The organism is Novipirellula rosea, from assembly GCF_039541335.1.
GTDB classification, from domain to species: Bacteria; Planctomycetota; Planctomycetia; order Pirellulales; family Pirellulaceae; genus Novipirellula; species Novipirellula rosea.
Map to the genome: position 1 here is coordinate 1 of NZ_BAABGA010000040.1, position 110,829 is coordinate 110,829.

At 55.1% G+C, this 110,829-nt stretch carries 72 protein-coding genes and 1 tRNA gene; 36 read left to right on the forward strand and 37 right to left on the reverse strand.

The features are described 5' to 3' along the window. Nucleotides 1–459: 459 nt before the first annotated feature. From ABD971_RS16640 to ABD971_RS16680, 9 genes are all read left to right on the forward strand, one after another. A complete protein-coding gene (locus ABD971_RS16640; protein WP_345323872.1) occupies nt 460–1,713 on the forward strand; it encodes a putative DNA modification/repair radical SAM protein in 1,254 nt (417 codons plus the stop codon). A gap of 7 nt (nt 1,714–1,720) precedes the next feature. Continuing rightward, nucleotides 1,721–3,124 carry a UdgX family uracil-DNA binding protein gene (locus tag ABD971_RS16645; RefSeq protein WP_345323874.1) on the forward strand — a complete coding sequence of 468 codons (1,404 nt, stop codon included), beginning with the start codon at nt 1,721–1,723 and terminating at the stop codon, nt 3,122–3,124. A gap of 222 nt (nt 3,125–3,346) precedes the next feature. After that, a complete protein-coding gene (locus ABD971_RS16650) occupies nt 3,347–4,405 on the forward strand; it encodes a ligase-associated DNA damage response exonuclease (protein WP_345323876.1) in 1,059 nt (352 codons plus the stop codon). After that, nucleotides 4,402–5,997 carry an ATP-dependent DNA ligase gene (locus ABD971_RS16655; RefSeq protein WP_345323878.1) on the forward strand — a complete coding sequence of 532 codons (1,596 nt, stop codon included), beginning with the start codon at nt 4,402–4,404 and terminating at the stop codon, nt 5,995–5,997. The genes ABD971_RS16650 and ABD971_RS16655 overlap by 4 nt, the downstream gene beginning before the upstream one ends. 209 nt (nt 5,998–6,206) lie before the next feature. After that, a complete protein-coding gene (locus tag ABD971_RS16660) occupies nt 6,207–8,699 on the forward strand; it encodes a ligase-associated DNA damage response DEXH box helicase (RefSeq protein WP_345323880.1) in 2,493 nt (830 codons plus the stop codon). A gap of 3 nt (nt 8,700–8,702) precedes the next feature. Next, the gene (gene pdeM, locus ABD971_RS16665) at nt 8,703–9,398 is read left to right on the forward strand and encodes a ligase-associated DNA damage response endonuclease PdeM (RefSeq protein ID WP_345323882.1); all 696 of its coding nucleotides are present in this window, start codon (nt 8,703–8,705) and stop codon (nt 9,396–9,398) included. Between the two features lie 90 nt (nt 9,399–9,488). Further along, nucleotides 9,489–10,397 (forward strand): YihY/virulence factor BrkB family protein, encoded by a 909-nt coding sequence (locus ABD971_RS16670; RefSeq protein WP_345323884.1) that lies wholly within the window; start codon nt 9,489–9,491, stop codon nt 10,395–10,397. A 267-nt stretch (nt 10,398–10,664) separates the two neighbouring features. Then, nucleotides 10,665–10,922, forward strand: coding sequence for a GlsB/YeaQ/YmgE family stress response membrane protein (locus tag ABD971_RS16675; protein WP_339943264.1), 258 nt, complete (start codon nt 10,665–10,667; stop codon nt 10,920–10,922). A 55-nt stretch (nt 10,923–10,977) separates the two neighbouring features. Continuing rightward, nucleotides 10,978–11,349, forward strand: coding sequence for a cupin domain-containing protein (locus tag ABD971_RS16680; RefSeq protein WP_345323888.1), 372 nt, complete (start codon nt 10,978–10,980; stop codon nt 11,347–11,349). A 12-nt stretch (nt 11,350–11,361) separates the two neighbouring features. Here ABD971_RS16680 and ABD971_RS16685 read toward each other — a convergent pair whose 3' ends face one another. Further along, a complete protein-coding gene (locus ABD971_RS16685; protein ID WP_345323890.1) occupies nt 11,362–13,488 on the reverse strand; it encodes a neutral/alkaline non-lysosomal ceramidase N-terminal domain-containing protein in 2,127 nt (708 codons plus the stop codon). A 364-nt stretch (nt 13,489–13,852) separates the two neighbouring features. Here ABD971_RS16685 and tgt point away from each other — a divergent pair, with 364 nt between their 5' ends. Beyond that, nucleotides 13,853–14,989, forward strand: coding sequence for a tRNA guanosine(34) transglycosylase Tgt (tgt, locus tag ABD971_RS16690; protein WP_345323892.1), 1,137 nt, complete (start codon nt 13,853–13,855; stop codon nt 14,987–14,989). Between the two features lie 61 nt (nt 14,990–15,050). Here tgt and ABD971_RS16695 read toward each other — a convergent pair whose 3' ends face one another. The 3 genes from ABD971_RS16695 to ABD971_RS16705 form a co-directional block, all read right to left on the reverse strand. Next, nucleotides 15,051–16,520, reverse strand: coding sequence for a GumC domain-containing protein (locus tag ABD971_RS16695; RefSeq protein WP_345323894.1), 1,470 nt, complete (start codon nt 16,518–16,520; stop codon nt 15,051–15,053). Between the two features lie 518 nt (nt 16,521–17,038). Further along, nucleotides 17,039–17,371 (reverse strand): hypothetical protein, encoded by a 333-nt coding sequence (locus ABD971_RS16700; protein WP_339943274.1) that lies wholly within the window; start codon nt 17,369–17,371, stop codon nt 17,039–17,041. Nucleotides 17,372–17,646: 275 nt separating this feature from the next. Beyond that, on the reverse strand, nt 17,647–21,015 hold the full coding sequence (locus ABD971_RS16705; protein ID WP_345323897.1) for a PVC-type heme-binding CxxCH protein: 3,369 nt from the start codon (nt 21,013–21,015) through the stop codon (nt 17,647–17,649). Nucleotides 21,016–21,171: 156 nt separating this feature from the next. On the opposite strand from ABD971_RS16705, the gene ABD971_RS16710 reads away from it, so the two are divergent. After that, nucleotides 21,172–21,651 (forward strand): hypothetical protein, encoded by a 480-nt coding sequence (locus tag ABD971_RS16710; RefSeq protein WP_345323899.1) that lies wholly within the window; start codon nt 21,172–21,174, stop codon nt 21,649–21,651. Between the two features lie 138 nt (nt 21,652–21,789). Here the strand turns inward: ABD971_RS16710 and ABD971_RS16715 are convergent, their stop codons facing one another. Both ABD971_RS16715 and ABD971_RS16720 read right to left on the reverse strand, forming a co-directional pair. After that, nucleotides 21,790–22,872 (reverse strand): acyl-CoA dehydrogenase family protein, encoded by a 1,083-nt coding sequence (locus ABD971_RS16715; RefSeq protein WP_345323901.1) that lies wholly within the window; start codon nt 22,870–22,872, stop codon nt 21,790–21,792. A gap of 32 nt (nt 22,873–22,904) precedes the next feature. Continuing rightward, complete coding sequence (locus ABD971_RS16720; protein WP_345323903.1) at nt 22,905–25,979, reverse strand: [protein-PII] uridylyltransferase family protein; 3,075 nt, start codon at nt 25,977–25,979, stop codon at nt 22,905–22,907. A 343-nt stretch (nt 25,980–26,322) separates the two neighbouring features. Between ABD971_RS16720 and ABD971_RS16725 the strand changes: the two genes are divergently transcribed. Further along, nucleotides 26,323–28,011 (forward strand): sigma-70 family RNA polymerase sigma factor, encoded by a 1,689-nt coding sequence (locus ABD971_RS16725; RefSeq protein WP_345323905.1) that lies wholly within the window; start codon nt 26,323–26,325, stop codon nt 28,009–28,011. A gap of 98 nt (nt 28,012–28,109) precedes the next feature. Here the strand turns inward: ABD971_RS16725 and ABD971_RS16730 are convergent, their stop codons facing one another. Both ABD971_RS16730 and ABD971_RS16735 read right to left on the reverse strand, forming a co-directional pair. Then, nucleotides 28,110–29,189 carry a hypothetical protein gene (locus ABD971_RS16730; protein WP_345323907.1) on the reverse strand — a complete coding sequence of 360 codons (1,080 nt, stop codon included), beginning with the start codon at nt 29,187–29,189 and terminating at the stop codon, nt 28,110–28,112. 26 nt (nt 29,190–29,215) lie between these two features. Then, nucleotides 29,216–30,586 (reverse strand): hypothetical protein, encoded by a 1,371-nt coding sequence (locus tag ABD971_RS16735; RefSeq protein WP_345323909.1) that lies wholly within the window; start codon nt 30,584–30,586, stop codon nt 29,216–29,218. Nucleotides 30,587–30,959: 373 nt separating this feature from the next. Between ABD971_RS16735 and ABD971_RS16740 the strand changes: the two genes are divergently transcribed. Then, nucleotides 30,960–31,967 carry a hypothetical protein gene (locus tag ABD971_RS16740; RefSeq protein WP_339943288.1) on the forward strand — a complete coding sequence of 336 codons (1,008 nt, stop codon included), beginning with the start codon at nt 30,960–30,962 and terminating at the stop codon, nt 31,965–31,967. Nucleotides 31,968–32,289: 322 nt separating this feature from the next. Then, nucleotides 32,290–33,060 (forward strand): PIG-L deacetylase family protein, encoded by a 771-nt coding sequence (locus ABD971_RS16745; RefSeq protein ID WP_345323912.1) that lies wholly within the window; start codon nt 32,290–32,292, stop codon nt 33,058–33,060. On the opposite strand, the gene ABD971_RS16750 is transcribed toward ABD971_RS16745, so the two are convergent. The 4 genes from ABD971_RS16750 to ABD971_RS16765 form a co-directional block, all read right to left on the reverse strand. Continuing rightward, nucleotides 33,057–34,238 carry a GspE/PulE family protein gene (locus ABD971_RS16750; protein WP_345323914.1) on the reverse strand — a complete coding sequence of 394 codons (1,182 nt, stop codon included), beginning with the start codon at nt 34,236–34,238 and terminating at the stop codon, nt 33,057–33,059. The genes ABD971_RS16745 and ABD971_RS16750 overlap by 4 nt on opposite strands. Continuing rightward, nucleotides 34,228–35,559, reverse strand: a complete 1,332-nt coding sequence (locus tag ABD971_RS16755; RefSeq protein ID WP_339943294.1) for a DNA-directed RNA polymerase subunit alpha C-terminal domain-containing protein — start codon at nt 35,557–35,559, stop codon at nt 34,228–34,230. Before ABD971_RS16755 ends, ABD971_RS16750 begins: the two co-directional genes overlap by 11 nt. An 84-nt stretch (nt 35,560–35,643) precedes the next feature. After that, nucleotides 35,644–35,717, reverse strand: a tRNA-Thr gene (locus tag ABD971_RS16760). Nucleotides 35,718–35,915: 198 nt separating this feature from the next. Then, nucleotides 35,916–36,893, reverse strand: coding sequence for a GNAT family N-acetyltransferase (locus tag ABD971_RS16765; RefSeq protein WP_345323917.1), 978 nt, complete (start codon nt 36,891–36,893; stop codon nt 35,916–35,918). 414 nt (nt 36,894–37,307) lie between these two features. Between ABD971_RS16765 and ABD971_RS16770 the strand changes: the two genes are divergently transcribed. The 3 genes from ABD971_RS16770 to ABD971_RS16780 all read left to right on the forward strand — a co-directional run bounded on the left by ABD971_RS16770 (nt 37,308) and on the right by ABD971_RS16780 (nt 43,994). Then, complete coding sequence (locus tag ABD971_RS16770; protein WP_345323918.1) at nt 37,308–39,080, forward strand: preprotein translocase subunit SecA; 1,773 nt, start codon at nt 37,308–37,310, stop codon at nt 39,078–39,080. Between the two features lie 220 nt (nt 39,081–39,300). Beyond that, on the forward strand, nt 39,301–41,319 hold the full coding sequence (locus tag ABD971_RS16775) for a redoxin domain-containing protein (RefSeq protein WP_345323919.1): 2,019 nt from the start codon (nt 39,301–39,303) through the stop codon (nt 41,317–41,319). Nucleotides 41,320–41,672: 353 nt separating this feature from the next. Further along, nucleotides 41,673–43,994, forward strand: coding sequence for an efflux RND transporter permease subunit (locus ABD971_RS16780; RefSeq protein ID WP_345323921.1), 2,322 nt, complete (start codon nt 41,673–41,675; stop codon nt 43,992–43,994). Nucleotides 43,995–44,768: 774 nt separating this feature from the next. On the opposite strand, the gene ABD971_RS16785 is transcribed toward ABD971_RS16780, so the two are convergent. The 10 genes from ABD971_RS16785 to ABD971_RS16830 form a co-directional block, all read right to left on the reverse strand. Beyond that, nucleotides 44,769–46,295, reverse strand: coding sequence for a sulfatase family protein (locus ABD971_RS16785; protein WP_345323923.1), 1,527 nt, complete (start codon nt 46,293–46,295; stop codon nt 44,769–44,771). Continuing rightward, entirely contained in the window at nt 46,292–49,057 is a 2,766-nt protein-coding gene (locus ABD971_RS16790) for a sulfatase-like hydrolase/transferase (protein ID WP_345323925.1), read from the reverse strand. Before ABD971_RS16790 ends, ABD971_RS16785 begins: the two co-directional genes overlap by 4 nt. A 170-nt stretch (nt 49,058–49,227) precedes the next feature. Beyond that, the gene (locus tag ABD971_RS16795) at nt 49,228–50,187 is read right to left on the reverse strand and encodes an ABC transporter permease (protein WP_345323927.1); all 960 of its coding nucleotides are present in this window, start codon (nt 50,185–50,187) and stop codon (nt 49,228–49,230) included. A 12-nt stretch (nt 50,188–50,199) separates the two neighbouring features. After that, nucleotides 50,200–51,735: a sugar ABC transporter ATP-binding protein gene (locus tag ABD971_RS16800; RefSeq protein ID WP_345323929.1), complete on the reverse strand. Its 1,536-nt coding sequence runs from the start codon at nt 51,733–51,735 to the stop codon at nt 50,200–50,202. Continuing rightward, a complete protein-coding gene (locus tag ABD971_RS16805; RefSeq protein ID WP_345323931.1) occupies nt 51,732–52,697 on the reverse strand; it encodes a sugar ABC transporter substrate-binding protein in 966 nt (321 codons plus the stop codon). Before ABD971_RS16805 ends, ABD971_RS16800 begins: the two co-directional genes overlap by 4 nt. A gap of 249 nt (nt 52,698–52,946) precedes the next feature. Further along, entirely contained in the window at nt 52,947–53,876 is a 930-nt protein-coding gene (rbsK, locus tag ABD971_RS16810; protein WP_345323933.1) for a ribokinase, read from the reverse strand. Further along, nucleotides 53,873–54,895, reverse strand: a complete 1,023-nt coding sequence (locus ABD971_RS16815) for a LacI family DNA-binding transcriptional regulator (RefSeq protein ID WP_345323935.1) — start codon at nt 54,893–54,895, stop codon at nt 53,873–53,875. The genes rbsK and ABD971_RS16815 overlap by 4 nt, the downstream gene beginning before the upstream one ends. Nucleotides 54,896–56,219: 1,324 nt before the next feature. Then, on the reverse strand, nt 56,220–56,651 hold the full coding sequence (locus tag ABD971_RS16820) for a toll/interleukin-1 receptor domain-containing protein (RefSeq protein WP_345323937.1): 432 nt from the start codon (nt 56,649–56,651) through the stop codon (nt 56,220–56,222). Beyond that, nucleotides 56,651–57,058 (reverse strand): toll/interleukin-1 receptor domain-containing protein, encoded by a 408-nt coding sequence (locus tag ABD971_RS16825; protein WP_345323939.1) that lies wholly within the window; start codon nt 57,056–57,058, stop codon nt 56,651–56,653. Before ABD971_RS16825 ends, ABD971_RS16820 begins: the two co-directional genes overlap by 1 nt. Nucleotides 57,059–57,123: 65 nt before the next feature. Further along, nucleotides 57,124–59,901: a patatin-like phospholipase family protein gene (locus ABD971_RS16830; RefSeq protein ID WP_345323941.1), complete on the reverse strand. Its 2,778-nt coding sequence runs from the start codon at nt 59,899–59,901 to the stop codon at nt 57,124–57,126. Nucleotides 59,902–60,078: 177 nt separating this feature from the next. Here ABD971_RS16830 and ABD971_RS16835 point away from each other — a divergent pair, with 177 nt between their 5' ends. The 8 genes from ABD971_RS16835 (at nt 60,079) to ABD971_RS16870 (ending at nt 74,347) form a co-directional block, all read left to right on the forward strand. After that, complete coding sequence (locus ABD971_RS16835) at nt 60,079–62,487, forward strand: patatin-like phospholipase family protein (RefSeq protein WP_345323943.1); 2,409 nt, start codon at nt 60,079–60,081, stop codon at nt 62,485–62,487. Between the two features lie 586 nt (nt 62,488–63,073). After that, complete coding sequence (locus tag ABD971_RS16840; protein WP_345323945.1) at nt 63,074–64,381, forward strand: tetratricopeptide repeat protein; 1,308 nt, start codon at nt 63,074–63,076, stop codon at nt 64,379–64,381. A gap of 99 nt (nt 64,382–64,480) precedes the next feature. Further along, nucleotides 64,481–66,268: a hypothetical protein gene (locus ABD971_RS16845; RefSeq protein WP_345323947.1), complete on the forward strand. Its 1,788-nt coding sequence runs from the start codon at nt 64,481–64,483 to the stop codon at nt 66,266–66,268. Nucleotides 66,269–66,475: 207 nt separating this feature from the next. Next, nucleotides 66,476–67,279 (forward strand): CYTH domain-containing protein, encoded by an 804-nt coding sequence (locus ABD971_RS16850; protein ID WP_345323949.1) that lies wholly within the window; start codon nt 66,476–66,478, stop codon nt 67,277–67,279. Nucleotides 67,280–67,465: 186 nt separating this feature from the next. After that, nucleotides 67,466–69,520 (forward strand): gluzincin family metallopeptidase, encoded by a 2,055-nt coding sequence (locus ABD971_RS16855; RefSeq protein ID WP_345323951.1) that lies wholly within the window; start codon nt 67,466–67,468, stop codon nt 69,518–69,520. After that, complete coding sequence (locus ABD971_RS16860) at nt 69,510–71,045, forward strand: ComEC/Rec2 family competence protein (protein ID WP_345323953.1); 1,536 nt, start codon at nt 69,510–69,512, stop codon at nt 71,043–71,045. Before ABD971_RS16855 ends, ABD971_RS16860 begins: the two co-directional genes overlap by 11 nt. A gap of 174 nt (nt 71,046–71,219) precedes the next feature. Beyond that, nucleotides 71,220–71,669, forward strand: a complete 450-nt coding sequence (locus ABD971_RS16865) for an Ig-like domain-containing protein (protein WP_345323955.1) — start codon at nt 71,220–71,222, stop codon at nt 71,667–71,669. A gap of 503 nt (nt 71,670–72,172) precedes the next feature. Continuing rightward, entirely contained in the window at nt 72,173–74,347 is a 2,175-nt protein-coding gene (locus ABD971_RS16870; protein WP_345323957.1) for a TIR domain-containing protein, read from the forward strand. 809 nt (nt 74,348–75,156) lie between these two features. On the opposite strand, the gene ABD971_RS16875 is transcribed toward ABD971_RS16870, so the two are convergent. After that, the gene (locus tag ABD971_RS16875) at nt 75,157–76,644 is read right to left on the reverse strand and encodes a S8 family serine peptidase (RefSeq protein WP_345323959.1); all 1,488 of its coding nucleotides are present in this window, start codon (nt 76,642–76,644) and stop codon (nt 75,157–75,159) included. 257 nt (nt 76,645–76,901) lie between these two features. Here ABD971_RS16875 and ABD971_RS16880 point away from each other — a divergent pair, with 257 nt between their 5' ends. Beyond that, a complete protein-coding gene (locus tag ABD971_RS16880; protein ID WP_345323961.1) occupies nt 76,902–78,362 on the forward strand; it encodes a hypothetical protein in 1,461 nt (486 codons plus the stop codon). A gap of 132 nt (nt 78,363–78,494) precedes the next feature. Here the strand turns inward: ABD971_RS16880 and ABD971_RS16885 are convergent, their stop codons facing one another. Next, a complete protein-coding gene (locus tag ABD971_RS16885) occupies nt 78,495–79,352 on the reverse strand; it encodes a toll/interleukin-1 receptor domain-containing protein (RefSeq protein ID WP_345323963.1) in 858 nt (285 codons plus the stop codon). Further along, nucleotides 79,321–80,256 carry a hypothetical protein gene (locus ABD971_RS16890; RefSeq protein WP_345323965.1) on the reverse strand — a complete coding sequence of 312 codons (936 nt, stop codon included), beginning with the start codon at nt 80,254–80,256 and terminating at the stop codon, nt 79,321–79,323. Before ABD971_RS16890 ends, ABD971_RS16885 begins: the two co-directional genes overlap by 32 nt. 389 nt (nt 80,257–80,645) lie before the next feature. Between ABD971_RS16890 and ABD971_RS16895 the strand changes: the two genes are divergently transcribed. Together ABD971_RS16895 and ABD971_RS16900 are read left to right on the forward strand one after the other, a co-directional pair. Beyond that, a complete protein-coding gene (locus ABD971_RS16895) occupies nt 80,646–82,667 on the forward strand; it encodes a caspase family protein (RefSeq protein WP_345323967.1) in 2,022 nt (673 codons plus the stop codon). Between the two features lie 208 nt (nt 82,668–82,875). After that, nucleotides 82,876–83,319, forward strand: a complete 444-nt coding sequence (locus ABD971_RS16900; RefSeq protein WP_345323969.1) for a CHAT domain-containing protein — start codon at nt 82,876–82,878, stop codon at nt 83,317–83,319. Nucleotides 83,320–83,633: 314 nt separating this feature from the next. Here ABD971_RS16900 and ABD971_RS16905 read toward each other — a convergent pair whose 3' ends face one another. Both ABD971_RS16905 and ABD971_RS16910 read right to left on the reverse strand, forming a co-directional pair. Then, on the reverse strand, nt 83,634–84,041 hold the full coding sequence (locus tag ABD971_RS16905; protein WP_339946723.1) for a hypothetical protein: 408 nt from the start codon (nt 84,039–84,041) through the stop codon (nt 83,634–83,636). Nucleotides 84,042–84,420: 379 nt separating this feature from the next. Continuing rightward, nucleotides 84,421–85,119, reverse strand: coding sequence for a DUF1003 domain-containing protein (locus ABD971_RS16910; protein ID WP_339946722.1), 699 nt, complete (start codon nt 85,117–85,119; stop codon nt 84,421–84,423). Between the two features lie 304 nt (nt 85,120–85,423). Between ABD971_RS16910 and ABD971_RS16915 the strand changes: the two genes are divergently transcribed. Continuing rightward, complete coding sequence (locus tag ABD971_RS16915) at nt 85,424–85,993, forward strand: DUF309 domain-containing protein (protein WP_345323972.1); 570 nt, start codon at nt 85,424–85,426, stop codon at nt 85,991–85,993. A 136-nt stretch (nt 85,994–86,129) separates the two neighbouring features. On the opposite strand, the gene ABD971_RS16920 is transcribed toward ABD971_RS16915, so the two are convergent. Together ABD971_RS16920 and ABD971_RS16925 are read right to left on the reverse strand one after the other, a co-directional pair. Next, nucleotides 86,130–87,491 (reverse strand): sigma-54-dependent transcriptional regulator, encoded by a 1,362-nt coding sequence (locus tag ABD971_RS16920; protein WP_345323974.1) that lies wholly within the window; start codon nt 87,489–87,491, stop codon nt 86,130–86,132. Then, complete coding sequence (locus tag ABD971_RS16925; protein ID WP_345323976.1) at nt 87,488–88,912, reverse strand: two-component system sensor histidine kinase NtrB; 1,425 nt, start codon at nt 88,910–88,912, stop codon at nt 87,488–87,490. The genes ABD971_RS16920 and ABD971_RS16925 overlap by 4 nt, the downstream gene beginning before the upstream one ends. 335 nt (nt 88,913–89,247) lie before the next feature. Here ABD971_RS16925 and ABD971_RS16930 point away from each other — a divergent pair, with 335 nt between their 5' ends. From ABD971_RS16930 to ABD971_RS16940, 3 genes are all read left to right on the forward strand, one after another. Further along, nucleotides 89,248–90,504, forward strand: a complete 1,257-nt coding sequence (locus ABD971_RS16930) for a hypothetical protein (protein WP_345323978.1) — start codon at nt 89,248–89,250, stop codon at nt 90,502–90,504. Between the two features lie 328 nt (nt 90,505–90,832). Next, the gene (locus ABD971_RS16935) at nt 90,833–91,645 is read left to right on the forward strand and encodes an SDR family oxidoreductase (RefSeq protein ID WP_339946717.1); all 813 of its coding nucleotides are present in this window, start codon (nt 90,833–90,835) and stop codon (nt 91,643–91,645) included. Between the two features lie 271 nt (nt 91,646–91,916). Continuing rightward, on the forward strand, nt 91,917–92,315 hold the full coding sequence (locus tag ABD971_RS16940; protein WP_339946716.1) for a hypothetical protein: 399 nt from the start codon (nt 91,917–91,919) through the stop codon (nt 92,313–92,315). Nucleotides 92,316–92,663: 348 nt separating this feature from the next. On the opposite strand, the gene ABD971_RS16945 is transcribed toward ABD971_RS16940, so the two are convergent. Both ABD971_RS16945 and ABD971_RS16950 read right to left on the reverse strand, forming a co-directional pair. Then, entirely contained in the window at nt 92,664–93,008 is a 345-nt protein-coding gene (locus ABD971_RS16945) for a hypothetical protein (protein WP_339946715.1), read from the reverse strand. 232 nt (nt 93,009–93,240) lie between these two features. Continuing rightward, nucleotides 93,241–94,194, reverse strand: a complete 954-nt coding sequence (locus ABD971_RS16950) for an NAD(P)-dependent alcohol dehydrogenase (protein ID WP_345323981.1) — start codon at nt 94,192–94,194, stop codon at nt 93,241–93,243. Between the two features lie 282 nt (nt 94,195–94,476). On the opposite strand from ABD971_RS16950, the gene ABD971_RS16955 reads away from it, so the two are divergent. Further along, nucleotides 94,477–95,571 carry a hypothetical protein gene (locus ABD971_RS16955; RefSeq protein ID WP_345323983.1) on the forward strand — a complete coding sequence of 365 codons (1,095 nt, stop codon included), beginning with the start codon at nt 94,477–94,479 and terminating at the stop codon, nt 95,569–95,571. Nucleotides 95,572–95,657: 86 nt separating this feature from the next. Here ABD971_RS16955 and ABD971_RS16960 read toward each other — a convergent pair whose 3' ends face one another. After that, nucleotides 95,658–97,163: a sulfatase-like hydrolase/transferase gene (locus ABD971_RS16960; RefSeq protein ID WP_345323986.1), complete on the reverse strand. Its 1,506-nt coding sequence runs from the start codon at nt 97,161–97,163 to the stop codon at nt 95,658–95,660. A gap of 383 nt (nt 97,164–97,546) precedes the next feature. Between ABD971_RS16960 and ABD971_RS16965 the strand changes: the two genes are divergently transcribed. Beyond that, nucleotides 97,547–98,944: an RtcB family protein gene (locus tag ABD971_RS16965; RefSeq protein ID WP_345323988.1), complete on the forward strand. Its 1,398-nt coding sequence runs from the start codon at nt 97,547–97,549 to the stop codon at nt 98,942–98,944. Between the two features lie 136 nt (nt 98,945–99,080). Here the strand turns inward: ABD971_RS16965 and ABD971_RS16970 are convergent, their stop codons facing one another. Further along, the gene (locus ABD971_RS16970; RefSeq protein WP_345323990.1) at nt 99,081–100,433 is read right to left on the reverse strand and encodes a M20 metallopeptidase family protein; all 1,353 of its coding nucleotides are present in this window, start codon (nt 100,431–100,433) and stop codon (nt 99,081–99,083) included. Between the two features lie 311 nt (nt 100,434–100,744). Here ABD971_RS16970 and ABD971_RS16975 point away from each other — a divergent pair, with 311 nt between their 5' ends. Next, nucleotides 100,745–101,869 carry a leucine-rich repeat domain-containing protein gene (locus ABD971_RS16975; protein ID WP_339946709.1) on the forward strand — a complete coding sequence of 375 codons (1,125 nt, stop codon included), beginning with the start codon at nt 100,745–100,747 and terminating at the stop codon, nt 101,867–101,869. A 124-nt stretch (nt 101,870–101,993) separates the two neighbouring features. Here the strand turns inward: ABD971_RS16975 and ABD971_RS16980 are convergent, their stop codons facing one another. The 3 genes from ABD971_RS16980 to ABD971_RS16990 form a co-directional block, all read right to left on the reverse strand. After that, nucleotides 101,994–103,271, reverse strand: coding sequence for a hypothetical protein (locus ABD971_RS16980; protein WP_345323993.1), 1,278 nt, complete (start codon nt 103,269–103,271; stop codon nt 101,994–101,996). Nucleotides 103,272–103,534: 263 nt separating this feature from the next. Next, nucleotides 103,535–104,875, reverse strand: a complete 1,341-nt coding sequence (locus tag ABD971_RS16985) for a prenyltransferase/squalene oxidase repeat-containing protein (protein ID WP_345323995.1) — start codon at nt 104,873–104,875, stop codon at nt 103,535–103,537. A gap of 201 nt (nt 104,876–105,076) precedes the next feature. Further along, complete coding sequence (locus ABD971_RS16990) at nt 105,077–108,115, reverse strand: Ig-like domain-containing protein (protein WP_345323997.1); 3,039 nt, start codon at nt 108,113–108,115, stop codon at nt 105,077–105,079. A gap of 402 nt (nt 108,116–108,517) precedes the next feature. Between ABD971_RS16990 and ABD971_RS16995 the strand changes: the two genes are divergently transcribed. Continuing rightward, on the forward strand, nt 108,518–110,050 hold the full coding sequence (locus ABD971_RS16995) for a hypothetical protein (protein ID WP_345323999.1): 1,533 nt from the start codon (nt 108,518–108,520) through the stop codon (nt 110,048–110,050). Nucleotides 110,051–110,267: 217 nt separating this feature from the next. Here ABD971_RS16995 and ABD971_RS17000 read toward each other — a convergent pair whose 3' ends face one another. Next, nucleotides 110,268–110,507, reverse strand: coding sequence for a WYL domain-containing protein (locus ABD971_RS17000; protein ID WP_236621942.1), 240 nt, complete (start codon nt 110,505–110,507; stop codon nt 110,268–110,270). Nucleotides 110,508–110,829 lie beyond the last annotated feature (322 nt).

The following is a 110,829-nucleotide window of genomic DNA, read 5'->3' on the forward strand; positions in this document are numbered from 1 at the left end:
CGTTGGCCCTACAATTCATCGGTTTTCTTGGTCCCAGCCCGATGGGCTGGGCTAGGTAAACTTCCGGGGCTTTGCCCCTAAATACAAAAACGCAACTTCAAAACTCACGCGTCGAGTTAGGATGGTAATTGCGATGCGTCCTGTAAATAACGGGGGTAGCTAAGACGGACGCTCTTTCTCGCGTCACGACTGCTTCTTTCGATTCGCGTCTTGCTTGAATCAGCCTTGGCGAATTTTTTTCTGAATTCCCCCCTCTCTTCGTGAATCTGCCCCGCGTTCTGCGGTTAAGACGCTACGCCACGATTGCGCTTCGGCGTTGATCATGCGTTTCAAGCCGGCATTTTGGCTCGCCATTTGCCTACTCAGCACAATCTCACAGCGTACTGCGCTGTGCCCGCAGGTTTTCCTTCTGCGTCGCTTCTTGATTTCCTCATCCGCTCCTCTTCCGATCGAGTTCCCATGGACGTACGCGACAAGCTCGCGATCCTTGCCGACGCCGCCAAATACGATGCCTCCTGCGCCAGCAGCGGTGCCAAAAGCACACGCGCCGGCAGCAAGATCGGCAGCACCGAGGGGATGGGAATCTGTCACAGCTATACCCCGGATGGTCGCTGTATTTCGCTGCTGAAAATCTTGTTGACGAATTTCTGCATCTACGATTGCCAGTACTGCGTCAATCGCGTTTCCAGCGATACCCCGCGAGCTCGTTTCACGGTCGACGAAGTCGTGTCGCTAACGATGGAGTTTTACAAACGTAATTACATCGAAGGTTTGTTTCTTAGTTCGGGGATCATCCAGAATTCGGACTACACGATGGAGCAGTTGATTGCGGTCGCCAAGACGCTCCGCACCGAGCAACACTACGGCGGCTACATCCATCTGAAAACGATCCCCAATGCGTCACAATCGTTGATCGAAGAGGCGGGGAAATGGGCGGACCGATTAAGTGTGAACATCGAACTGCCAACCGAAGGAGACCTCTACAAACTCGCACCGGAAAAGAAGAAGCCGCAGATCGTCAGTGCGATGCATGGGATTCGTGACAAGATCGACGAGACGAAACAAGAGCAAGCATCGGGCTTCAAGCCGCCCTCGTTTGCTCCGGCAGGCCAAAGCACGCAAATGATTGTCGGTGCGACCGAGACGCCTGATTTGGAGGTGCTGAAGACTGCATCGGAACTGTATGCCGGGCAAAAATTGAGACGCGTTTACTATTCGGCGTACAGTCCGATTCCGCATGCCGATGCTCGGTTGCCAGGGCAATCACCGCCGCTGATTCGTGAACATCGGCTGTATCAAGCCGATTGGTTGATGCGGTTTTATGGATTCCAGGCGAACGAGATCGTGGCCGAAAAGGACCAGAACTTGTCGTTGGACATCGATCCAAAATTGGCCTGGGCGCTGGCGAATCGTCATTTCTTTCCTGTCGATGTGAATCGAGCTAGTCAGGAAGAATTGTTGCGGATCCCTGGGATTGGAGTTCGCAATGTCCAGCGGATCTTGAGCCTGCGGCGGCACAAGCACCTGCGCACAGCGGACTTGAGAAAGTTGCGAGTCGCTTGGAATCGAGCCAAAGTGTTTGTGTTGACCGCCGACCACAATCCCGGCGTCGCCAATCTCGACAAGCTGAGCCTTGGAAAACAAGTCGCACCAAAATCGCAACAGTTGATGTTGTTCGATGCCGCAAGCTCGGCGATTACGGGTGAGGTGTAGTCGCGCGATGACCTATTTCGTGAATGTCGAAACGTTTTCGCAGTGGCGTGATGAAGCACGCTCGTTGCTGGTGGGCGGCATTAAACCATCGGAAGTTCACTTCGCCAGTCATGCGGACCAGCCTTCGTTGTTCGATGTTGCCCCCGCCTCGGGATCGAGCAAGGTCGTCCCCACGGTGCCGCCTGCGTTTCTGGAAATCGCCAAGCATGTCGCCTGTCATCGGGACGCAGGCCGATGGGAATTGCTGTACCGCACGCTATGGCGATTGACGCATGGCGAACGGCATTTGCTTGAAATCTCGACCGATGACGATGTCTATGCGTTGAATCAGATGAAGAAAGCGGTCACTCGCGACGTGCATAAAATGAAAGCGTTTGTGCGGTTTCGCAAAGTCGTGGCGAAATCGGAGAATGAGGATGCAGAACAGGAAATTTACATCGCATGGCACCGGCCCGAGCACCGCATTGTCACGCTGGCGGCTCCGTTTTTCTCGCGGCGGTTCAAGGCGATGAATTGGACGATCTTGACGCCCGACGAATCGGTTTCGTGGGACCAACGCGAATTGCGATATGGCCCCGGCGTTCCCGTCAGCGAGGCACCTGACGCGGACTCGCTCGAGGATCTTTGGAAGACCTATTACGCATCGATCTTCAATCCTGCACGTGTCAAAGTCGCGATGATGAAACGCGAGATGCCAGTGCGGCATTGGCCAACGCTGCCTGAAACCGAATTGATTCCCGAATTGCTTCAGCAAGCTCCCACTCGCGTTGCCGAGATGATTGCCAACAACGAAGGGTTTGCCGAAACGGCGACGCACTACATGCCCAGCAACACTTCGCTGGATTCGCTGAAATTGGCTGCGACGCACTGCCGCGCTTGTGATTTACATCAATGTGCAACACAGATGGTATTCGGCGAAGGCCCGTCGTCGGCGCGTATCGTGATTGTCGGAGAACAACCTGGCGATCGCGAAGACATCGCGGGACGCCCCTTTGTGGGGCCCGCCGGTCAACTACTTGACGATGCCTTGCAAACGTTGAGGATCGACCGCGATGACGTTTATATCACGAACGTGGTCAAACATTTTAAATTCACCGAGCGTGGTAAACAGCGTTTGCACAAGAAGCCAAACTCGCGAGAAATCTTTGCCTGTCGGCCTTGGTTAGAAGCGGAAATTGCGACGATCCGTCCCCAGACCATCGTGTGCCTTGGCGCGACGCCGGCGTCCGCGTTATTCGGGCGTGATTTTCGAGTCACCAAGCAACGAGGCGAGGTGATCGCAACGGATTGGTGCAAGCGTACGATCGCAACGTGGCACCCCGCCGCGATTCTGCGGATGCCTGATCCCGATCGACGGGCACAGATGCAGCAGCAATTCGTTGCCGACCTGGCTTTGGCACTTGATCGATAGGCAGTAAAGCAGGTTGATTTTTGAGCCGTGACGCGTGAGCGGCCGGGGATCACGCATTACCCAGGGGCTTGGGAGCGCGTCCGGCTAAAAAAAAGTCACAACCCGCCGCGTAAGCGAGGGACTACTAGCTGATCGCATCCGTTAAATGAAATTTTCGGAACGAAATATGCCTGTCTGCTTTCATAGGTGCACCGTTGCGCGGACGCGACCAACGAGAGAAATATGAACGAATTATTAGAAACCACACCGAGAGGGCTGTATTGTGCGGCGGGCGATTTCCATATCGATCCGCACCAAGCGGTCGATCGCGCTGTGGTGACGCACGCGCACACCGATCATGCTCGCTGGGGTTGTCGTCGCTATTTGGCGGCCGAACGGAGTGAGCATCTGTTGCGGATGCGAATGAACGACGATGCCGAGTTTCAATTTTTACCTTTTGGTGAATCGATCAAAATCCGAGGCGTTGACGTCAGTTTTCACCCCGCCGGTCACATGCTCGGTTCAGCCCAAGTGCGGCTGGAGTACCGGGGCAAGGTGGCTGTGGTCACGGGCGATTACAAGTTGGGGGAAAATCCGACTTGCGAACCATGGCAACCGATCCGATGTGATCTGTTGGTGACCGAGTCGACGTTTGGATTGCCGGTCTACCGCTGGGATCCCGAACAAACGATGACCGATTCGATCAACCAGTGGTGGCGTGACACCCGTGACGAGGGCCGATGTTGTGTGCTGTATGGCTATGCGGTCGGAAAGAGCCAGCGATTGATTGCAGGATTAGATCCGGCCATCGGGCCAATCTATACGCATGGGGCGGTCGAAAAAGGAACCGAGGCGTATCGGAAAACCGGTGTCACGCTGCCACCAACCACCTACGTCGGCTCGGTCGAGGGAAAACATGATTACAGCGGAGCGATGGTCGTGGCGGTACCGAGTGCTCATGGGACACCGTGGATGCGTCGCTTCGGTCGTATTCGCACTGCGATGGCGAGCGGATGGATGGCGGTACGCGGAGCCCGGCGGCGGCGATCGGTCGATCGTGGGTTTGTCGTCAGCGACCATGTTGATTGGCCATCGCTGTTACAGGCGGTTCAGCTGTGCGATCCCGAGATGGTTTGGGTGACGCATGGCTACACCGCGGCCGTCGCTCGCTACTTGCAAGAGAACGGACGAGACGCACGCGTGATCGATTCGCGAGGTCGCGGTGAATCCGACGAGGATGCTTCGGCGTCGGGCGTTGACGAAGGGTCTGAGTCGGGCGTCGCCGAGGGAGACGAGTCATGATTCGCTTCGCAGCCCTGTTCACCGCCTTGGACTCGACGACCAAGACCAACGAAAAAATTGCCGCGATGGCGGATTATTTCGCGGATGCGACCGCTGCTGATGCGGCTTGGGCGACGTACTTTTTGTCCGGCAACAAGCCGCGGCAATTGGTGCCGACGAAACTGCTACGTTTGTGGGCATCCGAAGAAGCGAACATCCCGTTGTGGTTGTTTGAGGAATCGTATCACGCGGTGGGCGATTTGGCGGAATCGCTTGCTCTCGTCGTGCCGCCAGGCGAATTGGTGGATGATTTGTCGCTCGCCGAATGGATGGAAACTCGGTTGTTGCCGCTTCGCTCGATGGACGAAACGCAACAACGCGAAGCGATCACAAAGATTTGGCGTGAATCGACGCCGAGTATGCGATTTGTGATCATGAAGCTGGTCACCGGAGCGTTTCGGGTCGGAGTGAGCAAACGATTGGTGACGCGGGCGATCGCGATGCAATCAGGGATTTCGGCGGATGTGGTTTCGCATCGCTTGATGGGTAATTGGAAACCGACCGCTGCGTTCTTTCAAAAGTTGGTTGATCCCGACGTGCAAGACACCGTCGCGAGCCAGCCCTACCCGTTCTGTTTGGCTCATCCGATTGATATCCACGAAGGCCCCGAGTCGTTAGGGGATTCGGACGACTTCGTAGCGGAGTGGAAATGGGACGGCATCCGTGGCCAAGTGATTCGTCGCAGCGATCAGACGTTTATATGGTCACGTGGCGAGGAATTAATGGAGAACCGTTGGCCCGAGATCGATGCGGCTGCGGCGCTGATGCCCAACGGAACCGTGATCGACGGTGAAATTTTGGCGGCCAGAGCGGACGGGCAAGTGTTGCCGTTTGCTCAATTGCAGCGACGGATCGCCAGAAAAACGGTGGGCAAAAAATTGCTCGCAGAGGTGCCGGTCGTGTTCCATGCATTTGATTTGCTCGAACGCGACGGCATCGATTTACGCGACCGTCCGTTCGCCGAGCGACGCACTGCCTTGGACGACTTGTTGCGAGATATCGAGCATCCAAATTTACGCGTGACGAAGTTGATTGAGGCACCGTCGTGGGACGATTGGGCCCAAATTCGCGAAGGCAGCCGCGATCAGAATGCCGAAGGATTGATGCTGAAACGCAAAGACGCAAAGTATGATGTCGGCCGCGTGCGAGGAACGTGGTGGAAGTGGAAGGTGGCTCCGTACACGATTGATGCGGTGCTGTTGTATGCACAAAAAGGGCATGGGAAACGGGCCAGCTTGTATACGGATTATACGTTTGCGTTGTGGGATGGCGGGACGTTGGTGCCGTTTGCCAAGGCGTATAGTGGATTGGATGACAAAGAGATTCGGCAAGTTGATCATTTTGTCCGCCGCAATACGAATGAGTCGTTTGGTCCGGTACGCAGCGTGACGCCGACGTTGGTGATGGAGTTGGCATTTGAAGGACTGCAGCGATCTCCGCGGCACAAGAGTGGAATCGCGACTCGGTTCCCACGAATTGTCCGCTGGCGTCACGACAAGAAGCCCGAAGATGCGAACCAGTTAAGCGAATTGTTAGCCCTTTTGCCAAACTAATCTCCCCGTAGCGAAAGTCGCCAACGGCTTGTTGATTTAAGCCAAATGCAAATCGAAACGGTGAGCCGTGGGCCGTAAGGCACCGGGTGGTGCGTGGGACCCGGCCGCTGACGCGTCACGGCTCACTAAATCAACAAGTCGCCAAGACTTTCGGCATCATGGGAAATGGAAATTACCGAACAGGAAGCCTATCCACATTGACACTTGCCATGCTTCAAACACCACCGCAATCCGAAACGCCATTGCAATCGGTTGATCGCTACTTTGCGTCAATCGGATGGAAGCCGTTTCGTTTCCAGCGATCGGTATGGCGAGCTTACGCTGGCGGATCGAGCGGACTGGTTCATTCGGCGACCGGAACCGGCAAAACGTTGGCGGTTTGGATGGGCCCGATCCTGAAGTGGATTAAAGAGAATCCGGATCGCAGCAAGTGGAATCCGAAACGTCCGCCGCCGGTGCGTGTGTTATGGATTACGCCGCTACGAGCCCTGGCGGGCGATACCGAGGCCTCGCTGCGTGCTCCGATCGAGGGACTGGGGTTGCCATGGCTGCTCGAGTCGCGTACCGGCGACAGTAAGGCGAGCGCCAAGGCGAGACAGAACAAACGGTTGCCAACCGCACTGGTGACGACGCCCGAGAGTTTGTCGTTGATGTTGACGCATGAACGTCTGCTCGACCAATTGCGGGGATTGGAAGCGGTCATTGTCGACGAATGGCACGAGTTGTTGGGGACAAAACGCGGCATCCAAACTGAGTTGGGATTGGCCCGCTTGAGAAAATTGAATCCTCAGCTTCGCACGTGGGGAGTGTCGGCGACGCTCGGGAATTTAGACGATGCTCGCGAGTCGTTGGTGGGTGTCGATCCGGTTGGCGACGTTCGCGTGATCCAGGGCTATACGAAAAAACGGTTGAAACTTGAATCCTTGATCCCCGCGAACATGGAACGGTTTCCTTGGACGGGGCACATCGGGACCAAAATGGTCCCTCAAGTTGCCGAGCTGATTGCGAAGGTGAAAAGTGTCTTGGTGTTCGCCAACACTCGTTCGCAAACCGAAATTTGGTACCAACATCTGTTGAAACAGCGGCCGGATTGGGCCGGCGAGATTGCCTTGCACCATGGATCGCTCGACACCAGTGTTCGCCGCTGGGTCGAGAATGGACTGCGTGATGGTTCCTTGCGAGCAGTTGTTTGTACCAGCAGCTTGGATTTAGGAGTGGATTTCACGGCGGTCGATCTGGTCATTCAAATCGGCAGCCCCAAAGGTGCCGCTCGCTTGCTGCAGCGTGCCGGTCGAAGCGGTCATCAACCCGATGCCGAGAGTCGCTTGGCGTTTGTGCCCACCAATGCGATCGAGTTAATCGAGCTTGCGGCCGCGCAAGATGCGATTCGCAAAGGACACCTCGAAGCGCGACCGTTGCTGCGGAAACCACTGGATGTTTTAGCACAACACGTGGTGACGATTGCGATCGGAGGCGGATTTACCGCGGATGAATTATTGCAAGAGCTGCGCACCACGTACGCCTATCAATCGCTGAGTGATCCCGAGTGGCAATGGGTGCTTGATTTTGTGGTGCGTGGCGGAAGTTCACTCGAAGCTTATCCCGATTTTCACCGCGTCAATGTGCATAGCGGTCGCTACATCGTCGAGGATCGGCGGCGGATCACGGCGCACCGGATGAACATCGGCACGATCGTTTCGGATGCGTCGATGAAAGTGAAATTTTTGAAAGGCAAAACGCTGGGGACTGCCGAAGAACACTTTTTATCAAAGCTGAATCCGGGAGATCGGTTTCTGTTTGCGGGTCGTTTGGTTTCCTTGGTTCGCGTGCGAGACAATGTCGCCTATGTCCGCCGAGCGACGGGGGAACCTGATTCCGTACCACGCTGGATGGGCGGGCGAATGCCATTGTCGAGTGAACTTAGTGCCGAACTGCGGTTGAAAATCGAGCAAGCGGCGGCTGGCAAATTTGTCGGACGCGAGATGAAGGCGTTGCGGCGATTGTTCGAGATCCAAAGTCGCTGGAGCGTGCTGCCGCGAAGCGATCAGTTTTTAATCGAGCGGATTGAAACTCGCGGTGGTCACCAATTGTTTCTGTTTCCGTTCGAAGGACGGTTGGTCCATGAAGGATTGTCTGCGTTGCTGGCGTATCGAATCTCGCGGTTTCAAAAGACCACCTTCACGATGGCGTGTAATGACTACGGGATCGTGTTGCAGTCGCCGCACCGGGTCGATATTGATGACGCAATCGCTCGCAAGATCTTTTCCGCCGACGATCTCGTCAACGATATTCTCAATAGCATGAATTCGACAGAGATGGCGAAACGTCAGTTCCGCCAAATCGCTCGTGTGGCCGGGCTGATCCAACAGGGATTTCCAGGACGCGGAAAAAGTACAAGTCATATCCAAGCGAGCAGCAATTTGTTCTACGACGTTTTTAGCCAGTACGATCCCGACAATCTGTTGCTAGAGCAAAGTCGTCGCGAGGTGTTGGAGTTGCAACTTGAATCGTCGCGAATGTTTGACGCTCTCGACCGGATCGAGCGGAGTGAGATTGTCGTCACCGAGCCACCCAAAGTAACGCCGTTATCGTTCTCATTGCTGGTCGATAAGTTGCGAGATCGCGTTAGCAGCGAAACGCTGGCCGATCGGATTCGGCGATTGCAATCGCAACTCGAGAAAGAGGCGGACAAGGAGGATTAAGCGATGAAGCAAATCATGGATGTGGAAGTCGCGGGCATCGCATTACAACTCTGCGCTGATCGAGCGGTGTTTTGGCCAGAGCAGCGGGCGTTGTTTGTGGCAGATACTCATTTTGGCAAAGCCGCAACGTTTCGGCGTCACGGCATCCCGGTACCAAGCGGCAGCACGGCGGGGACGTTGCACAAAATCGACTCGCTATTGCAATCGACCAACGCGACTCGGTTGATCATTCTCGGTGACATGTTTCATGCCCGTTCATCACTATCGCCTAAGGTGTGCGAGTTGCTCGAGGCCTTTTTTGCCAAACATGACGAGATCGATTTCACCTTGGTGTGGGGCAACCACGATACCCAGGTCGGACGACTGCCGTCATCGTGGCCGATCGAGGTGGTTGAGCCCGGAGCGAGGATGGGGACGGTCGCATTGGGACATCATCCGGTGCCCGTTCCCGGCGATGCCTCGTTGTTGTTATGCGGTCATTTGCACCCGGCAGTTCGCTTTGCCGTCGGTGGCGAGGATTTTGGAAAACTGTCCTGCTTTTGGCTTTCGGAACGTTGTTTTGTGTTGCCGGCGATTGGTGGGTTCACTGGCACGCATGTGATTCGGCCGCAACGCGGTGATCAAACTTGGTTGATTCTTGATGATGTGATGGCCGGCGGCAATGATGACGGTACGTTGCTTCATCAACACTATCGATGACGTCGGAAATGCGGTATGCGGTTTGCGGCGTTTTGACCTTCGAAATAATGGCTTGGCTTTGAATCACGCAGGCAACCACGAACGGATCTGATGGGATATTGGAAGCAAACTTTCGCGGAATTTTCAGCGGATCGTTGCACCACGCTGGCAGCAGCGTTGGCTTATTACACAGCCTTTGCGCTGCCGCCGCTGCTGTATTTGTTGTTGACAATTTTGACATTTGGAATGTCGCTGGCTTACGACTCGGATCACGCCAAGGCCGAGGCTCACGAGGTTTTGACGACGCAGACAGCACAGTTGATTGGTAATGAATCGATCAGTAACGAAATCTCTGCGATCCTGAAAAGCAGTGACGAGACGTCGGGCAAATGGTGGAAGACGCTACTCAGTTTCGGCGGCATTGTACTCGGTGCGACCGGTGTGCTGTCGGCACTTCAAGACGCCATGAATCAGGTTTGGGCGGTCCGCCCCGACCCCGACAAATCGGGTGTGAAAGCGATGATTCGCAAACGTGTGATGTCATTTGTGATGATTCTTGGATTGGGGTTTCTGCTGCTCGCATCCCTGATCGTTTCCTCCGTGGTGGCGGCTGCCGGTGAGCGATTAACAGAAATGATTGGAATCCGATTCGGCCTCGTCAGCGGTCTCAGCTATCTGGTTCAAGCCGCGGTCGTGATGATCGTGTTTGTGTCGATCTTCAAGTGGATGCCCGATGCCAAAATCGAGTGGCGTGAGGTGATGGTGGGCGCATCGATTAGCACCGTTTTATTTCTCGTCGGTCGCTTTGCACTCGATTGGTATTTTTCATTTGCCACGCCCGGAGCCCAGCTGAGCTCCGCCGCCGCTTCGATCGCGGTGTTGTTGGTGTGGGTGTATTACACGTCGATGATTGCGTTGTTCGGGGCCGAGTGCACTCAGGTTTATGCCGTTCGCTATGGCCGAGGAATCCGCCCCGATCGTCACGCAGTGCATGTCGTCGAGTCGATCGAGCGAGCCTAGGATTCATATTCCTCGGTAGCAAAACTTGCTAAGCGTTTCGTTGCGGAGAAACGCCGAACGTGTTTTGGGCGTTCGCTGTAACCCTGGACGATCGTCCGTCAACCTGCTTGTTCAGAGAGCACTTTTTCAGCGATTTGCGGGGGGCGGGGCGTTTCGTCAACATTGCTTTACGAAAGTGAATTGTTTTTCTTGCCTTGGGATCGCGGCACATGATTCGCTGCGTAGTAGTGCTACTACACCACCCTTGCAAAACAAAGGAACAATAAAATGTTAGTACCCATTATCGGTTGGATGATCTCGGGATTGATCATCGGTTTAATCGCGCGTGCCCTCGTTCCCGGCCGTCAAGCGATTGGGATTTTGCGGACCATGCTGCTTGGAATCGTCGGCTCGTTTATCGGTGGATTCGCAGGTTTTTTGCTGATGGGAGGCGAACCGCTGCAAGCCTCGGGATGGATCGGATCGATCATCGGCGCGGTTATCTTGCTGGTTCTCTTTTCCCGGGGTGATCGAGTGACGACCTAGATCCACACCGATGTTTCTAACCCCAACGCCAAGCCCAGATATTGGAGAGTTGAAAATGGACATTCCACAAATTCACTCAGAGTCAGATGGCGTCGTCGGCACGATGGGCGAGATCCATTTGGCTGCGGGAAAGCACGTTGCGATGCGTCAATGGCGAGAGGATCCAGGCGGATTTTCGAAATCGCATTGTCGTGATTACGAGACCGTTGTTTTTTTGCTGCGCGGGGTCATCCAAATCGAATTGGATGGCGGGACGGCCACGATCAAGGCCGGCGATTCATGGCTCGTTCCCGAAGGAGCACCCCATCGCTATCGAGTCGTCGAACCGATCGTGGCGGTAGAAGCCACCAGCCCGCCCGCCTGTTTCGGCGAGCATGACGAGATCGACAGCACTTCATACAAAAACCATACACAAAAGCCCCGATAGTCTCCTCGGGTCTCAGTGAGCCGCGATCTGCTTTACTTCGTCGGCGTTGAGGCTGCGATCAAATACCGCCACCTCATCAAGCCGCCCCTCCCAATTGGAATTGTTGTCGCTGCGGCCTCCGACAAAGATCTGGTCGAGTCCAGGCTGGGGCTCTGTAACCGAGTCACTTTGTAATTCAGCGGTCTCGTTTCCATTTAGGTAGACTCGCACCTTCGATCCGTCACGCACGAGAGCAAGATGGTTCCATGTCCAACGTGGGATCACGGTGGTTCCAACCAGAGTTTCGTTGCTCGTCCCCTGTTTGAAAATCAAACGTCCCGCCTCGTCACCGCTGCCGGCAACCCCCAAATGCTCGCCGAATTTGGTAATGCTGTGGGCGTGGTCACGAGAAAACAGCCAGCCAGAAACCTCACGTGCTTCATCGGGCATGCCGTTCCAAAACCACATCGACACACTGTAACCCTGTGGCGTGTTTCCGATTCTCGATCGCAATCGCCCGCCTGCGAAATGGGCACAACGATTCGGTTCCCCGTCGGCTGTTAGCGCCGCCGATGCGGGGCCTTCCAAAAAGAAAACGACGCCTGGTTCGTAGATCGCATCGCGATGATTTTTGCTGCTGTCGCGAGCAATTGGAGCTTCCATTTCGTCCAGACGCCAATAGGCAAGCGGCTTGGCGTCGAGCGTTGCTTGACACGCCGGGCCCTTGGCTTGAGTGACCGCACGCCGAGGTTTTCCAGAGACCTGTTCGATCAGTCGCATCCCGGCGGCAACAATTTTGGGTTCCGCTTGCACTTCGAGCCCCGCTGAACGGGCTGCCCAAGTATTGTAGCCGCCCAGAGGATGTTGTTCCGCAGGCGGAATGTAACCATCGGCTCCGTTGGCGAGTTCAATCACCATCGTTTTTTCAAACGGACTCTGCTGTTTCAGCTTCAACCCAGAAAGGGCGTACGTTTCGTTCGGCGTGGTGGCGATCGCGATGTCGCCAATTCGCATCGCTTGCACCACCACCTCGGTCGATTGTAGATCGTGCAGCAAGACTTGTTCGCGCGCGTACACCTCTGTAGTGGTTTTTGGTAACTCGCCCTCGAGTGTATCGACAATTTGCTGAGCCCACTGCAATCGTTGCTGATCGGGGACGCGGTAGTTCAAGCGAAATCGAGATTCAGCCATGTCGATCGTATCCGCGTCATCAAACTCGATCGTCTCGAGCGTCTCGGTGGCGATGTTCAGCAGTGCATCGGTATAGGCTTGGATCGTGTCGTATTGACTCGGCTCGGCGGCGGCATAGTCGCGTCGCCAGATATCGCCGCTGCATCCGTGTGACATCGTAGCGACAACATTTTTAGCGTCAGGGTATTTTTGTTGGATGTAGTTTTGCATGCCATTGCAATACAGCCCGTAGTAGTCGGCACTGATCGGAGAATCGCCAAAGTAATGCATCGAGAAATTCGACAGCACGGCGATCGGAACCCCGGCGTTGGATTCAAATGCGATCATCGACAACTCGGGGTCCTCGGGGCCCGATTCGCCCGTTACATCGTCGGGGTTGCGAGCGGCGTGCATGTTCGCTCGTACGGTCGGGTTGCCAAAGGGATCGTTGTCGATCCGGTCGGGACGCCGAATCCAACGTCGCAGCGCGGTGAATTCCGCCGCCTCGGCGGCCCCCCATCCGACTCGCGCGGGCTGCATGTTGGCTTCCGCGTTGACGATCGATTCGACGATCCGCTCTCGCAGTAGCGGTATGTAGGTCAAATCGGCATCGGTTCCCAGTGCGCCGAACGCCGATGGCGCGGTATGCGTGTGAGTGGCCGAAATCATGATGTGATCCGGCTTAAGCTGAGTGCGTTTGGCGGCTCGATTTTTGGCGTCATCCAACAGCATCTTGGGCACCATGCAGCTATCGACCACGACCAGGGCGATCGATTCGCTGCCGTCGCTGATCACGATCGCTCGCGAACTGACGGGCGTTTTAATTTGCTCGGCGGTTTTCGATGTCATTCCGCCGTTGACCAGGACGGGGAACTGAGTCGGCGAGACATCGACAATGGCCGCTCCGACTTGCAGCTCGGCCAGGGCGGCTGAGTTCGATAGAAAAGTCAGTGTGGTGGCGAGCGCGGCGGCTAAACAGAATCGGATCATGGGAACTCGCGTGGTAGGAAGGGGCGGGGGGCGGAAAGGTAGGACTGGCAATGAAATCGCCGGTGGAGCAATCGTCGGTGGGGAGATTGCCGGTGGGGTCGGATGACCATTCTAGTGGATTGCGTAACGCGAGGGGGGCGAGACCAACGCGGGGGAATGCGAAAATCTCGGTTGGCTCACCTTTCCACATCGTGGTCGGTTTGTCAAAACAGGGATCGGAACGGGATCTCGATCGATCCCGGCTTCTCCGATCGGTCCTCGAATGCGGACACCGTTGCCGCTGTCGCAACAGTGGTGTGGGCGATTTGCCGCCTGTTTTCGAACCCGTCGTCTTTGAATTGATTCCAGTCACGCGTGAGCCTTGATGAGCCATTTCTCTTACGAACTTTTGCATCGCGATTCTGAAACCGGCGCCCGTCGCGGTGTTTTTTCGACGCCCCATGGCACCGTCCAGACGCCTGGGTTTATGCCGGTCGGGACACAGGGCACGGTCAAAGGAGTGACCATCGATCAAGTTGCGGCCACCGGGGCGGAAATGATCTTGGGTAACACCTACCATCTCGCTCTCCGGCCCGGCCATGAAACGGTGCGTCGGTTGGGGGGATTGCATGGGATGACGTTGTGGGAAGGCCCAATTCTTACTGACAGCGGCGGGTTCCAAATTTTTAGTCTCCAATCGATTCGCGAAATCAACGAACAACAGGCGACGTTCCGTAGCCATATTGATGGATCGATCGTGCAGCTGACTCCCGAGCACAGTATCGAGATCCAAGAGTCTCTCGGCAGTGATGTCGCAATGGTGCTGGACCACGTGGTGGCGCTGCCGGCAAAGCGATCCGAAGTCGTCGACGCGATGGAGCGTTCGATCCGCTGGGCCGGTCGCTGTTTAAACGCGGCAACACGTGATGACCAGGCACGTTTTGCGATCGTGCAAGGCGGCTTGGACACCGAATTGCGAATTCAATGCGCGACGGAATTGTCGTCGATGAATTTCGAAGGTTTCGCCGTGGGCGGTTTAAGTGTCGGCGAAGCTCCGAGTGAGATGTACCGCATCACCCAGGCCACCTGTCCTCATCTGCCCGAGCACAAGCCGCGTTATTTGATGGGCGTGGGGCGGCCGATCGATTTGCTCGAAAGCGTCGCTCGCGGGATCGATCTATTCGATTGCGTGATGCCGACTCGCAATGGACGCAACGCGATGGCGTTTACCGATCGCGGCAATGTCAAAATTCGCAATGCAAAGTATCGCGAGGAAACGCGGCCGCTCGAAGAACACTGTCCGTGTCTGGCGTGTCGTCATAGCCTCGGCTACCTGCGGCACTTGTTTGTTGCCAAAGAAATGCTGGGGCCGATTTTGTTAACGATCCACAATTTGACGTATTACCAACGTGTGATGGCCGAAGCACGCCAAGCGATCGAGAACAACACGTTCGCTCAATACGTGATCGACAAAAAAGCAGGCTGGGGCATCGTCGACGAACCGGATGCCGATGCGGGATAGGCTCCCCGGGCGTGTGTCATGTTCCAGGGTTTGTCTGGTTGCCAGTGCGTCGGCGATCGTTTTACCGCGGTGCGCGTCGCTCGACCGCGATCGCAGTCGGTGCCACCGCCGCGACATCCACCGTCCCCATTTGGTCGCTGTGACGTCGTCCCCCGCGTTGCAAGTAGTCGCTCCAGCGACGTCCTTTGCGTGATTCGGAAGGGCCTGGTGCAATCAAGAACACCGCACCGAGTCCGAACAACAACCCTGCCGAAGCCGAGCCCAAGGTCACCAGCGTGCCGCCGGGACCGATCGGTTTATCTGAAACTTGCGGTGGCCCGAGTTCCGCGACAAGGTTGGTCGAAAGTGCAGCGGTGCGGCTTGCCTGAGCTTCGGTCAATGCCTTCTCGGCGGTTTCCAATAACGTCGTGCGATGTTTGACTTCGGCATCGACGTTCGCGTAATCGGTTCGTGCCGCTGCCAGTGCCTCGAGCCGCGAGGTTAATTGTTCTTTGCGAGTTTTGAGTCGCGATACCCGTTCGGCTTCTTGCTTGAGCGTCGGTTCCATCGCCTTGACTGCCACGCGGGCTTCCTCTTGCATTCGGCTGCGAATCTCTTGTTCGGTCGATTGAGCGTTTTGCAGGATCGGGTGATTCGGTGTGCGGTTTGCCGCCAGTTCACTACTGCGAATTTGGGCATCAATCAAACCGTCTTTCAGACGAAGCAGCGAAGGTTGTAGCGACAAAAGGTCACTGCCACTGGCTAACAAATGGTCTGGGTTTTCCGAACCGACAACAAGCAGGTCGCGAAGTGCGTACAGCTTTTCGAGATCCAATTCGGCGATTTGCAATTCACGTACGGTTTCTTCGAGTGTGCGACGGTTGGTGCCATCGCCGGCGATCGCGTCATTCAAATTGCGAAGTTCACCAAGGTCCGCGGCAAATTTGACTTCATAGACATGCATCCGAGCCGCTGCTGCATCAAGGTTTTGTTGAGCGAGATCGCGTGCTTGCGTCAATTCTGTAATCACGCTGTCGGCACGCACTCGGCGGATGTTCCGCAGATGTAACGTCAAGTTATCGAACATTGCTTTACAGAAGTCGACGGCACGTTGTTGTTGTGTTGATTTGACTTGCAAGTAGACAACTTCGGTGCTGCCGAACTCCGAGCCTTGCGGAGCGAGCAAATTGACGGCGTCTTTTGCGATGCGGTCGACCACTTCGGACGATGGCCACGTGGGATCGTCTTTACCCGAGGCAGGTCCGATTTGACGCAGTGCTGCCGCGACCACTTCGGGATTTTGAGTCATTTCAAGAATCGTTTCCTGAGCCGACTTTAATTCCGTTTGGCTGCTAAATCGGCCGAGCCGTTCCAGCGAGCTGGTGGCTTCGTTGCGAACAACCAACGGAAGTCGGGCCGAGTAAATGTCGCTGCTAAACAGCGCGACACAAACACCGACAAAAGCGAACAAGACGGTCGCGCCCATCCACAGCGGAGCAAAGACAACAAGGACGTTACGAACGTGTTTCCACGGAATCGGAGCAGATGACATAACGAGTCTCAACGTGAAGTTTTTCAGACAATACGTTGAAACTTAGGTTTCAAATTCGGTCAGAGCCGAAAAAAGATCGCCAATCCATTGCATTTTTATGCCAGCGTTCTGTCAGTTCGCCCGCTACGCAGTTTGTAGCTACGCTCGCCACAGCGTGGATGGTTGTTAGGAACCGTTCGTTGGCGTTTGGGCCGTTCCGCTAGAGATTTACTGGAATAGGCGTAGGTTGGAAAGCTTTGGAGGTAGTGGACGAGGCTACGAGTCCCAGCGACTTAGTGGCACGACGTGGCTCGTAGCCTCGTCCACTACATAGAAAACACTTCACCCGCGTGACTTGTCACAAAACTCGAATGACGAAGTTATTTCCGAACAGCAGCTTAGCGATATCGCAGACTCTTCGTCCGCTTCGATCGCTTGTGCGGATTACAACGAGGTGATGTAATCGCAACGACGTGCCGCGTGCCGAGCGGCTAGCGATACCGACGTTTTCGAGGTGGCGAATAAGCGGCGAACCGCCGTTACGCCAACGCAGGTTGGTCGGTGTACAGCGACAACAATTGACTCTGGACTTTGACCGCGCGAAGCAATGTCCACAATTGATCCGGAGTGAATTGCACCGGCCCGTTATGGCACATCTGTTCCAATTCGTCAGCGACCGCTGCGTGTTGATCCGCTGCAGCATCGAGCCGAAACGCGGCGTTTTTCCATACACGCGTGAGTGCATCGTCGTCGACAAGAAGTTGTGTGTCGTCGGTTTGTGTCAGAATCAGCAAACTAATCCGCGCCACCTCACTAGGCGACAATTCGGGACGAAGGTCGTTGATTCGTTCAGCAAGTTCGTGGCAAGTCATGGGAGATAAGGTTCCGCCTAAAACTGCGTCAAACTGATCTTCCGTTGCGATCAGCAATCGGGTCAAGGAATGGGCTTGACGATACATGCACGGCAAAACATGCGCGGCACATCAATTCGTCCGCTGCATCATCGAACAGCACGGCCCCCCCGGCTTGTTCACAACCAATGGATCGAATTACAGAACCCTAAGTCACATTCAGTTGTAACGCAAACAAATTTAGAAATTCATCTCTGCGATAGATGAATCATGTTGTATCGCGAGTACGTCGTTCGCTACTCGACGTCGCTCGCGGCGCGAGGATCGACTTTCAAACTGGCTAAATATGCGACAAGATCCCGTAATTGACGTGCTGACATCTGTTTGATCAAGTCGTCGGGCATGGCGGATTTTCCCGATCGTCGCGCCACAATTTCATCTTGAAAAATTCGCTTTAACGCCCCATCACCTTGGATCAGCTCGACAAAATCGTCGGTTTCGCTTTTTACGATTCCCGTAACGACTTGTCCGTCTTCGTTGGCGATGACGGCGGTTTCAAAGCCTTTTGCGATCGCAGCATTTGGCAGACAAATCGCCTCCAGCAGATATCGAGCGTCTTTTTCTTTGCCAATGGTCGTCAGATTAGGGCCTACTTCGCCACCGGCGCGATCGACTTTGTGACACCGCACGCAGGATAATTCGGTTTTGGCGAACAAGACCTTGCCTCGGTTGACATTGCCACCCTGCAAAGACGCAAGCCATGCACCGAGCGGATCGTTTTCAGCAAGCGTGGTTTGGAAGTTCTTTAATTCGTTACCGATCGCTTCGGGTAACTTCCCATTAGCCAGTAGCGTTTCGGCGGCCTCCACCACATTTAACTGCACCTCGGGTGCGAGCTCGCCAGCGAAGTAACGTTTCACGGCAGCTTGGATCGCTTCGACCGCCCGTGGATCATCGGATTTCGCCAAACTATCCCAGGCGAGTTGTTGCATCGACGTGTCACGGCTTTCGGTTGCCGCAACAAAGACTTCGGTCGAGGACGCTAGATCGTGTGCCGCAAGTACTTTGAGTGCGGCTTCGGCCAGCTGGCTGGCGGGAACCAAGCGAATTTCTTTGGCAAGTTTCACCGCCTGAGCCGCATCCAATTTCGCTAATCCGGCAAGCGCCGAGCCGCGAGCACGCGCCGATTGGGTTGTGTCGTTAACACGGGCGATCAAGGTCGGAGCGATTTTCTTGATCCCAAGCTTCGAGGCGACGTCGACGGTTTTCTCGCGAACCGGTTCGCTGGATGCCATTAACGTGTCGATCTGCGATTCGATCGCGGCCACCGGGTCGGCGGCGCTGCGTTCGGACAACGGACGGACATCATTGAGCACACGATCGCGGGGGTCGCGGTTGGTCCAATTCAACAATGCATCCAGCGCTTCGATTCGCATCGCTTCAGGCGATGTCATGCGAGATGCGAACTTGGCCAGCGCCATCGCGCTAGCGGATGTACCGAGACGATAATTCGCGTTAATGACGCGGCGCAACAAGGGCAGGTTTGCCGAAGGCGTTTCAATAAACGCGGCCAGCGAACCGAGCGCCACAGGAATCGGTTCATCATGAATCGAGCGAGCCGCTTCCAGAGCGATCGCCGTGCTTTCGTCGGCGAGAAACTTGGTGACTTCACCACTTTTCATTCGTCGCAGTGCCACCACCGCGCTCCGACGAACCGCCGCGTTTTCGTGCTTGTTTAACTTCGCTAACGAGTCGGCGGTGCAGGCACTCGCCAAATAAACTTGGCCTGCGTGCCGTAACGCGGGGTCGCGATTGTTGTTTTCGGCAATCATTTGAATCGCCAACGGCATCGCGGATCCCGCTTTCAATTTTGCGAGCGACATGGCGGCAAAATAACGCACGCGAAGTGACTCATCGGTAAGCATTTTTTGTAACGCGGGGACAGAAGCCGCGTCGCTGCGGTCCCCCAGCACATTGGCGACGGCGGCGCGGATCACGGCGTCACTGTCCGCGGCAAGTGGAGCGATCGCAGCAACCAGTTCACTATTTTTCGTGGTATCAAGACGAGCGATTTGGTCAGCACCCCAAATCGCGTGCAGCCGCGCGAGCATGGTTTGCTTCGTATCCTTGGCAACCTTCAACAACGCCGCTAATTCGACTCGCCCCGCCAGTTCCCACTGCGCTTCCAATCGAACGCGTTGATCGCGATGACTTAGATCCGTTAAAAGTTGCGGTGTCGCTCGTTCGGACCAATCGCTTGCCAGGATCGTACGAACTTCGGCAACGATTTCCGATTCAGAATGCTCGGGATGCGTTAGCCGGTAGATGCGTCCCTTGCCGACTCCGTCCCATCCATCGACCCAGTCGCTGACGTACATCGCGCCATCGGGGCCAAATCCAACATCGGTTGCCAGCACCGACCAAACCGGTTGCGCTTCGTTGCCAAACGAGTAGGTGGCTCCCTGTGGATCTAGTTTGAAGGATCGCACCCCGCTGTTGCTTGGCGTCCCGCGAAAGTCACAAATCAGGAAGGTGTCTTTTAGGTCATCTCCAAATCCGGTACCGGGGTAAAAGGCCAAACCGCTCGGACCGTCGGTGAAATTGGCAAGTGCGGGAACGATATAGGCGGCTTGCTCGGGATGCATCGGTTCCCACAAACGTTCTTCGTTGTAAGGGCCTCGTGTGGGCAGGTATTGGTAATACATCCGCCATCCGTAGTCGGCTTTTTCTAACAGATGAAAGACTTTGGATTTGTCGCCACTGTCGCTGTTGTTATCGACGGTGAACCAATCACCGAGCTCGTTGAACGCCAACTCTTGCGGGTTCCGCAAACCGTTGCAAACAACTTCCAATCCACTGCCATCGGGTTCACAGCGGAACACGGCTCCCACGGCTGGATTGGCCAAGACTTTGCCATCGCCCGTGGTGACGTGATACCCACGGTCGCCGATCGAAAAATAGATCCGTCCGTCGGGACCTTTGATCAACCCATGCATATCGTGACCGCGAAACGCCACGCGAACACCATAACCGTCGGACAATGCAACGCGTTTGTCGGCGACACCGTCATCATCGTCGTCGGTCAATTTCCAAAGACGCGGGATGCAGGTGTAATAGACGTTGTTACCACGAACGAGGACGCCGGCGCCGGTCCCCTCTTCGAGTTGATTGAAGCCGTTTGCAAACAGATCGCTGCGGTCGGCTTTGTGATCCCCATCGGTGTCGACCAAGCGGCGGATCCGATCGTCGTGTTGAGCATACGTGATTGCCGCATCACCCAGCAGCGTGCGGTGATAGTTGATCCGATCCTGAACGGTTTTGGCCGATAGATCCGCCATCAACCACTTGTCATCGTGGCCTCGATTGTCGGTCACCCCGCGATTTTGACGAAACGTTTCGCCCAAATAAATTCGGCCTTGATGATCAATGTCAAACGCGACAACATTGGCCACCATCGGTTCCGCAGCGAACAAATCGATCGACCAACCCTCTTTGATCGCAACCCCCTGCATCGCCTCTTTGGCTTCGCCGGATGCCGCAGCCACCTCGGGCTCAAGCGGCTTGGAAGTGGTGGATTCCACCGCGATCACGATCGAATTTAGACTTAATCCGACAACAATACAGCAGAGAGCGAGTCGTGAGATTGCAGATTTGAACGGTTTCAAGGCGGTCTCGACAAGGCAGAGAGTGTACGATGGAATCCCGGTAGACCTAAGATAGCCACCTCGACCCAAAAGTGGCAACATTTACGAGCCATTGTTTTCGAAAAGCATCGTCGTTTTTAACAATTTCCACCCCCTCCTTCTTGCCAAGCGATCACGATGAAAGACGACTCTGCGGCGGCACATCATGATGACCCAGCGCTGCCGATCTCAAACGAGCCGCCAACGGAAAACGATCAGCCAATCTTGGCTTCGCTGGCGGCTCCCGGCGATGCGTCCAAAGCCAGCGGTCCGACCGACGAGCGGGTGGCAAGTGAGCATGATCCAGAAATAAGAGTCGGATCGCCGTTTGCAAAAGAACCCGAGCCGGCGCCGCAACCCGTTCGCCCCGAGGATGTCTATTTTCAAGCCACGCCGCTCCGCTACACGTCGATCGGCGCGGTGGCGGCGGCCAGTCTCGTTGTCTTGTTCGCGTTGGGAGGAACGGTCTGGTTTCCTGCAGGCGGGACCCTGGTTGCGGGACTCGGCTGTTTGCTTAGTATTTTTGGACTCTATTCGCACCTGCGTATCGCTGCGGCTAGTTTGCTAGCGGTGCATCTGTTCCTGTTCGTCGCCAGCTATAGCCGCATGTTCGCGTGACCGGAAGGTTTGCCGGTGGCAACCACGTGAATCACCTTGCGAATGAAGTGGGAAAGTTCCAAAAACGAGCCAACCGCACCATTCGTCCCACCCCCCCTAGCCGCCGGAAACTTGCACTTTCTCGTACGCACTGCAGCGTTACTCTTGAATTCCGGCCAGCTCACATAAGTAGGCTTGGGTGACCGGTTGCGGGCAGCTCCAGACCAAAAAGAACAGGGCTTCGCGGCACCACTTGCCGACTGGATGCCCTTGCACGTATCCGGCACCTTTGGCCGCGGTCAGTGCGGCTTGCGTCGATCGCAACACCATCCGGTTGGCTCGCCCGCGAATTTCGGCGGCATCACAGGTCGAATCGCCCGCGGCGGCCCGCAGCAGGTCGTTTTCCAGCGTAAGGACTTCGGATTGCATTTCGTCGGCGATCTTTTGCAAATCGGGTCGCTTGAGCGCCTCGCGAATCAAAAAGTCAATTGCGGCGTTGGAAAGTCCAATCGCGAGCGTGGATGTTTGCAGTCCCCCGGTCCCCGCGCCGGTGCCAGTCTGCATCACATTTTCGATCGGACCGGCGATCAACATCGATTCATCGATTGCGACCTTGTCCAATACCAACTTGTCGGTGCAACTTGCCGACAATGCGACCAACTCGGTCCCCGGCGACGGTTGGACTCCGGCCAGCGATCTTGGCACGGCGGCGAGCAGCTCTCGGCCATCTTCCATCGTGGCACCGATCACGTAGACGTCTCCGTGCGGAGCTCCGGTCACCCACGGCGACATGCCATCAAGCAGAAAGCCGTTGGCGGTTTCCGTGGCCAACAAGACTGGCTTGGCCAGGTGACGCCGGCTTGTCGTCAGATGGCTGATCCCAACGGTCCCAAAGGCGTCGCCGCTGACCAGCTTTTCCAACCATCGTTCTGCGGGGGCCGGATTCTCGCTGCCCGCGATCCGGCGGATCGATCCCATCAACTGAGTGATCACAAACGTGGTGGTCAGGTCGGCCGCGGAAAGCAGCAGATAACCGCGAGTCTGTTCTTCGTCGCTCCACCCCAGCCCGCCTGATTCCGGCGGCAAGAACCAGCGAAAAACGCCCGCATCGGCGCACCACCGCAGTGCTTCGGCGGGCCAATCCTGGACATGATTCCAACGCGGTGCAGCGTCGCGAAGCGATTCCAGCAGCGGGTGACCTAAAGCGTCGTTGGGCGAACGAATCAAGAGAGAATCTGACATCAACGTTGAAGGTTCCGGTTGGAGAGCACGTTTTACGCACGGTCAAAAATACGATTGAACAGCCGACGATTTCGCTGGCGTGCTTGATCACACGCCGCTTCGATCATCTTGGGATCGTTTTCATTCATCAGGAACGCCAAGTTTTTCATCAGCGAATCGAGTTCGGGCAACGCGTGACGATGAGGCGTTTTCATCAACCGCAAATTGATTTCGACACCGCGAAGCGTTTGGTAACCCGCGATCAATTGCAACGCTTCGTCTTCGGGCAAGTGTCCCGCTTCGGCAAGTCGTTCCAGCGAAAGGGTGGTGTTGCAGTGCGTGATATTGGGGGATTCCGCTGCATGTTTTAGTGTCAACATTTGGGCCACAAACTCGACATCCACCGTGCCCCCTTCGCCTCGTTTCAAGTTTCCGGAGGTTGCCGTCTCTTGCATACGAGTCCGGATCTTGCGAATGTCGTTGGCCATTCCCGATTGCCACGGCGCCTCGGTCAATAGCGTCGCCACCGCGTTGTCAAACCGAGTTCGACTCGTTCGCGAACCCGAGATCGAACGTGCTTTGCAAATCGCGAGCCACTGCCAAAGCGGAGCCTCGTGTTGCCGGAACCGATTCAGGAAATCTTCGGTGGAAACCGCAAACACGCCTTCTTCACCCGGCGGGCGAAGCCGTCCATCGAGCTCATACATCCGGCCTTTGGGACCTGGGGCGTTGATCCGCTCGATCACACGCTGGGCCAATTGGTTGAAAAAGCTGCGGTTGGTCGCAGTCGATCGCGGGCCGCCGACACGTCGGCATGTTTCGCCATCGGCCGAATACAGGAACACCACGTCCAAGTCGCTGTGGTAATTCGGCTCGCGGCCACCGAGTTTCCCCAGCGCCACGGCAATCATTTCGGCCTTTTCACCCTCTTCGGTAACCGGGTCTCCGTATTGGGCTGCGAGCCGCTCTTGTTCAAATTCGATGATCCGCCGGATGCACGATTCCGCGGTATCCCCGATCGCTTGTTGAGTGGCCGCCAACGTTTCTTTGCCGAGAATATTGCGGACGCCAATCGTCAGATGGGCACTCTGTTTGAAACTGTGCAGAATCGCATCGATCTCTTGCGCACCACGGCACAATTCGATCGAATGGCTATCGAGTCGTTCGGCCGATGGTAACCGATCCATCAGTAACGAGTCGATCAGTTCATCGATCATTCCTGGATTGTCGGTCAAAATTTCGACCAAGTACGGCGCGGCGGCACACAACCGCACCATCATCTGCATCGTTGGCCGATTCGTGCCAAGCAGCTCCCACAAGGTGGCCTTGGCACCGATCGAATCAGCCACCCGGGTCAGCGAGGCAAGCGTTTTATCAGGATGCGGAGTCTGCGAAATTTCCGACAACAACGAGGGGACGATCTGAGCAAAGAAGTGGCGACATCGATGTGGCGACAAAAAAGGAACCGATTCGGTGCTCAGCGCGATCAAATCTTCAAACGCGCGAGCAGGATTCGACAAGGCGTGTTTCGAGAGAACTTGGGTGATCGTTTCGGCTGCCGGATCCGGATCAAGCATCAGCTCGGTTTCCACGGCGATCGAGGATCCATCGTCGGGCGCATCGAGCATCAAGTGGTTGATCATCCGGCAATTGACGTCAAACACCTCTTCGAGTTGTTTGCGAAAACGCGCCGCATCGCCATGTTTTGACTTGGAATCACGGATCCCTAATTGCCATGCAAGTCGCTCGGTCAACTCGGTTTCGGTTGGCACTTGGTCGTCAAGTTTTTCAAACATCACCGCGATTTGATGCTGCAATCGACATAACCGTGCGTGGTTCTCCGACAACAGCGACGCTTCTTCATGCGTGACGCATCCTTCACGTTCCAAACCGATCAATGCATCGTAGGTGTTCGCTTTGCGGACTTCGGGTAACCGATCGCCGTGCAATAGTTGCAGAAATTGAATGGTTCGTTGGATGTCACCTCGGCCACCGGGATCTCGTAGCACGTTACATGGCTTCTGCTCCGCACTGGACGACACTGCGTCGCTGGACGTTAGGGTGCGACGTTCAAGTTTGTGCTGCAGCGTCTGGATCTCAGCCAAATCCGTGCGGCTGATAAAGCGGCGAAAAACCCAAGGCTGCAGCCGGGTCAAGAATCCTTCGCCCAGTGTTTGCGAACCTGCGACCACACGCGCTTTGATGAATCCGATTCGCTGCCACGTGCGACCGGACGTTTCGAAGATGCGTGCGGCTTCGAACGAGCTGCAAATCCGAGTGCCGGTTTCATACATCGGGCTTTGGCGAAGATCGATGTTGTAGCCATCGTCAATCGGGTTGTCCGAATGCAGCAAGCGGATGAACTCGCTGACCAACAAGTCGTAATACTCGCGATGAGTCACATTCCATGGGTCAATTCGGTCGTACAGAAAAATCAGCTGCAGCGAATCGCCGTAACTCATTTCTTCGGCACCGAAACTGCCCAGTCCGATCAATGTGACTTGCGGTGTGTTGCCGCTCGGCATCACCGGGGTGTCGCGAAGTTTGGGTAGGTAGCGCAGTAGAAAGTCAAGACTCGATTGCACGACTGCATCAGCGACATAGGCCAATTGTCGCCCGACTTTTTCGGGGACCATCGAACGAGCGAACTCGCCATAAATGATCCGGCTCGTTTCACGGATCAAAAAACTTCGAATCTGAGCCGACGCTTCGTCAAAATCTTCCACCTCCGACACACAGCGGTGCAGTCGGTTTACCAACTCGGCTCGGTCGACCGCTTGGCCGTCTTGTTGACGAAGGATTTGAAAGAAATCGGGATCGCTGACCAAATGTTTCGTCAGCCGAGGGCTGGTTGCGAAAATCTGCAGCAGCGATGGCAGTGATCGAGCATCGTTTCGGAATAGCTCGAGCAACGACTCGGGGGCCGCTGCGGCCGACAAGAAACAAGCCAACGAGTCGAGCGACGCGTCGGCGTCATCCAGTTGGGGGAATTGCTCGACCAACCGTTCTTGTAGCGATACCAGCAAGTCCCGCGGGACCGCGAGTTGCCAGATTCGATGGGCATGGTCCCGAGCGATTTCGGGGGCGGCAAAGGTGGTGGAATCAATCCAATCGAAGTTGTCTGGCATAGTTGGATTGGATCAAGGTTCGACGCGGTTGCGTGGGACGTGGTAAAGGCTGCACCGGAACGGGGTTACTCTTACGAGGGCTTCTCACTTCACCACCCGAATTGCAGCCGCACTTTAGTCTAAAACCTTTCGCGAGATTCGTGTAGTGCGGCCAAAACGTAACCTACGATTCAAACGCGGGGAGATTTGCCCTTCATTCGCCTCGAGAACGTCCCGCCAGGGTGTGGGTTGCGCAACACAATGTTGATTTTGTGCAACACCCAACCGTTGCTTTTCGGAAACACGCTGGGGCGCGAATCCTCCTCTCTAATTGACCTAAACTATTCACTGACAACGGTTTGCCATGATTTACGCGATGCCCGACGCCTCCGCTGGTACCGATACTGCTTGGTTACTCTCGAACGTTACCGACGTTTTTGACACGGGTGCCGAGGAGAGCTTGATGGGAAAGAAATTCAGCCGTCGCAGTCTTCAAGATGATGCATATGATGCGGAGGAATCTGTTACGCGACGTACTCGCGTAATGGGAGAACAGTACGTTGATGCTGAAGACGAAGATGCAATCGCTGCGAGCGACGATGACAACGAGCCTGCCGCTCGTCGGGTCGAAACCGATACCGACCCCACCGAAGATCCGGTTCGCATGTACTTGATGCAAATGGGCCAGATTCCTTTGCTCAGTCGCGATCAAGAAGTCTCGGCAGCCAAACAGATCGAAAAAACTCGCGAACGTTATCGTCATTGGATGTTAGCGACCGACTTCATGCTGCAAGGTTCCTTGAAGCTGTTGGAGCAGGTTCGTGACAAAAAATTGCGTTTGGACCGCACCATCGAGGTCAGTGTGACCAATGCGGCGGAAAAGAAAGCGATCATGAAACGGATCGTTCCGAATGTGCGGACGCTGCAGCATTTGCTTCGTCTGAATCGCGGCGATTATTTGACCGCCATCAATAAACGTCTGCCAATGCGTCAACGACGCGCTGCGTGGAAAAACCTTGTGGTGCGTCGCAACAAAGCGGTTCGCTTGATCGAGGAAATGAATCTGCGAACTAATCGGCTACAACCATTGTTCGAAAAGCTTCGAATCGCCGCCAATCGCATGGCGGAAATCCAATCCATCCTCAGCAAGCCTGAACTGTTGGCCATGCCGGGGATGCCAAGCGAAGAGGAACTGCAAAGCGAACTTCGCTATTTAATGCGGTTGACCTTCGAAACACCACTCACGCTCGCTCGACGCGTCAAGCGATGCGATCATTTCAGCGAAGACTACGATGCCGCCAAGCGAGTTTTGTCGGCGGGTAACCTGCGTTTGGTCGTCTCGATCGCTAAGAAGTATCGCAATCGCGGACTATCCTTTTTGGATTTGATCCAAGAAGGCAATACGGGGCTGATGCGAGCGGTCGACAAATTTGAACATGCCCGCGGCTACAAGTTCAGCACGTACGCCACGTGGTGGATTCGTCAAGCAATCACGCGAGCGATCGCCGATCAAAGCCGCACCATTCGTGTGCCGGTACACATGATCGATACGATGAACAAAATTCGCCAGATCACTCGTGACCTGGTCCAAGAAAACGGACGCGAACCCACCGCCGAAGAAGTGGCGAACCGCAGCGGATTGCCACTCGAAGATACACGCGTCATCCTCAAAATGAGCCGTCAACCGTTGTCATTGGATCAACCGATCGGTGACCACGAAGACAGCGTGTTTGGTGAGTTCCTGGAAGATTATCGCGATGATGATCCGTTGCTAGAAACGAATCGTGAAGCGTTGAAAACGCAAATCGATCTCGCCATGGAAACGTTGAACTACCGCGAGCGTGAAATCTTGCGACTTCGTTATGGGTTGGCGGATGGCTACACCTACACGCTCGAAGAAGTAGGACGGATCTTCAAGGTCACTCGAGAACGCGTTCGCCAAATCGAAAGCAAGGCGGTTCGCAAACTGCAACAGCCGTATCGTGCGAAATCGTTGGTCAGCTTCTTGGATGGCGCCGAAATTTCGATGCTCGAAGGCAGCGAAGCGCTGTAACGAATCGCTGTGAAGCCATTCGTGGCAGCAAAATACGGCATTTGTCATATTGTAGCTACGCTCGCCAGAGCGTGGTTCGTTGTATACGCGGTAAATCACTACGCCGCTTGGAGACGCGGTAGCGTGAAAAAGTTCTCGCTGTGAAACGGCATCACGATTTGACGTTGCGTCAGATCGAGGGTGTCATCGCGAACCGCCGCGAGAAACGTCTTGCCGCACAAGTGGTTGTCATAGAACGCGGCCGCCGATCGTGACATCTCATCCAACTGTGACGCAGTGAGTTGATGAATGCGATCGATCGCGTCTCGCAATCCGTCGGCGCCTCGGAAACAAATCGCGTTTTCACCGTCGCTTAACTCGGGCCGCAATCGGTCACCGTATTCAATTAACGGAATCGTGCCGACACTCATCGCTTCAATCAAATTGTGGCACATCGGCTGAGCCGCCCCAGGGCAGCAAACAAAGAAACGATGCTGGGCTAAAAACGGCAGCCACTGCGAAGACGATATCGGCGTTTCCGCACTATCCTGCAATCGGATCGGGATCGTAGCATTTTCGGAGACAAATTCCCGCAGCACCTCCAAAATGTGCAGTCGACTCAGCACCCCAAAGGATTGGTTCATCTTTTGGTGGCCGTATTTCGATTTTTGGCTGCCCGCAAACAGGATCGCATCACGCGCGAATTCGCTTCGTAATGCAACTCGCGATGCAGTGTCCGAATGACGAAGCGTTGCCGGATGCATTGGGTAAGGCATCACCGGTCGCTGCGGCAAAATATCGCGGCCGATCATCATTTCGATTTGCAGCGACCCCATCCCCAAGCGTGTCGCCTGCGAAATCGGAACGTCACACAACGCAACAGCCTCGCTCGGCAGCGGTTCATCCGGTCTAAGCCACGTGGTATGCCCTTCGGCTAACATTTCGGCGCCGTGAATCTTCCGCGCGACGCTGGCCAACAACAGCCGACTGCCACGAACGAAAAACGGGGATCCAATCTCGCGGCTATGATGAGCCAAAGACGCAAAATGACGGCCGCAGTCAAACAGCATTTGATCGGTATAAAGGTCCAGTGCAATCGGACGCTGGGTCAGCGTTTCGGTGGACGCCACTCGGGAGGCCAAGATTTGTTTGGCACGGCGAATATCAACCGGAAATCGGACGATGTTTTTCAATTGCATGATGAACTCATTTTTCCGATTTGACGCTATGCGGCTCGCTTCTGGCTAATCTGTCCCGCAGGTCGGATGCCCATTTGGATCAACGTGTTGGTGGCACGGTGCCGTTTGGCGATCGCCATGCCATGGTGCCGTGCACGCCAACGGATGGCTTCGTATTCGTGATGCATGCGGTCGAGAAGAGCGGGGATCTGGTCGATCGACTCGTAGATATAGCCTACCGATCCGTTACCGCCTGCAGCACGAACTTGGTCGGCCAACCAACAGTGGTCGGGAACCACCACGGGAACGCCGCGGATAAACATTTCTAAAAGCACGCCGCTGCAGCGAGCCACATATCGCGATGCATCGTACAGGAACAATCCCACATCCGCAGTGTCCAACCATTGATGGTATTCGCCCGCAGGCATGTCCGACGACGTGATCTCGAAATAGGAATCGCGTGCCGTTTCACCCGTCAACGCATCTGCCGCAGCACGCGTTCGTTCGTAGGTGGCCTGCATCGGTTTGGGAATCATCCGCCTCCAACGCTTCGCAGGCATCTGCATCGACATCTGGTAGCGGCCGCTGGTTAAATGCGGAGCGTGAATCTTCGACAGCATCGCGGGGATCACACTTCGCCCCTTCTCGGCTCGTGGGGTTCCCGCCAACACGATCTTGTATCGCTGCGAATCGCTGTTACGCACACGCGGTGCTCGGTAACGCGTCGGATAGGGAATCGCGTTGGCCACGACCCCGACTTCGGCCAATTGCTTTGACAGCGATGCGGTGGTGGCGTGCAAATGGATGCGATGGTCTGCCATCTGATTCAGCGCGTCGTTGACTTGATCGCCAAATTGTTGCCGCTGTGCGGGTGAGGTTTGCGAATCAAACACCGCAAAATGGAAAACGATGTGAATCGTTAATGGATCGCCGGGCGGCAACTGCTGTAAAGCACGAGCAAGTGCCAACATCACAAAATCGTCCGCAGTATTGATCAACAGCGTGTCATTGCCGGTGGCATTCCAACGCCGCAGCAGTCCTAGGAAATCTTCGGACCATCGCTCGAGCATCACACTGGGGCGGCGATCGAGTCGCGAAAGTGGATCACGCAGATTTTGCCACGTGTTTTGCCACGTGCTGCCACCGACGTTGCGACCATCGACACTGCGTCGCACTTTGGAACGGCCGTCCACCCCGAGAGACCAATGGATCATCCTTCGCGCGCGAAAGCCACGCTCGACATGGATTGCAGGATCGACGGCGTCAAAACCATCAAACGATTGATGAGTCGCCAACCGGGTTTCGTAACCCAATTCCGCGGCGCCTTCCATCAACAGCGTTGCCAATTCAAGAAAATGGCCGCCAATGGAACGAATGTTGTCGTCAAACAGCAGCAAACGAGAATCGGAAACGGTCATAAACTAATCAGACGACTGCGGTGAATGGGTGACGGACGATCGAGGACGGCTAAGCAACTAACGGCGATGCAGCGGAACCGAGGCTTTTCGTCAGCGGTTCGGCTTGCATCAATAAAATCAAAAGCGGGATGCTAGCATCCCATTGTTTCATGCATTTCGGTTCGTTTTTACGTCAATAACAGGATCGGGGGGCAGCGTCCAGATTGAATCAGCGGGAAGCGGTTCAGATTTGTTTTAGAAATTGTATCGATTATGCCGATTGTCTCTTTCAAGGGCGGAGGACCAGCGTGCACGTAGATGCGTGTGCGAGATCTTCCAAAAGTTGAATGGGCTTTTTTGTTGGTTAACAGAGCCACAAGGGATGGATCGAAACATGCGTATCACGAATATTCGTATCGCTAGCACTGTCGCGATGTTGCTGTGGGGTGGCACAGCAATGCAATCCGCGCATGCTCAACGGGCTGTGGTTCCGGGCACCGGGACCGAAATCGTCGGTGTCGCCGATGACTTTGAGGATCCGAATTGGAACTATGTTCCTAACGATCCAAAGAGTACCGAAGACATTGACGAGAACCAGCGTAGCCCGATGGGACGCAGTACGAACGGACGTTGGTACGAAGGGATCAAGCGAGGCCATCCCGACATCGTCCAGCGTGTTCGCACGCCAGCCGGTGGGTTGCCAGGCAGCGAAGGTGCGTTGTTGATGCGCTCTCGATTTACCGGTATCCCGGGACAACCGAGCGGCAAGATGCACCAAGATGACTTTGTCGCGAACGTGCAATATCGGCTGAAACGACGCGTCGACGTGTCGGAAGTACCCAGCGTGACGACTCGCGTATTCTTGCCACCGGTAGCTCAATGGGAAAACCGCAGTGGACCTCACTTTGGGTTCCGTTTGGCGCTCGAAACCACCGCGATGGTCGACAAAGAAATCGGGATCGGAATCTTCAAGCGTACCGTCGAAGAGATGGGGAACGAAGTTTATTGGCCCGGCATGTTCATCGAGTTCGAAAGCCAGGGTGGAAATCGTGAAAACGATTACGCCTACCTGCGAATTCGCAGCAACCGCCGTGGTGGCGATTTCCGCGGTCCCCAAATCACAACGACCGGTTGGTGGACGCTCGGCATGAGTGTGACTCCCGACGGGATGGTGCACTACTATGCATCCGAAGGGGTCGATGATCTGACCGAAGACGATTACATCACCAGCCAATTTCCTTACGATTACCGCGCCGAGCGTTTCCGAACCTTCTTCTACAACATCTGTAGTGCCGATGACGGTCATCGTTGGAGCACGTCGTTCATTGTCGACGACCCCAAGGTTTACCTGTTGCGACCGAAGCAGCAGATGGCATCGCGACCTTCGTCATCGCGACGTTAATGCGGAAACGCTTTGAAGCATTCCGTAGCGGAACTCGTCAAGAGTTTCGGGGGCACTCGCCCAGTGTCATCTACTTTGGGTAACGCCCGCGGCGCGGGGCTATATCTGGTTGCGGCGAGTAAGACGTTCGAATCAGACCGGGCGGCTTTAGACCGGGCGGCTTTAGACCGGGCGGCTTGCATCGCTGCTCGGCTGCTGAGAGGGCGACCACGCAATCGTCCGAGCAATTCTGGTACAAACGGTGTAAGTGTCGCCGCGGCGAAGCAAGTTTGGTAAAACGGATCATCTCACCAACGTGATCCCTCCTAACGAGAACCAAACGATGCCCGCTGTTCTTGCCATTGCGGCCCACCCTGACGACATTGAATTTTTCATGGCCGGCGCGATGTTGCAACTCGCCCGTCGCGGTTGGGATTTGCATTACGCCAACCTCTGTGATGGTTCACGTGGATCCACGACGATGGATCAGTCGACTTGCGCTGCGACGCGGCTTGCCGAGGCTCGACGTGCTGCCGAGGTGATGGGAGCCACGTTTTACGATCCGATTTTTCCCGACATGGAAGCGGCCTACACGCCCGAGAACCTGCGCAAAGTGGCCGCCATGGTTCGCAAAGCAAAGCCGACAATCGTGCTGACGCATTCGCCAATCGATTACATGGAAGACCACGAGATTAGTTGTCGCTTGGCCGTCAGTGCCGCCTTTGCGCATGGGATGCCCAACTTTCAAAGCGATCCCGAATTGCCAGTCTATATGGATCCCGTGACCGTTTATCACGCGCAGACGCCAGGGCATCGTACTCCGCTTGGCCAGTGGATCACGCCCCATATGTATGTCGACGAATCCGATGTGATTGAAACAAAAGTCGAGGCGCTTGCGTGTCACGCCAGCCAGAAACAGTGGCTCGATGAAAGCCAAGGGATGGATAGTTATTTGCAGGCGATGCGCGATCTTAGTCTGCAAATGGGGCAAAAGAGTGGCAAATTCCAGTATGCCGAAGGTTGGCGTCGCCGCGAGCACTGGGGTTTTTGTGGTCCCGAGGATGATCCGCTCCGCGACGCGTTGGCGGATATCATCGTCGACACGCGGACTTAGTTCTCGCCCAGCACACGGTAGACTTCGGGCATATCAGTAACACCCTGCTGAGCCAAGGTTTCGGCTTGGCTGCGAAGGTCCACCCAACCCGCTTCGATCGCATCGGTTCGCATTTGTGCCGCCGAGGCGTCGCGGTCGAGCGCTCGTAATAACGCGTCGCCCACGGGATCGGAACCGTCGAAAAAAAGACAGTCGGCGATGGCAACGCGGCCGCGGTATCCGGTGCCAACACATGATTGGCAGTGAACCTTTTGTGCCGCATCCCCTTGGCACTCGGAACACCGTCGTCGCAGCAATCGCTGCGTCAACACCGCGCGAACGCCGCTCTGCAACGCGTAGCTTGGTACTCCGAATTGGATCATTCGCCGCAGCGTTGCTGCGACATCCGTGGCATGCAGCGACGAGAAAATCAAATGCCCCGTTAGCGATGCCTGCATCGCCGCCTCGGCAGTCTCGGGATCGCGAATCTCGCTGACAAGCAACACTTCGCTGTCTTGACGCACGGCACTTCGTAGCGCCGATGCAAGCGTCATTCCACCGCTTGGATCGAGCTCGCTTTGGCTGATCGAATCGATAATCGATTCAACCGGGTCTTCGATCGTGATCACGCTTCGCCGCGGCTGCAGTGCCGCGATCGTTCGCAGCATGCTGTACATCGTCGTCGTTTTGCCGCTGCCCGCCGGACCGGATAGTAACACAGCACCATCGGTTTGCAGACACAATTGACCCAGTTTCGTGGTCGTTGCTTTGTCGAGCCCCAAGGAATCCAGCGTATCAAACCGATTGTCCTTGCGGAGCACTCGCAGCACCGCACGCGGTCCGTGAACGGTAGGGAATACGCTCAGCCGCAGTGACGGCGACTCGGTCCCGGACGGTGCTTCATTCCGCCATTTCAATCGGCCTTCCATCGGCTGCGTGCTGCGATAGGTCGGCAGCCCCGCCAACACCATCAACCGGGTGACGGGATCGCTTGCACTGCCGCCGCGGATCCAGTCGGCGACGGATAACACACCGTCGATGCGAAACAAGACATCCCAGCCCTCTTTGCGAGGTTGCATGTGGATGTCCGAAGCGTTGCTCGAGATCGCTGTCCCGAGCAAGCGATCGACTGCGGCGATTGCGTAATCGCTCGCCGCAGGATCAAGATCCGAAAAAATCGACGAAGGCTCAGTCGCCACGAAGCTTGATTCCGAGATCGGCTAGCTTCTCACGGACTTCGTTCAAGCTGGTTACCCCAAAGTTCTTGCACTCGAGCATTTCATCGCCCGTTTTGCGAACCAACTCGCCGATCGAGTTCAATTGCAAACGTGCCATGCACTTGCGAGCACGAACCGAAAGGTTCAAGTCCGAGATCGGACGCTCAAGTAGCGCTTGCTCGTCAGGCGACATGTGGCTGGTATCGATCGGTGGATCGTTGCTCTTCTTCTCGTGAGCAAATTGGCCAAGTGAAAGACCCTTGCTGGTCAACATCTCGCGGATTTCGACCAAGCTGGTTTCGCCAAAGTTTTTGCTGCTTAGCAGTTCCGCTTCGCTGGTTCGCGTCAGGTCACCGATCGTGTCGATGCCCATCTTCTGCAAACAGTTGCGGCTTCGCACGCTGAGCTCGAAATTGGCAACGGGCATGTTCAACGTTTGTGCCAAACGATCGTTGCGGCGCTGAGCTTCTTCGTCGTACAACAAGTTGCCCGTCGCAGCGGCATCCTTCAAATACAGATTGGTTTGAGGATGATCGGGATACGATTCGAGGATTCGGCGATAACATGCCTGAGCACGGTCGAATTGGTTGTTGTCTTCGTAGATCAAACCAAGGTTGATCAGTGCACCAATACCGGTCGGAAACGCCTTGGCGGCACGTTCGTACAGTTTCAGGGCTTCGGCGTCGTTGCCGAGTCGATCGTTTTCCAGGGCCAATCCGAACAGAGCACCCGCGTGATTTTCGTCGGTGTTTACCGCACGTTGGTACAGGGCAAGCGCCTCTTCCAAACGACCACCCACGGCGGAAACCGTTGCAGCGCGTTGGTACATGTATTCGGATGTCTGCTCGGCAGGTCCGAAAATGTTATCAAGGATCTCGAGCGACTTTTCCGTGCGACCGGCGTATCGATGTGCTTCGGCGATTCGGATATTGCATTCATCGGCGTTGTAGCCCGATGTTTGTGCTTGCTGGTAAACCGGAATTGCTTCGTCGTAGCGGCTCAGTTCAAACAGCGCTCGTGCTTGGTAAAACAATGCCATCGCACTGCCGTCAGCATTCTGCAGCGTTTCCAGAGCCGATTTGAATTTGCCCAGCAGGAACAAGCAAACACCCATCTTGGTCTTTGCTGCCGGGCTGAGCGATTCGTCGGTCTCCATTTCGTTCACGGCGTCGCGAAGTTCGCCAAAATGGCCGTAATTCTCAGTGATCGCAGAACGAATGGCTGCGACATCGGATGGACCAAACGAATTGTTTGCCAGAACCATCTCTTTCAAATCGAGCACATCGAGTTCGATATCACTCATCGAGAAGCATCTCCTGTCGCGAGCTGTTTAAGCTATGGATGCAAGTTTGGGAAAACTTGCACTAAATTAGAATCTTAATTGAGAAGCCAGCGGCGGGATTTGAACCCGCAACCCTCGCATTACGAATGCGATGCTCTGCCAATTGAAGCTACGCTGGCGTTCACTCGTTCGGGGGGCTGTAGGCATCCGGCTCCGCGTGCCATGTCGAAAGCCTGTGCCAAAAGAACGGCGTGTCCAAAGAAAATAAGCGAAATACCCAAAATTCGTCAATAGGCGACTATTAGAACAACGTCCTCTGTAGCCTCTAAATCCAGACGTGATGACCAATTAGGAGGGAAAAATCAGCGGTGTGGCGTTTAAACCAATTTTTTTTGCCACTGGTGCCCTTTTTCAGTATTTTCAAATTGAAGAGTCTCTAATTGGCGAATCAGTTCGCTGCGGTCGCTGTTTACCGCCGTTTCCACCGCATAAATTCGGCGATCGGAAAGCGTTTGGATCAAACTGCCAATCAAAAAACTTTCCGCTCCACTGAGCCGGTCGGGATTCTCTAACAGCGAAAGATCCAGGATCGCATGGGCACAATTCATCACCTGGGCCTCAACGTCGCTGCACCAAAGTTCGACTTGAGCCAGCATTTCGCCCGTGCGATGTTCGACAATCTTGTGGCATTCGATGTCAAAATGGGAAAATGCCGACGCCAAGCGAGGGATGACCGGCATGCGAGGCTCGCGAACACCTCGGGTGGTCCGCCGCAACTGCAAGGCTTCACGATTGACCGGGGGCCGGTAAGGGCTCGTTGATACCACTAATCGCGAAATCGGATCGCTCGCGGTGTAGCCCGCTTGGGTTAACAGCGATGTCGTGCGAGTGTCCGCTTCGGGAACGCCAATGCCGTGACCAATCGGTGGTAATCCGACGTAGCCGTCATACCCGTCGCGAACCAGCCCGACACGAAGCGAGTGACAACCGAGTTCTTTGACGCGGGCTTCGGCGGCCGCCAACAAGGGCTCGCAGACCTCTAGCCCCCCATTAGGCGAGAAGCATATTGCCAGCATGCGGCCCATATGCTCGTGCTCAAATCCCGTATCCTGGTCGGCCTTCTGCCCCGCTTCCTCTGGGTAACGGTCCACTGCAACGTGACACCAAGCGCGGACCTGCCCCTCGGACAAAGCGACCAGCAGATTGGCAGGATCAAAAAAAGTGCGAGCCAGTATGGCCTGTTCAATCGTCGCCATCGCGACCGGGGGCGACATGCCGATGCAAGACCAGTGATCGATCCAGACATCCACCAATCGCGGTAGGTCTACGTTGCAAAAAGGCCGAATAGTTGACACGGTAAAATCGCCGTTTGCGTTCAGGTGGAGAGTTTCAAGGATGGAAATGCAAGAACTGGACCGTTCCCCATTTTTTTGCGTCACAACGGCAACGACAAGACAACTGCTTTGTCAAAGGTGAATTTCAGCTACGTTAAAAAATGCACAAACCCTATAGGAAAAAATGCTTCGCAGCGTTGCCTGCCGGGGCACGATTGCACCGGCAAGCTCACCGCCGACACTTGCGGCATTACACACTTTGGTCGCCCTTTTATACACGAATCCTCGGTTTTTATTTAACAAAACTGTAGCCGGAATCAAAATGAAATTCAGCAGCAAGGACTCGTTGATCGAAGTGCCAAATCAATCATCAATCAACACGCCCGTTCATCCAGGCACGCGGTGCCCTCTCGTTCGCCTCTCTCGATTCGGGTCATGCCAACGGTGGTAAGTGACAAATACAATCAGCCCGCTTCGGCTTCTTTGCTCAGTCGTCCTCGGCTGTCTGCGTCGCTGCTTGATAACGCAACAAGGGCGATCCAAGATCAATTAGGGATCACGCTGCGTCCGACTCAAATCGATGCGGCACGTTGTCTGCTCGATCCTTCGATTGTCGAGATGCAGACGGGGGAAGGCAAGACGCTCAGCATCGCGGTGGCCGCGATCGCGATGGTCAAGGCGGGCCGACGTGTCTTTGTCGCCACCGCAAACGACTATTTGGCGACTCGCGATTGCGAGCTCTTGCGGCCTGTTTTTCAGGCGTTAGGCATCACCGTGGCGTCGATCACCCCAGCGAATTCCGCCGCCGACAAAGAACTCGCCTACACGGCAGATGTGGTCTACAGCACGCTTCGACAGTTTGGATTCGATTTTTTGACCCACCGTCTCCAGCGGCGAAGCGAGTCGGCCAATCACCGTCACCCCGGGATGACACTCGACGTATTGTTGGTCGATGAGGCCGATAGTGTGCTGATCGATGAAGCTCGCACGCCTCTGGTGATCTCATCGGCTCCGGTGCCGGGCGAAGTTGACACGGCGGCAACGTGTCGTTGGGCTGCCGATTTTGCCAAAACGTTGTCCGCCAACATCGACTTTGTTGTGACCGCGGATTCGGACGCGATTGCCTTGACATCGGTGGGACATCAAAAAGTGCTGCGATCGACAATGCCCGCAGAAATGAATGCAATAACGACCACTCAGATCCTGTACGCGGTTGAAACGGCGCTCGATGCAGCCACACGGTTTCGCCGTGATCAACATTACATCGTCGCCGACAATCAAATCCAATTGGTGGACGAGTTTACTGGACGTAGGCAAGTCGATCGAACCTTTGCTGCAGGGATTCATCAAGCGATCCAGGCTCGTGAAGGGTTGGCGATCACCCCCCCCTCGGTCCCGATCGCAAGAATCACAATCCAAGAGTTCGTTGCACGTTTTGCCCACCTGGCCGGTATGACTGCGACCGCGTGGGAGGATCGTCGCGAGATTGCCGAAGTCTATGGATTGTCGATTCGACGTTTGGCGTCGTGGAAACCTTCACAGCGAGTCGAGTATCCGCCGCGGATTTGTGATAGCGAAACCGCAAAATTTGCCGCGATTGCGGACGAGATTCAAGACGTTGTGGCGGCGGGACGCGCCGTGCTGGTCGGTACGCGAACGATCGAAAAATCAGAACAACTGAGCCGTGTCTTGCACTCGCGAGGCTTGCAACATGTCGTGTTGAACGCCCGGCACGTGGATCGTGAAGCCGAGTGGGTACAAGCGGCGGGCACCGCCAAACGGATCACCGTCGCGACCAATATGGCGGGACGAGGGACCGATATACCTCTGGATGCATCGGTTGCCGATGCCGGCGGATTACACGTGATTGTCAGCGAACCGCATTCGGCAGCACGCATCGATCGCCAATTGATTGGCCGCGCGGGCCGGCAAGGGGATCCCGGTTCGTGTCGCTGTTATTGGTCGATCGACGATGAAATTCTCGATCATGCCTATGGAACGGCTGCCGCCGATTCGCTTCGCCACCGCATGCGAAACGCATACTCTGAAACCCGAGTCCGCTGGCAACTTCGCCGCGCCCAAGCCGCCGTTGCTCGGATGCAGCGGCGTGGACGCCACCGTCTGGCACTCCAAGCCCGCCAACTTGCTCAGCAAATGCGTTCGCTCGGCCTCGATCCGCATCTGGATCCGATCCGCGAATCGTCGTAAAGCGAATCGTCGAAATGGATGGGCTGATTTGCCGCCACGTTGCCGCAATGTCGCTACAATCGATGGCGATTCACGCTTTGCGATCACTGCGGTATGATGACGACAATCATCGAATCAATCGGTTCTTCCGATCGATCGTGCACCTTCGAAACGGCTGGGCATTTTACATATGACATCGAATGACCTGACAACGCGGCTCGCCCCCCAAAATTGGTGTTCGGTGAACCGGCGGCCTGCTTCGCTTCGGGCAGCATTGCTCAGCCTCGTCTTGCTGGCATTTGTCTCCGCTGATGCGGTCGCGGCGCCCAATGGATTGCAAAACCATGTGGACCCGTTCTCGCTGCCCGGAACCGATGGTACCGCCGTCTCTCTTTCGACGGATCCCACCGTTTCGTTGCACGTTCTCTGTTTCCTCGGCACCGAATGTCCGCTGGCCCGGATCTATGGGCCACGCCTCGATGCCTTGGCGAATCAATACGCCGAACGTGGCGTTCAGTTCATCGGGATCAACAGCAACATCCAAGACTCGATGGACGAGCTGCGGCGGTATGTCAAAGATCATCGGCTGACCTTTCCTGTAGCCAAAGATTACGATCGCCGGGTCGCGATTCAATCCGGTGCAACACGTACCCCCGAAGTCTTTGTGATCGATCGATCCGGCACGGTTCGTTACTCGGGCCGCATCGACGATCAATACGAACCCGGCATCGCACGAAAACAGGCGACGCAGCACGATTTACAAGATGCCATCGACGCGCTGTTGGCCAACAAACCGGTGCCCAACCCGAAAACGACCGCGATGGGGTGCTTGATCGCACTGCCGCGAAACACATCGACCGATTCCGAATCCAAGGTCACGTACTGTGATCAAGTCAGCCGGGTGTTGCAAAATCATTGTGTCGAGTGTCATCGAGCGGACGAGATCGGGCCGTTCTCGCTCGAAGATTACGACGACGTCATCGGCTGGGCCGACATGTCGTTGGAGGTGATCGGGCAACATCGCATGCCGCCGTGGCATGCCGATCCCAAGCATGGTTCGTTTGCCAATTCGCGGCACATGCCCGAGCAAGACAAGCAGATTTTAGTCGATTGGGTTGATGCCGGGATGCCCTACGGCGACGCCCGCAAACTGCCACCCGCTCGCGAGTATGTAGCGGGCTGGCAACTGAGCGAACCGCCTGACCAAATTGTGACGATGAACGATACCCCGTTCCACGTTCCTGCCACCGGGACGGTTGAGTACCAGTACTTTGTCGTCGATCCTGGTTTTGCCGAAGACAAATGGATTCGAGCCGCCGAAGTCGTTCCCGGCAATCGGTCAGTGGTCCATCATTCGATCGCCTTTGTGCGTCCCCCCGACGGCGCTGATTTTCGCGACATCGGCTTTCTTTCCGCGTATGTCCCTGGCCAACGACCGAGCGAATTGCCAACCGGTTATGCGCAACGGGTTCGTGCCGGTTCCAAACTCGTGTTCCAAATGCACTACACGCCCACCGGCAAAGCGGCCGAGGATGTCACGCGAATCGGGTTGCTGTTTGCCGATCCCAACGAGGTCACGCACGAAGTGTTTGTGTTGGGCGGTGTCGAACAGGAGTTTGAAATCCCACCGGGGGCAGCCAACCATGCCGTCGATGGCGACATTGGTGGCTTTCCCAAAAACGGCACGCTGTTGTCGATCACGCCGCACATGCATCTGCGTGGCAAGGCGTTTCGCTTTGTCGCTCAGACAAAGTCGGGCGAGCAAACGTTGTTGGATGTCCCAAACTACGATTTCAATTGGCAACATAATTACGTGCTCAGCGAACCGTTGCCGCTCAGCAACGTGAACCAGCTCTCCTTCACGGCGGTGTTCGATAACTCGGCCGACAATCCCACGAACCCGGACCCGTCCGAGTTTGTCACGTGGGGCGATCAAACTTGGCAAGAGATGGCGGTCACGTTTGTGGCCGTTGCAAAGCCGCTGGGGCCGCAAGCCAATCGACGCGAAACCGCAGACGATCCGGCTAAACAAAAACGACTTCACGAGCAACAGAAAACGAACGAGCAAGAAGCGACGCAGTTTGCAGAGCGTTACATCAAACGATTTGATTCCGATGACGATGGCGTGCTCACCAAACACGAACTGCCCGATTCCGTGCGGATGTTCAGTTTCCGTTCGTTTGATCATGATGGAGACGGCCAAATCAGTCATGAAGAGATTCGGGTGGAATCGTTAAGTCGTTTGCAGCGTTCACGTTAGACGCGAAATGCCCGAGCCGTTCGTTTAAGGACGAAGCGTCAGCTACGCGTCGTAGTGGATCTTGCTAAAGATCCTTTCGGGGAGACTGGTCCTGCTAAGCGACGTCGGAAGAATAACTGGCGGCGTCTTCGGTAGTGGACGAGGCAACGAATTTCCGTAGTGGACGAGGCAACGAGTCCTTTTTGGCTCAGTGAGGCTGCAGGACTCGTAGCCTCGTCCACTACCGGCCTCGTCCACTACCGCCCGCCATTTACTGTTCCGAACATCCAAACGGACGTGTCGCCACGTCCACGACGGTCAAGCCGATATTTGTTTTCTGCTCGCCCCAAATTCCACCTGGAAATTCACACGAAGTGTTTTCTAAACTCCCGCCGCTCTTTCGCATCTCGTGGATCGCTGATTGGATCGTCACCCACCGCGTCGTGACGTTCTTGATCCTAGCCATTTGGACCATCGTGATGGGGCTGGGGCAATACGACCCCACCATCCTTTGGCCTGAAAAGATCACTTCATCGCCCGATCACTCCGACATGTCGGCGGATGATGAATTCGACAAATCACTTCGCGCCAAAACTCCGAATGTCTCGCCCGTTCAAATCGCTGCGGGCGATGTGATCGTGGTAGCCCAGAGTGAGCAGTTCTTCACACCGGAGGGAGCTGATGCGATTCGCGACGCGGTCGCTGCGCTCGAATCACTCGATCAAGTCGAGCGGGTGTTGTGGATGGATCGGGCCCCAATGCTGAATATCTTCGGTCTACCTGAGCCCATCTTGCCCAAACGAAACGCCTCGCCCGCTCGATTCGAAGCCGCAAAGGAACGCGCGTTAGCCAATCCGATGATCGGCGGCCAATTGCTTTCGCCGGACGCCAACACGCTGTTGTTGATGGTCCAAATCGATTGGTTGTTTGTCACCGACGACAACGATTGTACCGACGCGCTGCGTGAAGCAGCGACCGCGGCATTGGCTAATCATCCCGGCGTCGCCATGACGTTTCAAGTCACTGGCGAGGTGCCCATTCGGGTGAGCTGGGCCGCCAGCACGCGGGATAATGAACGCAAATACCAATTGATCGGTTACTCGATCGCACTTGTGATCGCTTATATCTTGTTCCGTGGGCTGTCGTCAGTCGTGATCGTCGCACTCGCTCCTAGCTTTGGTGTGTTTTGGACCTTAGGGCTGCTGCATTATCTCGGTTTCGCCGACAATCCGTTCAACTCGGTGATCGTTCCGGTGTTGCTGTGTATGGTCGGGTTCACCGACGGCGTGCACATGATGGTGCAAATCCGCCGACATCGCGCCGAAGGGATGTCGGCGACCGATGCCGCTCGGTTATCAATCCGCGAAGTCGGTTTGGCGTGCTGGTTAACGTCGTTAACGACCGCGATCGGATTTGGATCCTTGGCACTGGCGCATCACGAGATTGTTCGCGAATTTGGTTATTGCTGCGTCATCGGCGTGCTGATGACGTTCATCTCGGTCATCACCGTCATTCCGTTGGCATGCGCCAGTCCTCTGGGGCGAAATGTCCACTCCGGTTACGGTCACAATTTGATCGACAAGAATTTGAGCAAGATCTCGGTGGTGATCGAGTTTGTGTTGCGGCATTCCAAGAAAGTCAGCTTCGCTGCGATCGTCGTGACGCTGTTGTTAGCCGCGATGACGCTGCAATTGCGGCCTGACCAACGGTTGACCAGCAACATGAGTGCCGGCAGTGAATCGGCAATGGCGTTGGCACATATCGACAAACAATTTGGTGGAATGGAAACGGCCGAAGTGACGGTCCAGTGGCGGAAAGAAGTTTCTGCGACCGATGGCGAGATTGGACGGGTGGTTGCCGAGGTCGATGATCTGCTCCGCAGCGAACCTTTGATCGGTAACCCGTTATCGATTCGCAGTCTGATCGATGCATTGCCAGGCGAAGGCGACCCAGGGACACGGATGTCATTGTTGGAATTGTTGCCGCCGCCACTGAAGCGAGCCTACTTTGTACCGGAGCGCCGCGTTGCCAAAGTGGTCATGCGACTGCAGGATCTTGGCATTGCATCCTACGGCCCCGTGTTCGAGCGAATTGAGCAAGGACTGGAAACGATCCGCCAGTCGCATCCGAATTTTCGGCTCGAGCTTGCCGGTAGTGCCGTGGGTCGATGGAAGAATCTGTATCGCATCGTGGTCGATTTGGCGTTTAGTTTGGGGACAGCCACGGTGATCATCTTTGCGGTGTTGACGTTTGTTTATCGCTCGGTGCGGCTCGGATTAATTTCGATGATCCCCAACTTGTTCCCGTTGGCGATGACCGGATTCATCCTGTTGATCATGGGCGAAAGTCTCGAGATTGTCAGCGTGTGTGCGTTCACGGTTTGTTTGGGCATCGCAGTGGACGACACGATTCACTTTTTGACGCGGTACCGCGAAGAACTGAAGACGGCACCCAGTGGAACCGAAGCGATCCGCCTCGCCTTTGTCGGCGTCGGAACCGCCTTGGTGATGACGACGGTTGTATTGATCGTCGGTTTTAGTACGGCGTTACTGAGTGATGCACGCGATCACCGGATCTTTGCCTCGATGGGAATTTTAACGATCGGCGGCGCCCTGTTTGCCGACCTCGTGATGCTGCCGGCATTACTACAGCGGTACGCGCACCGGCAAGAAACCGAGAAGGTTGCTGAATTGTAATTCAGTGTTGTGCACGCGTACGGTCACCTCTCCCCAGCTTCACTCGGGAGAGGTAGCTTGCGTCGTGTCACCTCTCCCAAACAAAGTTTGGGAGAGGTCGAGCAGAGCTTTCAGCGATTGCTCGGGTGAGGGCCGTCCGAGCAAGCCGAAGCGAGTGCACGCAAATTTGCGCGGTCGGCCCTCACCCGGACGAGGCCTGAAAGGGGCCCGTCCGACCTCTCCCCTAGCTTCGCTCCGGAGAGGTGGCTTGCGTCGTGTCACCTCTCCCAAACAAAGTTTGGGAGAGGTCGAGCAGAGCGCAGAGCGATTGCTCGGGTGAGGGCCGTCCGAGCAAGCCGAGGCCAGTGCACGCAAAATTGCGCGGTCGGCCCTCACCCGGACGAGGCCTGAAAAAGGCCCGTCCGACCTCTCCCTAGCTTCGCTCGGGAGAGGTGGCTTGTGTCGTGTTGCCTCTCCCAAACAACGTTTGGGAGAGGTCGAGCAGAGCTTTCAGCGATTGTCGCACGGCTTTCCAAGCCGTCAGCGTGCCTCGCGTTGGAGCGCCAATTCGGTGAGTAGGCAGATGCGATTTTGACAGCACGTTTACTGTAGCGCTACCAGCTTGGAAAGCTGGGCGACAATCGCTCCATCGCATGCAAGTCCAAAGTCACCACCCTTATCCAGCCGCTCCCAGCGGCCGCCCCTCCCATCGGGAGGGCGAATTCTCCTCTCTCCCAACTCCCTCTCTCCGTGTCTCCCCCTCTCCCCCTCTGCACTGCTCCGTACAGCAAAAAACTACCTCGGTCCAGGCCGATGGATATGGATCGCATCCTTCGGACCGCCTGGCGGGGTTCCCCGCTTTCGCTTTTGACCTTTACCCAGCTTCAACGAATCGCCCGTCTCGCGGTCGAAATAATCAGGGGTCAATTCCTCGGGTACAGCATCGCCAGTTTCATCTGTCCATTGATCCAGTACCTTTGATAATCGCGATTTCACTTGTTTATACTCTGGGGCAAACGCCAAGTTGTTTAGCTGGTTCGGATCGTCCTCCGTTTTGTACAATTCCTCTACCGGACGCGGTTCTAGAAAGACGTCCGCTTGAGCGTCACTTAGCTTTTCGCCATCACGCAGTCGTCGCAACGTTTGGTGCGAGGGCGAACGGACCGAATCCGCAGGTCCCTGCCACGCCAGTTCTGGACGCGAGTTGCGAATGTAGAGGAACTGTCCGTCTCGCACGCTGCGACCGTGAGCCTCAAAGTCGTGCCAATTATGCTCCGAAAATGCGAAGCGACGAATCGTTGATTGCGGATCGCCAAAGATCGGCGTCATGCTCACGCCTTGAATTGTTTCCGGAATCTCAGCCCCAGCCACCTCGATCACGGTCGGAGCGATATCGATCACGCTGACCAGGCTCGATGTCGTAACGCCTTCCCCCGCGATCCCCTTGGGCCAATGGGCGACCAACGCGGTCTTCATTCCCGAATCGTGCAGTCGTGTCTTCGCTCGTGGGAACGGTCGCCCGTTATCCGCCAACACCAGGATCAAGGTGTTGTCGAGCTCGCCTTCGGAGGCAAGTGTTTGAGTCACTTCGCCGACGAAATAATCGAACCGCGTCACTTCGTTGTAATACGACGCCAAATCTTGCCGCGTCGCCGGTTCATCCGCCAAGAACGGAGGAACGATCACATCCTCGGGCTGATGTTTCGGTCCATACTTCTGCTCCACCCACTCGTTGTCCGCATCCCAATTGCGATGAGCGTCAAGCGAGGCGAACCAGCAAAAGAACGGTTTGTCTTTTGGCCGATTTTTGATCGTGGCAGTCCAGCGAGCTTCGGCGCCGTGGTTGTCGGGGGTTACACCTGGATCCACCAGGTCCCATGGTTTTGCCGGTTTGGATTGTCCCACCGCTGGCGGCTCGGGCGTCATGTGATTCTTGCCCACTAGCGCGGTGTAATAACCGCTTTGCCGCAGCACCGTCGGAAACCAAGCTAAATTGGCTGCAATCGGTTCATGCAATTCCGCTGCCCGGCCTAGATTGTGAGGATAGCGGCCAGTGATAATGCTCGCACGACTCGGGCTGCAACTACTGGCGGTCAAGAAAGCCTCGGTAAAACGCAGCCCTTGTGACGCCAGTGCGTCGATATGGGGCGTGCGAGCAGCCGGATTGCCGTAGCATCCGAAATCGTTCCAGCTGACGTCGTCGGCAATCATGATCACGACATTGGGCTTCGAATCGACCGACTCAGCCGCAGCGGCCGTATCGACCAGCGTTAGCGGTGTCAGCAACAGTCCCGCGATGATCATTCGTATTGGCAAATTCATTTGTTTTCTCCATGGATAAGACGCTTCGGTGGGGTGACCATCAGCGATTCGATCACGGTAGCAAGTTGTTGCGGAGGACACACAAGTTTCACGTAGCTGTGTTGGCTCGATGGATCATCGACCCACGTCGAAACACCTTCGGCATCCAGCTGGACGCGACCTCCGGAAACGACTTCCCAGTACTCGGGCTCGGCACCCCGCACGGCGAACAATGCAGCGGCTTGATCATAGCTGGGTTGGCCTCCGTCAATCGAAGCTCGATTCTTGTAGCGTCGTTTTTCGTAACCACGGCGGACCGGATTGTCGCTCGGTGTCTGCTTCAATCGTTCGCCGGTGATCAGTACGTTGCCGATCTCGAAACCGTGCCAAACGATTTCGCCTGGCCACTCGTTGGCCACCACGATCGAGGCATCCAGGTGGGTCTTGATGTTGGTTTCCGGACGATTGGACTTGGGAAACTCGCCTCCCATGATAACCAGACTGCGCACCTTCTGTTTCACCAAATTCGGCTCACGCCGCCACAGTTCAGCGAGGTTCGACAACGCTCCAACGCTACAAATGGTGACGCTGCCGTCGGGCTGTGCAGATAACGTTTGCCGGTAAATGTCCAGGGCGTCGGGAGCCTTGTCGTCCGCCCCGATGTCGTTCGGGAACTCGTCTCGCAAACTCGGGGCATACGTACTGGTACGCTGTAGCGCCGTCGGGCCCGCTTTGTCGGTGCCGATTGGAAGATCGGGGTGACCGTAGTAGGTGTTGATCGCGTCAACCGCCGCGGCCGATGCCTTCGTCAAATCCGCACGATTGACGATCGTCGCCAGTAATTCGCACTCACCGCGATCGTCCAGTGCGTGCAACATCGCCAATGTACCGACGTCATCAGCATCGCCCGACATGTCGGTGTCGAGAATCAGCTTGACCGGATCCGCCGTCGGCAATCGCTCGGCGCCCAGGTAGAAGGCGCCTGCGATCTCTTTTCCGTCGCCATCGTAAAACCAGCTTTGCATGGTCGTGCGACCCGCGGGCACGTGCATACGGAATCGAACTTCGCCGGACTCGGGCGTCACCTTTCCGCGTTGCTCTACATCGCCTACGCGCAGTTTTGCCGATGCGATCGGCCACGCGGGGCCAGCCGGCAGGACACCGTCGGTCACTCGAGCTTCATCGACACTCGAGGTCAGACTCAAGTGACACTCGTCGGGCCAACGGCTCAGTCGAAATTCGTACTCGCCTGCCTGTGCCACCTCGATATGCCATACTCCGTTCTTGCGATCGCCAGCTCGGACTTGTTTCTGTTGATCGATGAACACGTCGGCCCATTCACACGCCGTTAACTGAACAGGATTCTCGGCGTCGTGGCCAATGATCGATCGCTCGAACTCGTTCGCCTGATCTTTTACACCGTCCCACCACGCGTTCAAGTGGGCTCGCATCGCTCGGGTCACTTCCGGATGCTCGGCGATCACATTTTGGGTTTGCAGCGGATCCTCGGTCAAATTGTAAAGCTCTTTGTCGGATAGTAACCGCCACTGTTTCCACAACACCCCCGCCCCTTCACGACGCGGAACGGCGCCGTTGTTAGGAGTCGTCTTGACCATCCGGAATGGCATGCGGCTGTAATTGATCACCAGCATCCGGTCCTCGGGAACGCCACTCGTTCCTCGCAACACGTTAGCCAAACTAATCCCGTCAAACTGAGTTTCCGTGGGAACATTCATTCCCAGCAAATCGACCAGCGTCGGCAATACATCTTGCACTTGGGTGAGTCCCGTGACGTCACCCGCAGGCCGCAGCGAACCGGCGGGCCAGCGGACGAAGCATGGCACGCGATGTCCACCCTCCCACAAAGTTGTTTTGCCACCTCGCATGTTGGCATTGAAATATTTGGGCCCAAACGTGCTGCCGTTGTCCGTCATGAAGATTACTACGGTGTTTTCACGTAGCCCGCTCTCGGTCAAAAATGTCTCAAGCCGGCCCATGTTCTCGTCAATGTTGTCGACCATCCCCAGGAAACGGATCAACTCGGACTCCTGCTCCGGCGGAAGGCTTGGCAGCGTCTCGCGAACCGATTCGAATGCCTTTTTCGCCGCTTCGTGATTCCGCGCTGGGACATAGTGGGGTTGATGAGCCGCGGCGGTTGCCAAGTAGCAAAAGAAGGGACGTCTCGCCTCCGCTTGGTCCTTCATCCACTGCATCGATTCGCGAAACAATACGTCCGTGGTATAGCCGCGATAGGATTCACGCACGCCGTTGTGGACATAGGTGTCGCCAAAGTAATCGTTCAGCCACGCGTCGGGGACCGAACCGATGTGGGAGGACGGAAACCATACGCTTTCCTGAAACCCACGATCCTGAGGCCGGTAGGGATAGGTGTCGCCCAGATGCCACTTTCCAAACAATCCCGTCTGCCACCCCGACGCGGTGAACAGGTCACCCATGGTCGGAAACGATCGTCGAAGCAGCGTTCGGCCGCTACTGACGTTCATCGCGCCGTTGCGAAGCGCGTCCACTCCGGTCATCAGTTGACCACGCGTCGGCGTACACATCGGTGCGACGTGAAAATCGGCCAGCCGGATACTCTCGTCGTGCAGTCGGTCCAAATGAGGCGTCTGCACGACGGGATTGCCATGGCACGAAAATTCGCCAAAACCTTGGTCATCGGTGATCACCACCAAAACGTTCGGTCGTTCGGCGGTCGGTGTTTCCGCGGCAACGACGGCGGACGCCGAAAACAACAACGGCAAAGCTAGAAACAATGTTTTCATCGATTCATTCTCGGGTGTCATACGGGGAGTAAACGTAGCCTAGGCTTCCAGCCTGGGTTTGCAGTGGTTCCCAGGCTGGAAGCCTAGGCTACGCTGTGAATCCGTCAGTAATAAAGTCGTTCCGCTGGTTCCCAGGCTCCGGCCTGGAAACCAGCCGTGTCATGTGCAACTCATCTCTTCGCTCGCCCCCAACGGGTTCGCAGGGCGTCCAATAGCACCGCGGCGACGATCACGCCGCCAGTGATGATTTGTTTGTTCGCATCGGAGACACCAATTTGCGCCAACCCAGTCTGCAGCACTTGGATGATCAGCACGCCGATAAACGAGCTGACCACGCTGCCTCGTCCGCCCATCAAACTGGTGCCACCGATCACGCAAGCGGCGATGGCGGCCAATTCAATTCCGATTGCCGCGTTCGGGTCCGCCGTCGACAAACGCGACGATTGGGCCAAGCCTGCCAAACCGCACATCAAACCGCTGATCCCAAACACCGCGATCGAATAGGGTGCCGCACGGATACCCGACATTCGCACCGCTTCGGCGTTCGTGCCGATCGCGACACAGTAGCGGCCAAACACAGTCCGCATCAGCACAAATTGGCCCGCGATCACCGTGGCCACCGCGATGAAAAACGCAGGCGACAGCAAGATGCTGGTGATCGGTTGACCAAACCACTCGATGCGGCTGCCGATGTAAACCGATTGCGAATCGGTCACCACCTTGGTCGCACCGCGAGCGATTTCCAGCATCCCCAGCGTGACAATGAACGAAGGAATGCCAAAGCCAACCGAGATAAAACCGTTCACCAATCCGCATCCGCCCGCGACCAACATCGCAATCGGCAGTGCCGCTAATAGCGGCCATTCCTGGTTCGCCATCAACACGCCCAGCACCGCGGAGGACAGCGCCAACAACGAACCGACCGACAAATCGATGCCGCCCACCACCAACACCAACGTCATGCCGACGGCTAGAAACGTCAAGTCAGGAATCTGGTTCGCGATCGACACCAACGTGGTCATCTGAAAGAAATTCTTGCTCATCACACTGAACACGGCGACCAGTGCGATCAGCACTGCCACCAGTCCACCGTATTGAAGAATCGATTGTTTAAGCTGCGTTTGTTTCATAACAGAACTGGTTTATGTGTTTACGATTTGCGAACGGTCTTTGTAGCCGAGGAACGATGCCTGCATGATCTTGTCTTCCGTCCACTCGTTTCGATCAAACATTTCGACCATCCGACCCGCCGACATTACGGCGATGCGATCGCATGTTTCAAACAATTCTTCCAAATCGCTGCTGACGATCACAATCGCTTTGCCTCGGCTCGCCAGCGTTTCGAACAACTGATAGATCCGCTGTCGGGCCCCGGCGTCAATCCCGCGAGTCGGCTCGTCAAACAGAAAGACGTCAGCATCGCGAACCAACCATTTTGCCACTGCAACTTTCTGTTGGTTCCCGCCGCTCAATGTGCCGACGAATTGATCAATCGACTCGCAACGTGTCGCCATCGAGTCACGCATCTGCGTGGCAACTCGGCTTTCTTCGGCCTCGCGAGTCAGGCCGACTCGCGAAAATCGTCGCCACATACTGCTGAGGGTCGTGTTGATGCGAATCGATTGCGACAGCAGCAGACCGTCCTGTTTTCGGTCTTCGGTCACCATCGCCAGCCCCGCCGCGACCGCTTCGCTAGGATGCCGGAACCGCCGCGGTGTCGCATTGGCTTCCAGCGAATCGCCTAAGTAAACGTATCCTGCCTCCGCAACATCGGCACCAAAAATCGCTCGCAACAATTCCGTGCGGCCCGAACCCACCAAACCCGTAATCCCAAGTCGCTCGCCTCGCCGCACCGTGAAGCTGACATCGTCAACGATCCCCGACGTCACCGACTCGACTCGCATTGCATCCTGATTCGTCGCGTGACAAACGTGGTCACGCTTGGCCGCCACTGCTGTTTCGCCACTCATCAAATCGACCATCGCATCGGTCGTTAGCGATGCGGTCGATTGAGTGCTCACCAGCGTCCCATCACGCAGCACCGTAACTCGGTCGCTCAATCGTGCGACTTCATCCAGCCGGTGGCTGATGTAGATGATTGCAACCCCTTCGTCTCGCAGTCGCGTCAAGTGAGCGAACAGCTGCTCGGATTCGCTGCCCGAAAGCGCCGCGGTGGGTTCGTCCAGAATCAGCAATTTGCACTGCCGAGCCAAAGCGGCTGCGATCTCGACCATTTGTTGCCGCCCAACCCCCAGCGAACCGACCAACGCGTCGGTTGCCACATCGGCCAATCCAAAGCGATCCAGGATTTGCCCTGCCCTACGATGTAGTTCACGCGAATCGATCGCGCCGAATCGCCGCGGCAATCGAGTCAGCAGCAGATTTTCGGCGACTGAAAGTGTCGGAATCAGATTCAATTCCTGTTGCACAATCTCGACGCCAGCGGCTTCCGCGTCTTGCTTGTTCGACGGAGCAAACGAGTGGCCATCGAGTGTCATCTCGCCCTCGGACTTTGGCACAAGCCCGCTAACGATCTTGCACAGCGTGCTCTTGCCGGCACCGTTGGCTCCCAACAGTGCATGGATTTCGCCCGGACGCACCTCTAGCGATACGTCACGCAATACCGTCACGTTGCCATAGCGTTTAGTCAGACCGTCGACTTGCAACAGCGAATTCACAGGCTTTCCTTCGTCACCAAATCGACCGGAGTTTCGACGTCATCGGTTGCCGCCGATTCTTCCTTGACTTGTTTCAGAGCCGCCTCAATGCCAAATACCGCCAACTGATCGCCATGTTGGTCGGCGGTCGCCAAGACTTTGCCTTGTTTGATCGCCTCTTGAATCGCCGTGATATTGTCAAAGCCGACGATCATCACTTCGCCTTCGCGGCCTGCACTTTTCACCGCTGCGATTGCCCCCAAGGCCATCGAGTCGTTGGCGGCCAGGATCGCCTTGATCTCGGGGTGTTCGCTCAGCATCGACGATGCGATCGTGTTCGCTTTGCTCATTTCCCATTCGGCCGTTTGGCTGTCGACGATCTCGATCCCGGCGTCTTGCATCGCGGCTTGGAAACCTTTTAAACGCTGCTGGGCATTAAACGAGGTGCGGATGCCTTCCAGGATCGCCACCTTGTCACCCTTGTTCAGTTTGGCGGCCAAGTGATCGCCCACCTTCTTGGCTCCCGCCATGTTGTCGGGACCGACAAATGGGATCGAAATTTTTTCTTGCGTTAGCACGTCGGCATTCAACCGGTTGTCGATGTTGATCACGGCGACGCCCGCTTGCGATGCTCGTCGCAGTGCGGGAACCAAGGCTTTTGAATCTGCCGGAGCGATCACGATCGCGTCGACGCCGCTGGCCACCATCTCTTCGACGAGCGAGACTTGGCGGCTGAGATCACGTTCGTCTTTGATTCCGTTGACGACCAAGTCGTAGTCATCGGAGTGCTCGGCTTGATGCGCCGTTGCCCCATCGGCCATCGTCGAGAAAAACTCGTTCGCCAGCGACTTCATGATCAAGGCAACACGAGGCTTGTCATTGTCTGTGCCCGCTGCTTGGCGATCCTCAGGCGTTGTTGACGATGAATTGCACCCTGCAAACGTGAGCAACGTTAATAGCAACAGGTAATGGCGAATTCTCATGGTTATTTCTTCAACGTGGACAGTAAAAATGGAAGGATGTTTTGTAGTCAGCCGTGGGGCCGTAAGACACCGGGTCGTTCGAGCACTCTGAGCAAACGGGGTGAAACAATTTTCCGATAAAGGGTTGTATGTCTTCGCCGTAGCGGAAGTCGTCAAGACTTTCGTTCGATTGGCGTATGTCCCCCAAAGCTCTTGACGAGTTTCGCTCTCGAAATGCTCACACGCGAGTGATTTTTGAATCTTCAAACTTTAAAACTTCAATCGCTCCTCAATCATTGGACGCGTTCCCATGCTAGGTTGGGCGCCATCGCGTGATGCCGCGATCGCTCCCGCAGCACTGGCGAATCGCATCGCTTCGACTAGGTCATCGGTTTCGGCCCAGCGGACACTCAAGGCGCCTGCGAACGCATCGCCCGCCGCGGTGGTGTCGACCACCGTGATTTTGTCGGCGGCAAACTGATGAAAAGTGTCGTCCGTATACAGTACCGATCCACGGTCACCCAAGGTGATCACCGCGTTCTTGCTTCCTCGGCGGTGCAGTTCCCGGGCCGCCTCTTTGGCATCGGCGATCGTCTCGACCGGTCGCCCCGTGATCGCAGCCGCTTCGGTTTCGTTGGGGCAAACCAAGTCCACGCATAGCAGTTCGTCGCTCCAAACCGGCGGGACCGGTGCGGGATCAAGCACGACTCGCACGCCCGCTTGTTTGGCGATCTTGATCGTCGCTAACACGGCGTCCAGCGGAATTTCGAGCTGCAGCAGCACCACGTCGGCCGTCTCGATCGCATCGCGATTGGCATCAACGTCCTCCGGCGTGACGCGTCCATTGGCTCCTTGCACCAACATGATGGCGTTTTGACCGCTTGCTTCCACCGTCACGATGGCCAGTCCGCTGGGACAATCCGTCGTTTTCGCAATGCCATTACAATCGATGTCGTGCGATCGCAGTTTTTGCAGCAGCGTGTTCGCGAAAGCATCGTCGCCGACTCGGCCAATCATTCGCACATTGCTTCCCGCCAATGCAGCGGCGACCGCTTGGTTGGCTCCTTTGCCGCCACCGATCTCGGACGACGAATTGGCGGTAATCGTTTCCCCGGGACGAGCGAATCGGTCACAGCGAACGACCAGATCCATGTTGATCGATCCGACCACCGTAATCTTCGGAGGACGTTGGGTGCTCATTGTTTTGCCTCGCGGATCGAGTCTCGGTTTACCAGGTGTACTTCAATGGAATGCTTTTTGGTTCGCGGACGCTTGCCAGTTCGCAGTTGTTTGCTGATCAATTCCGCCGCGGTCCGCCCCAGAGCCGGCACGTCTTGTGCAACCGTGGTCAGCGGGACGCTCATAAAGTCGGCGAAGGGAATATCGTCGAACGTCACGATCGACAGGTCCTCGGGGACACGCAGTCCCATTTCCGACACTGCGCGGAGTGCCCCCAGAGCATTCGGGGTGCTGAAGGCAAAAAACGCCGTGATGTTTGGGTGCGTGCTCAGTAGTTGTCGGGCGGACTCGTATCCCGAGTGTTCACTAAAACTGTCGCCGGCGACCATCGACGAGTCCAATTCGATGTCATGTTTCGCCAATCCGGCGCGAAGTCCCTCGATCCGCTGGTCATTGGGCAGCGTTCCGGGCAATCCCTGCAAAACGCCGATCGACCGGTGTCCATGATCCAGCAGTAATTCGGTAGCCCGCTGGGCGCCGCAGCGATGATCCGAAGTGACTTGCACGAGTTTACTTTTGGCGAAGCCGCGATCGACCAGGACCACTGGCAATCCCGAGGCATCGATTGCCGCCAGATGATCGTGTTGTCGGCCGACGGGACAGACGACCAAGGCTTCGATTTGTCGGCCCAGTAGTTGTTCGATCAGCTTTTCTTCATTCGCGGTCGTTTCACGGCTATCGGCCACGATCACTGAGTAGCCGTCGTGTTCGGCCGCCAGCGTGACTTCGCGAGCGATCGAGGCAAAGAACGGATTCGACAGATCGGGAACGACCACGCCGACGAGTCCCGAGCGTTTCAGTCGCAGCGAACGGGCGACCTGGCTAGGACGAAAGCCGAGTTTCGCTGCCGTCTTCTTGACTGCTTTTTCGGTCTCCACACTGATCCGGTACTCACGAGCGCGACCGTTCAGCGAGCGTGAAGCGACTGAAACGCTCACCCCCGCCGCATCCGCCACATCTTGCAAAGTCACCGACATCATGGATCCCGCCGCAGTCATCTCTTCAGGGTTGTGAACGAATCCGTAGTGGACGAGGCAACGAGTCCCCGCTGAGTATCTGAGTAGTGGACGAGGCAACGAGTCCCCACAAACAGGTTCTCCGCCGCCAAAAATCCCGCAAACCGTCCGATTCTCGCACACCAAGCACAAACGATTGTGCCAACTTACTCCCTGTATCCACCCCCGTCAACCGTTGTCTATAGAGCAATCCGCCCCCGTAGCGCAGGCTGCCAGCCTGTCATCAAGATAGTGCGATCACATGAGATTTATTCGCTCTGTTATTTTGGCGGCAAAAAGATGGGTGGCAAAAACATCAAAGAATGAGCTGTAGCGAAAGTCGCGAAGACTTTTGAATGTGGGATAGGCTTCCAGCCTGTCATCGGTCGGGGGGGGCGAGAGGGATCTTTAGCAAGATCAGGGATCTTTAGCAAGATCCACTACGGGAAGTGCGTCACGATCGCGAAGCGGTCAACGACGATGGCAGATGAGATTACAGGAAGATGGTTGACAGGAAAATAAAGAACTGCTGTCGCGAAAGTCGCGAAGACTTTTGGCTGTGGAACAGGCTTCCAGCCTTTTTGTGCCCGACAACTCATGTCGAGCGAATTGTCGCCTTATCCCGATAGGGATTTAAGCAATTAGCCGTAGGTAAGCGGAGCGCCACCTACGGAATCCCAGCACCGTCATCTGTGACCCTTTCAGGGTCAACGATTATGGAATCATTCGTTTTCCGGTGGTGTTCGCTGCGCTCCAACCACCGGCTAATTGCTGAAATCCCTATCGGGATAAGCTCGTAAAAGTTCTGGGGTATAAAAAGGCTGCCAGCCTGTCATCGGTCGTGGACTGTTGCTCGAGGGATCTTTAGCAAGATCCACTACGGGAGGAGCGTCATGATCGCAGGACGATCAACGGCGTTGGCGAGAAACCGACGAGCGGAGTCGTCGGGCGACAATCGCGCGGCTGCAAGCTCAGGGTCACGGGCCCTCACCCTCGCATTCGCTGAAGGCTTTGCTCGACCTCTCCCAAACTGTGTTGGGAAAGGTGGCAAAACGCTGCCGCTGCGATCCGGCCGACAATAGTCGCACGGCTTTCCAAGCCGTAAGCGTGTATCGCGTTGATCGCCGATTCGGTGAGTCGTCACGTTCGAGTTGGGCGGCACATTCATCGTAGCGCTACCAGCTTGGAAAGCTGGGCGACAATCGCCGTGCAAGCACAGAGGCGCCGGCCCTCCCCTCCCGGAAGGGAGGGTAAATTCTCCTCACTCCCAGCTCCTCACTCCTCTCTCCTCGGTGCCAGATCCTTGGAGCTACTCGTTCGACGAATGGGCGATCGCTTTACCGATCATGTCGCGGATCTGCTCCAATTGGTCGAGTCCGAGCGTGCGCTTTGTTGCGATTTGTTCGGGGAGTTGATCTGTTTTGACGTCAACGACGACAGGAATCACTAAGCGATCCAATCCCGTTGCCAGTCCCACTTCGTACTGCATCCAATTGGATTCTAGCGAATTGGGGGTCACGAGCGTCACGACCGCGTCGGATCGGCCAATTTCGTCTTTCAGCCACTGGCGAAGTTCGGTTCCCTCAGGAGCGTTGGATTCGTCACTGGAGGCATCGATCCCCATGTCCCTCAGCTTTTGAGACACGTATTTCGCTAAATCGCGAGATTCTTCGGTGTGGCTGACATAAACCCGTTTCTGTTTTTCGGGCGTTGGAGCTGTCGCTTTTGGTTGTTCAGTCATCAAACATTCTCCATCAATCCACCCATCGCATCGAAGTAGTCCGGCAATTCGTTAATGGAGATTGCTCTGCGGTCCTTCAATGGCTTCGGTCTGTCATCTAGTTTAACGTGCATCAGGACAAGTGTAATCGGCAAATCGAGCGCATCAGCGATACCGGCTTCGTGCTTGACCCAGTCCGACTGGATCGAAGCGGGCGAGAGCAAAACCAGCAGCTCATCGGATTTTCGCAGTCCCGCCTTGATCTCTTCACTGATATTACGTCCCGCGTCGATGTCAAAAACATCGACCCAAACGCTGCCGCCGGCTTGTTCAATCTTCTCGCGAATTTGATGACAGACCCATTTGTCTTGTCGCGAGTGGCTGAGGAAAATTTGATGTTTCGCTGTGGTCGATTGGCTGGTCATCATCGTCGTTGCGGCAAGTGAGAAAACGCAATTCGCTGCGGCCAAGAGTGTTTCATCGCGATCATAACTTATTGGTCGCGGAGTCGCTGTCGCATCTCTTGAAACCAAGTGGGGATGTCGGCAGGCGGAGTTACTCCAACAAGTTCTTTAGAAAAGGTATCTGTAACGATGTGTTCGCCGAGTGCACGATAGGATTCAAATTGTTCTTCGTCGTAAGCGAGGTCCGCCGTGGATTGGTGAGGAAACTCCGGTTCCCGCTCTCGATAACTCTCGATCGCTTTGCCCTCGTTGCCGCTGATCGAACTTTTTAAATACAGCAGCCATCCGGTTTTTCCATCGCCATAGTTAATCTCACCGAGGGCAAAATGGTAATCAACCGTGGGCGATGCTGCTTTGCCCGTCGGCGGCGATTCGGTCGGGATGCCAGCATCGGTCTCGGCGCGTGCATCGGCAACTTTCAGTCGTGACAGATCAATCTTGATCTCGATTCCAAAATCGATTTTTGCATAGCGAATGACTTGCAAGAAGCTGCCGCAAGTGATCCCGGGATCACATTCACCGTCGACCAGCACGATGTAACGGCAACGCCGACGCAGCAGTTCGTAGATCCCCATGTTCTCGATATGTCCGCCATCGGACAAATTGACATACGGGTACGTTTCACGCACGTCGCCAATGAATTGTCGCAACCAATACAGCGGTCCTGGGTTTCCGTCCCACATCCCTTTCTCGCGATTGGGCACACGTAACCAATAATCCAAGCGGACATTGAACAGCGCGGCCCAAAAATTGAAACGACTGCTGTTCACGCCCATGAACGGGGATGCGGCTGCACCTGAGATGGCCACGGCCGTGGCAAGATCGACGCTGGGATCGGTCTTCTCGATATCAGTCGTGTCAAAGTAACCCGTGGATTCGCTGCCGCAGTAATGTTTGCTAAACAGAAAGAAGTCCGCGGTTCGTCCACGAAGCGGTTCGCGGTGTCCGGCTGGCGCGTTGAGCGACGCGTTGATCAAGTGGTAGGGAGCTTGCTCGGTAAGTTCGCTCAGCTTTTGAGGGGAGCTTGCGATCACCTTTCCGGCCGAGTCCAGCTTTAAGTGATAAGCACGAGCCAGGCGATCGCGATAGAACGGATGCAGCGAGCAAGCGTTGATATTGAGAAACCAGTGTGTCACGGCAAACACAACCACCGCCAGCCCTAGTAGCCACCACCATCGATTCATCACGAGTTCGCGATTGACGCCAATGAATAAGGAATGGCTCGCAATTAGTGTGGCGACCATCCAGATAAATACCAACGGCAGGATCACGATTGCGATCGTAGCGAGTACCGGCTTCCAGCGACTCGTCTTGCTCGTCATCGCAGAGAGTCGTGAAACGATCGGAATCGCGATCGCGGACAAGGCCGCAATGACCGATTCTCCCGGAAGCATAATTCCCATCTGGCTGGTTGCTTCGATTACATAGCTAAGTTTTGCCCCCAGTGGAAACGCCCACCAAGCAAACATCGCCAAAAGGAATAGGAATAAATAGCCGACCCTACGCAGTGCCGTCTCAGGCAGATCGGTTTTGCCTCGTTTTCGGCGATAGTGCTGCAGAACCGTAATCAGAATTAAACACACGGCGAAAAACGTGAGGGTTACGGCGACGAAAGCCTGTTCCCACCACCACCCCGTATAGGCATGATCTCCCTTAAACGCTCGCGAGATTGCCTCCTGATTCAGCAGGCAAATCACTAGGGTGAAAAGCACCAAGGGAGGAAGGACCACAAAAAAACTGGCCAGCCAACCCGCAAACGCCAGCACGGGGATCTCTAGTCGTTTCCAAAAGCCGCCCGTCAACAACGACTTGCTGCTGGACCGCAAGTGCCGCATCGGTGCCGATTCTTGCGTGGCATCCCTGACAAAGGGAAGATCGTTCTTGCCCAGCCCAATCCGTGACGCGGGTGCTGATGATTTCGACCCGTCGGAAACATCGGAGTTTAAGAAACAACTTAAAAACGAGCCCGCATAGCCTCCGCCCGAGACGGTCGACAGGTAGTCAAAGTTGGCCAGCATGCCTTGCTTGGCGAGTCCTTGCAGTGCTCCGAGTGCAAAGGTGGCCGACCGCAGTCCGCCGCCGGAGAGGGCGAGTCCGGTCAGATTGCTGACTGCGGTATCGGCGTCCATCCCACGTCGTAATCGGATCGCAGACAATTCGGCTTGATGAACCGCGGTTGCAGTGGCTGGATCAACGCTTGGCGAAAACAGGATTTCGTTATAGGGCCATCCCGGCTCGGTATCGCTGCGGAGCGTGGGGATGGGGGTGTGAGCGTCGGGAACGGTCGATGATGGGACACGAATCGGCTGGTTGCGAGCCAACGCAAGAAACAGCTGTTCAAAGTAAACCACGATGCCTTGCAGTCGCTCAAGTTCTTCGCGGAAATCGTGGTTGTCATCTTCACTCAGTTTGCCGCTGGAGAACGGCTTGTGCCATTTCGCAGTGAAAGGGCGTACATCGTTATTGAGAAACGCCCAAACGAGATCGGCAAACCGATGCGCCTCGGGGCCCGTCTTTTCGCAGATCTCACGTGCACACTCGAACAGTCCATGGACACTCTCGAGTGCCGATTTTTCATTCCCACGCAAATAGGGAAGCGGCCGAGTAACAATCCGGCTACGTAATTGGTTGTAAAACTCCCAGGCCGCCCGTTTGTCCGCATCGGACGGATCAAAATTCGCGTCGGTCCAAGCATCACCAAGCCGCATCAACAATTCCTGAGCCGCGGCATTGTCAGTTTTCGCTACGACTGCATCGGAGTCCTGCTCGGGTGACTCCCCTAGCAGCCATTGTTTCCAAGTGATCATTTGCAACATCAGTCAAAAAGTGTCGTTAAAGTCGTTTGTGGAGACGCTTCTAAAAGCCGAAATATGACTGAGAGGGGGCGCGTGACCGCACAAGAGATGGTATCGTTTTCTCAGGCGAGATGTGCAGTTCGCGACGGCGAGCGAGGTTGTTTTCTGTCAGATTTGTTTGGTGATTCTATGACGAACCAGATTGCAAATGTGGGTGGTATGACTGTCAGAGTTCTGATCAGCTATAGCCATGACTCCAGAGAACACTCCGAGAAAGTGCTGTCGTTTGCCAATAAGCTTCGTGCCGACGGCATTGATTGTCAAATTGATCAATACGAACCGCGTCCACCAGAAGGTTGGCCGCTTTGGATGGAACGCCAAATCGAGATGGCGGATTTTGTGCTTTGCATATTTTCTGAGCGATACTTTCGACGAATTCGCGGCGAGGAAGCACCTAATATAGGAAGGGGGGTTGCATGGGAGAGTGTATTACTCAGAAACGAACTCTACGATTCACCACATAACAATACGAAGTTTATTCCCATTGTCTTCAAGCAAGCAGACACAAAGTTCATTCCTACCTTTCTTCAACACCATACTTACCACGTAGTCAGTAGTCTTAATCTTGAAGAGGATTCTGGCTATCAAGAATTGTATCGGGTGCTTACAAATCAACCGAAAGCAATAGTCCCAAGCTTGGGACCTGTCCAAGCACTAGAACCACGCTTGCCTAATCCACAAGAGTTCAACCTTGCCAAGCTCACGCCAGCAATCCAAAAACAATCTGGAGAGTTGCCGGTCGATGCTCTTGAGTCGGGTCAGGAAACCAGTTGGGACTGCAAGAGCATACATCTTCTCTTGTCTGGCGGCGGATATAGGGCAACTTTATTTCACCTTGGGGTTCTTAGGTATCTCTACGAAAAAAAATTACCTTTAAACTCAAAAAACGCGTTAGAAAATGTCCGAATGATTGCTGGCGTTTCTGGTGGAAGTATAACGGCTGCTCATTTCTCGCAAAATCGTCAGGGTTATATCAATGGATTTGCTAGAACTGCAGACGAAGTAGTCAAACTCGCTCAAACTACCGACTTGCGGAGGAAAGTGCTATCCGGAATGAAAAGCACAAGCATCCACAGTCTCTTACGTAGCACCCAGGCGTTCAAACACCCTGTTTTGATGAGTCGAAATACACCTGAATGCGAATTGTTTATCCTTGGGACAAATCTTACTACGGGGGACTGCGTCGTGTTCTCGCGATCTGGGATCCAGCAGTTCATGCACAGCGAGGCTACAGGTCATCTCATGGAATCTGACACGATTCCAGTTAATCAGATTGAGTTGACTCGAGCGATACAAGCTTCAGCGGCATTTCCCCCGTTTTTCCCACCGTTGCGAATGACCGCGAAAGTCTTCTCGGGTGAGATTCCGATCAGCCGACTCGGTGTCTTTTATGAGCAAGAAATTGCCGACGGAGGCATAAGGGATAATCTTGCCCTGGATTGGTATTCGTCAGTCAGTTACTCACGTGATAGTTCGCTTGCAATCATTTCTGATGCGGGAGCCACTTTCGATTGGAGCAAAGCAAATTTGCAGAAACAATCCGCGTCAGTCTGGCTGTCGCGGCTTCAACGAACCATTGATATACAAATGCGGCGTTTGTCACAGATGGACAAAGCGAGGCTCTTATCGAATGAAAAGGCAAGCGTTGGGATCCGCGATTGGGATGTCACATTGATTGACGAACAACAAGACTCCGCATTGTATATGCAGCCGATTACTCGATCCGTCGCATCCCGTGTTGCTCAACTGGCCACAGACCTTACGCCTTTAGGACCGGCGGAAACATACGCGATCATTAGGCTGGGATATGACTTAGCAAGTGAGCGACTGCGAATTTACCCATTTCAAGACGTTGAGGTTGATGATGGGTTTTGGAAAGACTTGTTTCCGGAGAAAATCACCCATATGAATATGGATTCTAGGTATGGGACAGATAAACAGTCACTGGAAGGCGCTGTTAAAGAAGAGCGAAAACCGCTAATTGGTGGGCTTCTGGACGCGTGGAAGCACCTTCCTATTCCAATTTGGAAACGAATCGCATATTCGTTGCTTCTCGTCTTGCTCGTCAGCCTCAGCGTTGCGACGATAATTAATTTTGCACGACCGATTGTAGCGACAATATTTCAAAGCCAGAAGCCAATCGTGACACACAAAACTATTGTTGCATTAAGTCAGACTACTGAGTGGGGAAATGTGTTGAAAGAAGTTCAAGGACAGCAGGCGTTGTTGCAAACTGCTTATCTTGGTCGAGAAGGGAATGTGGTTTCCGTAATGTTATTAGATTGTAATAAACTTCTGAAACTCGAGTTGCCGGAGTTAGTGGCGAAATCATTGCCGGTAGAGGTTAGTCGGATAGGAGAAATATATCTGGCTATTAAGGGTAGCCTTCAATCCAGTGACGATGTTCATACTCTAGTGACAAACGCTGAGCTTCAAGAGCTTTTTAACACGCTGCCGACTGGATGGACTCAGCCAAAAGTTGATACTACGGTATTGGATCCTATCGACGAACAAGTGCTCGAACAACTAATTAAGTGACCGTTTGCATTAATTAGAGTTTAATATCACCGCTTCTTCAGGTGTAAGAGCAATGTTCAACCTTGCTTTAAGCTGAACGAGGTCGCGTTTTAATTCGCCAATGCTAGTTCCCACGATTCCTGATCCAGTTGACTCATAGACAATTCGGTTGTCCCCCCGTAACTCATAAATTTCGTTGCACGAATTGCTCGGCGAAGCCGCACTCTTAAAACTGCTCCCGCCACACGGAGCGCATCCGCTTGACGCGACGGGTGAGTATTCAACAACCGGTGCCGGATAGTGAACCACAGGTGGCGTCCAAGCCCGTTGCTCGTAGTGAATGGTTGACGATGGCGTCGTGCATGGAGGGCACACCACGGGGGTGGATTGGCAGCAGTTGCGCCGGCCGAAACAGCCTGCCTCGGCTTGCGTTGCTCCGAAGAATCCGGATGAAACCGCCGCGAGAAATGCTGCTTTGCGTATCAACATGTTGCGTCCTCTTTGGTTAAAATGTAAGAAAAACTCGATGTAAACTCTTGCATCCAAGTTCAAACTTAACGACCATCAGAGGGGGTGTCAACAAAATAAACGCTGCGGGGAAAATGCGATGGGTGTGAAGGCTGTTGTCGGAGCCGTGCTTGTTTGTTTGAACGCAAGTTTAGCGTTCGCATTGGAGCCGGGAGATCTGGTCGCAGCCCGCCGTGACCTGTCCATCGTCGATAATGCAAAAAACGTCGACCAAGCGGGCGCAGGGCAAGTACTGAAGGTGCTGGAGGTCAACGGCAGCAAAATTTTGGTCAGCCGGGGACGACCTGGCTGGGTTCCCGTCGCGGATGTAATCGAACTCGATGCGGCAGAGGCGTTTTTCAGCAAGCCTTTTGCTACGGGAGCGAACGCACGCGATTATTTGTCACGCGGTACTGTACGTATGTCGCTGGGTAAGCACGCCGAAGGGATCACCGATCTGAAGAAAGCAGTGGAGATCGCCAATTCGCCAGGCGATTATCTCGAACCGCTTGCCTATGCCCAAATCACCGCCCAGGATCAGCCGGCGGCTATCGCTACCTTTACCCGCGCCATCCAAGACGATCCCAAATCGGTGCCCGCTTGGATGGGCCGCGGCCTGGCCTACTACCAAGTCGGGCAAAACCAAAACGCACTGGATGACTTCACCAAGGCGATCCAGCTTGATCCGAATCACGCGTTCTCACGCAAGTACATGGGCGCATTACTCCATGATCTTGGCAACATCGATTCGGCTCGAAAGCAACTCGATCTGGCGGTCAAACTCGATCCGCACGATGGTTTTGCCCGCAAAGCCCGGGGCCGCGTTTTGTACGACCAAGCCGACTACGCCGCCGCGCTCAACGATTTTTCGATTGCCGTAACGCTTGACGCGGCCGATGGCGAGGCAGTAGCGGGACGAGGCGTCGTGCGATTGGCGATTGGAAGCGAATTGACTGCCGCGGAATCGGATTTCAAAACGGCGATCGAATTGGAAAAGTATCCGGAAGAAAACGCGTATCTGTGGAGCAATCTTGGGCAAGTGCAAACCGAACTCCGCAAATTTGACGACGCCGAGCGAAACCTCGACCGCGCGATTGAACTCGATCCAAGCTTAAACGAAGCACGAAGTCATCGGGCGTACTTGTTGGCGACTCATTTGCCGGATGCCGCCCGCGTTGCTGCGGCAAAGGCGGACGTGCAGTTGGTGTTTGCATCTCGTGAAACTAAAACATTTTGGGACTACCGGTCATTGGCCGCGGTGAATGCCGCGATGGGCGACTACGCTCGCGCCGCCAAGCACATGGCACTCGGCGAAGCGATCGTGCGAACCACTGGTCCAGTACGGTTCGCCAAACCCGCTGTCGTTCTACGAGAATCCTTTGAGCAAAAACTCACACCCGTGCCGTAGCCAAAAGTCGAGGCAGCAAACGGTGCCTTTCGATCCTTGACGTTGTTGAAGGCTTCAACTGCCAAACCACCGTTTCATCTACCCGGGGAAATGTGAGGCATGATCACACCTGAAACGAAAAGACTGAGAGCCTCGGAATCCGTTGATTTCATTGTCGAGGAACTTCCCGACGGCTGCAGCATCGAGCCTCCCGAAATAGGGACTTGGGATGCCGAGAGTCATCGCTACACCGCCCCCAGTCAGGTTGCCGAGCAGAAAGAGGTCCATTTGATCGTGCGAGGAGCCGACGGGTCGGAAATCGATCGGGCAACCGTGACGCTGTTGCCACCCTCCCCCGCGTTGAAGTTGACACCCGCGAGTGTCGAGTTGACCTCGAAACAGCAGCAGTGGTTCCGCAGCGAATCAGAGGAGCCATTGATTTGGGAGGAGCCCTCAGCAGGCAAACTGACGCAAGAAGGAGTTTACACGGCGCCCCGGTGGATTTGGAGTCGACGGACGGTCGTGCTTACTGCTCGTAGTCGAGACCAGTCGCAGCGTTTTGCTAACGCAACGATCACACTGCTGGACACACCGTTGAAGCGATTGTTACTTGGCGTCTATTTGTCTGTTCTCGGTGCGTTGTTGATTTGGGCCATCGTCGACAGGTGGGAACAACTCTATTCGGCACCCGAAACGCCGCAAGTGATTGTCAGTCCTCCCATGGCAACGTTGAAAAAGGATGAAAAGCTCGCGTTTTCTGCATCGGTTGCCGGAACCGTCGATGACGACGCCACGGCGTTTCGATGGTCGAAAACGAAAAACGGGATAACCGACAGCGGCTCCCTCGACGACGTGACGGGTGTCTACACGGCACCGGATAAGTTTTCCAAAGCGGAACATGTCGTTGTCACGGCGGAGAGTGTTGACGATTCGGGGAGCTCTGGGACTGCAGTTGTCATCCTTTCGCAATCAAAACAACTTCAGGTTTTGCCTGCGGAGATCACCGCAAGAGCATCGCAGGTGATCCCGTTCACCACCGTGACCGAAGTCGGAGACAGTGAACTGGAGGCGGCGCCAGATGCCAAAGTCAATTCATCATCCTCCCCAAAAATCACTTGGGACATCGAGCCGAAGGTAGGCACGATATCAAAGAAGGGCGTGTATCAGGCTCCGGCTAGGATTGAGGAAACGCAAACGCTGACGGTGATTGCCCAAGATCAGGAGGACGAGTCCATACGCGCAGGAGCAAATGTTATCCTCATTGCCTCGGTCGAATCGGGGGCTTCCCATAAAAGAGACATTCTGATTTTCGTGTTGCTGATGGGCGCGTTTGGCAGCTTGTTGCATTCGGTGGCATCGTTTGGTGCCTTTGTGGGGAATCGGCAATTTTCGCCCAGTTGGTGTTGGTGGTATTTGTTCCAACCTTGTATCGGCGCTGGGCTTGCCCTGATCGTTTTCTTCGTGGTGGGACGCGGCCACATCGCCGGCGAATCGGTCGACAATCTGTTTAGCATTGCGATGATCGCCGCACTTGTTGGACTGTTCTCCGACCAGGCGACGCTGAAGTTGAAAGAGTTGGTCGAAACCATTCTGACGACCAAGACCGCCGATCGACGCACCGAACCGTTACAGCCCGACGCGACCAAGCCCGTTATTAGCGACGTCACTCCGGCTACCATCAAACATGGTGCGACCCCAGTGCCTGCGATTGAAATTCGCGGTACCCATTTCGTCACCGGTTGCAAGGTGAAGGTGAATGAATCGCTGCGTGAGCCAAGCAAGACGACGAATACAGCCGTGACGGTCGGACTTACTGCGGCCGATATCGCAGAAGCCGGAACGCTAAAGATCGTCGTGGTCAATCCGAACAATGAATCGTCGGGCGAAGCCACGGTGGACGTAACTTAGTCAAAACGCTGAAACCCAGGTGCGTCCAATGGATAGTCGCTGATCGCCCAGATGTTACTGAAAACATTTGTGTTTCTCAGCGGCAACGGATAGCATGCATGTTAACGGTAGGCTTCTCCGTTCCAACAGGATGCCATCGCATGAACTCATGTCCATTCGCCGGATTCCCAAGACCACTGATGTGACCACACTCGCGAGCATGATCCTATGAAAAGCAAGACGATGCTTCCGGTCATTTCACGTGAATACAAGGTGATGATTGATCCGCGCTTGTTCGGCAACACGCGAGATGGACACAAAGAGGTCAAGCAGGACCTGCAGCGACTCGCCAAGCGTTTCGACGCGAAGGTATCTGGGGATTTTTCCAAGTTGGATCAGCGAAGGATTCAATTTTTGGACACACCCGATTTCTCGTTTCGCAAAAACCAGTTGGTATTGCGGCATCGGCGAAAGAAGGGAGGTTCGGGAGATGGTGAATTCACGCTGAAGTGTCGTAGTGAGGATCGCTACGTCGCAGCCGACGCCGACTTGCGGCCCGCCAAAAAGTTAAAGGGGGAGGCTAAGTTCGAAGAGGACATCGCGGCACCGTTTCGCAGCCGTTTTTCGCATTCGGTCACGATTCCAGCTTCCGCCGGCGATTTACCCGAAACGGTCGGCAAGGCATCGCGTCTGTTTCCAATTCTGGAAAAAATCCCACGCGACGGGGGGCGTTGCGAAGGGAAGACACCGCTGTTGACGGTTAACCACTTCATGCCACACGAACAAGTGCGTAAGGGAGTGAAACTAGCTCTCTCGTCGGAAGTTGACGGCTCGGTCGCGGTGATCCTTTGGTCTCACACGTCGAAAAGCCGAATCGTCTGTGCCGAATTCTCTTTCCGTTACGGTGACAAGACGGAGAGATATTCTGTCGCGGCAGCACAGACCGCCTACGATCTGTTCGCCGCCATTCAGAAACTCGATTGGTGCCAACCCAACGGAGTCACCAAAACCCAGTTTGTATACCAGGGGTGAGCGGTAATTGACGTCGTGTCCTAGACAGCAGCTAGAACTTTATCCACGAGAACACCCGCATGCGTTCTGAAACAAATCACTGCTGCCGTCATTTCTCATTGCGACAGCGATTGATTCGTTCCTGTGGCGAAGCCTCTGTGTTTTTAGTGTTCGATGGATCTGTGGCATTGATGGGAGCAAATTAAGATGCAAGAGATACCCAACCCGCCATTTCGTAAGTTGCGAGGTTATGCGCTCGATCCAAGCCTCAGCACGGCATTGTCGACAATGCAAGTGAATGTGTTGACTTACAAGGTTCGCTGGGAACAACTGTCGCCGAGGAAAGAGGACCCTAGCGTTTCATCACCTGCGGGTGAGTATCTTGAAATCGTCGACTACGACCCGGCGACCGGACGCTTTTACAATCCCGTTAATCTGGACGACCCGCGTTTGTTGGCTCAGGATGGTTTTGCTCCTAGCGTCAGCAATCCGCAATTCCATCAGCAGATGGTTTATGCGGTGATGATGACGACGATCAAGAACTTCGAGCAGGCACTTGGTCGAAAGATACTATGGGCCGAGAACATTCCTCAATCAAAGCCAAGGGATAAAGGGACGAGACGAAAGGAGCTTGAATTCGGCTTTGTGCAACGGTTGCGGGTCTATCCCCACGCTCTTCGTCAAGCCAACGCGTTCTACGATCCCAATAAGAAAGCAATTTTGTTCGGTTATTTCAACGCAACCCCCATCAATCCTCAGTTGCAATTGCCGGGAGCGACCGTCTTCACGTGCCTGAGCCATGACATCATCGCTCATGAAACAACCCATGCAATTCTGGATGGTCTTCATCGACGTTACATTGATGCAACGCATCCTGACACTCGAGCGTTCCATGAAGCTTTCGCGGATATTGTCGCTCTGTTTCAGCACTTTACCTTTCCTGAAGTGCTCCGGCACCAAATCGCACTGACTCGCGGCGATCTCAATCGACAAAACTTGCTTGGTCAACTGGCTCAGCAGTTTGGTCAGGCCATTGGCGGTTATGGAAGTCTGCGAGACGCGATCGGTGGCTACGACCAACAGGGGGACTGGAAACCACATGAACCGGATCCGCATCACTACGCCAACGTGATGGAACCCCACCAACGTGGCGGGATTTTAGTAGCAGCCGTTTTTGATGCTTTCCTGAGCGTCTATCAAATACGCGTTCGGAAGTTGATGCGAATCGCTACCGGAGGAACGGGGATCTTGCCTTCAGGTGAACTTCATCCAGATCTGGTGGATGAGATGGCAAGGATCGCTGCCAAAACGGCAAGCGACGTGCTAAGAATCTGCATTCGCGCACTGGATTATTGTCCCCCACTGGATCTCACATTCGGCGATTATTTGCGCGCCCTGGTAACGGCCGACTTCGACATGATGGCCGAGGATGCACAAGGATTCCGCGTGGCCTTTGTCGAAGCGTTTCAGAAGCGTGGCATCAGCGCCGTCGGTATTAAAAGCATGGCCGTTGAAGATTTGTTGCAACCGCTGTATCCGAGCAAATTGAACCCCAAGGAAGAGCAACGGCTAGGGGAGTCTCTTCGTGAACTGAAAAACACGGTTGGCTATTTGTCGGAAAGAGACGAATTGTACAAGCAAACGAAGGATCTGATTCGTGGAAAACGTGGGCAGCAAGGACTTCACCGCCTCCTGGAGGCCAAGTTCATATCCGGTGGCGATGAAGAACAATTCTCGCAACTGACGGGATTGATGTTCCCAGGCGACGAGAAGGCTACTGAGAAACTGGGGTTGGAGTTTGCCTACCAAACAACCAATACCGCATCCTATGCGATTGGGAACGTATGGATCGCAAATCGTGTGACGCCAGACGGAAATATCGTCAATCACGTGGTCATCACGCTCATTCAAAAACGAGGTGTGCGATTCAAAATCGACGCAGATACAAACGAAGTCACTGTGGATGAAGAGGGTTTCTTTGTTCCTGACGACACGCGTCTTAACCAACGGGGCGACAAGCACATTATTTTCCGAGGGGGCTGTACCCTGATTTTTGATCTCGACGCCTTAAGACTGCGTTATGCAGTTAAAAAAGACATTGATGATCGCGCTCGGATGATTCGCCAGTTTAAGTACGAGCACGGCATGCTCGGAGACAATAACGAGACCTACTTTGACAGCAAGATGATGAATACGCTCGCTGGCCCCTTTGCCTTTATGCACTCCCATGCCACCGTCAACGGAGACCACGATGAAAACTAAAGCCTCCGTTACTTCGGTCAAAGTCAGGATGTATCGGCACGGCTTTGGCGACTGCTTTCTGCTGTCGTTTTTCCAGGGCAAAGACCGTGTCTTTACGATGTTGATCGATTGTGGCATCAAATACAATACGAAGTCGGCCGATGTTCCGATTGAAGACGTGATCGAGGATTTGAAAGCGACGCTGACGCCAGCGGGTGGCGGCAATCCAGCCGTGGACGTGCTGGTGGTCACGCATGAGCACTGGGATCACGTCTCGTTCTTTCATCCGACCAGAAGCCCCGATTACTTCGGTAAATTTGAGATCAGGCAAGTCTGGTTGGGTTGGACCGAAGATCCACGTGACAAAGAGGCGGTCGCCATCAATTCTCGCCTTCGTGATGGAGCGGCCGCCCTACAAGTCGCTGTGATGCATTTGAAGAATGCAGAACGGGACGAGGCTCGCCAATTTAGCGGCATGTACATGGGCAAGAGAATTGCCACTGCGCGAAAACACTTCAACTCAGCGGTGAATGAAGTGCTGGGGTTCTACGGTGTCTCTGCAAAAGAAGTCAGCAAGAGCGGTATTAAGTATAAGAAGAACGGCAAGATTAGTGTCGTCACCGAAGCAGCCATGAGCCATATCATTGAGCTTGGCAAGAAGAGCGGCGGAATCAAGTACTTTTCACCCGGAGACAAAGTCGATCCGAGAGCACTTCCTCCGGGCGTCAATGTCTATGTTCTTGGTCCGCCGCGAAGCAGTCTGATCAACAAGTCGAATCCCAGCGGCGGTTCGGCGCATGAGACCTATTTGGGAATTGATCACACCGGACTGAGCGGATTTATCGACGGAATGCTACAGCTTGGCGCTGCGAACCCTGCGGCCGCTGCTGGCAACCATACCGGACCGTTCGGAGGTGAAGTTGGAATTAACGCAAAGGAAGCCAAGAAGGATCCCTTTTTTCAAGAGACTTACTTTGCCAAAACGGAGGAATACCGTCTTATCGAACACAGTTGGTTGGACATTGCCGGACAGTTTGCGCTGCAACTCGACGGTGCGATCAACAATACCAGTCTTGTGCTTGCCATTGAACTGGCGGAATCAGGCAACGTTTTGTTGTTCCCGGGCGATGCGCAGGTCGGAAGTTGGCTGAGTTGGCATGACCTGAAATGGAAGGTCGGGAAAGGGCCAAAAGCAGTGACTCGCACGACCGAGGATCTGCTGAACAACACGGTCCTTTACAAGGTCAGTCATCACGGCAGCCACAATGCGACCATCAAGGCCAAAGGCCTGGCGATGATGACTCATCCCGATCTGGTGGCGATGATCCCGGAAAAAGAGGACAGCTACAATGGCATTCTTTACAAGCCGTTGCTCGATGAACTTCAGAAACGTTGCAAGGGCCGCGTCTTAGTCTCGGCGGATGTCAACCATACTCCCGAAAAGCTACTGAAAAAACGCCCCGACGGCATTTCTGCAGCTGAATGGAAAGCGTTCAAAAAGAACGTCGTCGTCGACCGCCTGTACGTGGAGTACACGGTGAAGTGAAGGAGAGTCGACAATACTAACCGTCGCGTTGGATTCTGGGGCAACCTTGCCACCTGTCGAGGACAACTTGCAAGCCGTCGCCGTGTCGATCGACCGTGAGTACCTCGGGAAATTTGCTGACAAGTCTGAGACTTCATAATTAACTGCAAAACAAATTGAATAAGGGCCTCCCTGATGAGCCGACGATTACTTATGTTCGTGCTTTTCACTTGTTTACCGATCGTGGGCTGGACGCAAGACACGACTCCACCCACGGTGGCGATCAAATCTCTAGCCGATCAGGATCACGTCGGCGGGGTCTTAACCATCGAAGCGGATGCCAGTGATGGCGTTGGTGTTACCTGTGTGAAATTCTTCAAGGGGAGCACGCTGATCGATACCGATCAAGACACGCCGTTTACAACCAGCTTTGACTTTAACGCGGATCCGCCTGACCAGCACTATCAGATCAAGGTCACAACAAGTGATCACGAGGGTAACGAAAAAAACGCCATGCTCATAATCAATAAGCCGAAGCATGACTTCCGTCCACCTGGATGTACATTGGCAGACAACGGAGCATTTTTCAAAGTCTGCGCGCCTTACACCCAGAAAATATCCTCCCCAAATTCGGCGTCATCGTGATGAAAATGAAGTGAACTGCGCACACAATATTATAACTGGAAACGTTTGAAGAAATCATTCGTTTCCTAGGTGAGAATGACGTTGCCAGCATCGATCCGCTTTTAAGCGAAGACCAAAACCGCGAGCTATTCCGCTCGATCGACGTGATACGCATGACGGAATTGGTTTTCGAGACGCGTTTCAGGATCTGAAATCTGCATCAACGATGCTGCACACGACACTATCGTCCCGCCTCAAATTCAATCGTAAGGAAATGTTGGCGAGTCCGCCAATTTAAAAAGTTGAATGTTCATTGCTGGTCGGCGTACACCGCCTGCACGCCCAACCGGCCCCCTAATTGACGACGCTCGACGGGAAATTTTGTTTCACCGAGTTGCTCGAGTTGATTCTTCGAACGGACGAAGAGAAGTTTTCGAGTGGCTCGATCGTCTGTCTCGTTCCTGCTGCTGTAAAATGGTGAAATGGTAGCGCGAAATGAAAACAACCAAGTGACGGAGCATTCGATGCCTTATCAACCCCCTTTGCATATTCATCTGCTGTTTCATCCTGATTCGGTGGATGGGCGGAAGATCGCGGAAGCGCTTGTGCCAAAGTTCTTGGCGGCTCCGGCAGTGCGGGGGTTACGTGTGCCCATCTTTTTGACTCCGGATTGCGGAGACGGTCTGCCTCCTCGATTGGCTCCTGATCCAACGATTTCCCATGATCCGGATTGGCTTGACCTGGATGCTGCGGAGCATTCGGTGGTTGTCGTGATTGCCAACGCGCGAATGAATCGGCGGGTGCGCGGTGGAACGGGGAAACAGTGGGCCGAGTTTGCAAAAGAACTGGTCCACAGTCACGATTCGAAGCGGCATTCGATCCTGCTGGTGTCGTTAGACGAGCAAGGGGTTCAGCTGGATAAAACACTATCGGCTCTCAATTTCCTGACTTTTAAAACGGATCAGGATCAGCAGGCTCGAGAAGAAGAACTGACTTTCCAGTTGGCGGTGCGAGCACTGATTTTGCTGCGTAATCGAGGAGAAACACCCGGCGCATCCGATTCACTCGCCCCAGCACCGGTAAGCTTTTTCCTTAGCCATGCGAAGGCGGACCTCGACGCGGCTCGAAAGGGACCTGTCCACCGTGTGCTCGAAGAAGTATCGACGATGCGGATCGATCAATGGTACGACGCTCGCAAGATTGAACTGACCGAAGAGTTCACCGCGGCGATCAAGGACGGCATACGCAGAGCGGACTTGATGATCGTCTTTCTCACTGATTCGTGGGCAAAATCGTCTTGGTGTCGCATGGAAGCCGCCTATGCCAAGGAGGTCGCTACACCGATTTTGGTCGTTGATGCATTGAAAGAGGGCGAGCCGAGAAGTTTTCCCTACGGCGGGAATGTCAAAGTCGTGCGTTGGCCGATCCCCGATGAGGCGACACTACGGCTGTGCCTCGGAGCGGACGTAAAGCAGCAAGCAATCGACGAGCGATTGCATAAGTTCCGGCCGATCGCGGCCCGAATGGTGCTGAGCGCCAGTATCCTGGAAACGCTGACTCGAGCGCATTACGCCTGTCTGATGCAAGGACAAGCACGAGAGGATGAGGTTGCGATTGATGTATCACCGGAAGCCGTCCACTTGGCGATGCATCCAACCAATTCAAGTTTTCTTTATCCCGATCCACCGTTAACGGGCGAGGAATACAAGGTGTTGAGCGGACTTCGCCCCGACGCAACGTTCGAGACGCCTATGATGCGAATGTCGCGAGCCTTGCCAAGCAGCGAACCGCTGACGATCGCCGTCTCGGTATCCGATAGCGAAGTATTGCGGCGACATGGTCTAACGCGATGGCATTTGCAAACGATTACGGACGAGATTCATCTGTATCTATTGGTCGCTGGTTTGCGGATCGCCTACGGAGGCAAGCTTGAGCCCGAAAAGCTCGACGATCCCGATAACTTCACACTGCGATTGTTTAGTCTCGTGACGGGATATCGAAATCTGGCGAAATCATTTGATGCTGATCTCAAACCGATTCTTAACGTTGCCCCCTGGCCGCTTTGGAAGATTTACGATGATCAGGTACTGAATCGATTTGGCACGATTGCGGAACTGGAAGAGGTTCCTTGCCCTGAATTGGGGTTGTCCGAATCGGAACTCAAGCCACTGCCGAACGGGTTTGTCGTTCCCAACACGATTCCCCATCAATACGCCTGGGGGCCAGCGATGACGGCGATGCGAGTGAAGATGACCGAAGTCTCGTTCGCTCGAGTGGTCGTGGGCGGGAAGATCGAAGGTTATAAGGGACGCTACGCGGGATTGATCGAGGAACCGCTGTTGTCATTACGCGCTGGCAAGCCTCTGTTTTTGATCGGAGCGCTCGGCGGGTGTACAAGATTGGTAATCGATTTGCTGGAACAACGCGATCGAGCGGAGATGACGACCGAGGCTGCACGAGCCAACGTCGAGAATTTTGACGCACTGGTGGAGATCTATCGAGAACACAACCAGGAGTTCAAGAGTCGCGAGGAACTTGCTGCGGAAATTCAATCGTATGGCAGAGGCGGCCCCATGCAAGTACTCAAAAACGGTTTGGACGATGACGCCAACCGCGAGCTGTTCTACTGCACCGAGCCGCGTCGTATCGCGGAATTGATTCTGACGGGAGTGTCGAATTTGAGGTCGTCCAGCGTGTGATGGAGCGCTGCTTACCGCTGGATTGTCGGATCTTCGCAGCGTCTCATTGCATCGCCACTTACTCGCTCGTCCCTCACCCTCACATTCGCTTTATGAAGTTGCGAGTTTAGACGTTCTTCAGGCCAAAGGCTGGGCAATTTGCCTAGCCTGGCCTCACTAAGTCCCAGCAAACGGCCGGGCCGTTGGCCCTTCAATTCTTTGGGTTTCTTGGTCCCAGCCCGTTGGGCTGGGCTAGGTAAACGTCTGGGGCTTTGCCCCTAAATACAAAAGCGCAACTTTAAAACTGACGTGTCGGGTTGTGATTTGCCGGGAAAAACGAAAATTGCGCAACTTCAACCCATTCGCTGAAGGGCTCTGCTCGACCTCTCCCAAACGGCGCAGGAAGAGGTGATGAAACGCTCCGCTGCGATCCGGCCGACAATAGTCGCACGGCTTTCCAAACCGTTAGCGTGCTTTGTGTTTGATTGTTGCGTCGGTGAGCCGTCGCGTTCGATTTGGATGGCACATTCATCGTAGCGCTACCAGCTTGGAAAGCTGGGCGACAATGGTTCCGCTGCGATCTGGCCGACAATAGTCGCACGGCTTTCCAAGCCGTTAGCGTGCGTCGCGTTTGATCGTTGCGTCGGTGAGTCGTCAAGTTCGATTCGGATGGCACATTCGTTGTAGCGCTGCCAGCTTGGAAAGCTGGGCGACAATCGCCGTGCAAGCTCAGGGGCACCAACCCTCCCCGGCCGCTCCCTGCGGCCGACCCTCCCGCAAGGGAGGGTCAATTCTCCTCACTCCTCACTCCATGTCTCTCTTTCCGCCGTCTACAGCGGGGCTCGCGGCATGCCGTGGCCGTAGTCTGCCGGATCAAGTTCGGATGACATCAGGCTTAATTCCTTTAGTCGGCGATACAGCGACTCGCCGCCGAGACCGGGGTCTTGTTCCAGAAGTAACGCAGCGATACCGGCGACATGCGGTGTTGCCATGCTGGTTCCATCGCGAGAGCGATATTGATCCGACGTGATGTCGCTCGAGTACACCTCAACACCGGGGGCCACGAAATCGACCTCCCCATGTTGGCAAAACGTTCGATTCGAAAAATCGGCGACATGACCTGAGGGGCGAATTGCGCCGACCCCCACAATCGACGGAGTGTTAGCTGGTGCGGAGACACGGCGCAGGATCCCGGCTGACCGCCGAGAACGATTTCCCGCGGCCGCGATCACCAATGCATTCTGCTGAATCGCTCGCAGTCCCGCAGCCTCATACGCCGTCGAATAACCCGTGCTGCAACTGTTGACACCACGCTCGATCGACACCGAGATCACACGACAACCTTGGTTAATCGCCCATTCGATGCCCGCGATCACGTTGGCTTCCATGCCGCGGCCATTTCGATCCAACACTTTGGCAACATACAATTCGGCTTTGCGAGCGATCCCGTAGCGAACGGTGGTCGATTCTTGTCCGCACAGCGTCCCCGCACAGTGCGTTCCATGTCCGTGGTCGTCCTCTGCCGAACCTCCGACGTAGCTCACCGATTTAGCAACGCGACCTTCAAATCCGGGATGCTGGAGATTTAATCCGGTGTCGATGACTGCAACACGGATGCCGTTGCCCGACAGCGGACACACGTCGACTCGCGTTTGCTGCAATCCCCAGGTGGACGGACGTTCCTCGGATCGCGACATTTCGCTTCGCCATTGCGTTTGAAGTGGCAATTTGCTTTCCGGCAGCAAGTTGATCTCTCGCTGATCTAGCTCGGGTTCATAAATCAGTTTCTCATCCTGCGTCGGCTGTTCGATGAATTGATCCAATGCGTCGCGGTAACCACGCAAGTAATCTGCGGAATTCGTCGATTGAGACCGACCTGCATGCTGGCAATAATATTCGGGCTCGACCACAAACCCTGCATGTTTTCGTTTGGACTGTCCCCGCGCGGTCGATGCGAGAGCCGCGGACTGAGTCGGGTCGATGTTCAGGACAACAATCCCCAGCGATTGTAGCACCATTGCCTCGGCATCATCGGGCATATGGAAAACGCCACCGTCACGCGAGCTGACGATGCGTCGGACTCCGATGTCGTCCTGTAATTCACGCAACATTGCCTGGGTGGCGGCGGGATTCGCATCGAGAGCCGTTGCCAAAAAACGGCCTGTTTGAGTCGGCTCCTGCTGTTCACTGCGGACAAATAGACTCTGCGGATGACGGCGATCGATGGTTGTAAAATCCCCCGCCTCGCCACCGGATCTTTTCTGGAGTGGAGCTGTTTTCTTGGGTTTCGATTTCGATTTTTGTTTCTTTTTGGCCATCTCGGTTCCCTTCGGTTGTTCAGCAAGCAAGCACTGTCGTCGGCAGCGTGTAGCGAGCGAGCCCGCAAACTCAACCTAATCGGTATGACGCGATGGGGGTTGGTCTCTAGTTCCTTCAGTATCGTTGTTCGACGAAGGATCGCAAGCAATATGCCCGATTTGACGGTAATGCGGGTTGAACCGAGAGGATTACCCGGATAACCCGCATTGTTTTACCCATTCGATTTCACGCGAATCGCCGCGTCGGGAGCGTTTTGATGTTACGTAACGGATTCGTCCGAGCTTTTACGAGCTTGGTCTCAACCGTGTTGTGTTTGTCGATGACCGGTTGTGGCTACATGCAGTACAAGCACCAAAAGCCGCATATCACTGCACGCCCTGCTTCACCGGCGAACCGATGCGAGGCTCCGGGAATTCCGTTCTACCTGCCCAAACCATTGTTGGTGATTTCGAAGAACTTTTACCACGTCGAGGACGCCAAGATTGGTTTGACGGGGTCGGCTCCGATCCCGACCAGTTTCGACAACCAAGCGAACTACGCGAAGCTCGACCTGACTGGCAACTTTAGCCGATCGGGCAGCAGTTCGATGCAAGGTGGTGGTGCGACTGCTGCGGATAACCCAAATGGGGAGCAGTTTGATGGTGTGGCTCACAATCCGACGCTGCACTCGGATGAGATCCCTAGCGGACCGGATTCCAAATCGCTTGTCAAGGATGGCCTGGGGCCGCATATGTTCTTTACCTATGAGATCGTGTTTGTGCCCGATTTGACTCAGAAATACACGCTCGAGATTAACGGTGGCCCGGGGGAGATCCGTGCGGCGATGAACTTGGTCAACGGTTGGCAATTCACCGGGCTGGGGCCTTACTACATGAAGGACAGTTCGACTGCACAAAACATCATGGCCCAGGGGGCTGCGATGAATCTTGGCTTGGGCGGGGCCAGCGATGTGATCAACAGTGTTGCAAATTTGAAGAGTTTGGCGGGCAGCGGAGGTCCAGTCGGAGCGAGCGATGTGGCGGCGTTGGCCGAAGCGATGGATCGTGCTCAAAAAGACGAGGTGTTTGACGTTTCGCAGTTTCCCATGGATCAGTGGGGAACAAAGACCGTCTTTCACGCCGATGGCAGCACCGAGATCGTGAAGGTTCCACCCACGATCGAGAACTATGCTGAAATCTCGGTCTACGAAGCGAGTCTCGAGGGCGGCCGAATGGTGTGGAGCCCAATTGCCGAGAAACAATATGACCGCGAGTTCCTAGGCATTATGCGTAAGCAGGGGACTCCGGCAAATCCGCAAGCCGCGTTTGTGCCCGCCAGCGGCCAAGGTTCAGGGCTGTTTGACAAATCGGGGGCAGCGGATGTGAATGACAAGAACGATCTGGCGCCCGAAGCGAATACGGTTCAGCCCACCTCGCATGTGCATGAGGCTGCAAAGTTGAAACTGCAGCAGCTAATGAGTCAACCTGCTCCGCCGCAGCAGTTCCAAGGCGTTGCGGCGGCGGCCAGTAGTTTTGATTCACCCAACGTACCGGTGGAACCGACTTACGTTGCACCCCACGTCGTGTCTGCCACACCGTATGCCGATCCTGAGTTGACGAAACAACTGTTGGACCGAGCGATGGTGCCGCCACCCCAACCCAAGCAATCATTTTGGCAACGTCTGCATCCCAAGAGTGTTATTTCAAACACCACGGTGAATGGGACAACGGCCCACTAAAGTTGTTGCTGGTTGTACAGCCGATGCGGAATGAAAGCCGTGGTGCGGAAGCGGTAACCCGTGACGTGGTGTAAGATCTTTAGCAAGATCCACTACGGATGGAGAACATTTTCGCGAAGATGTGGCGGGCGATCAGCCTTCGATTTTTGTCAAAGGGCCGAGGGGAACGATGACGTTTTTCTCTTGTTCGGTGATTAAACGGAACAGGTTTTTGAACACCTCGCTGTTCATCGAAAAGTCGTCCAGGCGATAAAATGTGTAGTCACGCAGTTCGTCAGGGATCGATTTTTCTGACTCGGATCCCAACAGCACGACCCGAAACTTTTTATTCGCATTCGGGGTGCGATAGAGGTAATTACGCGTGAGTCTTGCTTCCCACTGAACGCCGCGTCCGACGCCCTCGGCTTCTTGGCCATCAAATCGTTGTTTATAGGTCTCGGTGCAGACACAGAGCACGAATTTGGCTTCGCGAAGATTGTTTTTCATCCAGAGCGTCCAGCCCTCGTCGGGATCGGGATCTTCGCGGTCAATTCGGCAATCGACACCGTGACCGCGAAGCGCGTTCGCCAGTTGGAGAACGCGGTCTGCATGTTCAGGCGAATCGTGGCTGTAGCTGATCAGAACACGGGGTGGCGCCGGATGGCTAGAAGGATCTTGTTTCGGAGGCTGGACAACCGGAACCTTGATCACGTCGGTTTGAATGCTCGTTATCTCTTGACCTTCGTCGCAAAGATCGCATTGGCCTGATGGCGAAAGCGGTTGTTCATGCGTTTGACAGTAGTCGACCGCTCGTCCCGAAAAGTCAGGGTCATCACGCAATGAATCGAAAACAAACGCGATTTCTCGCCTTGGCGAAGCCAGGAAGTGTGTCAGAAAAGCGAGCGTGATATCCCGACCTTGGTTCCGGTACAGCAAAGCATCGATGGCTTCGGCCGTCGAGCGAAGTGACGGACGCTGGTCAGCTAATTGCTCGCATGCCTTGAAGTACATAGGCAACCTCCGTTTCACTGCACTGGCCTTCGATTGAGAATCGATTCTCACGAGGCAGCAATTTTGTGCCGATCAGTCGCGAGACTTCACCGGTTGTGATTTGCCAAAAGAAGTGACCCCGGCTGGCGGCGACATCGCCTGCCCATTGTTTGCGCGCCTTGCGGATGCTCGGATCATCGTAGGCATCGTGATCGATCGCATTACTGATGATCTCGATCTTTGTTTGTTCGTTGGTGATCAAGTTCAGTCGCCGACGCAGGACTTTATCCGAGGACTCCAGTGCCAATACTGCTGGGCGTAGGTCGACTATTTGTAAGCCGTTGATGGAGACGATCGGATCGAGGTCGCCGAGCAATTTTTCTTTTAAATCGCTGTATTTATCACCCGAAGGCAATTTGCTCATGATGAGCGAGGATTTGCCCGTGACGGTGTCGAGTTCAAAGTAGTGGAAACAGCGACGATGCTGAATTCGATAGGCGTTGAACCAGAGATCGCCGTCCTGATAATCCTCGCTTTCCTCGCGTCGTTTCCAGATGCGTTCTTGCGCCCAGCCAACTCGCAATTTTGATTCCTGAAAACTGACGCGGAATATTGCGGGAGCTTGCTCCGGCCATAGCGGACGCTCTCCGTCGAGGAGATGTCCGAGATCGAGTTTCGAAAGCAACGAAACCGCTTTGCGTTTGCTGGATAGTCGGTCGCAGACGGAGTCGGTGACGTCAAAAAAGTGGACTTGATGATTCCCCCAGCCTTCGACTTCCTCGAGCCATTGCTGGATTTGCTCTAGCGAGATCTTGCCGCTGGCAACGCCACTGCGAAGCCGATCATAGGCCTGTACCTTTGTCCCACGCGGTTTTAGCCCCGCATCGGCAAGTAGCTTATCGGCATTTTCGCCTTTCAACGCCAACAGGTATTCGATCGCTCGTTGCGTTGACGTTTGATCAGCTACGAGTGGTCGCTTTGGCGCTGACCGCACGCTCGAAGTAGCAGCGGATCGGCCATTCTCGCTGAGCCGCTTCGCAGAGCGTTGCGGTGTGTCGGATGAGTTTGTGATGGAGACCAAGAAAAAACGCTCCGCAGTGAATGAATGTCATCTTTGATGTCATAAGGATCTAAATCACTCTATGTGAAATTGAGCATCGATGGGAGCAAGAAAGCCATTTTCTCTGTTAATTTTTTATCGTCTCTCCTTTTGCTTGTGCGCCGATGTGAGTGGATGTAACCTGAAGGAGGTCGACAGTGTCCTTGTGTTGACTTTTTACCAAGATCCTAGTCGAGGCAACGGAGACGTGTGTGATGGCGAGTCGAGCTTTTCTATCGGGAATCAACGACTACAAAACGATTGGTGATCTGCGCGGTTGCGTCAATGACACGCTTTCGCTGCGTCGATTGTTAGTCGACGAATTCGGGTTTGACCCCGATCACATCCGAGTGCGAACGGATGCCGAGGTGACAAAGGCTGAGCTGAATAAGGGCTGGAAGTGGTTACTGAAAGGGGCAAAGCCGGGCGACCGACTGGTATTCCACTTTTCGGGGCACGGTTCCTACACCGCTGACACGGATGGCGAAGTGGGCGAGGCGGATTTTAAGGACGAATTGCTCTGTTTGTACGCAATGGATTGGAATGATCCCGACACCTTTATGCTCGACGACGAACTGGGAGCGTGGACCAAGCAAATTCCCGATGGCGTTGACGTCACGTTTGTGCTGGATTGTTGCCACAGCGGAACGGGAACCCGCTTCGTCGCTCCTGAGCTGAGCCGTGCAGCAACGTCCGATTTTTTGACCGCAGGTTTGTTGTCGCTCGATGATGTTGCGGCAGAGCGAGGTCGCGGCGAAGCGAGGGCCGGGATTCGTTCGCTGGAGGATCCGCCAGGCGTGCGACCGACGACTGCGAGACAGATCGATCATCATACTGTGCTGGCACGGTTTGCCCCGCCTCCGATTGAGGTGCAGGTGGCGATCGCGGATGCGACCAAGTCGCGATCGTTCCGCGATGTATTCGAAAAAGCACGCACTCGCGGTGGCGACGATGCGGAAATGAATCACGTGTTGTGGTCAGGATGTCGAGACGATCAAACCAGTGCCGATGCGTTCATCGGTGGCGATTTTCACGGTGCGTTCACCTATTACTTCTGTGATTCGATTCGTCAGACGGGAGCGGACGCAAAGGCATCGGCCGTCATTCGAACATTGCATGACCGGCTACGGGACGAACGGTTTGATCAGGTTCCACAGCTGGAACCTAGTACGACGGCAAGTGTGGTCTTTGGTGGTAAGAAAGTCAGCGATGACGGGGATGGCGAATCGGATCAAGGGAATGCGTCCGAAGCGGCTCAAATCTCCTCGGCCGACTGGAAGCAATTGTTGGCAACCTTGCAACAGATCGCCAACCAATTGGCGGGAACTCAACCTGGGACCGGCCGCGTGGGTGACACCGTTGGTGTTCGTGCCGGCAGTCAAGCGTTGGTCTATGTTCATGGAATTTGTGAACACCCTGCCCATTTCTCCGATGCGTGGTGGGATGCGATGTCTCCGTTTTTGACATCGCAAACCCAGAATACTCTAGGAGCCAACCGGAAAGAGGTGCTATGGAGCAAGCATGTTTCGAAGACCAATCGCGAACTCAGCCGCGAAGTGGATCCGGTCCAACAGCAACAAATGGAGTTGATGTTAGAGGCGATTTTGGAAGAGCGGATGGCACGTGAGGCGGCCGAGCAGATTGCCGAGCGCGCCAAACGAAGTGGTGATCGCGGGATCGATCGCGAAATCGAAGGGCCGGTGCCTCGAGCGGCGTTTGGGATTCCAGGACTCGATTGTGTCGATGATTTTGTTAAATATCTGTCCAGCGATCGAATTCGCCGTCTGGTGATCGACGAATGCACCGATGTCGTTCGTCCGCTGTTGCAGCAAGGAAAGTCAATCGAAATGATCAGCCATAGCTGGGGGACAGTGGTCGCCTACGAGGCGCTGCGGTCGCTCGAACGCGAAGGGTTGCCTGGTCGTGTTCACAATTGGTTTACCGTAGGGGCGGCGTTGGCGATCAAGTTTGTGGCGAAACGTTTACGGCCCGACGATGGCAGGAAACCACAGATGGTCGACCACTGGATCAACCTGAATGCGCGAGGTGACGGTGTTGGCGGCAGCTTGATCGCGACGGGGATGCAAGTCGATCGCGAGTTTCTGCGGCTGGATCCGTTTGGATGTTCCTCGACATTTGGGTTTGTCTCTCCCGCCTGTGCTCATTCGTCCTACTTCAAATCGGGCAATAGTCGCGTGAACCGCGACATTTTTGCCCATTCGATTGAGCAGGTTTAAACTTTGGTCCGCGAGACTCGATCCACCGATTCCGCAGCGGTCACGCGGCCGCTGTTTTGTATTGCCGTCGCGAGGGTGTCGGACGAGGATCGTCAGTGGGTCCAGTGATTGGGGCACGAACTCTACCGCGTGCTGACTCGTGACCCCGACGACCCGCTGTCGTTTGGGCCGGGCATTCCGGTCGTCCGCATTTTGGCGAGGAAATTGAGTGTGGGGTTGGTCATCGATCCGACAAACGATCTCGATGGAGCTCGCTGCGAAGGACTTGCGATCAAGCGAACACTTGTTGCTGGCAGGGAACCAGCGACTGACGTTGCAGGATTTAAGTGCCGTTGCCCCGATTCCTCGTGTGGTGGTCTTTAATGCATGTGAGGCGGGCCCTGTTCGCGGCCAAGCCAAGCTGCCGCAATACGAAAGTTATTCGCTTGCCGAGATGGTGTTGCGTAGCAGTGTCGAAGCGTTTATCGGCCCGTTCTGGGAGGTCGGAGATGATGCGGCGGCCGCTTTCGCCGGTGAGGTCTACACGGGGTTAACCGCCGGTTTGACGCTTCGTGATTCGGTCACGCAAGCACGACAACAGCTTGCCCTTGCAAAACAAAACGACTGGATCAACTACACTTTGTTTGGTGACGGTCGCTTCCGGCTCGCCTAACCGTGCGCTGGTCTGCGGATGCCTGCGTATTCGATGAGCGGCTGGCGCAGGGTTGGCACAAGCCCAATGCCATCGACTTTGGGTAGCGGTACGGCGCGAGCCGTCCGGTTATGGCGTGAGCAAACGTTCGAGATGTACCGGCCGGCCCCGCGCCGCTTTTAAAACCACTCGGTTAGGGCCAGAGTAGACAGCATTGGGCGAACGCCCCCGAACGCGAGGTGGTTTACCCTCGCGTGACATGCAAGTGACCAAATGGATTCAGCTCTTCAGCAGCACGCGGATCGGTCGCGTGCTTGCAAATGGAAGTCGCGTGATTACCAACCCAAACCGTAGCCGCGGTTACCCAATCCACCGATGCCGACGCCACGTCCGATACCGATCGAAATGCCACCAGATCGGTAACCGGGATTGCCGTAGTAAGAGCGGCCGAAGTCGCCGTACCCACCGTAGCCCCGATATCCACTGTAGTTTCGGTATCCGCCGTAGTCTCGATATCCACCGTAGTCTCGATATCCACCGTACCCACCATAGCCGACGCTGACGCGTGGCGATCGGTAATTGGTATAGGCCGAGGTGCCATAGTAGGATCGAACCGGTGCCTGGTATACCGCTCGGCTTCCACAACCGTCACGATGATGGCGATGGCCAAACGCGCTGGCTTGTCCCGACATCACAACCGAGCTGACAAGAACGGCGGCAGACAACATAAGAGTGCGAATCATTGATTCTTCCTTTGCATCCATGGGGGAGTGTTTATTTAACAGAGAGAAATGATCTCGTCGCCGCAGGGTTTGCCAAACGTGCGACAGGATTTCGCAAATGAGAATGCATCTACTGTGCCAAAAGAACACCGCAAACCAGACGTGACAGCTTTTGCGGAGAACGTGAACTCATCTATTCTCGTCAGCGTTGTCTCGGAGGTCGAGCTGATCGCTTGGCCACCACTTGCGCAGGTGCTGAACGCGTAGGACAAAAGCGATGCAAATCGCGATCTGCTTATTGCTCAACGCACGCGAGATCAACTGCACGCCGTAAACAATCGTAGCCGGTCAAAGCCACGTAATTGCAGGCCGTGACCAGTAATGCAAGCATCACAGTTGCTCAACGCTTTTTACCAAGCTCTTCGAGCAAGTCGGTTTGCACTTGTTGTATTTCAAGCAGTCGTTGCCACTGATGGGTCAGCAACAAGTCGAGCTTAGAATGCAGATGGCGGATTTCGAGCTCGGCCTTCAAGTTGACAAGATAGTCGTTCTCGGATCTCAGTCGGTCTTTGCTTTCTTGGCGATTCTGGCTCATCATGATCACGGGCGCCTGGATCGCAGCGAGACACGAGAGGACCAAATTTAGCAGAATAAACGGAAAGGGATCGAACGGTTTGCTAAGCATCGCGATCGAATTGATCATGATCCAAATCGCTAACACGCTGGCAAACAGGATGATGAAAGTCCAACTGCCTCCGAACGAAGCGACGCGATCCGCCAACCGCTGGCCCAAGGTGGATTCGTCATCGACCGTTTCGTTCAAATTCTGAGTCAGAATGTCGTGTTCACGCAAACTCTCGATCACCTCTTTTTCAAGTGCGCTCAGCTCTCCCTTTTCTTCCAATAACACGCCCTGAACATACAGACTGCGGTAGCGGTTCAAGTCATTGTGACAGATGTAGGTGTCGCCGTTCCAATCGGGATGATCCGCGGCAATCAGGGCTGCCATCGCGGGGCGAACCAGTCGGCTGGGCGATACATCCGCAAGTGCGAATTGCTTTTTGCAGACAGAACAAGTGACATGAACATGATTTCGCATGAGACGGATTTCACAAAAAGAAATGAATGGATTCGCCACACGGCCCGCAATCAACAAGTCCGAATGTGGAAATTTGGTCGCCCCTCGATGTCCGCAGGCTGCGGACATTGCCCATTTTTTCCTGCTTCAACAGAGCGTGACTTTTATTGCCACCAATCCACTATTGTAAAACACCGGTGGGCGGAATGTGCTGGCTGTGACGTTAGCGTATCGATTCAAATTGGCCGCACGATCCCGCCTGCGAGAGGTTCGCAATTAAACCTGAATCTAGTTCAGCCGCATCGCAATTGTTACGATTGAGTTAATGAACCCGTTACCGATTCCTCCACTGCCACCGCGACTGAGTTCGTGTCCATTTCCGCCTTATGCGTTTGTCCCGGGGATGCATCCGCATCCTGTTTCCGGAGTCGGAGGGCATCGTTATCGATGTGACGAGGAGGCGGGGTTACAGAATTCTTCAACGTTTCATCGACTGCACTGTTTGGCGATCGATCTACTGAACCATGGCTACTACTGGGAATCGCACGAGGCGTGGGAGACGATCTGGACGGCAGCGGAACCGACGACGACACGAGCCGCGGTCGTAAAAGGCCTGATAAAGCTTGCCGCCGCGGGTGTCAAAGCGCGGCAAGGAAGTTCAATCGGCGTTCGGCGGCACTCCGAGCGTGCTGCAGCGTTGTTTCTGACCTGCCAGCGGGATGTGACGTTTGACAGTCGGGGCGAATTCGGAATCATGGCCGGGCAATTGTCGCAAACCGCTCTGCAATTGGCAGCCAACGCCGAACAGATCATCGATACGAGCGTGTGTCCCGTTCGCCGAGTCTTGCCGTTTGTGATCATTCCAGACTTTGCACTCCCTGTGGCGAAATCATGATCCGAATTCGCATTTGTTTTAGCTGAATAGCAGGACATTGTGCCTGAGTGCTGCTTCGGCGAAGCGAGACCTACGGAATCGGGAGTGCAAAATCGATTTCGACTCAGAAGGGAGCGCCGCCCACTTTCGCAACGAATCAGTGCAGACCGTAGCGGCCCATTTTGTAGTGCAGCGTGCGGACGCTGACGCCGAGTGCCTTGGCGGTTCGCTCGCGATGCAGGTCACACGCTTGCAACGCCAAGTGAATCGTCTCACGCTCGCAGCCTTCGACTGCCTCGGCCAACGAGCGAGGCAACGTCCGCTGCGTGCCTTCTTTTCGCGTCAATTCGGCCGGAAGTTCTTCGCTATGAATCACATGGCCGGTGTGGGTGACAACGATACGTTCCATCACGTTGCGAAGTTGTCGGACGTTGCCAGGCCAATGAGCCGCGACCATCGTATGCATCGCCTCGGGGGAGAGCCGTTTCGCCGGTCGGCCGTGTCGTTTGCAAAAGTGTTCTAGGAAATGTTCGACCAGTAGCGGAATATCTTCACGACGGCCACGCAGTGGAGGCACTTCGATCGGAATGACATTCAAGCGATAAAACAAGTCTTCGCGGAAGGATCCTTCGGCAATTAGATCTTGGACGGTGCGATTGGTGGCCGAGACAACGCGTGCATCCGCTTGCAGCACCTCTTCGCCGCCGACGCGGGTGAACCGTTTGGATTCGAGTACCCGCAGCAGATCGACTTGGCTCTTGGCGGACATCTCCGTCACTTCGTCCAAGAACAGCGTCCCGCCCGCAGCCTGTTCGAAGCAGCCCGGTTTTTGTCGCGAAGCACCGCTGAAGGCCCCTTTTTCGTGGCCAAACAGTTCGCTTTCCAACAGTGTTTCGGGCATCGCTCCGAGGTTGACTGCAACAAATGGCCCATTGCTGCGATCGCTGAGGTCGTGCAGTGCATGGGCCACCAATTCTTTACCGGTGCCGCTTTCGCCTTGGATCATCACCGTGGCTTCGGTCGCGGCCACTTGGCGAATGTGCTGGAAAACGCCTTGCATCGCTGCACACCCGCCGATGATGTTCGAGATTTCGCCTGCGCTGGCGAGTTGCGTTCGCAGTTTCTGGTTCTCCATCCGGAGCTGGTGGTACTCGCGTGCCTTGCGGACTTGTTGGCGTACCAGATTCAAGTCGAGCGGTTTCAAGATGAAATCAAAGGCACCCGCATGCATGGCTTCGACCGCCATTTCGACGGTGCCATGCGCGGTGATCATGATGACCGCGGTCTGTGGCCGCGAGAAACGAATCTTTTTAAGAAGTTCAATGCCAGTGATACCGCAGTTCAGCCGCACATCGGCGATGACAAGTTGGTAATTGGATTGTTCAAATTTCGCCAAGGCCTCGTCGGCGTTCTCGGCCGTGTCGACCACGTCGGCTTCGGCTGCCAACCCGCGGGCAAGTCCGGAACGAATGTTGGGCTCGTCGTCAACGATTAGTAAAGTGAATGCATCCGAGTTCATGGGGTTCCTTCCATTGGCAACATGACCGAAAACTCGGTTCCGGTCGGGCCTGTGCAAAAGTCGATACTGCCGGCGTGTTGGCGAATGATTTTGTCACATAACGCTAACCCCATCCCGGTTCCTTCGTTGCGGGTGGTGAAGTAGGGATCAAAAATCTGCGATTGAATCTCAGGCGGGATACCATTTCCGGTATCGGTGACATCAATACGGAGGAAATCGTGTTTCTTGCTCAAACGAAATCGCAAGGTGCCTCCCTGTGGCATCGCCGCGAGGGCATTGAGGGCTAGGTTCAGCAGCACTTGTTCGAGGCGAACGGAATCGGCTTCGATCGCGCCAAGTGATTCCGAAGGCAGATCGACCTTGACCGTGACGTTTTGTTTTTTGGTTTGCGGATGCAGGAAACGAACGAGCTTTTCAATCAAGGTGGCGACATCGACCCAGGAACGACCGAGTTCGTTGACCGATGCATAATTGCGGAAACTGTCCAGCACGTTGGTAATGCGAGCCACCTCGGTGTGAAGCACATTTAGCAATTCTTGGGTCTCGCCATCGTGAGTGTCGTCGGCCAGTCGCTCGCACAACAGTTGGATGTGTAACGAAAGGGCGCTAAGCGGGTTCTTGATCTCATGTTGCAATCCTGCGGCGAGCGAACCAAGTCCCATGTAACGTTCCATTCTTCGCAACCGCTGCTCCATTAACACACGCTCGGTGACATCGCGAATATGAATGACCGTTCCAATAGCTTCGTCTCGCTGATTTTTGAGTCGGGTACATCCCGCACGTAACGTTTGTTCGTGGCCATTTCGGTTGATCGTATAGTCGCGATCACGGATCGCGGTTTGACGCAAATTGACTTCGCTGCAAATCGATTCGAGAAGCGAATGCTCGGGACCCGCCTCTGACGGCGTCATCCCCACTCCTTCGTTTTCGCCCAACCCCAGCAGTTCACGGCCGCGCGGATTCAAACTTGTCATCGTGCCGTTTTGATCCGTCGTAATGATTCCGCCATCCATGCTGGCGCGGATATCGGTCGCTAGCACTTGAGCATCTCGCAACGATTGTTCGCTGGACAAGTAGCCGCGAACGACGAGGGCAAAGGCAATTGCTGTGCCAATGATGTTCAGCACCAACAGAAACGAGAGCTTGCTTCGCAGTCGCAGGTCGCCTGATAGTTCTTCGGCAACCGCCATATCGCTCTCGGGCAGATGCTGGATGATGCGTGCTACGATTTCCTGTTCACGCGCGACATCAAACAGAATCCAAGTGGTGAGTGTCAACGCGATCAGACTGAAGACCGCTAAACTGGCCGCAAAACGCCGCACACCGCGTCCGTCGGGTACGGCAAACATCGTCGGGTTCGTCTGATTCTGAGGCATGCTGTGGCGATTCAATGGATAGGAAAATGAAGCAATCTTCGTCATGACCGTAGGCGGCTCGATCCGTGATCACGCCTTGACGAAGTCTTTCAAAATTGCGGAAATTTCGCAATGAGCCTGCTAAAAACCTAGCGGTTCCGGTTCTAAGGCGACCGCGATGTGCAATGAATTGCAGTTGTAATGCACGCGATTGCAGTCCCGCCGTGACGCTGCTGTGATGCCAGCAACCTGTGTTATAGTGTGTCAGTTAATGTAGCCGACCCGCTTGTCTTTGCATCTCATTCGCGTTTGGATCATCGTTGGTTTGTGCGATCAGATCGATGGCTAGCTGGCAAGAGGGGGGGCGTGGATGCCGACTAACACAGCGAATTACCGTTTTTATGACCCAACTCCAATCCACCCCATCGATTCGTGAATCCGGTCGCAACGCGGCTGGTAGTCTGATTGAAATCGGGGTGGTTGTCGCGGGACCGCTGGACGCGGTGGATTCTCAGGCGGCGAAGTTGGCAGTCGAACAGACCGACGCGCGTCTTTCGGAGTTGTTTCCGTCGTTTCGTTTCAATTTTTTCGAAATCAAACGTCCCGAGTTGGCCGGGACCAGCATGAGTGTGAGTGGGCGTGTCGAGCCCAGTTTGTTGCTTCAACAAGCGGTGGAAGAACGAGATTCTCGGCACTGGGATTTTGCATTCGTGTTGACTGCTGCCGAACTTGTCGGCAACTACTCGCCTTACTGCTTTGCTGCCCTGAGCCGACCCTTGGACACCGCGATTATCTCGATGTCACTGATCGATCCTCAGGCGTTAGGTGTCGAGGCGAATCCCGAGGAAAGGATCGAGCGGATTGCCCGGCGATTGAGCCGGTTGATGCTGCACAGTATCGGCCATTTGACCGGGCTGGCCAAAAGCGATCACCCGAATGATCTGTTGTATCATCCGCCTAACGCGCAAGCACTTGACTTGATGGCGGGGATCGACAAAGAGAGTCTCGCGCGTCAACGCGCGGCTCTCGCCGAAATCGCGGATCAACGACTCGAAGAAGGCGCTGGACGCCGTTTAGCGTATCCCACGTTTGCCCTTCGGGCTGCATGGATCAATCGTAAAGAGATTTATCAAGCGGTCTGGGCCGCTCGCCCGTGGCAGTTTCCCCAGCGGCTAAGTCGCTTGACCATCGCCGCGTTTTCGACGCTCGCGGTTCTGTTGATGACCGCCGAAGCTTGGGATTTGGCGCTTGCTCAAGACGCCGGCAACGTGTTTGTGTTGTTGGCGATCACCATGTTATCGACCACCGTCTATGTGGTGCTCCGCCAACAATTGTTGGTGCGGCGTGGAACACGGCGGAGCGAACAGTCGATCGTCACCTCGGCCGCAGCGTTCGGAATCGTCTTTGTGGGGATGGCGACGACGTGGATGGCGTTGTTTGTCGTGGGAGTGATCTTGACGCATTTTTTGTTTCCCAATGCGTTGATTGCCACGTGGGCAGCATCGACGATTGACAACGCACGCCAATTGAACTCGATCGATCGCCCTCACATGGCCGTTTTCGCCGCGTCGTTGAGCTTGCTGATCGGAGCTCTGGGGGCCAGTTTCGAGTCGCAACACTATTTTCGACACATTATCTTCGTCGACGAAGAGATCTAAGGGAGGCCGCACGGCATCGCGGTGGGCACGACGACGATTGTCTCAACCCTCGGATCCCTCGGTTCTTTCGGCTTGATGCCATGGGGGGACAAGATGGCATGCGTTTTGCCGGATAGGTTCCTGTTGACGCGGGCAACTACAACGGCATGTCCCTCGTCCCTTCGCGTCATCGTCCCTTCGCGTCATCGTCCTCTCCTGCCATCACTTTGGATGGCGATCGTCTTGAAGGGCCAGTGTCTCGGATGGCCATTGTCTTGGCGAGTTCGCATGACGCATCTCGAACGTGTCCATGCTCAATCCGATCCAGTCTCAAACAGATCCACAAAAAATGAATTCACGAAAAGCAATTATCACGGGTGGCAGCACCGGAATTGGGCGTTCCACGGCGATCTGTTTGGCACGAGCGGGCTATGATGTCGCGATCACTTACGTGACCGGTGATGACGAAGCGAAGCAAACCGCCGCCGAAATTGAATCGCTCGGACGCCGCTGTATTGTCAAACAACTCGATCTATCGGACCCCGAATCGGCCAACCCTTGTGTGGACGAAATGGCGGACGAATTGGGTGGATTGGATGTGATGGTAAGTAACGCGGGGATGATGGTTCGGCAAAAGATGCCGAATCTCGATCTGGAAACGGCTTACAAGATTTTCAATGTCAACGCCTTCGGCGCCATGATGGCGATCCAACGCAGCATCAAACACCTGTTGCCGGGCGGATTGGAAGGACCGCCGCGTGAAACGCCTGGACGGATCATTGTGGTCACCAGTGTGCATGAAGTGATCGCGAATCCCAGTGACACGCTATACACGATGACCAAACATGCTCTGGGCGGAATGGTCAAGTGTTTGGCGTTGGACCTGTCGCCGCTAAATGTCACGGTCAACTCGGTGGCACCGGGTGAGATTGCAACACCGATGAACGATATGGGCCCCGAGGACATTGCGAGTTCCAAACGGCCCGCGATCCCGGTTCGCCGGCCCGGTTATCCGGATGAAGTCGGTGCGGTGATTGAGTTCTTGGCAAGTGAGAAAAGCGGGTTTGTAACCGGAGCACGCTGGACGGTTGATGGAGGGTTCGAAGCGGCCGCACCGATGGCGGCTTCAGGATATCGCGAAGCGTATCTGAAAAACTCGTAGACTCTGCACGTGAATCTGAAAACGCCGACGCACTGGCCGTTCATCAGCCAGGTCAACCGATCAGCGATCAATGATGAGTTAACCCACGGTGGGAATGAGCCAATTGAGCATCGGATGTAAATTTTTTTGATCTGGCACACCGCTTGCGTGAATGGCTTGATCGCGATGAGTCAACGGCGTTTGGTTGCAATGGGTGCCGACGTCCGTAGAACTCGCCGCTATCAGTTCAAAGAAGAACCTCCCACCCTCAATAAGTTTAGGAACGAGAACGATGAAACTTGCAATTTCCACATTGGCACTGTCGGTTTGTTTGGCGGCCGCCGGATGCAACGACAGCGTGTACGACGAGCAAGCCGACGCTGTCCGCGACAACACTCAAGAGTATGCGTCGGATATTCGCGACGAATCGCAATCCACCGCCGAGGCGATTCGCGACGAAAGCCAGCAAGCTGCTGAAAACATTCGCGACCGCTACGAGTCGGCTAAGCCAGCGGTCGAAGATAATGCCGAAGAGCGTGCCGACGCTATCGAAGATCGCGGTGAAGCAAAAGCCGATGCGATCGAAGAGCGTGGCGAAAACAAAGCGGATCGAGTCGAGTCGCAAGGCGAAGAGAAAGCGGACCAACTCGAAGAACTTGATGACGACGATGCTGTAGAAGAAATCGAGTAAACGTTCGACTCGGTAAGCCACACGCAAGTGATTGACTCATTTGCCTAAATTGAAAACGCGTAGCGATAATCGCTACGCGTTTTTTTTTGTGGGATAGGGTTGCAGTCTGTCTTTCAAAATGTTTCGCAAATGACATGAACCCTCCGTTGGCGTTTGGGCCGTTCCGCTAGAGATTTACTGGAATAGGCGTAGGTCGGCCAGCTTTGGAGGTAGTGGACGAGGCTACGAGTCCCAGCGACTGAGTGGCACGACGGGACTCGTAGCCTCGTCCACTACATAGAAAACACTTCACCCGCGTGATTTGTCACAAAACTCGAATGTTACTGAGCAAGGCTTACTGAGCGAGGCTTACTGAGCGAGGCTGCCACCGTCGAGAATTTGTTGTCCCACAAAAAGATAGCGGGGTTTGCCGCCACGACGATCAAGTCGATACAAGGCCGCACTTCGTACGTCCGATGACTCCGCCATTCGCTCGCCTCCGAGAAAACGAAGCGTTGCGATACTGAACGCTAACCAAACAGATCGGGGCACTTTATCGACCTTCGAGCACGGCTGTACCAAACCGTCATAAGGTCCGCCAATAAATTCGATCTCTTCTTGGTTGATTCGGACATCGACATCACCGCTCGTGACGCTCGATCGACCGCGAAAAACGTGCTCCAGCATTCGCTGGAAAAATACTATCACTCGCATTTGGATCCCCCCGGACAACGGTGGTGTTAGTAGGGTTCCTATCCAGCCGGATTTCCTTTCCGGGGTCCCCAACCCAAGCGAATGTCTGATGCAAGCAACCTGAATGTAGGGTGAACCATTCTCAATCCTTGGTTACCCAGAACGAAGCAATCAATGTGCCTTTGACAAGCGGATTTGTAGCGACAAATGAAAAAGGATGGGAGTCGCCGAGAATCGCTCCGATAATGCTCGGTTAAGTCGCCGTTGGATGCTCATTGACCAGCACGACTTTGCCTTGATCGACTCCGTTTTCAACACGTTGATGGGCGGCGGCAGCATGAGCCAGGTCGAAACAGCTATCGATGGTGATGGTCAATTTGTCTTGTTCGTACAAATCGATCAGGATGCGAAGGTCATCACCGCACGGTTTTGCCAACATCACCGTCCCCGACTTGGAAAGCGGCCACGTGACCAGCGTCATCAGCATGCCTTTGACGTCCGGCTCGGTTGACACATAGCGTCCGCCGGGGTTCAACACATCACGCGACTCGAAATAGCCCGATTTTCCCGCAGCGTCAAAAATGAGATCCCAGCGTTCGCTTGATTCGGTAAAGTCGACTTTCTCGTAGTCATAGAAATGATCGGCTCCGAGTGACATGCAAAACGCTTCGTTGTCGCCACTGGCGACCGCATCGACGTGACATCCGAAGGCCTTGGCAATCTGCACCGCGAACATTCCAACGCCTCCACTTGCACCGTTGACGAGCACGTGGTCGCCCGCTTCCATATTGCCATGGTCTCGTAACGATTGCAGTGCGGTGGTGCCGGCCAATGGGATGGCGGCGGCTTCTTCGATCGTCATCGAGTCGGGGATCTTTGCAGTCACGTCAATCGCACAGACCGCATAGTCGGCCAGCGCACCGCCGCGGGCATGATCGAGAAACGCGATCACACGATCGCCAGGCGAAAAGGGGGCGTCGTCGGCACATTCGGCAATCACTCCGGCGACATCGTATCCCGGAACGCGTGGGAATCCGCCTGGCAGCAACCCTTTCATTTCTCCGCTGCGAAGCCGATAGTCGATCGGATTGACGCTCGACGCCAATACCTTGATCAATACCTGGCCGGGAAGCCGACGAGGCATCGGATGACTCGCCAAATGCAGCACTTCGGCGTCGCCGTAATCATCGTAGACCACCGCACGCATGGTTCGATCAGAATGAGGAGCAGTCAAAACAGTGGATCTCCCTAGAAAAGTGACGCATCCGTCGCCACAGCACTCGCAGGTCGCCACCAAATGTGTGCGATTTACGTTGCGATAAAACTTAATAAAACGAACAGCAACAAGAGTGCAACTTGCGTACCGGCGAAAGTGCGCCTTGTACACTGTTAGTTGGTGCCTAATCACCCGGCCTACTGATCACCCGGCCTACTGATCACCCGATGTGAACCTCCTCGTACCTGCCGGATCGCGGCAAGGCTGATACGAATGAATAGTTTTGATCAAGATCCACTGGAGCCTGCAACGCACGGGCCCGCAACGCACGGGCCCGCAACGCACGGGCCCGCAACGCACGGGCCCGCAGCGCAAGGTCCTGCAACCCAGGGGCCTGCAACCAGCATTCGTGATCCCACATCAAGACGTCGCCGCATTTTTCTGGCCACCGTTGCCCTCATGATCGCGGTTTGGTTTGCAACGAACATCGCGGCATCGGTGCTGAATTCCTTGTACTTTTATCGCGGCCCGTTTGGGGAATCGACGATTCTGTCAATGATTTCGACGGGATTGATGGGCATTACCCAAGGGATCCTAGTCGCTGCTGCGCTGCAAATCGCGGTGTGGTGGCAATGGCCGGTGCCGCGGCGACCGTCTTGGAAGCTCCTCATTTTCTTGGTTGCCAGCTGCAGTGCGGTGAATCTTTATCCGTACTTGGACTTTCAGATGTGGGAGATGTTTGCAGAGCGATGGTTTGTGATGCTTGTCTTGATGCTCGTTTTTCATCTGATCGTCGTTCCGCTCTATCTGTTAGGGATGAGTGTCCCGGGGCGGCTGTGGCAGTTCCGCTTGCTGGATACCCGGGAGGACGAGAGGTCGAGCCAGCTTTCGTCGCCATCGCAGCAGCGCTGGAGCATTGCGGGGTTTATCACTTTGACGCTTTTGGTTGCCGTCTTGATGGCGGTGTACCAAGGGATGCGGCGGCTCTTTGAAACCGAACTCAGCAGCTCGGTTGTGGTGAGCTATCCACCGAATGATTTAGTCATGATGGTTTACCACGCAGTCGATATTATTACCGATTTAATCGTGTTATGGGCGGCCGCACTGAGCTGTTTTAGACGGCACCGTGTCGTCTTGCTGTTGTTGCTGTTTTCGATGACGCTCTCTGCGTTAGCCGAATTTGCCTACATGTCGATCATCAACCAAGGGCAATCCGTCATCCCAATTGGATGGTTTTCCATCTTTGTTCGCCATGGGATCAACGTCGCTACGGTCTACCTGGTTTCGCGATGGTGTTTTCGTCGCTGGCGGACGGCGGGCTTTCAGATACGAGGGTGGGTGCAGGGCCGCGAATTGGCAACTCGATGATGTCGTTACTTCTTCCTCGAGCGACTTCTTTCGCAACGACTTCTTTCGCAACGGCCTCGTTCGCAACGGCCTCGTTCATTGCGATGTCATTGGGGTTCTGACTTCACGCCCCAGTCATCGTAGTGTTTCGCACTGTCGGCATTCCAAGTCGGCGAGGATCCCCACAGCGGGACGGTTGCCAGCGATGCTTCCCATTCCCCCAGCATCTTGTAGAGCTGTTCGGCACGCGGACGGTCGGTATCAAAACGGTCGTCGGCTTCGGCAAGATCGCTGGTGACTTGAAATAATTGAGCAGGACGATGCGACAGCGTGATCAGTTTGTCCTGGCCATCGCGAACCGCTGTTTGGCCTTGCAGTCGCCAAAACAGCGTGCGACGAATTGGATCCGATTTTCCCTGCAGCAGTGGCAACAAATTGATGCCATCGTAGGCTCCATACTTTGCTTCGGCGCGACGCCGATTGCGTTTGTCTTCGTGAGACGGAGACGGTTTCAGTGGCAATAGCTCCGCCCCAGCCGCGGCCATAAACGTGGGCAACACATCCAGACTCGAAACCACCGCGTCGGTTCGTTTGCCCGCGGGGATTTGGCCCGGCCATGACCAAATCATCGGTACACGAACGCCCCCTTCGCGTAGAGAGCCTTTGACGCCCGAAAGCGGCCCATTCCAGCTAGCATTATTGGTGGCACCGCCGTTGTCCGAAAAGAAAACGATCAAGGTTTCTTCGAGTTGGTTGGTGCCGTCGAGATAGGCCCGAACACGTCCGACCCCACGATCCAGTGCGTACATCATCGCGGCATTAGTGCGACGTTTGGGATCGCGGATATGGGCGAACTTCGCAAGATCTTGATCCGTCGCCTGCATCGGCGTATGAGGAGCGTTGTAGGAAAGCATCACCATCCAAGGCTTCGATGCGGCTTCGTCTTGGCTTTGGATCCAGCGAAGTGCTTCGTCGGTGAAAAAGTCGGTCAGGTAGGGACTGGAAAACTCACGTAGCGGTTCTCCATTTCGCTGCAATTGATGTTTGTCGGGTGTGGGAAAGTAATTGTGGCTTCCGACCAACATGCCACAAAAATGGTCAAAGCCGCGAGCGTTGGGGTGATGCACTTCCTCGCTGCCCAAGTGCCATTTGCCAACGAGCGCGGTGGCGTAACCAGCCGAGCGAAGTTGATCTCCCAGGGTGTGCTCGCTCGGTGACAATCCCAGCAATTCGGGACGCGTGCCATAGGCGGCAGCGGATTGATTCAAATTCGACTCGTAACCAAAGCGACGTGGATCGCGTCCGGTCAACAGCCCCGCACGCGACGGTGAACAGACCGAGCTGGTGACATACGCCTCGCTACAAAAGACACCCGACTTCGCGAGTGAATCAAGATGCGGCGTCTGCAAATGCTGGCTGCCGGTGTAGCCGAGATCGCCATAGCCCATGTCATCGGCTAACACGATCAACAAGTTGGGATGCTCAACCGACGCCGCAGACACGCCACGGTGACAGACTCCGAAAAATGCGGCGAACGCGACCAATGCCGCATAAAAGGATCGTAAACGCAGCGGAAGAGCAATCGCTGCGTTATCGTTTGGTTTTGAGCTCATGATGTCCTGTGCCGGGCAAATTCGCGTGTTAAAAATTCCTCAGTGGCTGACCAATATCTTAATCCACAATCGTGAGCCGTAAGGCACCGGGTAGAGGGATCTTGGGTAAGTAAGGCACTGGGTAAGTAAGGCACTGGGTAACGCGTCAGACCCGGCCGCTCACGCGTCACGGCTCACTCAATCAACGGCCAACGAGCATACAAAGTCTCACACACCTGTATTGCGATGCGGCAAAAACAGCGAGCCATTTTTGTTTTTGATAAAAAGAAAGCGAGCCTGCCAGCCTAATCGTTGTCTAGATCCACAGGGGGCGGTTGATCCGCTCGGCGTGTAGGGCAACGGCCACTACGGAATCAGGCAATGGACGCAACGGGAACAACAAAATGAAAACACGTGAACTCAGCAATCTCGGCGTTCCCAAAGGATCGGCGATGCAAATCGCCAAAGATACGATCAAGGCGGCGGCGGAATCGGGGCTGCAACGCGCTGTGCTTCGTGACACGATCGCCAGCGTCGTCGACTCGCCCAAGTCTTTCCTTGAACATGAATTGTGGGGGAAATTGGCAGCCGAGTTGGCGGGGGTGTTCGCCGCCCAATCGCGTTACGTTGGTCGCGAGCAAGCTGCGCCCTGGCGACAATGGGGCAGCGATCTGGATCCGACCGCCGTCCAGCAGATGGCTCATGCCTGCGAATTGCCGATCTCGCACAGTGGCGCGTTGATGCCGGATGCGCACCAAGGGTACGGCTTACCGATCGGCGGAGTATTGGCGACCAAAGATTGCGTGATCCCCTACGCAGTGGGTGTCGATATCGCTTGCCGAATGAAAATGACGGTCTTGGATTTGCCCACCACCGCACTGCAGAAACAGCAAGACCGTTTGCGGGGGGCGATCGAGCGTGAGACGCAGTTTGGCATTGGAGCTCGGTTTCGCAAACCTCGCCAACATGACGTGATGGATGCCGATTGGAGCGTGTCACACATCACGAAAATGAACCGTGACAAGGCATGGAAACAATTAGGAACCAGCGGAAGTGGGAATCACTTTGTCGAGTTCGGAATTCTGACGCTTCCTGATGATGATCTCGGTCTGCAAGCGGGGCAATATTTGGCGCTGCTCAGCCACAGCGGGTCGCGAGGTACCGGGGCGGCGGTTTGTGATTACTACAGCCGCGTGGCCAAGCAATTGCATCCCGAGTTGCCACGTGAACTGGTCAACCTCGCTTGGTTGGATCTCGATTCCCAAGCGGGCGGCGAATATTGGGCCGCGATGAATTTGATGGGGGAATATGCAGCGGCAAATCATGCCTGCATTCACAAAGCAATCGCCAAACACCTTGGCGTCGACGTGATCCTGGATATCGAGAATCACCACAATTTCGCTTGGAAAGAAACCCATGGTGGCGAAGAATTGATCGTCCATCGCAAGGGAGCCACGCCCGCAGGAGCCGGAGTATTGGGGATCATCCCCGGTTCGATGGGGGCTCCGGGGTACGTGGTTCGCGGCAACGGTGTCGAGTCGTCGCTGCAAAGTGCAGCACATGGTGCAGGCCGCAAAATGAGCCGAACTGCAGCGAAACGTCAATTCAATTGGAAAGACGTAAAACCGTTTCTAGCCAAGCGAGGCGTGACGTTGATGTCGGCCGGGTTGGACGAAGTTCCGATGGCCTACAAGGACATTGATGAAGTCATGGCGTCGCAACGCGATTTGGTGGATACCGTGGCTCGGTTTGATCCCAAATTGGTCAAGATGGCTCCCGCCGGCGAACGTCCCGAGGATTAATTGCGACTTAGTTGCGACGTGGCGTCTGATTAAGCGTAGCGGAAGTCGTCAAGACTTTCGTTCGATTGACTTATGTCCGCCGAAACTCACTCGCGAGTTGCGCTACAGAATGCTTGATTTGCGGCCTTGGTCCGGCCTACGGGGATGGCTGCAACAGGTCCAATAACGATGCGGTCATCGTCGTAAATGCGGTCTTTAGCGTTTCCGGAGCATCCGGGTAATAGATTCCCGAATGCAGCGACGGTGCGGGGATCCCGAGCTGCTCGAATCGATCGAGTCGCGATTGATCGACGGAGCCAACGGAGTACATCAAGATCGGTACTCCGGCGATCCCATAGCGGCTAAAGTCCTCGCCTCCCATCGATTGTTCGCCTGGCACCATGTTTTCTACCCCAAGCACATCCGAAAACAGCTTGGTCATTCTTGCCGTTAATTCGTCATCGTTTCGCAACGACGGTGTCCCTTGGCTGATCAGCACATCGGGTTCTTCGGCGTTGTGCGCCATCGCTACCGCCAACGCACGTCGGCGAATCGCGGCGAGCACTTGTTGTCGCACTTCTTCGCTGTAACTTCGCACGGTTAATTGTAACTTGCAGTCATCGCCGATCACATTGTGTTTTGTTCCGCCATGGATCGAACCCACGGTCACTACCGCAGGCTCGATCGGTTTAACCTCGCGGCTGACGATCATCTGTAGCGACAAAACCAATTCCGCCGCTTGCACGATCGGGTCAATTGTCGAATGCGGAGCCGAGCCATGACCGCCACGCCCCTTCACGGTGATGTCGACGCTGTCGACGTTAGCGAGCGAATAGCCGGGCATCAAGCTGATTGCGCCGGTAGGTTTGTCGGCGCTAACGTGAATGGCCAAAGCATAGTCGGGCTTCGGAAACCTTTCGAACAAGCCATCTTTCAGCATCGCTTTGGCTCCCTCGCCCAGCTCTTCGGCCGGTTGACCGATCATGATCAGCGTTCCCGACCATTGATCCCGGTGTTCGCTCATGTAACGGCCCACTGCGGTCACATTCGTCATATGAATGTCATGACCACAAGCATGCATCACGCCCGTGCTGCTGCCGTCTTCGCGAGTTGCTTGCACGGTCGACGCGAAAGGAACCGGAGTCTGTTCGGTCACGGGCAACGCGTCCAAATCGGTGCGAATCATCACGACGGGGCCCTTTCCGTTGTGCATGATTCCGACGATTCCGTGACCTCCCACCCCGGTGGTCATTTCGAAACCGAGTTGTTTCCAAATTCCCGCCAGCTTCGCGGCCGTTTTCTCTTCTTCAAAGGAAAGCTCGGGGTGCTGGTGCAGCCAACGATAGAGTTCGAGGAAATGGTCTTGGTTCTGTTCAAACCATTGCGCAGGCGAGGTCGTGGCGACAGTCGATGTGGCCGGCGATTCCGCCAGCACCTGCGGCGTGTCGGTCATTCCTTTGCCGAGTAGAACTGTCAACAAAACGATCGCGGTACAAGAGCGAACACGCATGAAAATACCTTTGTCGAGGATCTGTGAACAACGCCAGACCTGCATTCTAAACGTTCGTCGTTGTGTCTGCTATGATTACGCGAGTTCAATCGCCCTTGATGGCTCAACAACGTCCTACCCCCTGCATAATGCCATGCAATTTTTAAGCGGTCTGCTACGCTCGGTCATCCGGCCGGTTTATGCTGACAACGAATGTCTTGATGACTTCCGCTGCGGACAACCCTGATTTTTCAGCCTGCAGATAGCACTCCCAGACTGACTTACGCTACTGGCTAGCAGCCTATCCCACTTTTACCCACCTGATTTGACTTATGCGAATTACATCCCTCCCGTTTGCATTTCTGGTTCTTGGCGGCTGCCTGTCGATGAGCACAGGCTGCGATTCGAAGCAGGAACCGGCGGATCCCGCTCCTTCGGCTGCCGTTGCCAAAGCCCAACCCGCCGCCACCGACGATCCCGACGCGGTTGCGGCGATCGAGGCAACATCGGCAAAAGTGAAGAAGGATGCCGACGGAGCGATTGTGGAAGTCGATTTTCGTGGCACCTCGATCGATGATTCGCAACTCGCTTTGCTGAAACCTCTAAAACGCGTCCGTTCGGTCCTGCTAGGCGGCACGGCAATCAGCGACGAGGGTCTGAAAACACTCGCCGAGGTTGGCACCCTGGAAAACGTTGATTTGCGGGATTGCAAAATCGGTAACGCGGGACTGGCCAATCTGACGCCGCTTTCCAAATTAAAAGCACTGCGATTGTCAGGCAAAAGTGGCGACTGCTCCGTTGACGACGACGGCATGCAGCACGTTGCAAAATTAGAAAACCTGAAAGTATTGGCGATCGACTTCTTGTGGATCAGCGAAGTGGGGCTTGAAGAATTAACTGGCCTGAAAAACTTGCAAGAGCTGTACATGGCCGAAACCACAATCGGCAACGATGCCATCACGATCCTGGCGAACTTTCCAAATCTTAAAAAGCTGCGTTTAGCGAAAAACCAGATCGATGCGATGGGGATGGCCGAGCTGCCGAAGATCAAGAACCTCGAAGAACTTGATATCAGTGAGTGTGCTCAGCTGTTTGATGATGCAATGCAACCGCTCAGTGAACTGACTCAGCTGAAGAAACTGAACGTGTGGCGAGTCAATATTTCGGATGCGGGGGTTGAACCGCTCAAGGGGCTGACCTCGCTCGAGTCGTTGAACCTAGACAACACACGGCTTACCGATGCGGGAATGCCTTACCTGAGTGATCTGAAAAAATTAACGTTCTTGCATTTGGGATCGACGCAAATCAGTGACGCGGGACTGGTTCACTTAGAGGGGCTGACGGCACTAAGAGATCTGAAAGTGACCCGTACCGCGGTCACTCAAGAGGGCGTCGATAAGCTGAAGAAGAAGCTGCCCAAGACCGAGATTCAGCTGAAGTACATCGAAGGCGAGTGATCTGATTCGTCAGATCAGGCAGCTGTGTTCCCGTAGCGAAAGTCGCGAAGACTTTCGACCAAGATTGGACGTCATCAGCGACTGCGTTGCCGGGCCAATGATTGTCGCTCGGCTTTCCAAGCCGTTAGCGTGCGGCAGACGACGACGCTGTTGCATCGTTGATTTGCTGATCCGCGTAATGGGCGGCGATCAAGGCTAATGCGGAACACAGCAGCGGATCGTTCTCTTTCATCAATCCACTTCGTTGATTGACGATGCTGGCGTCAGGTCTCTGGTGACGCTGCAAGCGATGCACTAATTGCTCAGCCCAATCGCCGCCGATCCCAAGACGCCAATAAGCCTCCGCTCGCACAGCTTGATGGTAAAAGTAAACCGCATCGCCCCACGGCTCAGGATGCTCGCGAGGAATACCTTCGGGGTATTCCCAGTCGCTGTGTTGCTGGAGCCATGCCCGGGCGGACATCACGCGTTCATCTGACGCGTCGCCTCCCGACGCCAGCAGAGCGATCACACCATCACACGTCGCCGTCGCATAACTGCGAAGATAGGTGTGCCCATTTTTTTGCCCCATTCGTCCCTTGTTTGCCGCTATTACAAGCGGTGAGAAGTAAAAACCGCCGTCATACAAATAGCCTTTCGCACGCGGGTCGAGATTGACAGCGCTCATATCGCCAGGATGAGGACGCGGTTCACTCGGATGCTTTTGCAGCAATCGAAGAAAGTGCTGCGCGTTTGAGTAGATTTGATCCAGCTCAGGATTTGGCGTAGTCGATGCCTGATCATCATACGATGACCTGTCGTCGGTAGCACGGATCGCCGCCAATGCCCAACGTGTGTGCGACAAATCCATATGCCCGGTTTGTCCCGGTGGTTGAGTTCCCCCGAATCCCCATCCGCCGTATGCGAGATCTGACTTCGAAAAGCCACGTGACTCGGTAAATTGTTCACGGATTAAAAAACGACGCAGTGAATCAACCGCGGCGTCGTTGTCAGGCATCGCCTCAAAACAACGCAGTGCAAATGCACTTGCAAACACCGGATACTCCAAAACATCCGCGTCCGCCACACCGAGGACACCGTTTCGCATTTGGTTGATCATCCATGATCGCGCCCGAGCTGCGGCAACCGATTCGGCAAAACTGGAATTGCAATCTTGCAGGATCGACAACACAAATGGCGTCAACGCCTGCCCGCTTTTCAGCAACGCATACGTCTGACTTTTCCAGCCCCCATCGGGCGATTGTTGACCAATCAGATAATCACTCAATGACGTGATCAGCGACTGAGATTGTGATCGCACCACGTCAAGCTCCGACGCAATAAGTGACCTCAACTGCGATCCGGGGATCGATGCGGCGATTCCGCTTGCCAAAAAAATGCGACGAGATATTGGGGTGTTCATAACGCAATAACCAACATGGGGACGGAGTTTGCGATGTGGAGGTTTGGCGTCCAAACGGAACCGACCGAGTGAGCCGTGACGCGTGAGCGGCCGGGGCCCACGCATTACCCGGTGCCTTACAGCCCACGGCTCACAACTGCGAGGCGAAAGGATCGAGTGAGCCGCTTACCCGTCGTGGACGTGGCTACACGTCCTGCACGAAGGATCTTTAGCAAGATCCACTACTTTGGGTGATACAATTGACGTACCCACAACGCATCACACTACTTTGCCGATGCGACTCGCTTCAGCAATTTGATGTCGTTTTGCGTCGTGATGACTTGCAGTGCCGCTGCGGTACAGAACACCGGGCTGGTGATGCAGTGGTGCCCATTCCAGCTGCCATCGGGGTTTTGTATTTTGCCCAGTCGCTGAGTCATTTTGGAGTTCCATTTGTCCCAAGCTTCACCGCCTGCGATCACTAGCGACTCGCTTGTCATCAAATAGCTGAGGAATTCTTCGCCGCCATTGTTGCCAAAACCGGCCAACAAACTTTCGTCCCCGAGCCGTTCTAGCTGGGCACGATTTTGCACGACGGCATCTCCCAGCACTTTAGCCTGGCTCGCATCTTGACCAGCGATTTGCAAATTTTCTTCGTTGACCTCAGCATCCGCTTGCAATTTGCCTTGTTTCTTCGCTTCTTTGATCGTCTGAAACGCCTGTGCCGCGTCGACCGCATTGCCTCGCAAGCCGCCCGAGAATGCGTACAATTCAACACCGGCCGCGGCGGTTGCCGACGCCTTGCCAGTCGTCGTATTCACATTCTGTTTCTGATATTCGCGTGCCTTTTCCAGTTTCTTAGCATCGACGTTTTTGCCAAGTGCCCTCGCAAGTTCGAGTGAGTTACAGTTCCAAGCTGACTGTAGCACTGGAGCCCAGCCACCGCCGCTATTCCAGCTGCCGTCTTTCGCTTGGGTTCGTTGCATTCGTTCTAAACAGGATGTCAGCGCGGCCTCGACTCGCTTGTGCCAAGGGTCGTTCTTTGGCAGGGCGTCCGAGACTCGGGTCAAAAATTGTGCTGTCATCGCAGTATCGATCATCGGTCCCAATTTCCGTTGCGGCTGCGTCCCTTCGATCGATGTGATTCGGTCAGCATTGGGTTCCGCGTTCTCAACCACCTTCACTAGATAGTGCATCGCGTTGACCACAGCGTCGCGATACTTGCCTTCACTTGGCGTATGTCCGGCTCGCAACAGTGCCGTTGCGGCAAAGGCAGTGGTTGCAGGATCGGAGGGAGATTTGGCAGGGTCGAGTACCTGTTGTCGAGCATGACTGCCACCGCCCCAGCCACCATCGGAATGTTGTGCCGAAACGAGCCAACTGAGTCCCTGTTTGACGACCTTGGCGGTCGCCTTCTTTTCCTCTTTCTTCTGTTGTTTGTTGCTTTTCGCCTGCTGCTTTTTGCTCCCCTCATCCGCTGGCTCTGCGGTGGACTCGGTCGCAGGCAATTCGGCAGGAAGCGACGCCGGTTCGTCGGCCACAAGATTCAAGGTCAAAATGGTGGCAATCGTTCCGCATAGAAGGCTGCGAGAAAGCAATCGAGCCGCGAATGCTGTAGTGGACATGACGTTCTCTCCGAAAGAAACAAGAAAAGGATTCGCGTGAACGCAAATGTCCGCCACGCGAAGGGAGCTTGCACTATCGAAGTTAAACGAATCCAAGTCCGTTTTATTAGGAAAGCAGATGCTTTGACCTGAATTTTACAATCGCCTGAGATTCAAAGACCAAAACTACCCAGTTTGCCAAAAAGGTGTCCGACACCTTTTTTAGGTGCGGTCCGACAACAATCGAATCGTTTCGTCGACTTGGTCCGAGAAATCGCTTGGCAAATTTGAGCTCGGTGCTAGCGAGGCGATTTGGCGATGGCGTGGGGTCGCCGAGGGCACTTCGCCGTCGCTATTGGATTCCCGCTCGTCACGGAAGGAATCCGCAATCGCACGGTCATTGGTGCGTGGGTCGGTGGTATCCGACGAATCGCGTGGCGAATTTTCGGCGATTTGAGGAATCTGCACAGGCGGAAGCACCTGTTCGCCATCTGCAGACGTGTCGTCTTGCTCGCCACCGCCAACAGTGCCACCGCCCGTTCCGTTGCGATTGATCTCGTTAAGAATCAGCAGGGCATCGAGCGCGGTGACCGATCCATCTGCGTTCACGTCGTAGCCGAACGCGGGGTCACCCGCGCCCACAGGGCCGGGGCCGTAAACGTTCAGGAAATTGATGATTGCCAACGCATCGGCGGCGGTAACCGAACCACCGTTATCAACATCGTAAGGATTCGAGTCGTTGTGGAACGGGGTCTCGTTTTCGAGAACATCGATCACAAAGGTCGACGACAGCGGTTGGAACTGGTTGTTCGAATCGGTCGCGGTGACTGTCAATTGAATCTCGCTTTGCGTCGACTGCTCGACGAATTGATCGTCGATCAGTTTCAATTGGCCGTCAACCACTTCGAAACGCGTGTCATCGACGGTCAACACATAGCGAGCGCTGACGGATTGGCCATCCAGCGTAAGCGTGCCCGCCACGGCACCGGATTCGAACTCGACCACCGATCCCCCGACCAAGCTCAGTACCTCGGGTTGTTCAGGCAGATCCTTGACGCGAATCGTGATCGGCTGCGTGAAGGGCACGCCGTTGATGCCGAACTCTTTTGCGGTCACGTTGACCACGATTTCTTGGGTGTCTTCGAAGTTTAGTGAAACGCCGTCAGCCAACCGCAAATCCGAACCATCGATCACGAAACGATCGTCATCCACCGTCAAAATATGGAATTGCTCGGTGTCTTCGTCGATTACAAATAGCTCGGCTACCGTGTCGCCCACCGCGTTCTCGAACACGGTGGCTTCGCTCGGCGAGATGCCGGTGATTGGATCATTGGAATCGGTAACAGTGATTGCCGGATAACTGACTAGTTCTGTTTCCGTTTCAGGGTCCGTGACGGAAACGGTCAAAGGAATCCAAGGCTCGACTTCAAAATTCAGTCCTTCGCCGTTCGCGCCGCCGATGAAAATCAACATGCCTTGATCATTGACTTGAAAGCGAGGGTCGTTGACCTGGATTACGTGATTGTTCACACCGTCAGCGTCGATCACTTCGACAAGTCCTATATCATCGCCGAGCGCAAGGGCTTCGGGAATCGGATCAAAGTGGAAGATGACATCGACGGGAGGGTCGGCAACGGGGGTGACCGTGATCAACAAATCGATCAGTTCGGATTCGGTGACGCCATCATGAATCGTAACGCTGACCGAATCGGTGCCGTAGAAATCAGGATCGGGTTTATAAGTAACCGAACCATCCACCGCGACGCTGACCGTGCCATGCGACGCCGTTCCTTTTTGTACGATCACGAACTGGTCGTTCTCGATGTCCGATGCCCCAACGCGAACTCCGGGGGCTGCGAGATTGAGCGTTTGGTCTTCGCTGGTCGACAGCGCAGGCAGACTTTCGTAGTTCGGCGCCGTATTGTCGCCTTCGACGAACAACGCGAACCGAATCGGATCGGCATCTTGATTGTCGGCAATCTTGACGCGATGCGAATCGGCACGCCGCAGCGAAACTTCGATGACCCCTGTGGAACCGAGCACCGCGATCGCTTCGGGTTTTCCTTTGCTGGCGATTGCCACTAATTCACCGATCGTCGACAAGTCGATCGCCTGGTCCGCAATCACCGATCCGTCTCGCAGATCGACGACCTGCAACAGAGTGTCCACTGGCGAGACGGTCATTAGTAGATCACGAGCCCCATCGAGCGTGACGGGGCCTGTCATTTCGGGAAACGAGTGGAGCGAAGCGAAATCGGCGTTTGCGTCCAGCACGCTGACACCGCCATCGATTTGCCTTAGTACCAACAATCCCGACTCGTCGTCAAAGTCCAGCAGGCTGCTGACGCCCGCCACTTCGATCGGATCGGTGCTGATCATCGAAGCGGTTTCGTTACTCCACAGTGACAGCTTCAAGCCATCTTCGCCTGCCCAGGCAAATACGCTGCGAGGTCCTGTGTCCGATGTGATCACGGTTGTGTCCGCAGGCACGATCGTGGTCGTGGTCGATACCACGAGTCCGAGATCCGCATCGGAAGCGTCCAGCGATTGGACCGCAACTGGATCCGCGCTGTCGGCCAACGCCACACCACGTCCGTCGCCATCGATGGCAATATCGGACCACAATTTCGAGGACTCGCTGCCTGACAAATCGATCGCATCGACGGTGCCCGAAGCAGGGTCCACGATCCATGCCGAATCGCCGCCCACTTCGCCGCCGATCACCAGCAGATTTCCGTCAGGCAACGTTTGCAATTTCGTCAAATGGGTGCCAACCGAAATCGTTTCGTTTTCGGCCGCAGCCAAGTCAGCGACTTCGACCCCCGTTTCAGTCAACACATAACCGCTACGATTTCCCGCGGCCAGCAAACTCAACGCATCTTCGATCGGCGTCGCTGCGGTCTCGATCGTGGCTTTGAACGGGTACAGCTGGTCCTGGACACTGGTGCCGTTGAATAAGCGGACTTGGTAATCACCATCGCTCAGGCCATCAAAACGAAACGCGCCTGCGGCATCAGCAACCGCAATTTTTTCGCCCTTCTCGAGGACTGCGTTGTTATTGGTATCGAGGTAGACCAGACGGCTGGGGAGGGAATGTTCGCTCGCTTCTTGGCGAAAGGAATGGTCCAAATCGTCAAAAACCACGCCCGTAATCGCCGCCAGGACGCGGCGGTCGCCAAGATGTTCGACAATGGGACGACGCCGAATGCGAATCCGTCCGCGTTTTGGAGGTTGAGTGTTGGATGATCGACGTTTGGTCATCTTGTTTGATTCTCGGTAGGACTTGTCGCGATCTTGGTTTTACCCGCCAGGCTTTTCCAAAAGCATTTGACAGGCAAGCACATGCGGTTGGAAGCAGCTAAACAGGGAAAAGTTCCCTTGGAAACAGCCTTCTTGGGGGAGAACCCAAGCACAACGGAGTACGATGAAATCAAATCGACGACGTTGGTGGCCACCACACAGGAATTAAGACTGTTTATCATAAGCAGTGCACGGTGGTTTTGTACGAAGAATTAGCCGCAAAAACAGACCGAAAAGTGCCCGCCCGCTCGATAAGAACGCGTAAACTGCGGTGATTGAGCTCGGACATTGCCGAAATTCAGTTCGTCTTTTTTCAAATCCTATCCATTTTCTCCAGCCCCGCTAAAGTCGCGGGAGGCGTTTATGTTGAATCACTGTCATGTTTTCCGCCAAATCGGGCTCGTTTCTGCATCTGTGTTCGCCACAGCCGTCTTGCTTTCGCCGCTGTATGGGCAAAGTGAGGAGGATTATGAATCGATGCAGGAGCAGATGGAGATGGGATACGGCGGTGAATCACGTCAATCTGCTCCCACGTCAATTTTTTCATCGATGAATCTGGCGCCGCTGATGGCCGCTTCGGTCCCAGCGATGGAGGACAAACGTCCACCTCTGAAGAAACAGTGTGATGAAGCGTTTTTAGACGGGCGAATGGCGACCGCGCTGGAATTATTCTTTGGCAACTTGGTGATCGAGCCAGAGAAGGCCAGCGAGCAGCTCAACAGCGTCAAGTACAGCGCGATGCTCAAACGCCCCGTGTGGCAGATCCGCTGGGGTGTCTCGTTGGCGGTACGAGGCGACGATGCTGGCGACAAGGGGGCGATCACGGAAGGCTCGGGAGGCAATCGAGGAAACTCAGGCTTTCGCGGGGAAGATTTTGGTCCGAGCGAAATGGGGCCAGATGAGTTTGGCATGGGCGACGGGGCGATGGGACGCGGAAATAATGCGGTTGCCGCGGCGAATTTGGACCAAACCGCCGAAGCAGAACTCGAAGAAGCACTGGGGTTGGTGGCGGAAGTCACTGCGGAGCAATTTTCACTGCGATTTTCGCGGGGTGACTTTGGCTTGGCACTCTCGTCCATCGTGCCAGCCCCACCTGTGGTTGAAACGCCACGCAACGGTCCCAGCGATGCAATGGATCAGGAAATGAACGAGTCGATGGAGCGTGAGCGGATGGAGCAAGAGCGGATGCGGATGGAGCAAGAGCGGATGGACATGGAGATGGAGCGATCAATGGATTCGGGCTCCGAATTTGGCAGCAACCGAGCCGCCAAGATGGAGGTGGTCCAACCGCTTGACGAGACACCAAAGATCGACGCCGGACTCGAGCCATTTCCGATGTGGAAGCCTGGGATTGTCTATCTCGGATCGGTCAGTTCGGCCGAATCGACGAAGAAAGCCAAAGCTCGTGACATCGACTTTATCTTGCATTTCGATGTGGTTTTGAAAGAGGGCCGCGACGGGGCGATCCAGAACATCTCTCGTTGTCGGATGATTCGCGTTGCCGATGGCAAAACGATGGGACTTTCCAAGCCGTCGGATAGCATCGAAGTCCAGCGTCCCGGCACCATTGCACGCGATTACGTGAACGAACAGATCGCCAATCTGTTTGCCATCATCGATCGACAAATGGTCTTGGTCGCGATGCCAAAGTTGTCGCCCGAGATTGCCAAGCGACGCATCGCCTCGCTGTTCTCTGGGTCCAAAGCCGATCGTTTAAAGGCACTTGCTGAGATTCGGCTGTATCAATCTCAGCAATTGATCAGTGACGAGGATGTCGAAAAAGCGTTCTATATCGTTGGGGGGGCCGATGGGATGAAAATGCTGCATGGCACCCAAGAGGATCAAATTGCTACGGTGCACGAGTGGGTGACCGAGACATTGACGATCGAAGAATAGATCGCAAGCTTCCAAGGGTTCTTCGGCACCGCAAGCGTTTTCCAACGCAAATTCCCTGCCGCACAATTTGCATGACGATCCTCGTCATGCAAACAGTACGGCAGAGATGAATTCAAAGTGGCTGGTGTTTCCGCTATCCCTGGCGATCCAGCGTCATCTTGGGCAGCGTCGTCGGCTGGGGTGACATCAGTCGGGGGCTCCAAACCCGTCGACAAACTCACATCGCCACCGGCATCAAGACATCTGCCGCGGGGGTTAAACGCACGTTCTTGCAGCGTGACAATTGGAATTGGCGAGGAGCTTCGCGGCACAGGCATAAGCCCAGGAAGCGATAGCTGCCCATAAACCGAATCGGGCTGACGATTCGGTGGGTTTGATTGCCCTCGGCATCGACGTAATCCATTTCGATGACGTAATTGTCACAGTCGTGCATGGCGCGTCGCAAAATCGTGTTCATAGGTACCTCGAAAGAATTTAGGGGAAGTCGTTTGCTTGACTACTTCCAATATTCGTGATGCCTTTGACACGTCAGGTCACGACGTCAAAAAAATTTTTTTGAACTGAGAAAAGACGAGGTGGCGGCGCCAAAAACAGTGCGTTCCCGACGCCGGAGGCCAACGCCGAGTGTCCCAGAAAAGTTTTGAAGTTGCGAGTTTTTCACAACCTGACGCATCCGTTTTGAAGTTGCGCTATTGTATTTAGGGGCAAAGCCCCGGACGTTTACCTAGCCCAGCCCATCGGGCTGGGACCAAGAAAACCGATGAATTGTAGGGCCAACG

Excerpts from the sequence above, each read along its gene's own strand:
- ABD971_RS16640 (WP_345323872.1), top strand. The coding sequence starts at position 460 with ATGGACGTACGCGACAAGCTCGCGATCCTTGCCGACGCCGCCAAATAC.
- ABD971_RS16645 (WP_345323874.1), top strand. The coding sequence starts at position 1,721 with ATGACCTATTTCGTGAATGTCGAAACGTTTTCGCAGTGGCGTGATGAA.
- ABD971_RS16650 (WP_345323876.1), top strand. The coding sequence starts at position 3,347 with ATGAACGAATTATTAGAAACCACACCGAGAGGGCTGTATTGTGCGGCG.
- ABD971_RS16655 (WP_345323878.1), top strand. The coding sequence starts at position 4,402 with ATGATTCGCTTCGCAGCCCTGTTCACCGCCTTGGACTCGACGACCAAG.
- ABD971_RS16660 (WP_345323880.1), top strand. The coding sequence starts at position 6,207 with ATGCTTCAAACACCACCGCAATCCGAAACGCCATTGCAATCGGTTGAT.
- pdeM (WP_345323882.1), top strand. The coding sequence starts at position 8,703 with ATGAAGCAAATCATGGATGTGGAAGTCGCGGGCATCGCATTACAACTC.
- ABD971_RS16670 (WP_345323884.1), top strand. The coding sequence starts at position 9,489 with ATGGGATATTGGAAGCAAACTTTCGCGGAATTTTCAGCGGATCGTTGC.
- ABD971_RS16675 (WP_339943264.1), top strand. The coding sequence starts at position 10,665 with ATGTTAGTACCCATTATCGGTTGGATGATCTCGGGATTGATCATCGGT.
- ABD971_RS16680 (WP_345323888.1), top strand. The coding sequence starts at position 10,978 with ATGGACATTCCACAAATTCACTCAGAGTCAGATGGCGTCGTCGGCACG.
- ABD971_RS16685 (WP_345323890.1), bottom strand. The coding sequence starts at position 13,488 with ATGATCCGATTCTGTTTAGCCGCCGCGCTCGCCACCACACTGACTTTT.
- tgt (WP_345323892.1), top strand. The coding sequence starts at position 13,853 with ATGAGCCATTTCTCTTACGAACTTTTGCATCGCGATTCTGAAACCGGC.
- ABD971_RS16695 (WP_345323894.1), bottom strand. The coding sequence starts at position 16,520 with ATGTCATCTGCTCCGATTCCGTGGAAACACGTTCGTAACGTCCTTGTT.
- ABD971_RS16700 (WP_339943274.1), bottom strand. The coding sequence starts at position 17,371 with ATGACTTGCCACGAACTTGCTGAACGAATCAACGACCTTCGTCCCGAA.
- ABD971_RS16710 (WP_345323899.1), top strand. The coding sequence starts at position 21,172 with ATGAAAGACGACTCTGCGGCGGCACATCATGATGACCCAGCGCTGCCG.
- ABD971_RS16715 (WP_345323901.1), bottom strand. The coding sequence starts at position 22,872 with ATGTCAGATTCTCTCTTGATTCGTTCGCCCAACGACGCTTTAGGTCAC.
- ABD971_RS16720 (WP_345323903.1), bottom strand. The coding sequence starts at position 25,979 with ATGCCAGACAACTTCGATTGGATTGATTCCACCACCTTTGCCGCCCCC.
- ABD971_RS16725 (WP_345323905.1), top strand. The coding sequence starts at position 26,323 with ATGATTTACGCGATGCCCGACGCCTCCGCTGGTACCGATACTGCTTGG.
- ABD971_RS16730 (WP_345323907.1), bottom strand. The coding sequence starts at position 29,189 with ATGCAATTGAAAAACATCGTCCGATTTCCGGTTGATATTCGCCGTGCC.
- ABD971_RS16735 (WP_345323909.1), bottom strand. The coding sequence starts at position 30,586 with ATGACCGTTTCCGATTCTCGTTTGCTGCTGTTTGACGACAACATTCGT.
- ABD971_RS16740 (WP_339943288.1), top strand. The coding sequence starts at position 30,960 with ATGCGTATCACGAATATTCGTATCGCTAGCACTGTCGCGATGTTGCTG.
- ABD971_RS16745 (WP_345323912.1), top strand. The coding sequence starts at position 32,290 with ATGCCCGCTGTTCTTGCCATTGCGGCCCACCCTGACGACATTGAATTT.
- ABD971_RS16755 (WP_339943294.1), bottom strand. The coding sequence starts at position 35,559 with ATGAGTGATATCGAACTCGATGTGCTCGATTTGAAAGAGATGGTTCTG.
- ABD971_RS16770 (WP_345323918.1), top strand. The coding sequence starts at position 37,308 with ATGCCAACGGTGGTAAGTGACAAATACAATCAGCCCGCTTCGGCTTCT.
- ABD971_RS16785 (WP_345323923.1), bottom strand. The coding sequence starts at position 46,295 with ATGAATTTGCCAATACGAATGATCATCGCGGGACTGTTGCTGACACCG.
- ABD971_RS16790 (WP_345323925.1), bottom strand. The coding sequence starts at position 49,057 with ATGAAAACATTGTTTCTAGCTTTGCCGTTGTTGTTTTCGGCGTCCGCC.
- ABD971_RS16795 (WP_345323927.1), bottom strand. The coding sequence starts at position 50,187 with ATGAAACAAACGCAGCTTAAACAATCGATTCTTCAATACGGTGGACTG.
- ABD971_RS16805 (WP_345323931.1), bottom strand. The coding sequence starts at position 52,697 with ATGAGAATTCGCCATTACCTGTTGCTATTAACGTTGCTCACGTTTGCA.
- rbsK (WP_345323933.1), bottom strand. The coding sequence starts at position 53,876 with ATGAGCACCCAACGTCCTCCGAAGATTACGGTGGTCGGATCGATCAAC.
- ABD971_RS16815 (WP_345323935.1), bottom strand. The coding sequence starts at position 54,895 with ATGATGTCGGTGACTTTGCAAGATGTGGCGGATGCGGCGGGGGTGAGC.
- ABD971_RS16820 (WP_345323937.1), bottom strand. The coding sequence starts at position 56,651 with ATGACTGAACAACCAAAAGCGACAGCTCCAACGCCCGAAAAACAGAAA.
- ABD971_RS16825 (WP_345323939.1), bottom strand. The coding sequence starts at position 57,058 with ATGATGACCAGCCAATCGACCACAGCGAAACATCAAATTTTCCTCAGC.
- ABD971_RS16830 (WP_345323941.1), bottom strand. The coding sequence starts at position 59,901 with ATGATCACTTGGAAACAATGGCTGCTAGGGGAGTCACCCGAGCAGGAC.
- ABD971_RS16835 (WP_345323943.1), top strand. The coding sequence starts at position 60,079 with ATGACGAACCAGATTGCAAATGTGGGTGGTATGACTGTCAGAGTTCTG.
- ABD971_RS16840 (WP_345323945.1), top strand. The coding sequence starts at position 63,074 with ATGGGTGTGAAGGCTGTTGTCGGAGCCGTGCTTGTTTGTTTGAACGCA.
- ABD971_RS16845 (WP_345323947.1), top strand. The coding sequence starts at position 64,481 with ATGATCACACCTGAAACGAAAAGACTGAGAGCCTCGGAATCCGTTGAT.
- ABD971_RS16850 (WP_345323949.1), top strand. The coding sequence starts at position 66,476 with ATGAAAAGCAAGACGATGCTTCCGGTCATTTCACGTGAATACAAGGTG.
- ABD971_RS16855 (WP_345323951.1), top strand. The coding sequence starts at position 67,466 with ATGCAAGAGATACCCAACCCGCCATTTCGTAAGTTGCGAGGTTATGCG.
- ABD971_RS16860 (WP_345323953.1), top strand. The coding sequence starts at position 69,510 with ATGAAAACTAAAGCCTCCGTTACTTCGGTCAAAGTCAGGATGTATCGG.
- ABD971_RS16865 (WP_345323955.1), top strand. The coding sequence starts at position 71,220 with ATGAGCCGACGATTACTTATGTTCGTGCTTTTCACTTGTTTACCGATC.
- ABD971_RS16870 (WP_345323957.1), top strand. The coding sequence starts at position 72,173 with ATGCCTTATCAACCCCCTTTGCATATTCATCTGCTGTTTCATCCTGAT.
- ABD971_RS16875 (WP_345323959.1), bottom strand. The coding sequence starts at position 76,644 with ATGGCCAAAAAGAAACAAAAATCGAAATCGAAACCCAAGAAAACAGCT.
- ABD971_RS16880 (WP_345323961.1), top strand. The coding sequence starts at position 76,902 with ATGTTACGTAACGGATTCGTCCGAGCTTTTACGAGCTTGGTCTCAACC.
- ABD971_RS16885 (WP_345323963.1), bottom strand. The coding sequence starts at position 79,352 with ATGTACTTCAAGGCATGCGAGCAATTAGCTGACCAGCGTCCGTCACTT.
- ABD971_RS16895 (WP_345323967.1), top strand. The coding sequence starts at position 80,646 with ATGGCGAGTCGAGCTTTTCTATCGGGAATCAACGACTACAAAACGATT.
- ABD971_RS16905 (WP_339946723.1), bottom strand. The coding sequence starts at position 84,041 with ATGATTCGCACTCTTATGTTGTCTGCCGCCGTTCTTGTCAGCTCGGTT.
- ABD971_RS16910 (WP_339946722.1), bottom strand. The coding sequence starts at position 85,119 with ATGCGAAATCATGTTCATGTCACTTGTTCTGTCTGCAAAAAGCAATTC.
- ABD971_RS16915 (WP_345323972.1), top strand. The coding sequence starts at position 85,424 with ATGAACCCGTTACCGATTCCTCCACTGCCACCGCGACTGAGTTCGTGT.
- ABD971_RS16920 (WP_345323974.1), bottom strand. The coding sequence starts at position 87,491 with ATGAACTCGGATGCATTCACTTTACTAATCGTTGACGACGAGCCCAAC.
- ABD971_RS16925 (WP_345323976.1), bottom strand. The coding sequence starts at position 88,912 with ATGACGAAGATTGCTTCATTTTCCTATCCATTGAATCGCCACAGCATG.
- ABD971_RS16930 (WP_345323978.1), top strand. The coding sequence starts at position 89,248 with ATGACCCAACTCCAATCCACCCCATCGATTCGTGAATCCGGTCGCAAC.
- ABD971_RS16935 (WP_339946717.1), top strand. The coding sequence starts at position 90,833 with ATGAATTCACGAAAAGCAATTATCACGGGTGGCAGCACCGGAATTGGG.
- ABD971_RS16940 (WP_339946716.1), top strand. The coding sequence starts at position 91,917 with ATGAAACTTGCAATTTCCACATTGGCACTGTCGGTTTGTTTGGCGGCC.
- ABD971_RS16945 (WP_339946715.1), bottom strand. The coding sequence starts at position 93,008 with ATGCGAGTGATAGTATTTTTCCAGCGAATGCTGGAGCACGTTTTTCGC.
- ABD971_RS16950 (WP_345323981.1), bottom strand. The coding sequence starts at position 94,194 with ATGCGTGCGGTGGTCTACGATGATTACGGCGACGCCGAAGTGCTGCAT.
- ABD971_RS16955 (WP_345323983.1), top strand. The coding sequence starts at position 94,477 with ATGAATAGTTTTGATCAAGATCCACTGGAGCCTGCAACGCACGGGCCC.
- ABD971_RS16960 (WP_345323986.1), bottom strand. The coding sequence starts at position 97,163 with ATGAGCTCAAAACCAAACGATAACGCAGCGATTGCTCTTCCGCTGCGT.
- ABD971_RS16965 (WP_345323988.1), top strand. The coding sequence starts at position 97,547 with ATGAAAACACGTGAACTCAGCAATCTCGGCGTTCCCAAAGGATCGGCG.
- ABD971_RS16970 (WP_345323990.1), bottom strand. The coding sequence starts at position 100,433 with ATGCGTGTTCGCTCTTGTACCGCGATCGTTTTGTTGACAGTTCTACTC.
- ABD971_RS16975 (WP_339946709.1), top strand. The coding sequence starts at position 100,745 with ATGCGAATTACATCCCTCCCGTTTGCATTTCTGGTTCTTGGCGGCTGC.
- ABD971_RS16980 (WP_345323993.1), bottom strand. The coding sequence starts at position 103,271 with ATGAACACCCCAATATCTCGTCGCATTTTTTTGGCAAGCGGAATCGCC.
- ABD971_RS16985 (WP_345323995.1), bottom strand. The coding sequence starts at position 104,875 with ATGTCCACTACAGCATTCGCGGCTCGATTGCTTTCTCGCAGCCTTCTA.
- ABD971_RS16990 (WP_345323997.1), bottom strand. The coding sequence starts at position 108,115 with ATGACCAAACGTCGATCATCCAACACTCAACCTCCAAAACGCGGACGG.
- ABD971_RS16995 (WP_345323999.1), top strand. The coding sequence starts at position 108,518 with ATGTTGAATCACTGTCATGTTTTCCGCCAAATCGGGCTCGTTTCTGCA.
- ABD971_RS17000 (WP_236621942.1), bottom strand. The coding sequence starts at position 110,507 with ATGAACACGATTTTGCGACGCGCCATGCACGACTGTGACAATTACGTC.